The sequence below is a fragment of the Collinsella sp. CLA-AA-H302 genome (assembly GCF_040093305.1).
GTDB lineage: Bacteria > Actinomycetota > Coriobacteriia > Coriobacteriales > Coriobacteriaceae > Collinsella.
The window spans coordinates 1-115,343 of the sequence record NZ_JBBNJW010000004.1; the positions used below are offsets into that span (position 1 = coordinate 1).

Sequence of the window (115,343 nt, forward strand, 5' to 3'; positions counted from 1 at the left end):
GGGTATCGGATTCCCACATTCATCCGTACATGTACGGATGAATGTGGGAAGTGTTCGGATGAAGTTGCGAATCAAGGGATTACCGTCCAGTCCAAACCAAATCTCTCAGTCTTCCTGCAATTTCGAACATGTGGCCTATAATGTTGCTTTGGTTACGCTACATATTGCGCAGCCATTTAATACGTCGCCCACCGAGGGCCATTAATTCCTATCGCCTTATTGGCTAGGAAGCAATCGAAGGAGGTATCCGTGGCAGCAGAGACGCCTTGCTCGGTCCTCTATAACGATATTCGCTCGTTCGGCGGTCTTAGACATCTCGAGATCGCCCGAATGCTCATCAATGGAAACTCTTATCTCGGCAGTACCCTGCTCGAGAAATGCTCCTCCAACCGCTCGTATCTCACCCGTTACATCGTCCATCGCGAGCCTGACCAGTGCGCGCCCGCCATCTACAGCGACTTTGCCGTCACCACGCTCAATCTTTCCGCGGCAATCTGCAGCAAGCTCGGCGGCGGCGAGTCCGCCTATCAGGCAATCGCCGAGCACTATCGCGGCCCGGCCGCCAACGAAATGATGTCGGCTCTCGCCAGCTACAAATTGGACGGCCGCCTATATGCAAACGCCCTCAATCACATCGATAACTTTGACGGCAATGCCGCGCGCGAGAAGAGTACGCTTTACCTTATGCTCTTTGTGGCAACGGGTGCACTTGCCGATCCCGTTCAAGGCGTGGCCACCGTCGAGCGCTTTTGCGACAGCAAGACGGGCGGGCACTTTGGCACCACCGAAACTACCGTCGGACGTGGCTTTATGGGCAGCCTGGAGCAGCCACGCACCGTCGCCCCCAACCTCGGTCTGCTCAGGACACATGCCGACAACTGCGTCGACATGCAAATCCATCCCCTCACACGCGATCCGCGCGGCACCGTGATTGGTTCTTTGCCCAAAACCTCGCCCAGCATCACCGATGTGGGCGCCGACGCATCGCGCGAGCATCTTCGCATTTGGCTTGAGGGTGAGCACTGGTACGCCCAGGGCCTTGGATCGACCAACGGCACGGTGCTCGAATCGGGTGCAGGCGACGGCGATATTGTGATTGAGCCGCCGCGCGACCAACGCGAGCTCGGCAAAGTCTATCCCCCCCGTGGAAATCGCCAACAGCGACAGACTTCATTTGGGTCTCTATACAACGTTTCTCGTTATTGTGGACTAGCGCGTAGAGACGTGGGAAACAGATGCCACTCGTCTTATATCATTTACGTTGCACGTTGCACTATAAATAGCAATACGAGTCAGCTTGTCGGCAAACACGTCTATCATGGGCTTTAATCGATAATCGCGTTCTCGTGTGAGCACGCGGCCCCACCAGACGAAGGAACGCCTTGGATACCACCAACACCGCCCCTGGCGACAAACTCATCCGTCTCGACACGTTCGATACCGCCGTGGCAGTCGACCCCAGCGCCGAGGATGATGCCAAGCGCCGATTTATGACGCTTATTCTTCAGACGGCATACCGCGACGGCGGCAATATCGGACATGTGCTTCGCGCGACCAACACAAACGGCGAGGTCTTTGCCGTCAAGCTGCTCAAGGACAACGCCATCCTTTCCGGCCAAGCCCCCGATCGCTCCGCCGAGCAATCTGCCGCGCACCTGGCCAGCACCGTCGCGCTGTTCGAGGAGTACCGTCATCTGTGTACCGTCTCGAACCTGCGCGGATTTCCGCGCGTCTATGGCTATGGATCGTGCGAGGACGACCCGCTCATCCTCATGGAGTGGGTCGAGGGCACCTCGCTCAAGCAGGCGCTGCCCCTGCTTCCGAACGATGTCTCGGGCGGGCTAACCACCCAGATGGTCGCCGCCGTCGGAAACGCCGTGCTTCGCGCACTCCTGATGACCCAGGGGCTCGTAAATCCGGTCGTCCATCGCGACCTGTCGCCCGCCAATATCATGTTCCGTACCACCAGTCGAACGCTCGAGCAGCAGATCGTCGATTGCTCCTTTGACCCCTGCCTCATCGACATGGGCTCCGCGACCATGGCCCTCGGCGACGACACGATCACCCGGCGCGCCGACATCTGGCGCTTTGCCACGCCCGCATACGCCGCGCCCGAGATGCTCACGCAGGATATCGAAGGCATTGCGGCCCTTCGCCGCTCGCCCGCCATCGACGTCTATGCGCTATCGAGCATTCTGTACCAGCTCTACAGCGGTCGCAAACCGTTCGATGTCGAGTCGACGGGTGCCGCGGCGACCGGCTCGTTCTACCTCATAAAGACCAAGACCAAGCCGGCACCGCTCGAGCCGCGTTGCGAGGGCGATGAAGCGCTCGTCCAGATCATCATGAAAGGCATCTCGGTCGAACAGGGCGATCGCCCTACCGAGCAGCAGATGCTCGAGGTGCTCTCGACATACCTCCCCGCTGCAGAATCTGAGGACCGCGAGGGCGCAGGAGACGAGGACGCAATTGATATCGATTCTGGCACGCACCTTAAGGTCGACGTCGCCGTCGAGCGCGCACGAGAGATCCTGGAGCAGGCCCGTCACGATGCCATGACCCGCCGCCGCTTTGTCATCGGCGGCGTCGTTGCAGCCGCTGCGGGGCTCGGCGTTATCGGGGCGGCAACCCATGGCTTTGGCATCCCCGACTACCTGGACGGCATCCGCGGTTCGCTTGACGACTACACCTGGGCTCAGCTGCAGGAGATTTCGCTCAAGATTAAGGCCGCCGAGACCCGTAGCGAGGCACGCGAGATTGCCAAGCGCTACCACCTGCTCGACGTTGATGGGCATATCCCCTATCCGTGCACCAAGCGCGTGAAGCTCGCCAACGGGCTGGAGGTCGGCGCTCAGCTTGTGGGCATCCGCCACGACGAACTTCTGGACGGGACGGGCAAGGCCGGGCTGACGTTTATGTTCGATGCGGGTATTACCGAGCGCAACGCTGCGACTGAACCGTCGAGCGCCGGCTGGGCAGATTGCGAGCTGCGGGAATGGCTCGACGGCGACGGCCTTAGGCTGCTGCCCAACGAGTTGCGCGCGCTCATTAAAGGGGTCAAGAAGGTCTCGAACAATGTGGGCGCCGCCAACAGTGCATCGTGTCTGAGCGAGTTGCCCGCAACCCTTTGGCTGCCCGCCATGGTCGAGCTGTGCGGTACGCAACCGCCCGATTCGTTTGCCGAGGGCTATCACTACCTGGCAGACATCTACAACTGCGAGGGCAAGGAGTATCAGCTCTTCCGCGAGCTCAAGGTAAGTCCGTATACCACGAACGAGATGTTGGTTCGCCAGTGGAAGGGCAAGGACACCTGTTGGTGGGAACGAACGGCGAGTCCCGACACGTCGGAGAGCGAAGGCGCACTCTATATGAACCGTGTGGGCTACGACGGCGACGTCTTTACGTACGCAACGCCTGCGGAAAAGCCAAGCAAGCGAACCTGCGTGATCCCCGGGTTCTGCATCTAGGGAGCGGGCGTCTTGCCGTGACGGGACCCCTCCCCGGCAATTGTCTCGATCTGTAACACCAGCTCGGCAGATACAGGTCTCGATGTTACAGAACGAGACATTAGCTTGCCGAGAACTTCGCCTCATAAATGTGACTCAAGTGTGTCGATATTTCCTTGCCAATGTTGCGCAACAGAAGCCCCTTCGGCCGTCGTAACGTACGAATTGTCATAGGTACCCCTTCAACGATTGGGAGAAGAAATGGCAAAGTACGCACCTAAACACTTGGAAGCCTCAGGCGTCGCCGAGCCTCGCCCCACATTCTCGGGCCACAAGGCAACACGACTCGCCGTCACCGCGGCAACCACCATCGCTATGACTGGCTCGTCGCTGCTCGCGCCGTTCTCGGCATTTGCCAACGATGCGAGTGACACCACGGCACAGGACGCGATCATGTCCCCGCTTGCTGTCCACGCCGGCGAGGCGGCAGGTTCCGCAGTAAAGACAAACGCCCAGAAAATTGCCGACTTGCAGGCTGCGATCGACGCCGCAAAGGCTGCCGAGGCAGACGCCAAATCCGACTACGACACGGCGGCTGCCCCCTATACCGAAAACCAGGCGGCCCGCGACAACGCACAAAGCACCTATGACGCCTCCGTCTCCGATAATTCGCAGGCAGAGGCCGCCGCACGTGCCGAATATGCTCGCCAGCTCGATGAAAGCGTCAAGGCGGCCGACAGCGCCAGCGCCACGCTGAAGGATGCCCAAGGAAAGCTCGATGCAGCCAAGACCGACGCCGAGGACAAGTCGAAGGTCCTTGATACCGCAAAGCAGGCGGCAGCTGATGCGCAGGCCAAGCTCGAGGCAGCCCAGAAGGCAGCCGCCAACGCAACGCCGGAGGAAATCAAGGTCGCCGAGCAGGCTGCCGCAGATGCGCAGGCCGCTCTGGACCAAGCAAAGGCTGCGAAGGCTACTGCCGATTCCGCGCTCGCCGACGCTCAGCAGGCTCAGAGCGCCGCGCAGAGCGCTTACGACGAGGCGGTAGGCACGCTGGCTTCCGCTCAGCAGGAAAAGACCGCCGCGGATGGTAAGGTAGTCGCAGCACAGACAGCGTATGACAGCGCACAAGCCGATTTGGCGGCCGCAAAGGCAGGCGCCGAGGGCCCGGAGTATGACGCCGCGCAGGCAAAGGTCGATGCTGCCCAAAGCGCACTCGACCAAGCGAAGCAGCAGCAGGCGGCTGCCGAAGCAAGCCTTTCTCAGGCAAATAGCGACGTTGCATCCAAGCAGGACGCCCTCACTGGTGCCGAAAGCGAGCTCGAAGCTAAGAAGCAGACAGTCGCAGCAGCCGAAAATGGTGTAACGGCAGCCCAGGCGAAAGCCGATGCGGCGCAATCGGAGTTGGCCTCGGCAAAGCAGGCACATGCTGCCGAACTGGAGAAGGCAAAGGCCGCTCAGAAACAAGTCGACCAGGCAAAAGCCGAGAAGGAGCAGGCAGACAAGGCGCTCGAAACTGCCAAGGCAAGCCAGGCGGCCGCCGATCAAGCCGTTGTCGATGCACAGAAAGCATACGATACGTGCAAGGCGGCAACCGATAAGGCAACGACGGCGGAGGCGCAGAGTGTCATCGGCTTCTACCAGTCCATCGGTGCCAATGACGCTGCAAACATCATCTATAAGCAGAGCGACTTAAACCCGACGACCATCGGCGATAAAAAGGACGGCACGTCACTCGACAACGCCAAGCTTTCGTTTGGCAAGCTGCGCGAGATTAATGAATATCGTAAAAGCGTCGGCCTTAGCGAGCTTAAGGTGACGGCAGAGCAAATGGCGATCGCTCAGTCCAACTCCAATTACTCTGATGCGATGTTAGACCACTCGGATTACGCCAATTTTGAAAATGCCGCTTGGAACTTCAGCACTAAAGAAAACATCGCGCACCAATGGGTCGATGATGAAAAGAAGATATTTGACGAGGCTGCAGCGAAAGCCGGCCTTGGCAACGTTGCCCCCAAAGATGCTTGGAAGACTTTCTGGAGTCACGGTACCGAATTCGGAGCCCAAGGCGTGGGCTTTGGCAAAGTCGGCCACTATTTGAATATCGTGCAGCCTGATGCCAAGACCATGGGATATGGTATCAATTCACGTGGGACCCATTGGCCATACACATTCGTCTTGGAAATCGATAACAACTACGGTTCAGCCGAAAAAGAATACTCGATCGATGAACTCGAGAATCTCTTTGATCAGTATCAGCTAAACCTCTCCAAGGCCAGCGATAACCTTGCCGCCGCGAAAGCAAACCTCGAGCAAAAGCGCAGCACAGCGGCATCGAAAGCCGATGCCGTAAAGGCAGCTGAAACCCTCGTCGCTCAAAAGCAGGAAGACATTGTTGCCGCGAATAGCGACCTTGCCGCCAAGAACGACAGCGTAGCAAGTTCCGCCGCCGCTGTTGCCCTAGCAGAGCAGAATCTCGCCAAGGCAAACAGAAAAGTTGCCGAAGCCGAAGACCAGGTCAAAGCCGCCCAAAGCAACGTGGCGACCGCAGAGCAGGTCGTCAACCAGAAGCGCGCCGAGCTTAAGGCATCGCAAGAGCAAGCCGCTCAGAGTCAGAAGAAGGTTGATGACGCCAAGGCAGAGACTCTCGTAAAGCAGCAGACTCTGCAAGATGCAAAGAAGGAACTTGCCAAGTATTCTGCCGATGTTGCTGCGGCTCAGGAGAAGGCTGACAAGGCCCATCAGGCGCTTGATGAAGCCACGGCAGCCCAGACGTCTGCCCAGAGTGCTCTCGAAAAGGCGAAGCTCGACGAAGTTACCAAGAAGCAGGCCCTCGGCACCGCGAAGGACAACGCCGAGGACAAGGCGACGAACGCGGAGCACGCCGCGAGCGATCTGACCACGGCGAAAAACGACTTTGCCTCAAAGAAGGCCCATGCCGACGCCCTGAGCAATGCGGCCGATAATCTTGCCACCGCCGAGGCGGCCAAGCAGGACGCCGACGCAGTAGTTACCGAGGCCGGAGTCGCCCTCAGTGCGGCAAATGATGCTATCGCGAACGCCGAGCAAGCGGTCGAGAATTCTCAGGCCGCATCAGATGCCGCTGTCGCTACCCTCGGAAAGCTCAAGTCCATCAACGTCGAAAACGGCATTGCAACTGGCTCTGACGCAAACGCGAACGATACGCTCAATGCCCTCTTTGCCAAGTGCGTCGCCGCCAAGCAGGCAGAACATAACGCAAAGGCCGCACTTGATGCCGCTCAGGCAGACCTTGATGCTGCAACGCCCGCCTACGCCGCAGCTCTCAACGGCTACAACGAGGCGAAGGCAAAACGCGTAGCCGCCGAGCAAGCCCTGAAGGACGAGATCGCCCGCCAGGAGCAAGAGGCGGCGAAGGCCGAGCAGGCCAAGATCACGCAGGCTGCCGCTAAGCCGGTTGCCGGAAAGCCGTCTGCCGGCAACGCCAAGACGGCCGCCAACTCGGCACTTCCCACCACAGGCGACAGTGCCGCGCTCGCCGGTGAGACGTTTGTCATCGGAGGCGTCGTGCTTGTAGCCGCCGGCGTCTTCCTAACCGACAAGAAACGTCGTCAGGAGTAAGGATTTCGGGAGGGCGGCTTCTCCTCCCTCCCACCGCTTCGCAAACCCCGCCTGACATGCGCCGGGACGTCTACCACACGGGCGCCCCGGCGTTTTACGTTGTATGGCCGGGGCATCTGCTCCGAGATTGTCTCGATCTGTAACATCTAGGACCCAAATATCTGTCTTACTGTTACAGATTGAGATGTTCGGGTTACCCTCGAATGGTTTGTCTCGATCTGTAACATCTAGCAGGCAAAACGGTCCCCAGGCGTTACAGATTGAGACGTTAAGTTGTGGCTCGATGTAATGTCTCAATCTGTAACAGTTACGGCTCAAAAACTGGACCAGATGTTACAGATTGAGATGTTTGGCAGAGACGGCCACCGATTGAGCAGCCACCCTCATCTGTAATGAAAAGTCATACATTCAAACTATTACTGGACACCCCCAGGGGGTATGGGTGTATAGTATCGGCGGGTTAACAATTCCAATACCGAACCACGGAAAGGAGAAGCCATGGCTCAAGATAAGTTCGACGTGGGCGGTATGACATGCGCCGCCTGCCAGGCGCATGTGGACCGCGCCGTGAGCAAGCTCGACGGCGTCCAAAGCGTCGCGGTCAACCTGCTCGCCGGTTCCATGCTGGTGGACTACGACCCCGCACAGGTCTCCCCTGACGATATCTGCACCGCTGTCGACCGCGCAGGCTACTCTGCCTCGCCCGTCGAAGCGGGCGCCGCGGCCTCAAGCGGCAGCACGCAAGTCAGGTCCGGCGCCGCCCATATGGAGTCGCCGACCAAAAAGCTGGAGGCCGCCGCCTCCGCCATGCGCATCCGCCTCATCATCTCGATCGTATTCCTCATCCCGCTGTTCTACATAGGCATGGGGCACATGCTCGGTTGGCCGCTGCCCGGCATCTTCACTGACCATACCCACAGCATGACGCTCGCCCTCACCGAGCTCGTCCTGCTCATCCCCATCGTCTACGTCAACGACGCGTACTTTATCAATGGCTTCAAGTCGCTGGTCCACGGCGCGCCCACCATGGACGCCCTCATCGCCGTCGGCGCCACCGCGTCCATTGCCTGGTCGCTCTACGCCATGTTTATCATGGCCGACCAGCTGGCCGCCGGGCAAATCCACAAGGCCATGATGACAGGCATGGACAATCTGTATTTTGAGAGCGCCGGCACGATCCTGTCGCTGGTCACCGTGGGCAAATACCTCGAGACGCGCAGCAAGTCCAAGACCGGCGGCGCTATCGAGGCGCTCATCGACTTGGCGCCCAAGACCGCGACCGTCGTGGCAGAGGACGGCAGCGAGACCACCGTCGACGTCGATGCCATCCTTCCCGGCCAGGTCTTGCGCGTGCGCCCCGGGGAGTCCATTCCCGTCGATGGCGTAGTGCTCGAGGGCAGCTCGGCCGTAGACGAGAGCGCACTCACTGGCGAGTCCATCCCCGCGGAGAAAACCGTCGGCGATACCGTCAACGCCGCCACGGTCAATCGCACCGGCTCGTTTACCTTCCGCGCCACACGCGTGGGAGCCGACACGTCGCTTGCCAAGATCATCCAACTCGTCGAGGACGCCAATGCCACCAAGGCGCCTATCGCCCGCTTGGCCGACAAAGTCGCCGGTGTGTTCGTACCCGTGGTGTTCGTGATCTCGGCTGTGACCTTTGCGGTGTGGATAGCACTGACCGGCAGCATCAACGAGGCGCTCACCTCCGCAGTGGCCGTGCTGGTGATCAGTTGCCCATGCGCGCTGGGCCTGGCCACGCCCGTCGCCATTATGGTGGGCACCGGCAAGGGCGCCGAGATGGGCATTCTGTTCAAGAGCGCCGAGGCGCTGGAGAACCTGCGCAGCGTGGGCACCGTGGTGCTCGACAAGACGGGTACGGTCACCCGCGGCAAGCCGGCCGTGACCGATATCGTGGTAGCCACGCGCGCTGACGGCTCGCCCGCCATGAGCGAAAAGGCGCTGCTCAAGCTGGCCGCCGCGCTGGAGCGCTCGAGCGAGCACCCGCTGGCAGAGGCGATTATGGCCGAGTGCGAGGCGCGTGGAATTGTCGCGCGCATGGTCGAGGACTTTGCCGCTGTGCCCGGACGAGGCGTTACGGCGCGCGAGGGACAAAACGCCATCGCTGCCGGCAACGTGCGCCTGATGAACGAGCTGGGCGCGGAGGTGCCCGCCGGCCTTGCCGAGCAATTTGCCACCGAGGGCAAAACGCCGCTGTTCTTTGCCAAGAACGGCGAGCTTGTCGGCACCATCGCCGTGGCCGACGAGGTCAAAGAGACGAGCGCTGCTGCCATTGCCGCATTGCGCAAGCTCGGCGTCGATGTGCGCATGCTCACCGGCGATAACCGCGTGACGGCCGAGGCCATCGCCCGCCGCGTGGGACTGAGCAGCGAACAGGTTATCGCCGACGTCCTGCCCGCCGACAAGGAACGCCACGTGCGCGAACTGCAGGATGCGGGCGGCAAGGTCACCATGGTGGGCGACGGCATCAACGACTCCCCCGCCCTGGCGCGCGCCGACGTGGGCCTTGCTATCGGCACCGGCGCCGACATCGCCAAGGAAGGGGCAGATGTGGTGCTCATGCGCAGCGACCTCATGGATGTGGCGCGCGCCATCGAACTTTCGCGCGCCACGATCCGCAACATCAAGCAGGACCTGTTCTGGGCGCTGTTCTATAACGGCATCGGCATTCCGCTGGCGGCGGGCGTGTTCTTCCCCCTCACCGGCTGGCAGCTCTCGCCGATGTTCGGCGCCGCGGCCATGAGCCTGTCGAGCGTGTGTGTCGTGACTAATGCATTGCGCCTACGAACCTTTAAGCCCAAGACGGCACGCTGAGGCACCCGACCTTGCCCCTCAAACCGTCGCTCGCCTTTCGGGGCAATCTCGGGCACCTCAGCGCACCTTTAAGATGACTCTGTTCACGACTAAACTGTCAGAAAACCTCAATCGATAAGGAGTACAACCATGAACTACACGATCAAAACCTCGGGCCTTATGTGCGGCCACTGCGACGCTACTGTCGAGACGGCACTGCTCAACGTTGCCGGCGTGACCGACGCCGATGCCGATCACGAGACTCAGACCGTACAGGTGGAGTGTGCCGACACCGTGACCGCCGAGCAGCTCGCTGACGCCGTCGAGGGCGCCGGCGAGAAGTTCCACGCCCTGTCTGTGACCGCCGCGTAGCGACCCGCACGTACCCCCCCGACCAGAAACGAGGACCCGCCATGATGGCAGACCATAAATCGGTGACCCGCATGCTCAAGACGGCACGCGGTCAGATCGACGGCATCCTGCGGATGGTCGAGGAGGACCGCTACTGCGTCGATATTTCCACGCAGCTCATGGCAACGCAGGCACTCATAGCGCGCATCAACGCCGATGTGCTCAAGGCCCACATTGAGGGTTGCGTGACCTCGGCAATTGAATCGGGCGACGAGGAACTCAAGGCCGCCAAGCTCGCCGAGATCGAGCGCGTCGTCGACAAGCTCTCCAAGTAATTGGCGCTCCGGGGACAGGCACGTTTGCACCACCTTGGTGCAGATTAACCTGTCCCCTTTGCACCAAATCGGGTATAAGGGCGTGCAGCATATCGAATGAAAGGCAATGTGCATGAATGACTTTATGAAGGGTCGCAACGGCGCCGATGAGCTCACCATCGTGATGGGCTTTGCTGGAATCGTCATCGCGATGATCGGATCGATGGCCCGCATCCAGTGGCTCAGCTGGATCGCCATCGCCGTGATCGTGCTCGGCGTGCTGCGCGGCCTGTCCAAGAACATCGACGCGCGCCGCAAGGAGAACGCGGCCTTTGTCACCGCGACCGCGAACGTCCCCGGCCTAGGCAAGTTCGTCGCCAGCTTGGGCGGCGGCGCCGCAGCTGCCAACGCCTCGCGCGCGGCCGGCACCAGCAAGGAAGACTTTGAGCGCGCCAAGCGCACGGCCAAGAAGATGTGGAAGGGCCGCAAGACCACGGCGTACCTCAAGTGTCCCAACTGCGGCCAGATGCTCTCCGTCCCCAAGGGCAAAGGCAAGATCCGCGTCACCTGCCCCAAGTGCCACGCCAAGATGGAAACCCGCTCCTAGCGCCCGCACGCGGGACAAATTAATCAGGTTTGTTTGTCCCAAATCTTAAGTATTTGTTCGATAAAAAAGCCGAGGCCTCGTGTTGAGACCTCGGCTTTTTGTATGCGGCAACGGAGCTGCACCTTTGTCACATCTACGCCAAACCGTCGCGGGCCAGCTCCTCGGCCAGCGCTTCGGCAGGCATGGCCATAATCGCGTCGAGCTCGGCGTCCACCTCGGGAATACGCTTCACCTTGAGCTTGCGTACCAGATCACCGCGACACATCACATGCGTCGGCTCACGCAGAGCGCACAGGTCATCGAGCGGATTCTTGCGCGTCACCAGGATATCGGCGGCCTTGCCGCACTCGATCGTACCGGTCTCGCCGCCCAGCCCCAGGAGCTCGGCATTGACCTGCGTAGCCGTATGCAGCGCGAAGGCGTTGCTCACGCCCACGTACTTGGCAAAATAGGCCACCTCACGCCACATGTCGTACTGCGTCACGAACGGGCAGCTCGAATCTGTGCCAAGGCCCACCTTAACGCCAGCTTCCAGCGCCGCACGAGCACTCTCGATAATGCCCGAGCACACGATGTCGCCGTTCTTCTTTTGCGTGTCAGTCGAATGGGTCTTCTCCGGATCGAGCAACACAAACGGCAGCGCCGGGCTGATAGTGCAGGTAACGCTGGGCGCACGATCCTCAAGCTGCGTGCCCGCGGCGCCACGGTACAGCTCCAGGATCTCGGGCGTCATCGGGGCACCGTGCTCGATCGTGTCGACCCCGGCCTCAAGCGCGGCCTTCACGCCCTCGGTGCTCTCGACATGAGCCATAGCCGGCAGGCCCACCTCGTGCGCCGCCTTGCACGCCGCCGCGGCAACCTCCACCGGCATACGCAGCACGCCCGGCTCGCCCACCTCGGTCGCATCGAACACACCGCCCGTTACGAACAGCTTAATGACGTCGGCGCCGCGCGCATACAGGTCTCGCACCTGCTCGGCTGCCTCGACGGGGCTGTTGGCCACCTGGGCGAACAAGCCCGCGCCATGGCCGCCCGGCACCGTGACGCCCGTTCCCGGCGCTACCAGGCGCGGACCCTGATACTTGCCAGCGTCGATAGCGTCGCGCACGGCAATGTCGGCAAACAACGGGTCGCCCGCGCCGCGCACCGTGGTCACGCCGCTTGCCAGCTGCTGCTGGGCACTGCCCTTGAGGATGCGGCGGACGATGGCACGGCCCACGGGATTATCGAGTTTCTTCATCAGCGCTCCCGCATCGCCGGCCGAGACAGGCTTGCCCGAGCCGCACAGGTGCACGTGCATATTGATGAGACCGGGCATAAGATACGCACCACCCAGGTCGATAACCTCGGCACCTGCAGGCGCCTGCGCCACAGCACTCGGCCCCATCCAGGTGATGACGCCGCGCTCAACAGTCACGGCCATATCGGGTTGCGGCTCCATATGTTCCGAACCATCCAGAATGGTCGCATTGATAAACAACGTGGAACGATCGGCAGATGCCATATCGAGCTCCTCCCTCACGATTAACTTGAACATTTGTCCATTATCACCTAATGCAGCGACCTAAAGTCGAGCATATCGGTTAACGGAGGGACGAGAGAGATGTGAGGACAAACGGAGACAGCGTGGCGATACTTCGGCCGTGCTGACGAAACATCTCAATCTGTAACAGTTAGGCCGCCCCCAGGCCGTTAAACGTTACAGATCGAGACTTATCAGCAGCTCCTACTCCCACTCCTGCTCGTAGATGTTGAGTGACTTCACGTACCGCCCCTGGGCGCCCATGATGTCGCGGACCAGACGCAAGAAGAAGCTGATGCACGAGGTGTCAAAGCCATCCTGCAGGTCCTCCGGATGCACCGCACCAGGCCCATCGACCGCCGTGTCACTCAGGCGTGCGATGTCATACAGATAGAGTTGTCCCGCCGTCAGCCAGACATCGTCGACGCAGGCGAGGCGCACCGCAATCGCTCCGTCGCTCCAATGCTCCTTTTGCACGATATGCGGGTCGTAGACATCAAAGCGACGGTCGGTGCGCGTGTCCTTCAGCGCGACCATACCAGTCGCAGGATCCTTGTCCAAAATGCCAAAGCGCGAGAAATACTGCGTGTCGCGTACCTGCTCGAGCCGCTTGAGCGAGGCAGGCGAAAGCGATGTCGGCGGCTCTTCAACATACAGCTCGAGCAGCGTCTTGCCATGGCGATAGGGGCGCTCGAAGAGCAGCCAATCGGTAAATGCCATGTTGTAGGCCATGATTTCGTTTTGCGAAGGCTCGGTGCAATAGCTGAGCCACGGGTCGACAATGATCTCGAACTGTTCGCGCGCCGGCTCCAAAAACTGGAACTTCCGCAGCATCCAAAAATGGGCCATGTCGGCAATATCGTTGCCGACGGCTTCAGCCAGCTCTGCTCGGTCAAAAGCGTGGTCAGTCATGGCATCCTCCTCAAACTGATAGACCTCAATTTGAGCTTACGAGGAGGGTGGGCAGCCACGACCAGCGCGGGCAAAATAGGCCTCCGGCTGCAAACCAGATGCTGACCAAACACTTGACGAAAAGCTTGACCGAAAATGCGCACCACAACAAAACAGCAGGTAGACATAGACAGCCAACCCGCCCTTTTGAGCCAGATGCCCGCAGCCACCACAGAAACAACAGGTGGCCACAGCCAAAGAAGTCGACAAATGAACACCCGTACGTCGGCAAACGAGCAAATCGATCGCAAAGAGTGTCCCCAACGACCAGACAAAAAATGACCAGTCATTGGGGATGCTCTTAAATGACTACTTTACAGCTCCAGCGCATCGGCGACTTCGGCTGCGCAGGCCAGGGCATCGGCCATGGCGTTCACCACGAGCGAGCTGCCGTTGCGAGCATCACCGGCAACATACACCGGCGCGGCATCCGCGGCAACGCCGTCGACACGGGCCGCAAGGTGCGAGCCCTCGGCAGCCATCACCGGCAGCGGACGGCCAGCGGCGGCAACAGGCACGCCGGCAGCGTCGAACACGCTGTGCTCCGGGCCCGTAAAGCCGCAGGCAATGAGCACCAGCTGGGCCGGCACCTCGTGCTCAGAGCCCGCGATGCGCTCGGGCTTTCCCGCCGACCAGTCCAGATCGACCACGCGCAGGCCCGCAGCCGCACCCTTCTTGTCCAGCAGCACCTCGAGGGTATCCACGCCCCAGGCACGCATCTCGCCACCCATCGCAGCGATAGCCTCTTGCTGGCCGTAGTCGGTCTTCTTAACGTTGGGCCACTGCGGCCAGGGGTTGCTCGCCGCGCGCTTATCGGTCGCAGCCGGCAAGAACTCAAACTGGCGCACGCTGCGCGCGCCCTGACGCACGGCGGTACCCACGCAGTCGTTGCCGGTATCGCCACCGCCAATGACCGCAACGTCCAGGCCGCGTGCATCGATGGCAGGCTCGCCGCCATCGAGCACCGAGACGGTCGAAGCCGTCAGGTAGTCCACCGCGTACACCACGCCGGGCGCGTCAATATTCTCAGCAGCCAGTCCACGCGGAGCACGAGCGCCGGCAGCCACCACGACGGCGTCAAAGCCATTGAGCTTGGCCGCCACCGCAGGGTTCGTAACGTCAGCACCCAGCTCGAACACAATGCCCAGCTCACGCATAAGTGCCACGCGACGCTCGACCACAGACTTCTCGAGCTTCATGTTGGGAATGCCGTACATGAGCAGACCGCCCGGGCGGTCGTCGCGCTCAAACACCGTCACGCGGGCGCCGCGACGCGCAAGCTCCCATGCAGCCACCAGACCAGCCGGGCCGGAACCAACCACGGCAACCGTGGGTGCGCCCTCCCCTGCCGGCTCAAAGCGACGCGGGCCGCCGTTGGCCCACTCATGGTCGCTGATCGCACGCTCGTTGTCGTGAATCGTCGTGGGCTGGCCGTCGACCGAGCCCAGGTTGCACGCGGCCTCGCACAGTGCCGGGCACACGCGACTCGTAAACTCAGGCATGGGCGAGGTGAGCGACAGACGCTCGGCAGCCTCGTCCCAGCGGCCGCGGTACACCAGCTCATTCCACTCGGGAATCAGGTTGTGCAGCGGGCAGCCGCTCGGGCGTGCCTTGCCAAAGCTCGCGCCCATCTGACAAAACGCCACACCGCACATCATGCAACGGCTCGCCTGGGCACGACGTGCGTCGTCGTCGAGCTCCACGTACAGCGGATCGAAATCGCGGCTGCGCTCCTCCACGGGGCGAAGCTCGTGGGCCACGCGATCGATATCAAGAAAAGCACCGGGCTTACCCATGGCACTTACGCCTCCTTCTTGGTCGAAGCAACAGAGCTGGCGGCGGCGGGCACAGCACCCGCAGCATCGAAGCGAGCAACATCCGCGTCACTCGCGCGACCGGTCACGATGTCAAACGCCAGCTCCTCGGCCTGCGCATGCGTCTTGCCGGCAGCCTCGCCCGCGGCGACAATCGCCAGCACGCGCTCATACTCGGTCGGAATGACCTTCACAAAGTGCTTACTCATCGTCTCAAAGCTGTAGAGCAGCTTGATGCCGCGTGGGCTCTGTGTCGCGTCCACGTGCTCCTGGATGAGCTCGCGAATCTGCGCCAGCTCGCCGGCCGTCGGGGCCTTGAGCTCAACGCTCTCGTGGTTCACGCGGGCATCGAGCGTGCCGTACTGGTCAAAGACATAGGCCACGCCGCCCGTCATACCGGCGGCAAAGTTCTGCCCGACCTCGCCCAGGATGAGCGCCAGGCCGCCCGTCATGTACTCACAGCCGTGGTTGCCGCAGCCCTCGACCACCACGGTGGCACCGGAGTTACGCACGCCAAAGCGCTGACCTGCCAGGCCGTTAATAAAGCCGCGGCCGCTCGTGGCACCAAAGAACGCCACGTTGCCCACGATAATGTTCTCGTCGAACTTGTAGGTCGCATGCGGGTTGGGGCGCACAGACACCTCGCCGCCCGAAAGGCCCTTGCCAAAGTAATCGTTGGCGTCGCCGCACACGTTGAGCGTAATGCCGCGCGGCAGGAAGGCGCCAAAGCTCTGACCGGCCGAACCGTCGCAGTCGATGGTGATGGAGCCGGCGGGCAGGCCCTCGGGATGTGCTTTGGTCACCGCATTGCCCAAGATGGTGCCCACGCAGCGGTTAACGTTGGCGATGTCGGCATGGAAGCGAATCGGGCGCAGGTGCGCACGGGCATCGGCCGTGTAGGGCACGAACAGCGTGGAGTCGAGCGTCTTGTTGAGCTCCCTGTCGGCAGCCATCTGCGGCAGGAAGTGGCGACCGTCGGCACCCGGAATATGGGCACCGAACTCGCAGGTCGCGCTTGCCAGCACGGGCGACAGATCCAGCAGGTTAGCCTTGCGGTTGCCCGGGACCTCGATCTGGCGCAAGCACTCGGGATGGCCGACCATCTCGTCGACGGTGCGGAAGCCCAGGCTCGCCATGACCTCGCGCAGCTGCTCGGCAACAAAGAGCATAAAGTGCTCGACATGCTCGGGCTTGCCGCGGAAGCCGCGACGCAGGCGACAGTTTTGCGTCGCGATGCCGGCGGGGCAGGTATCCTGCTGGCAGTCGCGCTGCATGAAGCAGCCCATCGAGATGAGCGGCATGGTCGCAAAGCCAAACTCCTCGGCGCCCAGCAGGCAGGCGACGGCAACATCGGTGCCGTCCATGAGCTTGCCGTCGGCCTCGAGCACCACGCGTGAGCGCAGGCCGTTTTGCAGCAACGTCTGCTGGGCCTCGGCAAGGCCAAGCTCCAACGGCAGTCCCGCATGCCAGATAGAGTCGCGCGCAGCGGCACCCGAGCCGCCGTTGTGGCCACTGATCAAGATCTTGTCGGCAGCACCCTTGGCCACACCGGTGGCGATGGTGCCGACGCCGGCCTCGCTGACCAGCTTGACCGACACGCGCGCGCCGGGGTTGGCGTTCTTAAGGTCGAAGATGAGCTCGGCTAGGTCTTCGATAGAGTAGATGTCGTGATGCGGCGGAGGCGAGATCAGGCCGATGCCGGGCGTGGACTGACGGACCTCGGCGATCCAGGGGTAGACCTTCTTGCCGGGGAGGTGTCCGCCCTCGCCGGGCTTGGCGCCCTGGGCCATCTTGACCTGAATCTCGAAGGCGCTGCACAGGTAGCGGCTCGTCACGCCAAAGCGCGCACTTGCCACCTGCTTGATCGCGGAGTTCTTTGAGTCACCGTTGGCCAGCGGGGTCTCGCGACGCGGGTCCTCACCGCCCTCGCCGGAGTTGGAACGGCCGTGCAGGCGGTTCATGGCGATGGCCATGCACTCGTGTGCTTCCTTACTGATGGAGCCATACGACATGGCGCCAGTGTTAAAGCGGCGGACAATGTTGAACGCGGGCTCGACCTCGTCGAGTGCCACCGGGGTACGGCCGCTGGCATTAAAGTCCAGCAGGTCGCGCAGGCGCACGGCACGGCCGGTACGGTGCAGGCGGGCGCTGTACTCCTTAAAGGTGTCGTAGCTGTCCTCACGGCAGGCGGTCTGCAGCAAGTAGACAGTCTGCGGATCGATCAGGTGATCCTCGCCACCGAGCGGGCGCCACTTGGTCAGACCCAGCGTGGGCAGCTGATCGGGAGCCGGGCTCTTAAGGATAGCGAGCGCGGCGTCGTAGCGCTCGTTTTGCTCGCGCTCAACGTCCTCAACACCCATACCGCCCACACGGCTCACCGTGCCGACGAAGTACGCGTTGACGAACTCCGGCGTAAAGCCCACAGCCTCGAAGATCTGCGCCGAATGGTAGCTCTGCACCGTGGAGATGCCCATCTTGGACATGATGGAGACGATACCGGCGGTCGCAGCCTTGTTGTAGTTGGCGATGCCCTGCTCGGCCGTCACGTCCAGGTCGCCGCGTGCCGCCAGATCGCGGATGCACGCATGTGCGTTGTACGGATAGATGCCGCTCGCGGAGTAGCCCACCAGTGCCGCAAAGTCATGCGGGGACACGGCGTCGCCGCACTCCACCACGATGTCGGCAAAGGTACGCACGCCGGCGCGGATCAGGTGGTTGTGCACGCAGCCCACAGCGAGCAGCGACGGCACGGGCACCTCGCCCGCAGCGGCACGATCGCTCAACACCACGATGTTCACGCCGTCGCGGACCGCAGCCTCAACGTCCTCAGCAAGCTGCTTGAGCGCAGCCTGCAGCGCGCCCTCGCCGGCATCGCGGCGGTACACGGCACGGAAACGGCGGGTCTTAAAGCCCACGCGGTCGATGGCGCAGATGCGGTCGAACTCCTCCTCGTTGAGCAACGGGCGCTCCAAGCGAACCAGCTGGCAGGCCGTACGGGAATCCTCGAGCAGGTTACCGTGGTTACCCAGGTAGAGCGTGGTCGAGGTGACCATATGCTCGCGAAGGGCGTCGATAGGCGGGTTCGTGACCTGGGCGAACAGCTGATAGAAGTAGTCAAAGAACGAACGCGTCTTCTTGGACAGGCAGGCCAGCGGTGCGTCGATGCCCATCGAGGCGAGCGGGGCCTTGCCCTGCTGGGCCATGGGACGCACGACCTCGTCGACGTCATCCCAGTGGTAGCCGAGCTTGGCCATGCGCACGGCGGCGGGCAACTCGGCGTCCTCGGCAGGCGTTGCCGCAACGGGCTCATCGAGCGCGTCAACGGTCAGCGTCTCCTCGGCAATCCAATCGCGGTAGGGCTTTTCCTTGGCGTAACGGGCGCGCAGCTCGTCGTTGTAGATGACACGCCCGCGGGCAAAATCGACCTCGAGCATCTGGCCCGGCCCCAAGCAGCCGCTCGTCAGGATGTTCTCGGGGCTCACCTCGATGGTGCCCACCTCGCTTGCCAGCATAAAGCGACCGTCGCGCGTCACGTAGTAGCGAGCCGGGCGCAGGCCGTTACGGTCGAGGGCGGCACCCAGCGTGCGACCGTCGGTAAAGGCGATGGCCGCCGGGCCATCCCACGGCTCCATGAGCATGGACTGGTAAGCGTCGTAGGCGCGGCGCTCCTCACTCAGGCTGTCGTTGTGGTCCCACGGCTCGGGCAGCAACATGGACGCGGCGCGCGTAAGCGGACGGCCGTTCATGACCAAAAACTCGAGCACGTTGTCCAAAATCGCAGAGTCGGAACCCTCGCGGTTGATGATGGGCATCACGCGCTCAAGATCGTGCTGCAACACGGGGCTGTACAGGTTGGGTTCGCGGGCGCGAATCCAGTTGACGTTGCCCTTGAGGGTGTTGATTTCGCCGTTGTGGATGATAAAGCGGTTGGGGTGCGCGCGCTCCCAGCTGGGCGTGGTGTTGGTGGAGTAGCGCGAATGGACGAGCGCCACGGCCGTCTTGACGGCGGCGTCGTTGAGATCGATGAAGAAGCGGCGCATCTGCGTGGCGACCAGCATACCCTTGTACACGATGGTGCGCGAACTCATGGAGCACACGTAGAAGATCTTGTCGCGCAGGGCAAACTCGGCGTCGGCCTTCTTCTCGATGGTGCGGCGGCACACGTACAGGCGACGCTCGAAGGCATCTCCGGCGGGCGTGTCGTCCGGACGGCCCAGGAAGGCCTGCAGGATAGTAGGCATGCAGGCGCGGGCCGTCTCGCCCAGGTCGTGCGGGTCGACCGGCACCTCGCGCCAAAAGAGCAGCGGCACGCCGGCCTCGGCGCAGCCCTCCTCAAACACGCGGCGGGCATCCTCTACGCCCTTGTCGTCCTGCGGGAAGAACAGCATGGCCACGCCATAGTCGCCCTCTGCCGGCAGAATCTGGCCGCACTTTTGAGCCTCTTTACGAAAAAAGTGATGCGGAACCTGGAACAGGATGCCAGCGCCATCGCCGGTGTTCTTCTCGAGGCCTGTGCCGCCGCGGTGCTCCAAGTTGACCAGAATGGACAGCGCGTCGTCCAGAATCTGGTGATGGCGCTCACCGTTGATATCGGCAAGCGCGCCGATGCCACATGCATCGTGGTCGAATTCGGGGCGATAAAGGCCCTGCTGCTGAGCGGAATCTGCCTGCATCGCGATCCTCCCCTAGATATGAGACAGTCAGTTGACTAGGCATACTAGGAGCATCGCCGGCCCGCTGTGTTTCCCGCCCGTTTCGAAACAATCGCGTAACGCGCGACCTGCGAGTGGGTGCCGCCGAGCTCAAGGGCGACAACAAGGGCCCCAGGTTCGGCCTGTAAGCTCACCGCTTCAAACATCTCAATCTGTAACAGGAGGAGCCGATTTTGGCGCCTAGATGTTACAGATTGAGATTTTCTGCGGGACGGTTTTGGTTTGTCTCGATCTGTAACACGAAGGGCCGGTTTTGGCGGCAAACTGTTACAGATCGAGACATTCCATAGGACCATTTCTTCCTGTCTCGATCTGTAACAGCTAGGCCCAATTTCCATCCCTAGTTGTTACAGATCGAGACATTTCGGCAGCCCCCCTTTCACCATCCCATTCAAATACAAAAATCTTGTTAGTCTTGGTTAACTCTTAAGCCTAAAACGGGTATCCTTTGCGGCGTCAAGCAAACGGCACGCACACCGTGCCAGATCAAGGAGGCCCCTATGGCGCACCAAGCAGACCGACAGACGATGCAACTCGTCCTTATCCGTCACGGAGAGTCCGAGTGGAACAAACTCAACCTGTTCACCGGCTGGACCGATGTTGAGCTCACTGACACGGGTCGCGAAGAAGCCGCAGCAGGCGGCCGCGCCCTCAAAGAAGCCGGTTTCGACTTTGACGTCTGCTACACTTCGCGCCTCAAGCGCGCGATCCACACCCTCGACATCGTGCTCGGCCAAATGGATCGCGAGTGGCTGCCCGTCATCAAATCCTGGAAGCTCAACGAGCGCCACTACGGCGCGTTGCAGGGTCTCAACAAGGCCGATGCCGCGGCAGAGCACGGCGACGAGCAGGTGCTCATCTGGCGCCGCTCCTTCGATATCTGCCCGCCGGCACTCGAGCCGAACGACGCGCGCGATTCCCACACCCAGGAGCAATACCGCGACGTCGCAGCCGATCAGCTGCCCTATACCGAGTGCCTCAAGGACACGATCGCCCGCGCCTGGCCTTATTTCGAAGACGAGATTCGCCCCCAGATGCTCGCCGGCAAGCGCGTGCTCATCGCCGCACACGGCAACTCCCTGCGCTCACTCGTCATGAAGTTCGAGCACCTCACGCCCCAGGAAATCCTCAAGGTCAACATCCCCACTGGCGTGCCGCTCGTCTACACCTTCGACACCGGTTTCAACGTCCTCGACAAGCGCTACATCGGCGACCCGGCGACCATCGCCGCCAAGATCGACGCCGTGGCCAATCAGGGCAAAGCACACAAGTAGCCCCAACCCAAATCCGACGCGTGGCGCCGCACGGCCCAGATACGACGCCACGCCGCCCATACGCAGGAGCGCACCATGCTCAACCATCTCAAACAACACTTTGGTTCCCGGCGCACCGGCGGTCACGGAGGCCTAGACATTGCGCGGCATATCGGCCCCGGGCTGCTCGTGACCGTCGGCTTTATCGACCCGGGCAACTGGGCCTCCAATATGGCCGCGGGCTCGCAGTTTGGCTACGCGCTGCTGTGGATCGTCACGCTGTCCACGATTATGCTCATTGTGCTGCAGCACAACGCGGCACACCTGGGTATCGCCACGGGCGCCTGTCTTGCCGAGGCCACGACACGTTACCTCCCCCGCTTCGTTGGACGCACGGTACTCGCCAGTGCCTATCTCGCGACTGTCGCCACCGCCATGGCCGAAGTTCTGGGTGGCGCGATTGCCCTTCAGATGCTCTTTGGGCTGCCCGTGCGCGCGGGCTGCGTCATCGTGGCGGCAGTATCGATGGCGATGCTCATGACGAGCTCCTACAAGCGCGCCGAACGCTGGATCATCGCCTTCGTCGGCGTGGTAGGACTCTCGTTTTTGGCCGAGCTTGCACTGGTCAAGGTCGACTGGCCGCAAGCCGCCGCAAGCTGGATCACGCCCAGTATGCCCACTGGCTCTGCCGCGATTATCGTGAGTGTCCTGGGTGCGGTTGTTATGCCACACAACCTCTTCCTGCACTCCGAGGTCATCCAATCCATGCACTTCGAAGGCCAAGGCGAGCAGGTTATAGAAGAGCGTCTGCGCTACGAGCTCTTCGACACGCTCTTTTCGATGGGCGTGGGCTGGGCAATCAACTCGGCCATGGTCATCCTGGCCGCAACGACCTTCTTTGCGCACGGCATGGTCGTAGACGACCTCGCCGTCGCGGCGGCCACGCTCTCCCCCATTCTGGGTCCGGCGAGCTCGACCATCTTTGCGGTAGCGCTGCTGTTCGCGGGCCTCTCGAGTAGTGTGACGGCGGGCATGGCGGCGGGCACCATCACCGCGGGCATGTTCGACGAGGAATACGACATCCACGACCGACACTCATCGGTTGGCGTGGCACTCTGCTTTGCCGGCGCAGTTGTTGCCTGCCTGGTCGTCAAAAATCCCTTTGAGGGCCTCATCTGGAGCCAGGCGCTGCTGTCGCTTCAGCTGCCGATCACGGTCTTTGTGCTCATACGACTCACCAGCTCACGCCGCGTCATGGGTAAATACGCCAACTCGCGCCCGCTCAACGCGCTGCTCGTAGGGATCGGTGTCGTCGTAACGGCGCTCGACGCCGTGCTGTTGACCGGGATGTAACGAGGCCGCATGCACACCCAGGCAAACGTCTCGATCTGTAACATCTAGACCCGCTTTTGATGTCTAGGTGTTACAGATCGAGATTATTCCGAGGGACAGCTCCGTTTGTCTCAATCTGTAACACGTAGACCCCGTTTTCACTGCTAGATGTTACAGATTGAGATCTTCTGCCGGACGGTTTTGGTTTGTCTTGATCTGTAACAAGTGGACCCAATTTCCGCGCCCAGATGTTACAGATCGAGATATTTCTTCAGCCCCAACCTTTTGTCTCGATCTGTAACAAGTAGACCCGTTTTGAGCCGCCGCATGTTACAGATTGAGACAAACGGTCGGCCGACTCACAACAGACAGGATCGGCTAACAGCAGCCGTGATCCCTTGGGGACGGAGGAAAAGGGCCCCGGCCGGGATGACCGACCGGGGCCCTTGGACAGAGCTCTGTATGGCTAATCGCCGTGTGTCTACGAGTTACTCCTCGACGAGCTCAAACTGATCGGGACCGACGCCGCACACCGGGCACACATAATCCTCGGGCAGCTCGGGCGTATCGACCTCAACCTCGTAACCGCAAACGACGCACACGAACTTATACGTCTTCTTCTCCTCAGCCATGATGTTCTCCTCTCGAACGTGACTGGTGATGTACTTCGTTTAGTAGTATAGATTCTCAATAATATAATGCAAGTATTTTTAAAACATTTCTAGCCTTGATACGAGGACGCCTTCGGAGGCGTCTTGCCCTTCAGGACCTTATGGTAGTAATTGTAGGTGAGTGGCGTCTCGCCGCTCAGACGCTCGGCATCCTCAACCTCGCCGACAAACAGCAGATGCGTGCCCACGTCCACGGTGTCGATCAGACGGCAGCTAAACAGCGCTGCCGCATGCTCGGGAACATAGGGCATACCCAGTGCGGTCTCGCGCGTCTCGTACTTGGCAAATTTGTCATAGTCGTTGCTGGTGCGGAATCCAAAGTTGCCAATGTAGAGCATATCGGCCGTCTGATCGACCACGGTCAGCGCGAAGGCCTTGGCAGACGCAATAACGCCAGACGTGACGTTTTCCTTGTTCACGGCAACCGAGATGCGCGGCGGCGCGGACGTCACCTGCACCGCCGTGTTGATAACGCAGCCGGCACGCAGCCCGTCGGCCGCGGCACTCACCACATACAGGCCGCTCGGCATCGTAAAGAACGCAGTTTTGTCCATAACGATCACTCCCCTAACCCAGGTTGGAACCTCATGGATGTATGTACCCACAAAAAAGGCGACGCCCATACCGAACGCCGCCTTTGAGACATATGTGTCAGAACAGTAAGCAAGATGGAACGCCCGCAGTTGCGGTGAAATAGGGACTGAATAGCCCCCCAAACAGTCCGTATTCCACCGCAACTTATGAAGGGCGTCAGCGATTACGCTCCTTAAGCGCGCGGTCGATCTCGCGTTGGACATCACGCTTGGCCATGTCCTCGCGCTTGTCGTAGAGCTTTTTGCCTCGGCCTAGGCCCAGCAGCAGCTTTACGCGGCCGTCGGTATTAAAGTAGAGCTCCAACGGAACCAGCGCATAACCACGGTTGCGAAGTTTGCCGTCAAGAAAGTCGATCTCCTTGCGGTGCAGCAGCAGACGGCGCCGACGGTCGGGATCGCGATTCCACACGCCACCATGGCTATAAGGGTGGATATGCAGGCCGACGAGCCAGCACTCCCCGCCACGAATCAGTGCAAAGGTATCGGTAATCTGGCACGCGCGCTCGCGAATCGACTTGACCTCGGTACCGCTCAGCTCAATACCGCACTCAAACGTCTCATCGATAAAGTACTCGTGATGTGCCGAGCGATTCTTGGAAATGAGCTTGCGCTCGCGCTTACTGGGCATCGCCGACCTCCTTGGCGCCATCGGCGTTTGAGCCCGCAGCCTCGCGCTTTGCCTTGCGCTCGGCATTGAGCTCGGCATCGCTCTCGCGCACCAGCTTGATAATCGCCGCGCATGCCTCCTCGCCCACCAGGTCGCGGGCACGGACCGTCAGACGCGTAGCCTCCTGCTTGTCGCCGTCGCTTGCAGCATCGGTCGCGCACATGATCAGGCAGATGGCGATCTCGGCCGAAGGCGAGGTCGGCACGCCCTGCAGGGCGAGCTCACCCATCACATGGTCGTCACTCTCGTCCGCGGCATCCGGATAGGTGGTATGGATCTTGTTGAGCAGGCGCGTCGTATGCGCATCATTGGGCGCCAGGCGCAGCGCCAGACGCGCGCAGCCCACGGCAGCCGAAATGTTCTCGGTCTCGGGCTCCAAGAAGTACTGACCCAAATTGGTGTAGGCGCGTGCGGCGCACTTACCGTCGCTCGCGCGCTCCAGCACCGAGAACGAGAGCGATGCCCACTCCTGCTTGTCCTCGAGCGCGCGGAACAGCTCGGCCAAGTCCAAGCGATAGTTGCAGTTCATGGGATCCCAACGCACGGCCTGCATCAGGGCATTCCGAGCACTCACATAATCCTGCTGGCGAATGTAGGCAAACGCCATGTCGGAGTACAGGCGGTCAAAGGAAACCTCGACCTGCACCAGCTCGCGCGGATCCTTCTCCACGCGGCGATAGGCCAGGCGCTCAAACTTGCTGTCGAAGCTAAAGTACTGGCGCTTCTCCTCCGTCTTGCACTCAGCGTCGATATACTCCTCGGCGAGCTCCACCAGACGCTCAAGCAGCGGCGTCGCCGTAGCCAGGTCGCCCTGCGCCAGATAGTTCTCGGCATACGTGATGTCTTCCAAGCTGATAGGCAGGTCCATGACAACTCCTCGGTCCGGGCGGCAGACTCAACGCGCGCCTTAAATATCGGTCAATACACAAAACCCGGGTCTCTTACGAGGCCCGGGCGTTCAATTTTGGTAGCCCGTACCAGATTCGAACTGGTGATCTCCGCCTTGAGAGGGCGGCGTCCTAAACCGCTAGACGAACGGGCCATATGTAGCAAATGCAATGGCTGGGATGGAGGGAGTCGAACCCCCATTGACGGAACCAGAATCCGCTGTCCTGCCATTAGACGACATCCCAATGACTGCATCGCTGCGCTCGGCTGTGCCTTTGCGCAAGAAAGAAATATACGGGAAGTCCCGCCGTGACGCAAGCCCTAATTTTGACTTTTTTGAAATTCAGTCAAATACGGCCGACACGTGAAGGACCTGTGAAGCACCAGCGACACGTACGGCGCCAAAGCCCGTAAAACATACCACATCTACCGCTGGTAGATTACAACAATGCAGCACTCACGGCTGATGGCACAATCAAACCGTCATCATTACACGGATATCGAGGCGCCATGGACGAAGAGCTTGATTACCTATGGGAGACCCTGGGCCTCGAGATCACTGCTGACCTTTGGCCCGAACGGGACAAAATCCATCCCACCCTGCGCCCCGCCATCACGGTGATGCAGGCAAAATACCGCCGTGCATCCTTTTTGATCATGCGGATGTCATGGCACGCGGGACTCCCCGACCTTAAGCGAATCCAGGCAAGCCTCGTCGAGCTGTCCGGTATGCCGACTGTCATATCCGAGGCGCACCTGGAGCAGCGCCAACGCGAGCGACTGCAACAGCAGCGGATTCCCTTTATCTGCCCCGGTGTTCAGGCATATCTGCCCTTTATGGACGAGGAGTACTGGAGCGGCAAGCCCAACAAGCACGTAAAGGTCTACGGTCCGCACGAATGGGCACAGCTCAAGGATTGAGCCGAGCGAGCCCTCCGATGGAAAACACGTCCCACCCCGAGCGCTCAAAACGGGTCGCACTTTCCGCAGCCGCTACAGCAGCGCCTCGGTCCAAGCTGCTTCCCTAAAGCCGGGAATCGCAAAGTCGTCGCCCACCAACAGCGGACGCTTGACCAGCATGCCGTCGGTCGCCAGCAGCTCGTAGCACTCCCGATCCGTCATGCCCGCATCTAGACGCGCCTTCAGGCCCAGCTCTCGATATTTCATGCCCGACGAATTAAAGAAGCGCCGCACCGGCAGTCCCGAACGAGCAATCCAGGTCGCAAGCTCATCAGCCGTGGGATTGTCCAAAACGATATCGCGGTCGATATACTCTACCCCGTGTTCGTCCAGCCATGCCTTGGCCTTCTTACAGGTCGAGCACTTGGGATATTCAACAAACAGTACGGTCATGGGAATCCTCCGAATATAGATCGGCCAACGCGGACACACGCCACACGAGGCGCCTTCGTATGATGGGCCAATTGTAGCCCACGGGTCACACGCTAAACGAACCGTACCCCGAATCCGCGTTTGATGAACGGCAGCAGCTCCATTGCCTCGGGCGTGATATGGCCCGCAACGTTCATGCGCTCGTCACCGGGAAGATCGACCCGCGCAATCTCAAGCTCGCCTTCGTAGCGCCCATATCCGCTATTGCTCACAGCGATCGACCCCGCCTTTCGCGGCAGGCCGGCTCCGGCATCCGTCGGCACGGAATCCGGCTTATGCGTCGTACGTGACTCCTGAGACCTAAAGATGAGGACACTCGAGTCGGGCCGGTCGTGATGAATCTGCCCGCGCACATAGGCATAACCGGGCTCAAGCTCGCATTGCAGGTCCACGTATCCGGCGGAAACTTGAGCAAACTGCGCCCAGCCCGCATCGGAAAGATCGGGGTCGCCGACCAACACAATGTCGCAATCGGCGCCATGTGCAAGCTCAAGCATATTGAGGGCAACCTTTGACGCGCGACCGCGCTGCGTCTCGACCGTCGGCAGTCCCTCGAATACCGGCCCGCGAACGTTGGCATCGCCCGGCACAAAAGCCATGATTTCGAATCCAAGCGCCGCAAGACGAAGATTCACCCGAGCAATGTCCTCCAGAGCTAAACCGGTATAAGGCTTGGGGTAAAAATTGTGGCAGGCGGCAAAACGAGTCACATCGGCACCGGCCTCACGCCACGATGCGATTTCATCAGAACTCACCGTCGATGCATTGACCACAATGCGAAATACACCGGACAGCTCCGCGACCCGCCGGGCGCTAAAGCCATAGTCCAAACGAAGGTATTCCAACCCCAGATCGCGCAGGTCCTCGATGCGCTCAAGCCCGAGCAAATCGCACGTGCGCGGCCCCACATCGGCAATGAGCGCAATGCCGCGGGCGGAAAGCAGCGACAGCACATGACGGACCTTATCGGTATACGCCGCTCCCCCATCCTCGGGAATATGCAGCGAGGTGAACGCATAGCGCGCACCCGCCGCGGCACCGTGTTCAATCGTCCGCTCAATATCCTGCAGAGGGTTGGAAAGATAAATCGAAATACCCGTTTTCACGCTTCAACACTCCTTTAAAAAAGGCCGGCGGAGCAGTTAGCCCCGCCGGCACAACCATAGCATCAAGAAATCTGCCGCGCGCCGCGAGCCCTGAGCAACACGGCTCGCGATATCAAACTACTCGCCAAAGAACTCGTTGATCTTCTGCTCGTCGACGCCAAAGAACCACGTCAGGACAAAGCCGGCGGCATAGGCAAGCAGCATAGCGGCAACGTAGCCGAGCTGCTGACCAGGAACGACGATCAGCAGGCCAAACAGACCGGAAACGCCCTGAGAAACCGTGCCGATGTGAAGCAGCGCCGCGAGCGCGCCGCCAAATCCGGCACCCAGGCAGGCCGTTACAAACGGACGAACGAGCGGCAGCGTAACGGCATACATCAGAGGCTCGCCCACACCGAGGATTCCAACGGGAATGGACTCTGCGACGTACTTCTTGAGCTTGGCGTTCTTGGTCTTAAAGTACAGCGCCAAACCGGCACCGACCTGGCCGCCGCCAGCCATCATAAGGATGGGGAGCAGGTAATTGATGCCCTTGGTAGCGCCGTCGGGATCGTTGAGCATAGCGTGGATCGGCGTGAGCGCCTGATGCAGGCCGACGGAAACCAGCGGCAAGAAGCCTGCCGACAGGATATAGCCGCCCAGGACGCCCAGCTTCTCGAAGATAAAGGTCAAAACGCTAAAGATGGCAGCCGTCAGCCATGCGCCAACCGGCTGGATGACGAGCATCAGAGCAAAGGCGCCGATGATGAGCACCAGCAGCGGGGACAAGAATGTATCGAGTGCGTTGGGCATAACCTTGCGAATCTGACGCTCCATCCAGGCAAAAAATGCGCCAGCGATAAGAGCCGCGATCATGCCGCCCGCTGCGGGGTTGTACTGCGCATTGGTGAGCGGCAGCAGAATGGCAGTGGCAGGATCGGCCGCGCCAGGCGCAAGCAGGGGCATGGCACTGTTAGCGATACACATCATGCCGGCGATGCCGCCCAGCGCAGCGGAGCCGCCAAACTCACGTGCCGCGTTATAGCCCACCAAGATGGGCAGATAGGCAAACAGGGCCCAGCCCATGGAACGAATGCCCTGGTACCACCACTCGCCTGCAAGCGCGCCTGCCGTCGAGACGTTAATGACGTTGCAGATACCGTTGATGAGGCCAGCCGCAATGATGCCGGGAAGCAGGGCAACGAAGACATTGGAAATCTTCTTGAGGAAGGCCTGAACCGGCTTGGACTCGTACTTTGCCTTCTGCGCGGCCTTGTTTGTGGCCGCAGCGTCAACCACGCTCTCGTCGGCAACGCCTTTCGCAAGGCCGGTGAGCTTGGAGAACTCCTCGAGCACCTTATTCACCTTGCCCGGACCCAGCACGATCTGCATCGTGTCGTCCTCGACCAGGCCCATCACGCCGTCGAGTGCCTTAATGCCCTCCGCGTCGACGCTGCCCGTGTCTTTGACGGTCACGCGCAGGCGCGTCATGCACGCCGCGTTTGCCAGCACGTTGTCTTTACCGCCCAAAAGGTCCAGCAGCTTTTGAGCCAGCTCTTTGTTCGTCATAACTCCTCCTTGTATTGGGTATCTCGTCTGGATGTCATATCAGCTCACGCCGCGCACCTATTGGGCATCGGCATCGCTCTTCTCATGGCCACTCACCGCAGCACGGACATGGCCTCGCGCTCGCTCAAGAGCTACCGCAGCCTGCTCGGCATCGCAGTCCAGCAGTACCGAGACAATAGCGGTTTTTACGTGGCCGCCGGCATCTGCAAGCGCCTGAATAGCGCACTCGCGCGTGCAGCCGGTCGCCTCCATCACGATGTTCTGGCCGCGCACCACCAACTTCTCGTTCGTCTGCTGCACATCGACCATCAGGTTTTGGTATACCTTGCCGATCTTGACCATGGCACCGGTCGAAATCATGTTGAGAATGAGCTTTTGAACCGTTCCCGCCTTGAGCCTCGTTGAGCCGGTCAGTACCTCGGGACCGGGCACGGGTTCAATGGCAAGATCTGCGCTCTTCCCGATCTTCGACCCTTGGTTGCAGGCAATTGCAATGGTCTTGCACCCAGTTGCCTTGGCGTACACAAGGCCGCCCACCACATAGGGAGTACGACCGCTTGCCGCCAGGCCAACGACAAGATCCTTGTCCGAGAGTCCACGCCCCCGCAGGTCGCTCGCGCCAAGCTCCTCGCTGTCTTCGGCACCTTCGACAGCCTTGATAAACGCCATCTCGCCTCCGGCAATGAGCCCGACAATCAGATCGGGTGACACGCCAAACGTGGGCGGACACTCCGAAGCGTCGAGTACACCCAGACGACCGCTGGTGCCTGCACCCATGTAAAAGACGCGCCCGCCGCGCTCGAGTGCCTCAGCAGCCCAGTCGATTGCTGTGGCAACCTGGGGCAACACCTTCGTGACCGACTGGACGGCACGAAGATCCTCATCATTCATCGTCGTGACGATTTGCAGCGATGTCATCGTATCGAGGTCCATTGAACTTTGATTACGCTGTTCGGTCGTGAATTTTGTTAAATCGAGCATTTCATTCACCTCATCTTTCCTGTTTCTCGATGTAGTTTTGCTTAATGACATGCGTCACCCGTTCGTAATCGCTCGCAACGTAAGCAGCGTACAGGGCATCGACAACCATAAGCTGGGCCATACGCGAAGCCATGGCACCGCTGCGGACCAAGGGTTCACTCGCAGCGACGCCGAGCACGGCATCGGCCACGGTGGCAAGCTTGGATGATCCATCTACTTTGGTAACGGCCACAACGGGACAGTTGTGACGTTGAGCCTCGGCGGTGCAGTCCAGCACCTCTTGCGTCAAGCCCGAGTAGCTAAAGGCGATTGCCATATCGCCCTCATGCATGTTCTTGGCACACAAGAGCTGTTCATGCCAGTCGTCGTACAGATGGCACTCCTTGTCGACACGCATGAGCTTTTGCGCCAGATCGTGCGCGACCAAACGAGAGGCACCGATACCGAACAGATTGACCGCGCGTGCCCGCTTAAGATAGGCCGCACATCGCTCCAAGACGGTGTAATCGAGCGTTCGCGCCGTCGCTTCGATCGTGCGCACGTTGCTTTTCATCACCTTCCCCACGATACGTTCGACGCTGTCATCCATGGAGATGTCCTCGAGGGCAACGTCTTTCTTGTCACCCAAGAGCGCCAGCTCGGCAATCAGTTCGCGCTGGAACTCCTTGTAGCCCGCAAAACCCAAGCGCTTGCAAAAGCGCAAAATGCTCGAAGGCGAGGAGAACGTGGCATCGGCGAGACCGCGGACGGACAGCCCGACCACCTCGTGCGGATGAGCGCTTACATATGCAATGACATTGCGTTCCGCCGGGCTCGCGCTGAGCTCACGCTCGCGAAGCCGCAAAAGCAATCCGTTTGCCATCTCAAACACCTCCGTTGAGAAGAATTAAAGACCAACGAACGATTCGTACCGGATATAAACAGCTTTTACGGTACATTGTGCCGCATCGTGGCGCACAAAGGGCGAGCGTTCTACCGCTCGCCCCTCAAATCCGACCGCTCGGAAATACGCGCGACACAAAATAATTCAACAAGGTCGCATTATCAAAAACGGGCTTGTTACCGGCTAGCGCCTCGCATGGGCGCCGATCGGCCGAGTCGCATGGCGCACCAACACCGCTGCCAGCAATACCAACAGCATCGCGGTAACATAGCCCGCAGCATCGAATCCTAAATCGATAACGTCGAAATGCCTGCCGGGAACAAAGATCTTATGTACCTGATCACCAACGGAGCAGACGGCGCAAAAGAGCAACACGGGCACGCAACGGGAGCATACGCTCCACGGACGCCTGGAAAAGCAAACCACGACCACCGAGGCGAACAATCCGACGAAGAAAAACTCTACGGTATGGGCAACGCGACGGACGTTCGTGCCCACCCACATGCGAATGGAAGCAAGTCGGCCAGACCGGACATTCGAAGCAGCCGAATCGGTGCCCCCCGGTCATCCCATTCTCGGTCTGAGCTTCACCCGCGACATCGGCAGCCTGTACGCCCGTAGCTTGACCCTCCACCACACGCGCGGTGGACTCGCTCAGCAACGACGTCTCCACCGCATTTTGCTCCGTCAGCACCCAGATGCCCGCCAGCGTTGCAGTAAACAGAACGATCGCGGTCCATCCGATTATTTGTTTTACGCGCGCCAAGGGCCTACCTCCTTTTTTGAATATCAGCGAGTGTAGCCCCAAATGACATCGTCACCGTATCAAAATTTGAATCGCAACAGGAAGCGCCAAAGCGACGCAAACCCCTACCCCGCCTCGCGCATCCAGCGATCGAACGTCCCCATGCACACGCCCAGGCACTTTGCTGCCTGGCTGCGGGTAATATCGCCTGCCTCATAGCTATCGCGTACCAGCTCAAACTGAGGAGGGCACGGCTTGCGAGGTCGACCGAAACGGACCCCTCGCGCCCGCGCCGCTGCAATCCCCTCCGCCTGGCGCCGATGAATATTCTCGCGCTCCACCTGCGCCACGTAGCTCAGCAGTTGTAGCACAATATCGGCAATCAGGGTATTGGTCACATCCGGCGCGCCGCTGGCCCTGGCGCGCGTGTCAAGCAATGGCATGTCCAACACCACAATGGCAACCCCGAGCTCCTTGGTAATGCGTCGCCATTCCTCAAGAATCTCGGAGTAATTACGGCCAAGCCGGTCGATAGAAAGCACCACCAGCACGTCCCCGTCTCCCAGGATGTGCAGCAGCTCGCGATACCGCGGGCGATCGAAGTCCTTGCCGCTCGCATGGTCGGCATAAATATTCGCCGAGCCCACGCCATAGGCGCCCAGCGCATCCAGCTGCCGATTTAGATTCTGATCGCGCGAACTCACCCGCGCATAACCATACACCGTCGCCATCTCATCCCCGCTTTCTTGTAAACCTGCCAAAAAGGGACAGGTTTATTTTGGTAGGTTTTACCTCTCGAATAGCAGGTAAGCGGGCGGCCGAGCGGACGGCAAGGTAGCTATGATCCAAATGCGGAGGGCGGCCCCGAAAGACCGCCCTCCGCTCTCCCGCCATGAGTCGAGATTTGGCTAATGGATAAGCTTAAAGTCCAAGTGCCCACGCGTGGTATTGACGCGCGAAACCTCGATAATCACGCGCTGGCCCAGTTCATAGCGAGTCTCCGTGTCGGCGCCCGTCAGCGTAAGCGCATCCTCGTCGAACTCGAACCACTCGTTGCCCAGACTCTTGATCGAAACCAAGCCTTCGACCTGCGTCAGGTCCAAGCGCACAAAGAGGCCCATGCTGCTGACCCATGAGACCGTTCCGGCATAGCGCTCGCCCAGGCAATCCTCATAGTACTGGGCAATCTTGATCTTTTGCGTCGCATGGCTAGCGGCATCTGCCGCGCGCTCGGCATCGCTGCATGCGCGGCAGATCTGCGGCAGAATGCGCGGCAGCGACTCGCGCCCCTTGCCGATCAGCCGCGGTGTACGGACCAGGGCGTCCTTGCCGCCGAGCTGCTCATAGGCCAACTGCAGTTTGAGCACGCGGTGCACCACCAGATCGGGGTAGCGACGGATGGGACTCGTAAAGTGACAGTAGCACGGCGCGGCGAGCGCAAAGTGGCCCTCGTTGCGCGGCTTGTACAGTGCGCGCTGCATGCTGCGCAGAAGCAGCGTGTTGACGAGCGGTGCGTTGGCCGTACCGGCGGCAGCATCAACTGCAGCCTGTAGCTCATCGGGACTCCCCAGGGCGATACCGGCAGCACGGCGATCGTCGATGATGCCCAGCTGCGCCAGCGCAACGGCGGCACCGTGCAGGCTATCGGGGCTCGGATCCTCATGCACGCGATAGCAGGCCTCGATATCACGGTCTGCCAGCCACTCTGCAACGCACTCGTTGGCGAGTAGCATGGCTTCCTCGATAAGCGACGTGGCACACGAACGCTCGCGCGCCACAATCTGCACGGGTACTCCGTCCTCATCCAATAGAGCGCGAATCTCGGCCGTGTCAAAATCGACTGAGCCGCGGGCACGACGAATACGACGGCGAAGTTCGGCGAGTTCGTTGGCGGCGACAAGGAAATCGCCGAGGTCGACGTTATAGCCGCGAGCAGTTTCCTCGCACGCAAGACCGCGCTCAAGCGCCTCCTCGCGCGAGGCCTCAGCAGCCGCAACATCCTCGGCCGCACCCTCCAGCACCCCATACTCCACCGCGCCGGCACGCACCAGCAGCGCCTCGGCGCCGTCATAGTCCATACGCACACGCGAGCGAATCACGCTGGGGTACGGATCGTAATGCCGCACGCGACCCTGCGCATCGAGTTCAATGTCAACGGTAAACGCAAGACGGTCCTCGTCAGGGCGAAGCGAACACAGGTCACAGGACAGGCGTTCGGGCAGCATGGGAAGCACGCGATCGGCCAGATACACCGATGTCGTACGATGGCGAGCCTCAAGATCGATATGCCCGTCCCAAGCCACATAGTGAGAAACGTCAGCGATATGCACGCCCAGCTTGTAGCCACCCTCGGGCGTGCGCTCAAGCGAAATGGCATCGTCAAAGTCGCGCGCGTCGACCGGGTCGATCGTGATGACAAAGCGGTCGCGCAGATCGCGGCGGAGCGGGTCCTTAAGCGCCGCGGACACATCGAGCGAAAGCCCCTCGGCCTCGTCCAGCGCGGCCTCGGGATAGCTATCGGTATAGCCGTAACGCGCCATCACATACTGAACACCCAAATCGGGCGCGTCATCTCCGCCAATGCGGCGTTCGATCGTCACGGTGCCCGATTCCAGGCGCGTCGGGTAGGTCAAAATGCGCGCGACAACGGCATCACCCGGGTGGACGCCCAGACGATCCGCCGAGGTATCCTCGGGCAGAATGAAGAAGTCGGCCTTCAGGCGCGAATCGAGCGGCTCGATCACACCGAGCGGACCAGCGGTCTGGTACGTACCCACCACGCTTATGGTTGCGCGCTCAACCACGCCTTCGATCACGGCGCGCCGCTCACCGTGCGGGCTGTTCTTAATGCTCACGGCAACGGTATCGCCATCCATGATCTCGCGCTTACCGCGGCCCATAACCTTGTAGTCGCCGCTCTCGGTTATGACATAGGCGCCATGCTCATGGAGCTGCACGCGCCCGGTCAGGCTCGGACGGCGTTCGCTGCGCACCGGCCCACGCTTATTGCGGGCACCGCGCTTATGCTTGTTATTGCGCCCCATGGCGCCTCCTATCTATCGATTGCGAACTCCAAAGAGTCTACCCAAATGATTCGCTTTCCTGCCGTCCCCTAGGGATCAAAAAACGGGCCGCCCCATAAGAGACGACCCGTTGGAAGGGATGAATTCCAGGCATGCCTACACGCGCAGGTAGCGGCGCATGGCGATGGCAGAACCAAAGAGACCGATAATCACACCGACCAGAATCAGCGCAGCATAGGTCACCAGGTAGTACTGCATCGGCAGGGCAAACGACATCCAGCCGATGCTCTCCTGCAGACGCGGAATCATCAGATTGCGCAGCAGCTCCAGAACGCCGATGGAAAGCAGCGAGCCCAAAATAGCCTGCAGTACGCCCTCGGTGATAAACGGGCCGCGAATGAAGCCGTTGCTGGCGCCGACCAGACGCATAATCGCAATCTCACGACGACGCGCCGTGATGGACAGGCGAATCGTGTTGTTGATGAAGATGAATGCGATAAAGGTCAGAAGGCCAACGAGCACCACGGCGGCGATGCGGATGTAGTTGGTCACCTGGAACAGGCGGCTCACTTCCTCCTGGCCGTACAGCACGCTCGCGTTGACGTCGCCGTCATCCGCGATCTTCTGGAAATCGGCGTTCTTCTTGAGCTTCTCTGCCGTGCTCTCGACCTTGGACGGATCGTCCATCTCAATTGCAAACGAAGCCGGCAGCGGATTCTGGCCATCGAGCGCGCTCATGGTGGCGTCGGCGTTGCCCGACATCTTGCTCGTATACTCGGCCAGCGCGTCGTCCTTGTCCTTATAGGTCACGGACTTGACGTTATTCCACGTCTTAAGCTCGGCCTCAAAAGCCTGAACATCGGCCTGATCGGCGTCATCACTAATGAACGCGTTGATGACAACCTGATCCTCGACGGTGCCGATCACGGAGTTCAGCATCGCGGAGCCCATGATGAACAGGCCGATGATAAACAGCGAAAGGAAGATCGTGATGACGGCGCCGAGCGAGGTAGTCCAGTTACGGAAGAAGTGGCTGATTGCCTCTTTGAAGGAGTAGCCCACGTTAGTTGGTGCCATAGTTGCCGTAACCTCCCCTCTCCTGGTCGCGGATAACGTGGCCGCCCTCGAGGGCGATCACGCGACGGTGCATGCTATCGACCATCTCGCGGTCGTGCGTGGCGACGATCACGGTGGTGCCGGTGCGGTTAATACGCTCGAGCAGCTTCATGATGCCCAGCGAGATCGCCGGGTCGAGGTTACCCGTGGGCTCGTCGCAGATCAGCAGCGGCGGACGGTTGACCATAGCGCGGGCGACGGCAACGCGCTGCTGCTCGCCACCGGAAAGCTGGTCGGGCAGCGAGTCCATCTGATCGGCCAGACCGACCAGACGCAGCACCTCGGGCACCTGGCTGCGAATAACGCCCTTGGGTTTGCCGATGCACTGCAGGGCAAACGCCACGTTTTCGTAGGCGGTCTTTTGCGGCAGAAGCTTAAAGTCCTGGAACACGGCACCAATCTGGCGGCGCAGGAACGGAACCTTGCGGTTCTTGATCTTCATGAGGTCCTGACCGGCAACCAGGATGCGGCCGCTCGTCGGCTTGACGTCGCGGTTGAGCGTCGACAGCAGCGTGGTCTTACCCGAGCCGGAGTGACCGACCAGGAAGACGAACTCGCCCGGATAGATCTCGATGTTGATGTCGTCGAGTGCAGGCTTGTTGGGCTGTGCCGGATAGATCTTGGTGACATGCTCCATAAGGATGACGGGCTCGACACCGGCCTGCTTGGCCATCTTCTTGCGGCTGGCCTGCGGATCGATGGGCGCAAACACCGAGGTAAAATCGGGGTTGTTGAGCGCGTTATCGAGGCTTGCGACCTCGGCTGCCTGATCGCTCTCGACCACCGGGGCAGCAGGCTGCGTGGGATCGGGAATAGCGGCAAAGAGACCGGACTGCGCAGGCTGAGGAACCGGCGTCGCAGGGGCCATGGGGTCGGGAATGCCGGCCATGGTAGGCTGCGGTGTGGCGGCGCCAGCCTGAGGCTGCTCCACGCGAGCGGTCACGGCCTGAACGGGCTCAAAACCCGCCGTGCCGGAAAGCGCGACATCGCTGGTGGGATTGTAGGCAAAGGGATCGGATGCCGGCTGTGCCTGATCTGCCGGCTGAGCGGGGGCCTGAGCAACAGGCTGGCCCTCTGAATCCGGAGTGGCGAAACGACTGCCCTGGACGCCTGTCTGCGTCTTGGGGGCATCATCGCCCGCACCGGAGGTACGGAAGTGGTTACCCACTGGTGCTCCTTATCGTCGTGCGTTTAAACTACATGAGCGCTTAGTATTTTAGCAGCATTAGCTTTGCTGCACATAAGAAGCATGGCGGGGTTTGGGTCTCACCGGCCGGGCGCAGGGTCACTCTCCAAATCGTCCTCGGACATGTCGGAGCCCCCGCTGCGCGCTTCGCGCGGCAGGGGCTCCTCCGTCCTGCGGAAAGATTTGGAGAGTGACCCTGTGTCCGGCCTGCGGCAACTAAGGGGTCGCCGCGTTTCTATTAGGTGCAGCAAATGCATGCTTGGGAGGGTCTGAATTGCACTTTGTTGGGATGGGCCCTTATCCCAATAGAAATCCTGCTTGATACGGCCTCTTTAGAAGTTGCGGTGAAATAGGGACTGTTTTAGAGGTTAAAAGCCCTAATCAGTCCTTATCTCACCGCAACTGAAACAGGGGCGCTCTCCAAGAGAGCGCCCCTGCCGGGTTTCCATAGTACTGGCGAAGCAGTCCTTGAGATCCGTCTTGCCTTATGCCAAGAACTCCTTGGTGGTCGCCACGATGTTGGCGGCGTCCAGGCCGTACTTGTGCAGGAGCTCGGCACCCGGGCCGGACTCGCCGAAGGTGTCGTTGACACCGATCTTCTTGAGCGGTGTCGGGCACTGCTCGCACAGGACGTCGGCAACGGCGCTGCCCAGGCCGCCGATCACAGAGTGCTCCTCGACGGTCACGACGTGGCCAGTCTTGGTGGCGCTCTTGACGATCAGGTCGGCATCGATAGGCTTGATGGTGTGCATGTTGATGACCTCGGCGTCGATGCCCTCGGCAGCGAGCTGCTCGGCGGCCTCGAGAGCCTCGCCGACCATCAGGCCGCAGGCGATGATGGTCACATCGGCGCCCTCGCGCATGACAATGCCCTTACCCAACTCGAACTTGTAGGTCTCGGGGTCGTTGATAACCGGCGAGGCCAAACGGGCGAAGCGCATGTACACCGGACCGTCGCACTCGTAGGCGGCGCGCGTCACGGCGCGAGCCTCGACGTCGTCGGCGGGAACGATCACGGTCATGCCGGGGATAACGCGCATGAGGGCGATATCCTCGCAGCACTGGTGCGTGGCGCCATCCTCGCCCACCGAGATACCGGCGTGCGTGGCACCGATCTTAACGTTGAGGTGCGGGTAGCCGATGGAGTTGCGGACCTGCTCAAAGGCGCGGCCGGCAGCGAACATGGCAAAGGTGCTCGCAAAGGCAACGCGACCGGTGGTTGCGATACCGGCGGCAACACCCATCAGGTTGCTCTCGGCAATGCCCACATCGAAGAAGCGGTCGGGGCAAGCGGCCTTAAACTTGCCGGTCTGCGTGGCGGCGGCCAGGTCGGCGTCGAGGACCACAAAGTCATCGTGCTCGTTGGCGAGCTCGACGAGGGCCTCGCCGTAGCTTACGCGCGTGGCGATTTTCTTGACGTCTGCCATCCTAGAGCTCCTCTCCAGCGGCCGTGAGCTCTGCCATGGCCTGCTCAAACTGTTCATCGTTGGGGGCTTTACCGTGCCAACCCACCTGGTTCTCCATAAAGGAGACGCCCTTGCCCTTTGTGGTCTCCGCGATAATGGCAGTCGGCTGCCCCTTGGTGGCGCGAGCCTCGGCAAAGGCAGCGCGGATCTGGTCGAAATCGTTGCCGTCGGCGAGCTCAACCACATGGAACTTAAAAGCACGGAACTTGTCGGCGAGCGGCATGGGGTCGTTGACTTCCTCGACGGGACCATCGATCTGCAGGCCGTTGTGGTCGACGATCACACAGAGGTTATCGAGCTGCTGGTTGCCGGCAAACATGGCGGCCTCCCAGACCTGGCCCTCCTCGCTCTCGCCATCGCCCAGCAGGGCGTACGTGCGGTAAGTATCGCCCCAGTGCTTGGCGGCAACGGCCATGCCCACGGCGGCGGAGATGCCCTGGCCGAGCGAACCGGTGGACATGTCAACGCCCGGAGTGTCGTTCATGTTGGGATGACCCTGCAGGTGGCTGCCGATGTGGCGCAGCGTCTTAAGATCCTCCTTGGGGAAGAACCCACGCTCGGCGAGCGCAGCGTACAGGCCAGGCGCACAGTGGCCCTTGGAAAGCACAAAGCGATCGCGGTCGGCCTTGCGGGGATGGGCCGGGTCGACGTTCATTTCCTCAAAGTACAGATAGGTCATGATGTCGGCAGCGCCGAGCGAACCGCCCGGATGGCCGGACTTGGCAGCGTGCACGCCGGTGACGATGCCCTTCCTTACCTCGTTGGCAACCTTTTTGAGCTCTTCGTCGCTCATTGTGCCTTCCTTTCATCCTCTTTAGACAAGATGCGCACGGCACGGAAAGGTAATCCCAACCCAGCCGCGATGCACGTACGTCATTCATTATGCTGGAAACTGAGGGCTTTACCAGAGTTTTTATCATTATTTGAACAATTTAGCAGGCAGAACCGCTGATGAAACGGTTTATCAATGTGAACGTCTTTTGGATGGGACGCGGTCGGCCCTACGCGCTAATGTCCTTGAATCCCTCGCCGAAAGCTTCCGTAACGTCGGCGACCGTCACAATGGCGTGAGGATCGCGCTCGCGCACGATCGTCTTAAGGGTATTGAGCTCTCGACGGCTCACGATGACCATAATCACCGGCTTCTCGGCACCCGAATACATGCCAGTCGCCTTAAACTTGGTACAACCACGACCCAGGCCATACATAATATCGGCAGCGATATCAGGGAACTTGTCCGAGATGATGAGTACCATACGGCGTTTGTTGCCACCATCGACCACGGCATCGATCACGTAGCCGCTAATGACCATCGAAAGGCCTGCATATAGTGCATTTTCGATTGAAAAGACCGGAGCCGACAGCGCACATACGGCAACATCGATCGCCATGACGGTCGAGCCCACGGGCAGCGAGGTATTACGCGAGATGATTTGGCCAATCGTGTCCGAGCCGCCGGTGTTGGCGCCGGCGCGCAGCACCATGCCATAACCGATGCCCGTAATAATGCCACCCCACATGGCAGGGAGCATCAGGTCCGCATCCGCCAGGGGTGCTACAAACGGGGCGAACAGGTCGGTGAAAAAGCCCAGCAGCACAAAGCCCGTCGCCGTCTGCACCACGTAGAACATGCCGCCCTCGCGCATAACGACCAGCAGCAGCAAGGCGTTCATCACGATCGTCTGAATACCAACGGGAAGCGATAGACCGCGCGATGCGCCGACCGCCTGGATAATGGTGGCAAGGCCCGTAACGCCACCGGCAGCAAGGCCGTTGGGAATCAAAAACAGGTCGGTCGCAATAGCGGCCAGAGCGCACCCCAACATAATCTGGGGCAGGTCGTGAAAGAAGTTCATCGAAAGAATGCGCTTAATGTCCAGACGATATGCCATGCTGCCTCCCTCAAAAAAGCGCACCCAAACGGATGCGCTTCGAACTTCTTGCTGTATTCGATTCTACCGATTCGCCGGACAAAAACCACCCCTGCGCAGGGTTTGCTTTGGATACAAAACCACCCTGCTCGGAGGGTTTTATCCATTTCCACATAAACCGGGCGGTTTATGCAGATGGGATCTCTGCGCCAGCGTTGCCAGTGGCCCAGCGATGGTAGCCAATAACAAACGGGTCCAGGTCGCCATCGTCAAGAACTGCCTCGACGTTGCTGGTCTCAACGCCCGTGCGTAGGTCCTTAACCATCTGATACGGGTAGAGCACGTAGCTGCGGATCTGGTTGCCAAAACCGATCGTGGTTTTGGGTCCGCGAATCTCATCGAGCGCCTCGGCGCGCTTCTCGAGCTCAATCTCGTACAGGCGAGCCTTGAGGATCTGCATGCACGCGGCCTTGTTCTGGATCTGGCTACGCTCGTTTTGGCAGGTAACCACAATGCCGCTGGGAAAATGCGTCACGCGCACGGCGGAGTCGGTGGTGTTGACACCCTGGCCGCCCGGGCCGCTTGCATGGTACACGTCCACGCGAATGTCATCGGGACTGATCTCGATATCGATATCATCGGGTAGCACGGGGATGACCTCGACGCCAGCGAACGTGGTCTGGCGGCGCTTCTTGTCGTCGGTGGGGCTAATGCGCACCAAGCGGTGGACGCCGGCCTCGGCGCGCAGCATGCCAAATGCATCCTTGCCCTCGACGGTAAAGGTCGCGCGGTCGATGCCGATGACCTCAGCAGCGGGGCAGTCGTTAATCGTGACCTTCCAGCCGCGACGCTGGCAGTACTTCATGTACATCTTAAAGAGCATGAAGGTCCAGTCCTGGGCCTCCAGACCACCCTGTCCGGGCTTGATGGTCACAATGGCATCGCCGTGATCGAACTCACCGGTAAACCAGCTCGAAAGCTCAAGCTCATCGATGGAACGGGCCAGCCGCTCAGCCGTGGCTGTAGCCTCCTCGCGAAGGGCGGCGGCGTCGGGGTCATCCCCCATCTCCTCGGCAAGCTCCAGCGCGGCGCGGGCGTCGGAAAGCTCGCCGCGCGCGTTGTCCACGGCAGCGATATCTTCCTTGGTGCGCGCGATTTCCTCCATGGTGGCACGGGCGGCGTCGGCGTCATCCCAAAAGCCGGGGGCCACGCTTTTGGCCTCGAGCTCGGTCACGCGCGTGCGCTTTTCGTCCAAGTGGAGATACGACTCGACCTCGCCGAGCCGGTCCGCAAACGCGTCCAGCTCGGCGGGCGTTACCTCTAAAGCCTCAGCCATTAACGATTCCTGCCGTGGCAGTACTTAAACTTCTTGCCGCTACCGCAGGGGCACGGGTCGTTGCGGCCCACGTTGACGTACGGATCGTCGCTCTCGGACTTGCGATAGGTGGTCACCTTGCCACCGTTGTTGACGGCAGCCGGACCACCCTGGACAGCCGTGCGGGCCTGCACCTGCGCCTGCTTGCGCAGCACCGAGTCGCCGTTGTCACCATCGACCTCGGCAGGACCGGAGAAGTGCGCACCCTCGAGCGCAGCTTCCTCCTTGTGCTCCACGGCACGCGGGGCAGCCTTGATCTCGATGCGCAGAACCGTGCGCAGGTAATCCTCGTACATGGTGTCGACGAGGATCTGGAACGCGCCGTAGGCCTCGGTCTTGTACTCGACCAGCGGGTCGCGCTGGCCAAAGCCGCGCAGGCCGATTCCGGTCTTGAGATAGTCCATCTCCTGCAGGTAGTTCATCCAGCGGGTATCGATGACGCGCAGCATGACCTGGGTGTTGAGCTCGCGCATCAGGTCCTCGCCCAAGCGCTCGGCCTTCATGTTGTAGCACTTCTCTACGTAAGCCAGGACATCGGCAGCCAGGGCCTCATAATCCTCGTCGGGGAACTTCGGCGTATCGATGTGGCCGGTGAGCTCCACAACCCACTTGCGCAGGCCCTCCAGATCGCGCTCGCCATCGTGACTGTCCTTGGTGCAGAACTCCTGCACGCAGCGGTACACGGTGTCGTGCATGACCTCGGTGATGTGGTCGGTCAGGTCCTTGCCGTCCAGAATCTTATTGCGCTCAGCGTAGATGACCTGGCGCTGCTTGTTCATGACGTCGTCGTACTCAAGAACGCTCTTGCGCATGGAGAAGTTGATGCTCTCGACCTTGTGCTGGGCGCTCTCGACGGCCTTGGAGATGATCTTGTGCTGGATGGGCATATCGTCGCCCATGTCGGCCGTGACCATCATCTTGGAGACGCGGTCCATCTTGTCGCCACCGAACAGGCGCATGAGGTCGTCCTCGAGCGACAGGTAGAACTGGGTCTCGCCCGGATCGCCCTGACGACCGGAGCGGCCGCGCAGCTGGTTGTCGATACGACGGGACTCGTGGCGCTCGGTGCCGATGACGGTCAGGCCGCCGGCGGCAAGCACGCGCTCGCGCTCGGCCTTGCAGGTCTCCTTGGCCTCGGTGTTAAACTGCTCGAGCTGCTCGGGCGTCACGTCCTCCATGGTCAGGCCCTCGTACTCAAGGCGCTCGCGCACCAGCTCGTCGGGGTTGCCGCCCAGCAGGATGTCGGTACCACGACCGGCCATGTTGGTGGCGATGGTCACGGCGCCGTAGCGTCCGGCCTGGGCAACGATATGAGCCTCGCGCTCGTGATGTTTAGCGTTGAGGACCTCGTGCGCGATGCCGCGCTTGGTAAGGGCGGCAGACAGCTTCTCGGAGCTCTCGATGGAGACGGTGCCCACCAGGACCGGTTGACCCTTGGCATGGCGCTGCTCGACATCGTCGGCAACGGCGTTGTACTTGGCCTGGATGGTGCGGTACACCAGGTCCTCGTGGTCAACACGCTGAACGGGTTTGTTGGAGGGGATGACCTCGACGGGCAACTTGTAGATCTCGCGGAACTCGGCATCCTCGGTGAGTGCCGTACCGGTCATGCCGGAGAGCTTGTCATACAGACGGAAGTAGTTCTGCAAGGTGATAGTGGCCAGCGTCTGGTTCTCCTCGCGTACGAGCACGCCCTCTTTGGCCTCGATGGCCTGGTGCAGGCCCTCGGAGTAACGGCGGCCTTCCATAATGCGACCGGTGAACTCGTCGACGATCTTGACCTCGCCGTTGGTGACCACATACTGCTTGTCGCGGTGGAACATGTACTGGGCCTTCAGCGCCTGCTGCAGGTGGTTGACCAGCTGGCCGGAGAGATCGGCATAGATGTCATCGATACCCAGGCGGCGCTCGATCTTCTTAAGACCACGCTCGGTGGCGGCGATGGTGTGCTTGGCCTCGTCCATGACGTAGTCGCCCGTGGGTTCAACGTCCTCGGTGGCGGTAAGCATGTCGTGCGACACGTCCTCGCCGCGCTCAAGGCCACGCACGGCACGCGCGAAGTCCTTGTAGGTACTGGCGGACTTGGTGCCAGCGCCCGAGATGATCAGCGGGGTGCGAGCCTCATCGATCAGGATGGAGTCAACCTCGTCGACGATGGCGTAGTTGTGGCCGCGCTGCACGCGCTGCTCGGGACGGGTAACCATGTTGTCGCGCAGGTAATCAAAGCCGAACTCGGAATTGGTACCGTAGGTGACGTCGGCCTGGTAGGCCGGGCGCTTGAGCTCGAGCGGCATGTTGTTCTGAAGCAGACCGACGGTCATGCCCAGGTACTTATAGATGCGGCCCATCCACTCGGAGTCGCGCTTGGCAAGGTAATCATTGACAGTAACGACGTGCACGCCCTTGCCGGCAATAGCGTTGAGATAGCCGGCCAACGTGGAGACGAGGGTCTTGCCTTCGCCGGTCTTCATCTCGGCGATATGACCCTCGTGAAGCGCCATGGCGCCGATGAGCTGCACATCAAAGTGGCGCATGCCCATAGTGCGCTTGGAAGCCTCGCGCACGGTGGCAAAAGCCTCGGGGAGCATGTCGTCGAGCGACTCGCCGTTGGCGTAGCGCTCACGGAACTTATCGGTCTGGGCGCGGAGCTCTTCCTCGGTCATCTTCTCAAACTGGGGCTCAAGACCGTTGATCTGGTCGACGATCTTGTAGTAGCGCTTAAGGTCCTTATCGGATCCAAAGGACAGCAGCTTTGACATGAATCCCATGTGGTTTTCCTTTTTGGCCATCGCCCACGCCGTGCAGCTGCGGGCGAGTTAAACACAGATGATTGTACTTTAGCCAAACAAGGCGCGGCCTATACGGTCGACCTCGACCGCCACGTAATAACTACGACCAACCTGCCAAAAAGGGACTGGTTTATTTTGGCAGGTTTTATCTGGGCAAACGCCGCCTCTCTGTCATTTGGTGCCACGGGGACAGGTTAGCTTGCACCAATAAAAAAGAAAAGGGCCGCGCACCCAAATGGATGCACGGCCCTCATGCCATGAATGCGAGTGATTCTGCGGCGAGCTATTTACTCAGCAGCCTCGGTGGTCTCGGCCTCGGCAGCGGCCTCCTCGACGGGAGCCTCTGCGGGAGCCTCGGCGGCCTGCTTGGCAGCCTCCTCGGCGAACTTAGCGGCACGCTTAGCCTTCTCGGCGGCCTTAACCTCAGCGGCGGCCTTGCGAGCGGCCTCGGCCTCAGCAGCCTTGGCGGCCTTGGCGGCCTTGGCCTCCTCAGCCTTCTTGAGCTGGGCGGCAGCGGCGCCACCGAACTTGTCGGCGAAGCGCTGGACGCGTCCACCGGTGTCGACGAACTTCTGCTGGCCGGTGTAGAACGGGTGGCACTCGTTGCAAAGCTCGACCTTCATCTCGGACACGGTAGCGTGCGTCTTGAAGGTGTTGCCGCAGGAGCACGTCACCGTGCACTCGACATACTGGGGATGGATACCCTGCTTCATGGTAGGACTCCTTATTGGTCAGGCGCTGGTTACCGATCAGCGCATAAGGCGTCTTGGTTTCCGACCAAGACAACAAACTCGGCTATGATACCACGGCGCCGCGTGTCCCACAAAAGGTTCACGGTCTTTTCGGAACGACACGAATCTGACCCATCGAAACACATCTCCACCGTTCCTTCAACTGGGAAAATGCCGTCCCCGGGGCCTGAGAAGGGCCCCGGGGACGTTCGACTGACTGCGGGAACGGCCTTTCCGCTCAATGTGTTCGGCTGAGATCGGAAATCAACCAAACTGAACTAGGTTCAGTTGACATGGTTAAAAACGAGGGGCGACGCTTTTGCGTCACCCCTCGTCCCGGCCGGTTGCTTTAGTTGTACACACGGTAGTTACACTTGAACTGGGTTATGTGTCCATAGTTGGAGCGGTACCAACCCGACGTATAGCTGATTGCCTCTGCGCCTAGATAGTCGTAGCCCTTGTTGTAGCGAAGCTGACGGTAGGTCGTGTCGTACTCTGCTACGTAAAACGTGTCTCCAGAGAAGGCTTTGTACCGGTCCTTAACCGTCGAAGCCATGTACGCGGGTTCGACATCGCCTTTCTCCCCGTTGAGCGCATAGACGGGTGCCGCGATTCCGCATAAAGCCGTTGCCACGAGGATGGCGTAGACAGCCATGCGCGACGCATTGGACTTCAGCTGTTCAAATAGTTTCATGTCATTCACCTCGCTCGTATGTATCGAGGTATTCCTGCTTGAGCGTCTGCGAGGACGACTTGATCTTTTCCACGAGCGTGCCGGCCTCGATGAAGTAGAACGAGTTGGTGAGGTCTGCCAGGTCGTCGAGCAGATGGCTTGAAATGAGCACGCTTCGTCCCCGCGCCACCTCGCTGCGCATCGCGTCGCAGGAGGTTTTCCGCTTTCCCGGATCGAGGCCGTTCAGCGGTTCATCGAGGATAAGGTACGGGCAATCGGTCGATATCGCCATGGCAAGCTTTACCTGCTGCTTCATTCCTGTCGAGAGTTTACGGGTCGGCTTGTCGAGATATGAGGAGATTCCGAGGGAGCTGCAGAGCGAGTCGATGTCGGTGGCCGATTTCCACGCCTCCCTAACGAAAGCAAGGTGCTCGAGGGCCGATAGCGTGGGATAGAGATCCGTGCCGCCTGAAGAGCTCAGGTAGACGAGTTCTGCAAATTCGGCTGATTGACGTTGGCTGATTCCGTCTGCCACCAGGCTTCCCGAGTGGATACGGGTGGGAAATTGGCCCGACAGCGCTTCAAGAAGGGTGGTTTTCCCCGAGCCGTTGGGAGCAACGAGGCCCGCCGCCGTTCCCGGGCTCAGGAAAAGCGACCCGATTGAAAGTATCGTCGTGCTTCCGTATCCCACGCTCGCGTCCAGAAGCTCGAGCCCATGGTGCTTTTTCGCGGGTCCAGGCTGTTTGGGGGAACGTGTCGCAACGGCGCCGACCGTAAAAAAGACCGCGACGTATGCCAGGGCCACGGCAAGCATCGATGCGCTGCCTGAACCGGAGCCAATGAATTCTGTCGGGAAGCATCCTACGTAACCCGTTGCCTCGATAGGCGAGAATACGGGCAGTGGCAGGAGCCCGAGCACGGCATTATGCCCTAGTGCCGAATCGGACAATAACGGGAATGCCGGGGCCGCGACAAGCAGCGCGGAGGTAAGGGGGCCCGCGAGGACGCGCCTCGTTGCGGTCGATAGGACGACGGAACAAACGGATATCAAGGTTCCGCCCGCAAGCAGCGCGAGAAGCAGGGCTGTGAAGACGTTTCCCGCGGTCGTGGTGGTAAGCGCGCCGTCATGGAAGAAGGCGATCGGGTACCCAATTTGCCCGAAGCCGTTTAGGACCAAGGCGTAAATGCCCCCGGGTGCGAGGCCGGCGAGGAGCATCGCGGTCCCCGCGACGATTATCGAAAACACGATCTGAATAAGGCGCCGGAATTTGGGCACGGGCGCCTTTGCCGCCAGGGTCCCGGGCCTTGTGGCGCCGAGCACGAGTATCGACGAGAGAAGGAAGGGGATGAAGGGAAGGAAAGACGGCGCCGTGGCAATGGCGTAAGGCAGGAAGGAAAGGAATGGCAGGTCGTTTGCGGAGGCCGGGATATCCGTGATGCCGGAGCTGCTCAGGGCACGGCAATATGCGAGCGCTGCGTCATTGGTCTCTTGGTCTCCCACGATGGACCCGGATTGGAAGCCTTCGCCCATGAGCGCGTAGTAGCTCTCGGCAGAATCGAGAAAGGCGGCGTCGGTTTGAGCGGCAAGGGCGGCGTTCGCGTATCTTGCAAGCTCCGCGTCGACTTGCTGCTCTGGAGATAGGTCTGTGCCGTTGGCCTGGGGCGCGCGCGTATTGAATGCGTCGACAAAGCTCTGCATGCCCTGTTTCATAAAGAAGGGCCCGTAGATGGGTGAATTGAACGCAATGGGGACGGAAAAGGCTGCAGCGAGAACGAGCGTACAAATCCATACGGCCTTGTCTCTTAGGATTAGTTTGAGAAGAAGTCGACAGTACATTTAGAAGCACCTACGTTCCTCAAAGAATTGTTAGATTAAAAGTAACAGACCGGATGAAGATACGTGCGACGGGGGCGAGGCGAATGGCTGAGCGGTATCGATATGCGGGTTCAACGGTATCACATTGGCCACATAGATTTTTAACTTGCATTTCTACCCGCCCTTTTCGTAGAGTCGCCGATACGTGCTTAGCGCACCCTCGGCGCGTCCGGCAGGCTTTGCGAAATGGGATCCAGGAGACTTCGGCGCAGCATCATCTTGCGGAATGCTTCTAATGAGCCTCCCATCCTTCAAAAACAGAATCTCATCGCACAGCCTATCGACCGAATCCAAGATGTGGGATGACATGATGATGCACGTACCAGAATCGGCCAGCTTCCTGAGAATCTCGGAATGCAAGTCCACCCTGCTGGGGTCGAGCGCGTTCATGGGCTCATCTAATAGAAGGTACCGCGCGCCCGTCGCATACGCAATCGCCAGGGTAAGCTGCTGCTTCATGCCCTGGCTCAGAGTGCGGACCCTCATCTTCGCGAACTCGCCTATCTGCGTTTGTTCCACTATCTCTTCGATATCGCGAGCATGCGGCCACATATCGCAAACCATCTTGAGGTGATCTTCCGCACGCAATCCGGGATACAGCAGCGTCCCCTCACCAGGTGCATAGAAGATCATAGAACGGACCTCTCTCGCACCCGTACCCTGCACCTCATCCAGAACGATGCTCCCGTCCACGCGAGGACCCGGCAAACCTGCCATCGCACGCAGCAACGTCGTCTTTCCATGCCCGTTCGGAGCGACGAGACCGTAGACCGTACCCGGGGCAAACTCAGCGTTCACCGAATCTACGAGCACCTTCTTTCCATAAGAGATCGTCAGCGTTTGAAGGTCAATCATCGAGATCATCCCCTTTCGATCTTTGGAACACTCAGGCGCACCATCAACGGAGATACGGCGCCCAAGACCACCAGCAGAGCGCCCGATGCGCCGACGACCTCTCCAAAAGGCATCGCGTTCGTCCCTCGCCCAAGGAACCCAATCGTCCCCACCTGGGAAGCGGGATCAAACGAGGCGAATGGAGCCAGCAGCGCGACGCCCATGCCCACGCTTTCAACATGAGCGCTCAACGAACCCAACACCAAGAGAACCGCGCAAACCATTCCGGTGACAACGGGGTTGCGGCTAATCGCTGCTGTCAACGCAGCGACGACGGAAATCACGCCGTATGCCATGACCAGCAACGGAATACTGCACAACACCGCCTCCCCCACCATGGACGTTGTCGAAGCTCCCGCCCGAATGAGAGCGACGGGATACTCCGATCCACCCGCACCGTTCTTAATCACGGACACAACGACAGCGGGAACCATCGACACCAAAAGCAGCACCAAGCCAAGCAGGAGAGCCAGCGCAACAGCCGTCAGAAAACGCACATGCGCTGTTGCGGGGATCTGGAGAACCAGAAGGGAACGACACTGCAGGTGGGTGCACGCGAGCGATGTGACAACCACGGGCAACAGCAAAAATAAGGAGGGAAGCGCTGCCTGGAGATACGAAAGGAGGATTAATGGGGGCATCTTCGTACTTAACTCGTAAACCTTGGGGTCCGGCAAGCTCGCGATCGACTCAAGCAGAAGGGCGCGCGCCTCCGCACGAGAAGGAGTCTCCGGCTCGATTCCGATCGATTGCAGGAGAGTCGCATCTGCCGCGCCCAGCTCACCTCGAGCGCGCTCGTACGTCGCAAGGCTTCGAAACCCCTCCGCAGGTATAGGCGCGTACACGAAACCCGAAAGAGCATCCCGCATGTCTTCCAGGGCCGCTTTGCCCTCGACGTCCATATTCGCAGCGTTCTGCTCTAGATACCGATCTATTGAACGGAGCTCCCCATCCCTATACCGAACAGCGGAAACGTTATCAGCGTCAGGAAACATCTCGACCAGAGCCGGGGCCAGCATCGTCGTCGACATTGCAATCGCGCATACGGCGAGGGTAGGAGAACGCAGGAGCAGTTTCCCCATCGTTCTTACGTATGCAACGGCGGAGGCACAAGCGCTCGAACGAGTTGCCGTTCTCGATGCAGTGAAGGAACCTCTCTCAAGACAAATCGGGGATATCGGGCACGCGCAGCCGCTCTTTCCAGCAACGCAAAGCAGGCTAATTGCCAGCACCTCGATCCCGATTGCGCATACGAGGGCAATCGCGCCACGCTCGAAGCAAAGTCCAGGCAGATTCACTATCTGCGTTGTCGGGTACGGGCTATAGGCGCCGACGGTCAACTCAGTGTTCGCATACGTAAGGGGATTCAACAGGGCGAACTCACGTAAAGCGATGGATCTTCCGTAATACCCGGGAACCATCATCACCCCCATCAGGGCACATACGAACACGATTCCAAGCGTAGGGTTATTGGCAATCTTCACGGCAAGGTGAACGACAAGCGAGATGAACGCTGCCACCAAGAATTGCAAGATGGCCGTCTGCGCGAACACCAGCCAAGCCGGTTTGATAACCGGAGTCGCATATTGAATGTAGCCTATCGGATAGAACGGCGAGCCCGGGCCATTCTTCACAAGCGCGGCGATTATCCCTGGAAGATTGATGGCGAGGACGGCAAGCATTGCAAAAACACTCGCCCATACGCTCGATGCAACAAGTCTACCCAGCTCGCCCATCGGTGCCTGGATGATGAGCTTTTCACGTTTGTTAAGACGCGCGGCAAGGAACGAGACGGCAACGGCCGTTGCGACCCATAGCAAGTACTCCTTCGATCCGTCATAATAGGTGTACTCTCCATCCGATATCTGCAGAAACGGAAGTAGGGGAGAGAGCGGTGCCAAGATAAGACGTCCCGCGGCAAGAGGGTACAGAAGCGCGGGCATGCTTGATGAAGAGGTATAGACACCGTCCTCCCCCGCATTCACAAGCGCATCCGCATAGGATGCTGACAATTCCTGCTCAACACGGGTTATTCCCGACTCGAGGTATTCGACCCGTCCGTCGATGCCAGCCGCGCTCCTGAAGACGGGCAGAGCACAAAGAACCATCAACGCAACAACGACAACACAGAGCGACCTGGAGGAGAGAAGCGACCTAAAGATCGCCTTCGAGATTTTGAGCATATTCATCGCCAACCTTAACCTCATCCAGTCGGAACAGAGGGGCCGAACAAAATGCTCGGCCCTTATTACTTGCCGGCAAAGTCAATTTAACATAAACTGTTAAAAAGTAACCTGAGTTTTTTAAATTCTTCGGAGGTTATTATGAGTTCCGACAATCGCACTCCCCGGCTTCATTCCTTCCGCATCGCATGTGCGATAGCCTCTGCGACCCTTTGCGCCACCGCCATCGCACAAGTGGCGTTCTCCTTAAAGCCAGCAATCGAAGTGCTCGACAACCCTGTAATTGCAGACTCCCCCGCGTATCCAGCCCTTGCGATCTCGACATTGGTCCCTGCCGCCATCGGTATCGCTACGACCATCCTCAGCGCCGTTCTCGTGTGGACGATCAAGAGCGGAGACCCCTTCAAGAAAGGGTCTGCGACATGCTTGAAGGTGCTCGGCATTCTCTTCGTTGTTCAAGCTGCCACCAGCCTCTACGCCGGCTCACTCAAAACCTCCGTTTCGATGTTTGGCGGCGAGGGGGCCGTCGGCGCCCAAGAGATCGCTTCATCATTCGATTGGACCTCTCTGGTTCTCGGCATCGTCCTGTTCATGCTTTCCCAGCTCTTCTTGTACGCCCGAGAGCTGTACCTCGACTCCGACGAGATTGCGTAAGGAAACGCCATGCCCGTAATTGTTCGCCTCGACAAGATCATGGCCGAGCGAAAGATTTCCTCGAACGAACTTGCCGAAAGGATTGGAACCACGCCCGTGAACCTGTCCCGTATTAAAAAAGGGCATATTCGCGGCATTCGCTTCAACACACTCGAGCAGCTATGCCTCGCCCTTCGTTGCCAACCCGGAGACCTTCTCGAAGTCATGAGCGAAGAGGATGCCCGAAAGGAGTTCGGACTCGATTGGTCCGCCGAGGATTAGAGGGCGGTCGTACTCGCCCTGCACACGGGGATGCGAATCGGCGAGGTCTGCGGCCTTCGGTGGTGCGATGTGGATTTCGAGACGGGCCTGATCTCGATCAGACACTCGGTGGCGTACGCGAAGGGAATGGGTTCGTTCATCAAGGACACCAAGACCCATGACGCCAGGGGTATCCCCATCGACCCGGTCGGCCTACTCCCCTTCCTGAAGGAGACCCACGAGATCGACTGCGGAAAGCTGCGCTTGCGCGGCCTTACCGGGGCGGTCGAGATCGGGGACTGCTACATCCTGTCGGAGCCGGGCGCGACCTTCGCGACGACAAGCTATATCCGCAGGGCGTTCAAGACGTTCTCGGAGACCAACGGCCTCATGGGCACCAACGACGAGCTGATCACGTTCCACGGCCTTCGCCACACGTTCGCAACGCAGTGGATCCGCCAAGGCGGCGATATCAAGGCGCTCCAATCGATCCTCGGCCACAAGGACGCCATGGCGACGCTCAACGTCTACGCCGACATCGAGCCCATCTCCAAAATCCATAACATGCTGCGCGCCACGCCGTGCCTTTGGCGCGGGCACCTCGGGCCGAGGGTCGATCCGGGTCCCATGTTCCAACAGAGGATCCAGGAGTCCATCGAGACGCTCCAGGCGTTCGGCTACGGCATCACCGAGCCGGACGACCGAAATATCGCCATACGCGACGTGAAGACGAGCAGTTGGCTCTAGCTCACCGAGTACGCGGCAGTGCTGGGCCCATCCCAACTGAGGTCACGGTGGTCCGATAGGGGCGCCGCCCGCGGCATGCGCCGCGGAGCGGTATCCCCTACCGAAGGGCGGGGATGCCCTCCGCTTCCAGTTCGGAATCAGCCGTCGGAGGCGTTCGGCTGACTGCGGGAACGGCCTGTCCGCTCAATGTGTTCGGCTGAGATCGGAAATCAACCCAACACGAGCCGGACACGCGCCAGACGGCTCTTCCCCGTACGGCCTTCCCCCTTACGCTCATGTTGCAGGCATGTAACGCCGCAGCGAGCGCGCCTTTTTTGCGCCAGACAGGTACAATGATGAACACTGTACCGTAGCGGAGCGCCCCGCGCGCGCCGCAATCACGCGAAAGGGTTTCCCATGGCCGAGATCTCGTCCTCCCGTATCGTCATCACCGTCCTTGGCAAGAACCGCCCCGGCATCGTCGCCGGCGTCACCCGTGTCCTAGGCGAGGCCAACGTCGACATCCGCGACATCACGCAGTCCATTATCGAGGACATCTTCACCATGACCATGCTGGCCGATACCGCCGAGTCCAAGCTCGACTTCGCCGAGCTGCAGAAGGCGCTGGCCGAGGCCGGCGAGCTTTCGGGCGTCAACGTGTCCATCCAGCGCGAGGACGTCTTCAACTTTATGTACCGCCTGTAGCGAGCAAGCCGCTGGGGATAGCCTGACGCGCGCATGCCCATGCAAGTCACCCCGATGCGGCCCGGAGAGGAGCGCGCATGGCCTACGACGCCAAGAAAATCTATTACCGCTTCGATGACCACTTGAGCCGCCTGGTTCTGGATTACGAAGCAAGCCGCCAGATTTCGCCTGAGAGCGAAAGCCTCTACCACGGCCTGCCGACCGACCCTTATGACGAGGGCCTGTTTGTTGAGCACAATGTCAAGCGCGGCCTGCGCAATGCCGACGGCTCGGGCGTGGTCGCGGGCCTCACTCGCATCTCGGATGTGCACGGCTACAACAAGGTCGACGGAAAGGTCGTGCCCGATCAGGGCAAGCTCACGCTTCGCGGCTACAGCATCGAGGATCTGGTCAACAATGCCCAGGCCGAGAATCGCTATGGCTACGAAGAGGTCGCCTACCTGCTCATCACGGGCTCGCTGCCCAACAAGGAAGAGCTCGACGGCTTTTGCGAGCGCCTGGGCGCCTTTAGACATCTGAGCGACGAGTACGTCAAAGAGTTCCCTATGACCACGGTGTCGTCGAGCATCATGAATGTGCTTCAGCGCGCCGTGTTGTTGCTCTACGCCTTCGACGCCGAACCCGACGTCATTACGCCCGAGCACGAAATCGACGTCGCCATCTCCATGCTCGCCCGCCTCCCCCGCATCGCCGCCTTCGCGCATATGGCCTCGGTCGCCAAGCGCCGCGGCTCCGAGGTTCATGTGCCGCACCCCACGCCCGGCCTTTCCACCGCCGAGACCATCCTGCAGGTGTTGCGCGGCGGCATGGCATTCAACCGTGACGAAGCCATGCTGCTCGACGTGATGCTCATGCTGCATGCAGAGCACGGCGGCGGCAACAACTCCACGTTCGCCTGCCGCGTGCTGTCCTCCTCGGCCACCGACCCGTATTCTGCCTACGCCGCGGCTATCGGCTCGCTCAAGGGCCCGCGCCACGGCGGCGCCAACGCCAAAGTCGTGTCCATGCACGAAGACATCCGCGCGCATGTTTCCAACTGGGAAAACGAGGACGAGGTCGCGGCCTACCTGGGCAAGATTCTCGACAAGCAGGCTTTCGACGGCACCGGCCTCATCTACGGTATGGGCCACGCCGTCTACACGCTGAGCGACCCGCGCGCCGAGGTGTGCCGCCGTTACGCGCGCACGCTTGCCGCCAAGAAGGACTTGGGCGAGGAGTTCGCGCTCATCGAGCGCATCGAGCGCTTGGCCCCGCAAGTGATGCGCGATCACGGCATGACCAAGCCCATCTGCGCCAACATCGACCTGTACACGGGCTTTATCTACAAGATGCTCGGCGTGCCCGAGACGCTCTTTACGCCGCTATTTGCCGTCGCCCGCATGGCCGGCTGGTCGGCGCACCGCATGGAAGAGCTCTTCTGCGCGCACCGTATTATTCGCCCGGCCTATCGTCCGGTGTTCGAGCCGCTAGCGTACAAGCCGCTCGCCGACCGCTAGGACGCGAACCGTTATAGAACTCGAGCGTGGCCAGGGCATCGCCGCCCTCGGCCACGCTTTTTATGCCAGCAGAAAGGGCTGTATCAAATGATTGTGTTTTCCGATATGGACGGAACGCTGCTGACGAGCGATAAGCAAATGAGCAATGCCACCTGGTCGATGCTCGACGAACTCGCTCGACGCGGAATTGAATTTGTGCCCTGCACGGGACGTCCGCTGTCGGGCATCTTTGAGCCCATCCTCGCCCATCCCTCCGTGCACTATGCCGTCTGCGCCAATGGCGCCAGCGTCTGGCAGCTCGACGACGATGTGCCCAACGATGCCTCGCGCGCCACGCGCATTTTGAGCCGTCCGCTCGATCGCGGCATTGCTCATCGCGTCCATCGCATCGCCGCCGGCCACGATGTGACCTTCGATATCTTCGCGGATGGGCAGTGCTTCCTCCCCCGCTCGCTCTACACGCGCCTGGACGAATTCTGCGGCGGCGACCCCCACATCGCGGCTTCGCTCAAGCGCACACGAACACCGATCGACATGGATATCGACAGCAAGATCGACGGGGTCGAGACGCTCGAACGCATCGCCATGTACTGGCACGACCCGGCCGATCGCGACGCCATCGCGGCTGAGCTCGACACGCTCGGAGGCATTGAGGTCACGCGTTCTTACGCCATGAATATCGAGGTCATGGGTGAGGGCGCCACCAAGGGAACGGCCCTCACGTGGCTATGCGAGCACCTGGGCAAGCGTCTCGCCGACGCCTGGGCGTTCGGCGACAACATCAACGACATCCCCATGCTGCAGGCAGCGGGCCACGGCATGGCCATGATCAACGCCGAGCCCGAAGACCGCGAGGCCGCCGACGCCGTCACCGGATACGACAACGACCACGACGGCGTCGCCCACACCATCATGGCCGCCCTCGCCTAGCAGCAGCAACCCGGCAGAAAAGGAACGTCCCTAACTGCTGGATTAAGCAAGGCTCTCCAGAACACGGCGGAGTTCTTGCTGGACGGCGTGGTCGCGGTTACAACCCACCACGCGATCGGCCACCGCCTTAAGCGCGGGGCGCGCGTTTTCCATCGCGCAGCCCGTGCCGACAAAGCGAATGATCTCGTAGTCGTTCATCGAGTCGCCAAACGCCATGACCTCGTCGCGACCAATGCCGTAATGCTCCGCGAGCTGCGCGATACCCGAGGCCTTCGACACACCGGGCTGCATGGCATCGATCCACGCGTTGCCCGAAGGCGCAAAAGTAAAGAGCTGACCAAGTTCGCGCTGTAGCACGTACGCACTGTCCATAACCGCACTGTCGTCGCAAAAGATACTCGCTTTGATGATATTTACGCTGGGATCGGGCAGCTCCCAAATACGCTCGGCATTGGGAAGGTCCTTATCGACCTCACGCACGAACTTGCACTCGTCATCGAGCAGGAAGGACTTGGTTCGGTCAAAGAGCGCAAGATGCAGATTGGGAAACGTCCTGACGGCTTGGGCGAGCCTTCGAATCGCCAGGTGGGAATACACCTCACGGTCTACCATCTTACCGTCGGCGTAGACTTGGGCGCCGTTAGCGGCGACATAGTCCATCTTGTCGCGAACGGGCGCAAAGAACTCGCACAGGCGATCGTAGCGACGACCTGACGATGCGGCGAAATGCACGCCATGCTCGTGTAGCGCCAGAATCAGTTCGTAGGTCTCGGGAGGCACCTGGCCGTTTTCGTCAAGCAGTGTGCCGTCCATATCGGATGCAATCAGTTTAAACATAGAAAAGCTCCCCTCGGGCTTGTTGGAATCGAACGTGTATCCGATTCCAACGTACCCAAAGGGAGCTCAAATAAGACTCCGCGGGCGTAAACGTTACAAGGACCTGGCAAATAGCTCACACATGCCAGAGGTCTCACGGTCGCGGCGTCAGGCGACACACCACCCCGACGGCTAGTCGTTTAAGAACGTCCCCGATGACTAGTCGGCGTAGGTGAAGGTCGTGACGTCGAACATGCCCTCGGGGCGGATGCGGAGCGTCGGGATTACCGGCAGGGGCAGGAAAATGATGCCCATGATGGGGTCGAGCGGCGGCTCGATACCCATGGCGCGCGCCTTGACCATAAAGTCGTCGTGCTGCGCGGCGACATCCTCGGCCGTGCCCTCGCTCATAAGGCCACCGAGCGCCAGCGGAATGCGCGCCACGACCTCGCCGTTGCGCACCAGCACGTGGCCGCCCTGGCCCACGGCCTCAACGGCAGCCATCATATCCGCCGCGTTGTCGCCCACCACGCACACGTTGTGCGAGTCGTGGCCAATCGTGGAGGCAATGGCGCCACCCGTGATGGTAAAGCCGCGCACCCAGCCGCGACCGATATGCTTGCCAACCAAGCCCAGACCCGCGGGGCCGTCACCGTCGGCGCCCTCGGCCTGCAGCGACACGCCGCGGCCGTGGCGCTCGATCAGCATAATGCGGCGCAGGCCCTCGGCACTCTCGGGGCGAGCCATACCTGTGATAGCCATACCCGGGATGACATCGATAACGGCCTCGCCCGGCTTAAAGGCATAGTCAAACACGTCGAGCGAAAGCTTCGGCAGCTTAACGGAGGCGCGCAGCTCATCGGCAAGGGCCGCAACCTCGGCCATCTCGGGTGCGATCTCGCCCACAAAGGTGCCGTCCTGCGCCACCAGAGCACCGGCGGCATATACGCGATGCGGAGCCGTAGCAAACGTCAGGTCATTGAGCACCAGCAGGTCGGCACGCTTGCCCGGGGCAATCGCACCACGCAACTCGTGCGGGTCGCGGCAGCCGTGATCCAGGCCAAACGCCTCGGCCGTGGAGAGGGACGCCATAGAGATAGCGACCACGGGGTCGATACCGGCCTCAATCGCCACGCGGCAGGCATTGTCGATCATGCCAGTCGCAAGCGCATCGGAAGGGGCGCGGTCGTCAGTCGCAAAGCAGCAGCGGCGGGCGCGCGCGGGGTTCTCCAGCAGCATCGGCGACAGATTGGCCAGGTCATGGCTGCACGTGCCCTCGCGCAGCATCACGTACATGCCACGAGACAGTTTATCGAGCGCCTCCTCGGGAATCGTCGACTCGTGATCGGCGATAATGCCCGCCGCGGCATAGGCATTAAGGTCCTTGCCGGCAACGAGCGGTGCATGGCCGTCGACCTGCTTGGACGGCGTCTGGTTGGCAGCATCGATGCGAGCACAGGTCTCGGGGTCGGCCATAAAGACACCCGGCAGGTTCATCATCTCGCCCAGGCCAAAAACATCGCCCGGATGCTCGGCAAAAAACGCCTGCATGTCAGCGGCGGTAATCACAGCGCCCGCTTGCTCATCGGGCAGCGCGGGCACGCACGAGGGCATCATGTACTTGATGGAAATGGGCGCGCGGCGACCGTCCTCGATCATAAAGTGCAGGCCGTCCAGGCCCGCCACGTTGGCGATCTCGTGGCTGTCGGCAATGGCGGTGGTAGTACCGCGCGTCGCCGCCATGCGCGCATACTCGGCGGGGCGGATGTTCGAGGACTCAATGTGCAGATGTCCGTCGATAAAGCCGGGGGCGAGATAGCGACCCTGGCAGTCGATAACCTCGGCAGCCTCATAGGTGCCGGCGGCATCGTCGCGACCGTCGTAGAGCACGCCGACGATTACGCCGCCCTTGACGGCAACGCTACCGGGCGCCACGCGCTGACCGTACACGTCGACAATCTGCGCATTGGTAAACAGCGTGTCGACGGGCACGCGCCCCTCGGCAGCATCGATCACAGACCTCATGACCTCAACGGACATACATACTCCTTTAACCGTAGAAAAAAGCTGCGGAGCGGACAGACCTTCACCGCAGCAAGCCAATAGCCATTGTATGCCCAAAAGAAAGTCCCGCTAACACCCCTTCCGCTTAACGGCACCGCCAAATGATCCCTCCGTCCCCAAGGGATCGTCGTAACCAAAAAGGCCGCAGTCGGGATTCCCGGCTGCGGCCTTATTGCACTTGTGAGGTCAACTCGCTCGTTAGACCAACTTAAAGCCCTTGCGCTTGCCCACGGAGAGGGTGTCGCCCAGCTTGAGGGCGCTCGGATCGATGTTGTAGCTCTTGGGAGCCACAGCCTTGCCGTTGATCTTGACGCCGCCGCCGTCAATGTCGCGGCGGGCCTGACCGGCGCTGGCCGAAAGGCCCAGGTCCTTGAGCAGGCCAGCGAGGTAAATCTGGCCCTCGTCGTTGACGGTCAGCTCAACGTGCTTCTCGGGGAAGTCGGCAAGCTGGCCCTCCTTGAACACACGGTCGAACTCGGCCTGGGCCTCGTCGCCGGCGCCGGCGCCGTGGTAGGTGTCGCACAGGTCGCGGCCCAATGCGCGCTTGAGCTCATAGGGATCGGCGGAACCGTCGGCCAGGGCGGCGTCGATCTTGTCGACCTCGGCCGGGGTGAGCGAGCTGGCCAGACGATAGTACTTGCCGATCATCTCGTCGGGAATGGACATGGTCTTGCCGAACATATCCTTGGGAGCATCGGTCAGGCCGATGTAGTTGCCGTAGGACTTGGACATCTTGCGCACGCCGTCGGTGCCCTCGAGCAGCGGCATGGTGAGCGCAATCTGCGGCTCCATGCCCATCTTCTCCATGAGCTCGCGGCCGGCGAGCAGGTTGAAGAGCTGGTCGGTGCCGCCCATCTCGACGTCGGCCTTGATCTGAACGGAGTCGAAGGCCTGCATCACGGGGTACAGGAACTCGTGCAGGGCAATCGGCGTCTGGGACTGGTAGCGCTTGGTAAAGTCGTCGCGCTCGAGGATGCGAGCGACGGTGAACTTGGAGCACACCTGCAGCAGGCCGGCCAGGTCCATCGAAAGGATCCAGTCGCCGTTATGCACGATGGTGGTCTTCTCGGGGTCCAGAATCTTCATGGCCTGGCTCACGTAGGTCTCGGCGTTGGCCTCGATCTGCTCCTGCGAAAGCTGCGGACGCGTGGAGTTCTTGCCCGAGGGGTCGCCGATCAGCGCGGTGCCGTTGCCGATGATAAGGGTGACGTTGTGGCCCAGGTCCTGGAACTGACGCATCTTGCGCAGGGGCACGGCATGGCCCAGGTGCAGGTCGGGGCTGGTGGGATCGACGCCGAGCTTGATGTTGAGGGGCTCGCCCTTCTCAAGCTTCTTGCGAAGGTCGGCCTCGGGGACGATCTGCGCTGCACCCGAGGTGATGATACGCATTTGCTCGTCAACAGACAGCATTGGGTATCCTCCTTTTGCTATAGCACCCTCACCGGATACGGCGGTGCTGGAAGTTCATAAACTCTCTTATGATAACCAAAACGGCGCGGCCGAACACCTACGACAGGAAAATCCTCGTCCTGCCGCACGCGTCGATGACGACCGGCAAACGCGTGCCGTCACGTTCGACCAAAAAGCGCGCCCGCTGACGGCGCGAGCAGTCACGGCAACGGATCTGCCCCGTTGCATCCGTGGCGCAGGCGCCCTCGGCAGTCAGCAAGCAGTGCTCGCACACCATGAGCTCGGAACGGTCGGCATCGACAGGCCCCAAGACACCGGGACAAGCGGCAAGCTCGGCAACACGCTCCGCATCATTGCCGAGCAACTCGGCCGACAAGTACACCCGCCCCGCCCCGAGTCCGCGCAGCCAGGCAAGCGTGACCCGATTCGCGCAGAACACCGGCGCCGCCACGTCAAACGTCATGCCCAGCTCGCGAGCGATCACCACCTGTCCCAGGTTGCGGCAGACGACGCGCCCGGCACGCTGCATAAGTGAGCGGGTCCGATCAGCGTCACCCGTGCGGCACACCTCGTCCAGCACCACAACGGCGTCGGACAAATCGCGTTCTCCGCGCGGATCGGCATCCATCAGCTGCCAAGCAAAAACCATGTGAGCGGGAACCGCGCGCTCCACCAACTCCGTCGACGCACCGCCATCCACCGCAGCGTCCTCAAAGGGCAGCACCTCAACGGCACGCGCAACGGGCGCAATCGCATCCGCCTCGGCCCGCATGCGCTCCAACACCGCCGCCGTCTGATCCAACACGCCGGCGCTGCGAATCAGATAGACCTCGCAGCCCGCGTCCACCTTACGTTTGCAATGCACGACGATGCGCTCTCCCGCAGCGGCATCCACGGGGCAAGGCACCTGTGGCCAGCGCTTGGGCACATCGGGACGCGCGTCGGCACCCGGGTAAAATCGGATTTCGAGCGTATCGCCCGCCGCCACGGCGGCATCAAGCTCAACCGTCACCTCTTCGTGACCCACCGCCACCAAGTGGCCCACGCGCACGCCCTGGTTGATCGCGCGCTCAAAGCTCATGAGCTCGGCACCCGAACGACCCCGCAGGTAAGCATCGGTAAACCCACGGTTAAACGACCTTCCCAGCTCGCGTTCAAGCTCTTCCACGGCACCGGAGTCCCACGCGCCGTCGCACAGCATATCGAGTGCCCGACGCCACACCCTCACCACGTTGAATACGTAATCGGGATTCTTCATGCGTCCCTCGATCTTGAGCGATGCCACGCCGGCGGCAACAAGCTCGGGCAGGTGCGCGATACCCAGATAGTCACGCGGACAAAGCAGGCGGTCTCCCTCGACGGCAACAACACTCTGCCCCGCCTCGTCCACTAGGTCGTACGCCAGACGGCACGGCTGCGTGCAGTCGCCGCGCATCGCCGAGCGCCCACGCCGCAGGGCCGAGAACTCGCACGCCCCCGAATAGCCGATGCAAATCGCACCGTGGCAGAATACCTCGATGGGCACGCCCGTGGCACAGAGCGCCGCAATCTCGTCGACCGTCAGCTCGCGCGCCGTCGTCACGCGCTCGACCCCCAACTCATCGGCGGCAAGCCGCACGGCGCCTTCGCTATGAACGCCCGCCTGCGTAGACAGGTGAATCTCGACCCCGGGAATCGCCGCGCTCAGCGCGCAGGCCAACCCGGCATCGGCCACAATCAGAGCATCGGCGCCCAGCTCCAGTGCATGAGCTCCCAACGCCACCGCGTCGGACAACTCATCGTCAAACACGAACACGTTGAGCGTCACGTATACACGCACGCCATGGGCATGCGCCACGGCGCAGCCGCGCGCAAACTCGTCATCCGTAAAGCCGTGGGCGCTCACACGGGCGTTAAAGCCGCCCAACCCCGCATAGATGGCATCGGCACCCGCGGCGATAGCCGCAAGTATCTGGTCGAGTCCGCCCGCCGGCGCCAGCAGCTCGGGCAGCGCCGCACTGACAACATCCAATCCAGTCTCGTATTGTCCGCTCGGCCCCATCGTCCGAATCGCCATCGACAAACTCCTTACCAAGGTATGCATTCACTCTGAAAAATGCCGTCTTCCAGCATACACGAGGCCTCGCGCGCCCCGTTTGGTTTATCGTGTAATAACTTATGTCCATCCTGCCCCGACGGCACATCCACCGTCTGGCACGACATACCTGGAGGTCAATATATGGGTCCTCGCCAACGACAGGGACACAGCCGTTCAAAGACGCACGCCCTGCCCATAATCCTGCTCTCGTTTTTGGGCTTTCTGCTGATTGCGGGCGTGGCGTTTGGCATCGGCATGGTCGGTAACGTCAACCGCTGGCTGTCCGATCTGCCCGACTACACCGACGCCAACGCGTATCTGGTGAGCGAGCCCACCGAGATCGTCGACTGTAACGGCAACAAGATCGCGAGCTTCTACACGCAAAACCGCAAGTCCATCACCAAGGACGAGGTCTCCCCCTACGTGCTGCAGGGCACCGTTGACGTCGAGGACGAGCGCTTCTACGAGCACGGCGGTATCGACCTGTGGGGTATCGCGCGTGCTGCGGTGGCAACCCTCGGCGGCGGGCACGAAGGCGCCTCGACGATCACCCAGCAGCTTGTGCGCAACACCATCCTGCAGGAGGAGCAATTCGACTCGACCATTGAGCGTAAGGTGCGCGAGGCCTACATCGCCATCAAGATGGAGGACATGTACTCCAAAGACGAGATCCTCATGATGTACCTCAACACCATCTATTACGGCCACGGCGCCTACGGCATCGAGGCCGCAGCCGAGACCTATCTGTCCAAGAGCGCCGCCGACCTCACCCTGAGCGAGGCCGCGCTACTCATCGGCCTTCCCAACTCGCCTTCGCAGTACGACCCCACGGTCAATCCCGATCTGGCACTGTCTCGCCGCAACAAGGTTCTCGACAACATGCTGCGCCTGGGCCACATCACCCAGGAGGAGCACGATGCCGCACAGGCCGAGCCCATCACCCTCAATGTGACCGAAATCTCGGGCAGCGGCGTCGACGTATACTCGCAGCCCTACTTTGTCTCCTACGTCAAGCAGCTGCTGGAGCAGGAGTTCTCGACCGACGTGCTCTTTAAGGGCGGCCTGACCGTCAAGACCACCATCGACCCCACGATGCAGCAGGTGGCAGAGAATGCCGTCCGCGAGCAGCTCGACACGCTCTCGCTTGACGGCCTGGACATGGGCATGGTCGTCGTCGACCCCAAGACCGGCTACATCAAATGCATGGTGGGCGGCTACGACTACAACGCCGACGAGAACCACGTAAACCATGCCACGGCCAAGCGTCCCGTCGGCTCCACCTTTAAGGCCTTTACGCTGGCAACTGCCATCCAAAACGGCATGAACCCCAACGTCACCCTCAACTGCAACTCGCCGCTCAAGGCCAAGGGCACCACGACTGAGGTCCAAAATTACGCCAACCAGAGCTATGGCAACATCACGCTTAAGCAGGCGACGGCATACTCCTCCAACACCGGCTACATCCAGGTGGCGGAAGCCGTCGGCAACAGCAAGATCATCTCGCTCGTCAAAAAGCTCGGCATCGACCCCGCCAAGGACAACATCGAGGACGTTCCCGTCATGACGCTCGGCACCGGCTCGATCTCGCCACTCGAGATGGCCGCCGCCTACGCGACGTTTGCCAACGGCGGCTACTATCGCCAGCCGATCGCCATCACCGAGATTGATTCTCGTACCGGTTCGGTGCTGTACCAGCACACCGACAATCCCTCACAGGTGCTTACCGAGGGCGAGGCCGCCGCGGTCACCGATGTTCTGTCCGGCGTCATGAAGGGCAGCGGTACGGGTGCTGCCGGCGCCCTGAGTGTCAACCAGCCCTATGCCGGCAAGACGGGCACCACCGACAACACCACCAACCTTTGGTTCTGCGGCTATACCCCGCAGCTGGCGTGCGCCCTGTGGACCGGCTATTCCGCGGGCGAGATCCCCATCCAAAAGTACGGCACGGACCTGCTGGGCGACAGCACCAACCTGCCTGTCTTTAAGCGGTTTATGAACACCGTTCTGACCGGTACCGAGCGCGAGGAGTTTGCGACCGGAACGGCGCCCACCTACAAGAACAACAGCGTCTGGAAGTTCTACGGCACCAACAACACCAAGAAGTCGGAGAACGACGACAAGGACAAGGACGAAGAGGAAGAGGAAGAGGAAACCACCACAACGACTACCACGACGACCACGACCACCGAGACCACGGGCGGCGACACCACCGGCGGCACCGGTACGACCGGTGGCTCGACGGGCGGCTCCACTGGTGGTTCGACCGGCGGCGATGGCGGCACGCCTACGCCTACGCCCACTCCCGACCCCTCGCCCACGCCTGACGATACGGTCGGCTAAGAAGTACGCGACTAAAGCCAACAAGGCCCCGAGCAGCTTATTGAACTGCTCGGGGCCTTTTAGTTTGAAGCGACCTGGTGGGCGGTCTTTATACCGGCAAACAAAAAGGGGTACCGACCAACGTCGATACCCCTTACAAGCCACTATGTAAGCGCACGCAGTGCCGAGCGCACGACCCGCACGCCTACTTGCGAGAATTGCTCAGCTTATTGATCAGCGCCTCAAGACGCTCGCCGTCCTCGGCCGTCTGGGCAATAACCAAAATCGTATCGTTGCCGGCAAGCGAGCCAAGCACATCGGGCAACTCGGCCGCGTCAACGGCGGCGGCGATGCCGGAAGCCGTGCCAGGCTGAGCCTTGATCATAACCAGATTATCGGTACGCAGAACGCCCGTTACGAGCTCGGAAACCATGCGCTGCAGGTGTAGGTCCTCTGCCAGAACATAGATGCCCTCAGGGAGCTTACGCAGCCCCATATCGGCAATATCGCGAGAGACAGTCGCCTGCGTGCAATCAAAGCCCATAGCGCGGAGCTCATCGACCAGCACGCGCTGCGTGCGGACGTCCTTATTGCGCACAATATCTCTAATGGCATCCTGGCGCCCATTGCGTTTTTTAGCCATACAAACCCTCACTCAAAAAGATGGCGGAGACAATCAATCAGTGTTTGAATAGTTTAGCGCTATTTGAAGGCTTTTGTGTATAAGAACGCATTTCGAAACAATTCTATGCAAGTTTGTTTCGTAATGAGCCGTTTAGGCGGTTTTTGCGCCCGTCCGGTTAAGAAAAGCTGCCAGATGCGTACACATCACGCAACGCGCGGGCTTGGCGCTAGCGATCGGCCCAAACAACAGACCGAGCCCCCGATGGTTATCCTTGAGCGCGGCGACCATCTGACGGGTTCGAGGCGCCTCGAGCATATCACGCATGCGGGCGGAACGCTCGATTGACGACACCCCATGCGGGCTCAGACACAAATTCTCGATGCAGGCGACCAGTCCGGCAAAGTAGAACTTTTGGCTTGCCAGCTTGAGCCGACCACCGCTATCTGCTTCCGAGAGTGAGTCCGCAAGCTCGTCGAGCGCTCGGGTGTCATCGGATACCTTGGCATACATGGTGGGATCAAAGGCATCTGCAAGCTTAGGCGCCACCGCGTGGAAACAAGCGTCGCCGCCTCCGGAGACGCGCTGCGCCTGCGAGAGCGCGCATGCCATAAACCCAACTGTGCGAAACGCCTTGTCGCACAAAAGGCATGCCTCAAACAGCGGACGACTATACATCACGCCAGAGACTTGAGCAACCAAGCCGCCCAAAATCAACTGAGGCAGCCCGGCCACCATCGAAGATTTGCTATCAATGGAAATATGAGTAGCATCCAAGACGCGCGAATGGCGCTCTCGATGTGCATCATAGCGGTCGAGCGACACCGTGGGGAACACTATGTCTGCCGCAGTATCGCACGCGATATCGACCATCTTGGAAAGGGATTGCGGAGCAAACCACTCATCGGCGTTCATGGCGATGATTTGAGAGCCGCGCGAGGCAGCAAAACCGGCACGAAGACACGCGCCGCGCGTCGCGTCCTCGACGTCAATCAAATCAATATGGATGTCCCTGTCGGCAGCAACTTGAAGCGAATGGCGCACACCGGGCGCAGTATCGCGACAGACAACGACAATCTGCAAATCGTAGAGGTCTTGGTTCTGGATACTCTCGAGCGCACGCATCGCATAGCTGGGCGAACCTTCTACCACAAGGATCACCGAAAGTCGCGGATGCGAGCCACGTCGAACCAAATTATCCGTCCTCTCGACAGCAATGAATCAAACCGTGGTTCATGGTACACCCCGGCAATAAAAGCAATGAGACACCGGTTGCATTGCACGCCAAGAACAGATGTTGCACACGCGCAGCCCACAGATGACAGGTGTCGACGCACGACACGTCGAGCCTTCCCCTAGTCGAGCACGACAAGCTCGGCGGGATCGTAATCCACGCCCATAAACGTAAGGCCGCAGGCAGGAGCCGTGGGGCCCGCAGCGGTACGGTCGCAAGCATCGATAACCTCGCGCATCCACTCGGGATCGCGGCGATGCATGCCAATCTCGACGAGCGTGCCCACAATAGTGCGCACCATCGAATGTAAAAAAGCGTTGCCCTCGATGGTAAACGTCAGGATATCCTCGCCAAAGGCCACCTCATGGCCAAACTCGGCCCGCATCACGCAGCGGTGTGTAGGCTTGCCCACAGCAGAGGCAACCTTGCAAAAGCTCTTAAAGTCCTGCTCGCCCAAAAGCGCGGGACAGGCCGCAGACATGGCCTCGACGTCCAAGGGATAACGATGCCACCACACGGCGCCCCGCGAGAGCACGGGACGCGCGTCGCGATCGGCAATACGGTACGTATACGTACGGGAACGCGCATCAAAGCGTGCAGAAAAGCCTTTACGGGCCTTGTAGACCTCGTTTATGGCGATATCTTTCGGCAGCAGGGCATCCATAGCCCTCAGCCACCTACGGCGCGTATAAGCAAGCTCAGCGTCCGTTACGGGCACGCTGATGTACTGCGCCACCGCATGCACGCCGGCATCGGTGCGTCCCGCACACGTCAGGTCGATCGGACGGCGCAGGAGCGTCTCGATGGCGCGGCGCAGCTCGCCCGCAACCGTCGTCTGACCGGGCTGCTCGGCAAAGCCGCAATAGGACGAACCATCGTAGGCCACGCGGAAAACGAGCGTGGCATCGAGCTCGGGGGTCGAATTGAAATCAGACGGCGCGGTCATGGACGCTCCCAACAAACAGGTAATGGCATTTCGACAAAAAAAGAGGGGTACGCGGACGTACCCCTCGAATATAGCCTATGCAGACGGATTGTCTACTCAGCGGTCTCCTCAGCAGGAGCCTCCTCGGCAGCGGTCTCCTCGACAGCCTCGACCTTCTTGGGAGCAGCGGCCTTCTTGGGGGCCGGAGCAGCCTTCTTGGCCTTAGGCGTGCAAGGCTCGGTGACGAGCTCCATGATAACGATGGGAGCGTTGTCGCCCTTGCGGTTACCGAGCTTCATGATGCGGGTGTAACCGCCGTTGCGGTCCTGCCACATGCCCTGAGCAGCCTTGTCGAAGATCTCGGCAACGAGCTGCTTATCGCCGAGCTTGGCGATAGCCAGACGACGAGAGTGCAGGTCGCCCTTCTTGGCCCAGGTGATGATCGGATCGACGACCGAACGCAGCGCCTTAGCGCGGGTCTCGGTGGTCTTGATGCGGTCGTTCTCGAAGAGGGCCTTAGCAAGGCTCTTCTTCATGGCCTTGGTGTGGCTCGCATCGGTGCCGAGCTTCAGGCCCTTCTTAACGTTGTGACGCATGGTCTAGTTTCTCCTCAAATATGCGAAGCATTAAGCCTTCAGGCTCAGGCCCATGGACTCAAGCTTGTCCTTCACTTCCTCGATCGACTTAACACCGAAGTTACGGATGTTGAGCAGATCGTTCTCCGAGAACTCAACGAGCTGACGGACCGAGTGAATGCTGGCGCGCTTAAGGCAGTTGTAGGAACGGACGGAAAGGTCCAGATCCTCGATCTGCTTGTCCAGCTCGGCGTTGTCGTTGGTGACCTCGGGAGCGAAGATCGAAGCCTCCTCCTCGACCTCGGGGGTCTCGGCAAGGTTCATAAAGGCGGCCATATGCTGGTTGATGATATTGGCAGCCTGGACCACGGCGTCGCGCGGGGCGATGGAGCCGTTGGTCTCGATCTCGAGGACAAGGCGGTCGTAGTCGGTGTGCTGACCGACACGGCAAGCCTCAACGAGCTTGGCGCAACGGGAAACCGGCGAGTACAGCGAGTCGACGTGGATCACACCGATGGGATCGTTGTCGCGCTTGTTGGCCTCGCCAGAAACATAGCCGCGGCCATAGCCGATGCGCATGCTCATGGTGAGATGGCCACCCTCGGTGAGCGTAGCGATGTGCTGCTCGGGGTTGACCAGCTCAAACTCGGACGGAATAAAGAAGTCCGCACCGGTGACCTCGCAGGGGCCGTCAACCGAGATGGTGGCGGTCGCCTCGTCGGTCGTGCCGAGAGCCCTGAAGACAAGACCCTTGACATTCAGGACGATGTCGGTGACATCCTCGACCATGTTAGGGATGGTCATGAACTCGTGCTGCGCACCATCGATCTGAATAGCCTCGACGGCGGCACCCTCGAGCGAGGACAGAAGTACGCGACGAAGGGAGTTACCCAGCGTATCGCCGTAGCCACGCTCGAGCGGCTCGACGGAGACACGAGCAGACGTCTCGTTGATCTCTTCGACCTGAACCTGAGGCCTAATGAATTCTGACATGTATTACCTCCAGCCTCAGCAGCCCGGATGGACTACTTAGAGTAGAGCTCGACGATGAGCTGCTCGTTGATATCACCGCTGATCTGCTCACGCGTCGGCAGAGCGAGCACGTTACCAGACAGCTTCTCGATATCGACCTCGAGCCAGCCAGGGACCTCAAAGCGCTCGGAGGAAATCAGGGCCTCCTTGATGGGGAGGAGGTCACGGAACTTCTCGCCGACAGCGACGACGTCGCCGGCCTTGACGCGGTAGGAAGGGATGTCCACGCGCTTGCCGTTCACGGTGAAGTGACCGTGACGGACGGACTGACGAGCCTCTTTGCGGGTGCGGGCGAAGCCAAGACGGAAGACGACGTTGTCGAGGCGAGACTCAAGGATGATCATGAGGTTCTCACCGGTGACGCCGTTCATCTTGCGGGCCTTGTTGAAGTAGCCGTGGAACTGCTTCTCCAGAACGCCATAGATGAACTTGACCTTCTGCTTCTCGCGCAGCTGCATGCCGTACTCAGATTCCTTGCGACGGCGCTTGGGCTGACGGATAGATTCCTTCTTGCTGCTGTAACCGAGCTCAGCGGGATCGATCCCGAGCTGACGGCAGCGCTTAAGAACAGGAGTCCTGTCGATTGCCATATTGATACGATCCTTTCAGTTACACGCGGCGACGCTTCTTGGGGCGGCAGCCGTTGTGCGGGATGGGGGTCTTGTCCTGGATGCTCGAGACCTCGAGGCCAGCAGCCTGGAGGGAGCGGATGGCGGTCTCACGACCGGAGCCGGGGCCCTTGACGAAGACGGAAACCTTCTTCATGCCGTGCTCCATGGCCTGCTTGGCAGCGGCCTCGGCAGCCATCTGGGCAGCGAACGGCGTGGACTTACGGGAGCCCTTGAAGCCCACCTGGCCAGCCGACTTCCAGGAAATGACGTTGCCCTGGGGATCGGTGATCGAAACGATCGTGTTGTTGAACGTAGAACGAATGTGAGCCTGGCCCACGGAAATGTTCTTACGGTCCGCGCGCTTCAGACGGGCAGCGCGAACGTTCTTCTTAGCAGTAGCCATCTATCTAGCGCTCCTTATTTCTTCTTCTTAGCACCGATCTGACGCTTCGGGCCCTTGCGGGTACGAGCGTTAGTGTGGGTGCGCTGGCCGCGGACCGGGAGGCCCTTGCGGTGACGAAGGCCGCGGTTGCAGCCGATGTCCATAAGGCGCTTGACGTTCTGGTTGCGCTCACGGCGGAGGTCGCCCTCAACCATGATCTGATTCTTATCGATATAATCGCGGATGGCGTTAACCTCATCCTCGGTGAGGTCCTTAACGCGCGTATCCACGTTAACGTTGCACTCGACGCAAATCTTCGTCGCAGTGGTGCGGCCGATGCCGTAAATGTAGGTCAGACCGATCTCAACGCGCTTCTCACGCGGGAGGTCGACACCATTAATACGGGCCAACGTAGTCTCCTCTCTTAACCCTGACGCTGCTTATGACGGGGGTTCTCGCAAATGACGAGGACCTTGCCATGGCGCCTAATGATTTTGCACTTATCGCACATCTTCTTGACCGAAGGACGTACCTTCATCGTTCTTCCTTTCGGTAGCGCTCAAACTACTTCCCTACTATCTACTCGCCCAGCCGCAGGCGTTTAAAACTATGGCTGGTCTTCACACACAATCCGACCGTAGGTTGAGCTAAGCCTGCAGTCGGAAATGGAGTGCGTGTATGCGTGCCGCTATTTGTAGCGATAGGTGATGCGGCCGCGGGTCAGGTCGTACGGGGAAAGCTCCACGACAACCCTGTCACCGGGGAGAATACGGATGTAATTCATTCGGATCTTGCCAGAAATGTTGCACAGAACCGAATGACCGTTCTCGAGCTCGACCTTAAACATGGCGTTGGGCAGCGGTTCCTTTACCGTACCCTCGAGCTCAATTGCGTCTTCCTTCTTCACAAGCAATCATCTTTCTCTAGAAAACGACAGCGATTGAGTATTCTACAACACGTATGCACGCATCGTAATAACTTCGTAATGGCTCCACAACTAAGTGGAACTTGTTACATTTGAAATGTAAAAACAAAGCCGTTCCCTGATACCCAAGATCGCCTTGAAATGAGAAGGCATAGACCTTGGGGTCATGCCTTCGAAATTGAAAGGCGAGGTTGGGCATCAGAGGGCGGCGACTCCTACATTTCACCGCCTTGCAAGGAACACCAGGAACCCTGCGCATCCGTGGTAAGAATCACCGGACCGTCATTGGTAATGGCGACGGTGTTCTCGTAGTGCGCGGCGGGCAGGTGGTCGTTGGTCGTAACAATCCAACCGTCGGAGCCTGTGCTCACATGGTTGGAACCCATCGTAACCATCGGCTCGATGGCAATGACCATGCCGGCCTGGAGGCGAACGCCCCTCCCCTTCTTTCCATAGTTAGGAACGTTGGGGTCCTCGTGCATCACGCGGCCAATGCCGTGGCCCACATAGTCACGAAGCACGCCATAGCCGTGAGACTCGGCGAGAGACTGAACGGCATAACCAACATCCCCGATATGGTTACCGGGAACAGCCTGCTCGATGGCAGCCTTAAGGCAATCGCGCGTGACCTTGCACAGGGCCTTGGCCTCGGGCGTGGGGGTACCGACGAAAAACGTCCAAGCGTTATCGCCGACCCAACCGTCGACAACGGCTCCCGTATCGATGGAAATGATATCGCCATCGCGCAGGATCATGTCGGGGTTGGGAATACCGTGGACCACGGCATCGTTGATCGATGCGCAAATGGTTCCCGGGAACCCGCCGTAACCCTTAAAGGCCGGGGTGCCACCATGCATGCGGATAATCTGCTCCGCGAGCTGATCGAGCTCAAAAGTCGAAACGCCAGGACGCACCATGGCTCCAACGTGGCGGAGCGCCATCTTAGATAGCGCTCCCGCCTTCTTCATCTGCTCGATTTGCGTTGCAGACTTAATCTTGATCATAGACCGAGAGCCTCTTTGACATCCCCGTACACGGTCTCGCGAGCCTGGTCACCGTTGACCGACTTGAGCAGACCCTGGCCACGATAGTAGTCGACGAGCGGGCTCGTGGACTTCTCGTAGACGTCGAGACGGTTCTTGATGGTCTCGGGCTTGTCGTCGTCGCGCTGATACATCTCGCCGGCGCACTTGGGGCAGGTGACATCGGCAGCAGTGCCGGTGTAACCGCAGGCGCGGCAGGTGCGACGCGAAGACAGACGATCGATGATGACCTCGGGGGCCACGTCGACCAGAAGGGCGCAATCGATCTCGCGACCCATGGCGGAGAGCTCGGAATCGAGCGTCACAGCCTGGGCGGTGTTGCGCGGGAAGCCGTCGAGGATGAAGCCCTGCTGGGCGTCATCGGCGGCAAGGCGCTCCTTGACAAGGTCGATCACGAGCTGGTCGGGAACGAGCTCGCCAGCGTCCATGTACTTCTTAGCCTGAATACCAAGCTCGGTGCCACCCTTGACGGCAGCACGCAGCAGGTCGCCCGTGGAAATGTGAGCGACGCCAAACTCGGCGACGAGCTCCTGTGCAACGGTACCCTTACCGGCACCCGGAGCTCCGAGCAATACGAGGTTCATGAGCAATCCTCCTCTAGCCTATTTAAAGAATCCATCGTAATCATACATCTTGATCTGGCCTTCGAGCTTATCGACCGTGTCGAGCACGACGCCGACCATGATGAGGATGGACGTGCCGCCAAATGCCTGGATCAGATGGTTACCAGTGAATGAGAAGATGATCGAAGGCACGATGGCGATGAGCGCCAAAAAGACAGCGCTGGGAAGCGTAATCTTGTTGAGCGCGTTCTTGATGTAGGCCGCGGTAGCCCTACCCGGACGGACGCCCGGAATAAAGCCGCCCTGCTTCTTAAGGTTGTCGGCCGTGTCATCGGGGTTGAACACCATGGAGGTGTAGAAGTACGCGAAGAACACGATGAGGACAACATTAAGCACCCAGTTGAGCCAACCGGTCGAAAGCGCAGAGGCAACTGCCTGAATCCAGCCGATGCCGGGGAAGAACACAGCAATCTGAGCCGGGAAGTACAGCAGCGCCGAGGCGAAGATGATCGGCACGACACCCGCGGTGTTGACCTTGATGGGCAGGTAGGTGGTCTGGCCACCCATCATGCGACGGCCCACGACGCGCTTAGCGTAGGAGACCGGGATGCGGCGCTGGCCGCGCTCAAGGAAAACGATCAGCGGGATAACCAGCAGGATGATGGCGCAGATGATCACCATGGTGATGATGCCACCGGCATTGCCCTCAGTGCTGGAGAAGATCGCCTGCGGCAGACCGGCCATGATGTTCGCAAAGATGATCAGCGACATGCCATTGCCGATACCGCGCTGGGTGATGAGCTCACCGATCCACATGATCAGCATGGCGCCCGCGGTAAGCGTGCCGACGATCATGAGGTCGAAGATGATCTCGGGAGCGCCGGCGCCATTGAAGCTGATGCCGAAGCTCTTAAAGAGGAAGAGGTAACCCACGGAGTTGAGGATTGCCAGAGCCAGGGTGAGGTAACGCGAATACTGCGTAATCTTGGTCTGACCAACCTCGCCCTCGCGGGCAAGCTCATGCAGGGAAGGCACGACGGCCTGGAGCATCTGGAGGATGATCGAGCTGGTGATGTAAGGCATGATGCCCAGCGAAAACACCGACACATAGCTCAACGCGCCGCCAGAGAAAAGATTCAGGAGGGCCATAGCACCTGCGGCGACCGAATTGTTATCGGTCGAGAAAAGGCCCAGCATCCCCTGGAAGGGAATGCCGGGCACAGGAACGTGCGCACCAATGCGGTACACGACGAGCATAGCTATGGTAAAAAGAATCTTTTCGCGCAATTCTTTGATGCGGAAAGCATTCTTAAGACCATTTAGCACGGCAGCTCGACCTTTCCGCCGGCGGCCTCGATCTTGGCCTGCGCAGAAGCGCTGACCTTGTCGACCTTGACCGTGAACTTCTTGGTGAGCTCACCATTGCCGAGCACCTTGACGGGCTCGAACTCGCTCTTGGTGATGCGAGCGGCCTTAAGAGCGGCACCGTCGATCACAGCGCCATCCTCGAACTTACGCTCGAGACGCTCAACGTTAACAGCGGTGTACTCGATACGACGGGGGTTGCGGAAGCCCGGAAGCTTGGGCAGGCGCATAGCCAGCGGAGTCTGGCCACCCTCGAAGCCGGCACCCTTGGTGCCGCCAGAGCGGGAACCCTGGCCCTTCTGACCGCGGCCAGAAGTGGTGCCGTGACCCGAAGAATTGCCACGGCCGACGCGCTTGCGGTTCTTGGTGGAACCGGGCGCGGGAGTAAGATCGTGAAGCTGCATTTGCTACTCCTCTACAATCTCGACAAGGTGCTTGACCTTGAAGATCATGCCGCGGACGGACTCGTTGTCAGCAATCTCGCGAACCTCGCGGATCCTGTGGAGACCGAGGGCACGGACAGTACGGACCTGGTCCTGCTTGCAACCGTTGGTGCTGCGGACCTGCTTGATCTTGATGGTGTCAGCCATGCTTAGTTCTCCTTACCGACGAACATCTCGGAGACCGTCAGGCCACGGCGAGCCGCGACGTCCTCAGGGCTGGAGAGCTCCTTGAGGCCCTCGACGGCAGCCTTGATGATGTTGAGGCCGTTGTCGGTACCGAGGGACTTGGACAGGACGTTCTTGATGCCAGCAAGCTCAAAGAGGGGACGCACGGCGCCGCCGGCGATAACGCCGGTACCCTCGACAGCGGGCTTGATGATGATGCGGCCGGCACCAAAGTGGCCGAGAACCTCGTGCGGGATGGTGCCCTGCTCGGTCACCGGCACGTGGAACATGTTCTTCTTGGCATCGAGAGACGCCTTGGAGATGGCCAGGGGCACCTCAGCGGACTTGCCCATGCCAACGCCGACGTTACCCTTGCCGTCGCCAACGACGACGAGAGCGACGAGGCTCATGCGACGACCACCCTTGACGGTCTTCGACACGCGGTTGATGTAAACGACGCGCTCCTCGAACTCGGAGGCCTCGCGCTGCTGCTTCTGATTACGAGCCATGTGCTACATACCTCCTAGAACTCGAGACCGGCGGCACGAGCACCGTCGGCGAGGGCCTTGACGCGGCCATGGTAGATACGGCCACCACGATCGAAGGCGACCTTGGTGATGCCGGCCTCGATGGCGCGCTTGCCAACGAGCTGACCGACCTTCTCCGCAGCCTCCTTGTTCGAGGTGTGGGTGCCCTTGAACTCGGCCTCGAGGGTCGAGGCAGAGACGAGCGTCAGGCTGGAGCCCTTGCTGTCGTCGATGATCTGGGCATAGATGTTGGCGTTAGTACGGGTCACGCGAAGACGCGGACGCTCGGCGGTACCCGAGACCTTGCCGCGAACACGACGCTGACGACGCTTGAGGCCTTCCAGCTTCGCCTTATGCTTGTTCATACGTAAACTCCTAAAAAGGTTGATCTTGCCAGCACCTGACGGGGTGCTGGTCTTATGCGAGTGAGTCGGTTACGACTACTTGGCGGCCTTACCCAGCTTGCGGCGGATGTGCTCGCCAACGTAGTGGATACCCTTGCCCTTGTAAGGCTCGGGAGGACGATGGCCGCGGATCTCAGCGGCGATCTGACCGACCTGCTGCTTGTTGATACCCTTGACGTTCACGTGGGTGTTGTCGGGAACCTCGAAGGTGATGCCCTCGGGAGCCTCGACGATCACGGGGTGCGAGAAGCCCAGGGAGAACTCGAGGTTCTTGCCCTTCTGCTGCACGCGGTAACCGACGCCGGCGAGCTCGAGCTTCTTCTCGAAGCCCTCGGAAACGCCAACAACCATGTTGTGGATGAGGGCGCGGGTGAGGCCGTGGCGAGCACGGGTCTCACGCTCGTCGTCGGGACGGGAAACGGTGAGGACGTTGTCCTCGACGTTGATAGCGAGCTTCTCAAAGACATCGAGCTCGAGCTGGCCCTTGGGGCCCTTGACGACAACGTTGTTGCCGTTGACTGCCACTTCGACTCCGGCGGGAATCTGGACAGGCTTATTACCGATACGAGACACGGTGATCTCCTTTCCTTCTACCTACCGAGCGAATTACCAGACGTAAGCGATGATCTCGCCGCCGACGTTGTGCTTGCGAGCATCGCGGTCGGTCATGACGCCATGGCTGGTGGAAATAATGGCGGTACCAAGGCCACCGCGGACGCGGGGCATGTCGGCAACGCCGGTGTACTTACGCAGGCCCGGCTTGGAAATGCGGCGGATGCCGTTGATGACCTTAGCCTTCTTGGGACCATACTTAAGCGTGATGTGCAGAGTCTTCTGGGGAACGGTGTCCTCGACATCGTAGCCCTCGATGTAGCCCTCCTCGTGCAGAACACGAGCGATCTCGACGAGCTTCTTGCTGCTCGGCATGGAGACCGTGGCCTTGTTCACAGAGTTAGCGTTACGGATGCGCGTAAGCATATCTGCGATCGGGTCTGTAAGGTTCATACAGATTCTCCTTCGTTCTTGATGAACACGTGCTCTTGGTTCTTCGCCGCCCTTAACGGCAAAGCCTTTTTAGCGCGTTTTCCCTGTTTCAAACTGATGCTTGAAACGCTGGTAGTGACTTACCAGCTGGCCTTCTTAACGCCGGGAAGCTCGCCCTTGAGTGCAAGCTCGCGGAAGCAGACACGGCACAGGCCGAACTTGCGGTACACAGAGTGCGGACGGCCGCAGCGCTGGCAGCGCGTGTACTCACGAGTAGAGAACTTCTGCTTGCGATTGCACTTGACGATCATCGATGTCTTAGCCACTTATATCCTCCTCACATAGAGTATTGTTCGCCCCAAGCGCCGCCCCCTTCTGGGAACGGCGCTCATAGGGCAGGTGAACCTATTTCTTGAACGGGAAACCGAAGGCGTCCAGAAGGGCCTTGGCCTCCTCATCGGTGTTGGCGGTGGTCACGAAAGTGATGTCCATACCACGCTGGTGATCGACGGAGTCGAAGTCGATTTCGGGGAAGATGAGCTGCTCGGTGACGCCCATGGAGAAGTTACCACGGCCGTCGAAGCTCTTGGCGGAGATGCCGCGGAAGTCGCGGATACGGGGGATTGCGACAGAGGTCAGACGATCGAAGAACTCCCACATACGGTCGCCACGCAGGGTAACCTTGCAGCCGATCGGCATACCAGCGCGCAGGCGGAAGGTAGCGATGGACTTGCGGGCACGGGTGATCATCGGCTGCTGGCCGGTGATGGCGCGCAGGTCGCGCACGGCACCGTCGATGGCCTTGGAATCGGTAGCGGCCTCGCCGACACCCATGTTCACGACGATCTTCTCAAACTTGGGGATCATCATGACGTTCTCGTACTGGAACTTGTCCTGAAGCTGCTGCTTGACCTCGTTGTTGTACTTGGTCTTCAGACGCGGCACATACTTCTCTTCTGCCATTGTTCACTCCTTCTTGGGGTTTTAAGCACGGGGCGTGGCCACGATGGGTTGTCCTCGTGCCTCCTGGCTGCATCCGCGCCGCTCATGGCATTACGCGGTTTGGACTCGACACAGCAGGAGCCGACAAAACAATCGGTACTATACGCGCATCGGGAGCGTTTTTCCAGAAAAACCTCGTCTGCCTGCACAACTCCACAACTCCCCCGCACAAACCGATCCGCATGCGACGGAGGAAAATGGCAGTTGCGGTGAAATAGGGACTGTTTGACGGCTTAACTGGCTTAAACAGCCCGCATTTCACCGCAACTTATTGATGGGGATGCGACTAGCGCTTGCGGGGGACGAGCTTGGTGCGGCGCAGGTGGATCATCTCGGCAGCGATGGAGATGGCAATCTCCTCGGGATCCTCGGCCTCGATGGCAACGCCGATCGGCAGGTGCAGCCCGTCGATCTGGTCCTGCGTAAAGCCCTCCTGCTCCAGGCGGGCGCGCACAAAGGCCGTCTTACGGCGCGAACCCAAGCAGCCCAGGTAGGCAGGCTTGGCGCGCATGGCCTGAATCACCACGTCGATATCGGACTTGTGACCCGCCGTGGCGACGACCACTAGGTCGCGCGGGCCGATGGGGCACTGCTTGCTCAGGTTCTTGTAGTCGACCAGACGACGGTCGTAGACACCGGGCACCCATTCGGGGGTCAGCGTGCCGGGGCGGTCGTCGCAAGCCACGACGGCAAAGCCCGCCGCCGTGAGCACCCGCGCCGTCGCAGCACCCACGTGTCCGCAGCCAAAGATGTAGGTCAGGCCCTCGGGGCAGAGCGTCTCGATGTGCGCCGGGGGAATCTCGGAGGCGGCGTTGGTGTAGGTGACCTTACTCCCCTCCTCCACCAGCGAAAGCTCAGGGCAGCCGGCAATGGTATGGCGCGATGCCTCGCCATGGTACTCGGCCACATCGCCCTCGAGCGCATTTGCGATAAACGGCTCAAAATCGATGGTGAAGTCGCCGATACGGCGATACACCAGCACATCGGCAATCTCCCGGAACAACGGCGCCCGTGCCGCGTCAAGGTGCAGATAGCACAGGCAGATGGCTCCGCCGCAGATCATGCCGGTATCGGAGTTCTCGCCGCCCATGGTGTAGCGGACCAGGCGCGACTGCCCTGCGGCCAGCAGCTCGCGAGCCTCGTCCAGCGCAAAGAGCTCAATCTTGCCGCCGCCGATGGTGCCAGCCTGACTGCCATCGGCAAACACGGCCATCCAGGCGCCCACGCCGCGCGGCGACGAACCCGCCGTTCCGGCCACGACCACCAGCTCGCACGTCTTACCAGCCTTCAGGGCGCCAAGCGCTGCATTCACCACATCGAGCTTTTCCATCGCCGCTTCCTATCCCCTAAAAACGTCGGTGAGCATGGCGAGCGCCTCGAGCACGCCGCCGCCGACCGACGTCGCCTTGTCCGAAATATAGTTGATATAGCCGGCATCGCTGCGCGGGTCGACGTCGGCACATTTAAAGCCCTCGGTCACCTGAACGCCGTCGGCCAAAAGGCCGCGCAGGCAGCCGTCAATCTGCGTGACCATGGGAGTATCACCCGCATAGCCAACACACTCGCCGGCGCTCACAATGTCGCCGATCGCATGATCTGACCTAAACACGCCGGCGGCGGGGCTGTGGATAACGCGCTCCTTGCCATACCCGGCGATGACACCCGGCACGCCCGTATTGGGCTGGGGCGAGCCCTGGGTGATGACGCGGCCGAGGAAATGACCGCGCATGGTCTCGACTGCGGCATCGCAGTCAACCGGCGCGGTAAAGCCCGGCCCCACGGCGATGACGACAGGCGCCATATCGCGCGTGGTGCCCAAGTTGCGCTTGGCCAGAATCGCGTCGACCACGGCAGCGGGTTTCAGTTCGTCGAGCATCTTGGCCTGGGGGTCTACCACGACGGCGACGTCTCCAGCCTCGGTAATTGTAAGCGCCTCTGCCGGCGTCTGCGCCAAGCGAGCACGAATGTCCTCGACCTGGACCTCGCCCAGGCGAATGGCCTCGCAAAAACTGATTGTGCGACGGATGCACGTGGGAACCGCGATATCGGCCATGACAACCGACACGCCGGCGCGCACCAAGCGAGCGGCAACGCCCGTGGCGATATCGCCGGCGCCGCGAACATAAACGAGCATTCCCGGGGCACCTCCCTGTGCTACGGTTTGAGCAGAGCAAAAGCGGTTCGACCGCTACTCTGATGATTATTTATTATCACAGTATTATACGGCGGTGAACAGATGGAAACGGTTAGCGGCAATCTTGCCTCGGCGCTCAGGATCGAGCCGGGCATTACCGCGATTATCGGCAGCGGCGGCAAGTCGACCTTGCTAAAGACGCTGGGGCTCGAGCTCATGCGCGCTGGCGGCCGCGTGCTCCTCTGCACCACCACGCATATGTTTCCCGTCGCCGGCGTGCCATGGGACGGGTCGAGTCGTCGTCTGGACGCCGCACCTTGGAAGCCGGGCGCCGCACATGTCCCCGGTTGCACCTGCGAGGCCTGCGCAGGCCTTGCGCGCGGAAGCATCTGCCAGGCAGGCGTCTTAGACCCGGAGACGGGCAAGCTCTCCGTCCCCGCCGAGCCGCTCGACCAACTGTCCCAGCGCTTTGACTACGTCTTGGCCGAGGCGGATGGCAGCAAGCGGCTCCCGCTCAAGGCCCACGCCGCCTGGGAGCCGGTGATTCCCTCTGGCACGGCCAACATCGTCTGGATCGTCGGCGCCTCAGGTTTTGGCAGACCCGTCGATGAGGCTGTCCACCGCCCCGAGCTCTTTTGCGAACGCTGCGGCTGCGAGGCAACCGACATCGCCACGCCCGAACGCGTCGCCCGGGTGCTCAATGCCGAGCTGCAGGAGCTGGGGCTCAGCACCGCTCGCATCATGCTCAACCAGGTCGACACGCTCAACGACCCCACAATGGCCGACCACTTCGAGGCGGCCCTCAACCACCCCATCTTCGCCACCAGCCTCAAAGGGTAGCTAATTCAGGACGGGGCCGTTTTAGCTACCCGATGTTGAGAGAGCACCCTGAGATGATTTTTTAATCCCCGTCCCAGAAAAATAATCTCCCAAATAAGCTATCCTGGCGACCTTCTTGCTAGCGGGGAACATAGCGACCGGGCTGGGCTCCGGTGGGTTCGCCGTCGCGCGCCACCAGCACGCCGTTGACGTAGACAGCCTTGGCGCGGCCATGTGCCTCAAAACCCTCGAGCGGCGTGTAGTCCACGGCCTGATGCTGCGTCGCCGCACGAATGGTCCAGCGCGCCTGGGGATCCCACACGCAGACGTCGGCATCGGAGCCCTCGGCAAGACAGCCCTTGCGCGGATACATGTCAAACACGCGCGCCGGGTTCTCGCTCATCAGACGGCAGAGGTCCTCGGGGCCCAACTGCCCCTCAAAGCTCGTGGCAATCGCGACAGGGCGATGCTCCACGCCGGGTCCGCCGTTGGGAATCGCACGGAAGTCGTCGCGGCCGCGGTCCTTTTGCCCGTGCAGGTTAAAGCTGCAGTGGTCGGTGGCGATAGTATCGATCTCGCCGGCCACAAGCGCCTCGCGCAGCGCAGCGCGGTCGCCTGCATGGCGAAGCGGCGGGCTCATCACATACTTGGCGCCCGCAAAGCCGTCCTCACCCTGCTCTAAATAGCAGGTGTCGTTGAGCATCAGATACTGAGGGCAGGTCTCGACATAGATATTCTTCTGCCCGCGCGCCTTGGCCGCACGAATGGCCTCGAGCCCCAGCTTGGTCGAAAGATGCACCACGTTGACCGGGGCGTCACCGGCAAGGTGCGCCAAGTACAGCAGACGGCTCACGGCCTCGCCCTCGCACACGTCCGGACGGCTGAGCGCATGGCCCTCGGGCCCGTGAATCCCCTGCTCGAACACGCGCTTCTGCAGCGCGTTAACCAGCGTGCCGTTCTCGCAATGCACGCACAGGATGCCGCCCACGCGCTTGAGCTCCTCCAACACCTCAAGGGTCTCGGCATCGTCCAGACGCAGGTGGTCATAGGCAAAGTAGGTCTTAAACGATGACACGCCTGCCTCGCGCATGGCCGAAAGATCGGCGCAGTTGCGCTCATTCCACTCGGCGAGTGCCATATGAAAAGCGTAGTTTGCCGTGCAGGTGCCGTCGGCGCGATGATGCCACTCGGCAAGGGCATCGGGCATGGTCACGCCGCGGTCGGCCGTCGCGTAGTCCACGATGGTCGTGGTACCGCCGCAGGCAGCCGCGCGTGTGCCGGTCTCAAAGCTATCTGCCGTCCAGTCCATGCCGGTCCAACACTGCATGTGCGTATGGCCGTCGATAAAGCCGGGAAACACCCAGCAGCCCGTGGCGTCCTGGACGGTATCATCCGCGCCCGGCTCAATCGTCGCGGCGATCCGCACGATCTTATCGCCCTCCATGGCAAGGTCGGCGCGACGAAGCCCCTGGGGCGTCACGAGCGCGCCGTTTTTGATGATGATCATGTTGCTCCTTATCGATTCATACAGTTGGCCACGCGATCAAAATACGAGCAGGCGGCGATATGCTCCGTTATGCGGCGCTGGCCCTTGGCGGTATCGACATCCCACAGCTCATAGGCACGCGCTTCGACCAACGCAACGTCGACGCGGCCTTTGAGAATCGAGCCCCCGCCGTCCTTGCCTTCGAGAAGCATAAGCGCGTCGAACAGCTGCGCCGGGAAGAGCACCGGACTCGAAGGCTCACCATTGCACGCCAAGCGCACCGGATGCTTGCGGCCACGCTCGTCAAATGCACGAACCATGGCCTTAAAAGAATCCGAGCTCACGAGCGGCTGGTCACCCGGCAAAAACAGGCAACCCTTCCAGCCGTGATCGGCTCCCCAGGCAAGGCCGGCACGCACGCTCTCGCTCCTCAACGTGCCATCGTGCAGCACGCACGGGCAATGCTTGTCCTCGCAAATCTGGACGACCTCGGGCCAACGCGTCGAAACCACGACGTCAAAGCCCCGGGGAACCGAATCGATGGTCCGGGCAATCAGCGACTCGCCATAGATATCGGCAAGCATCTTGTTAGAGCCAAACCGCTTGCCCTCGCCCGAAGCCATAATGACGCAACCAAGTTTCATGGCGATACCTCCCCTGAAGCCATCGTACCCATAACTCGCGCCGCGGGACACCTACATCGAACGTGCTTATCCCGCACGCCCGCGATGCAAAAAGGGGGCACCCCGCCGGTTGGCAGAGCGCCCCCTTTACCTGGTTTACCTCAACCCGGCTTTAGGCCTGGAACCAACGGGCGGTGTTGCGCTCGTCGAGGGCCTTGAGGGTAGCGGCGGGATCGGCAACCTTCTGCAGGAACATCATGGCTGCGATGGCGTACGGCTTGTAGCTGGCCTCCTTGTACATGCCCACGCGGTGCATGTCAAAGACGTCGGCGTTGACCTCGCCGTGCTCGCAGGAGACACCGGAGATGTCGGCGGGCAGCGGGTGCATAAAGATGGTGTCCTGGCCGTTGGCGGTCTTCTCCATGAGCTCGGTCGTGGAGCACCAGTCCTGATGGGTGGCGTTCTGAGCGAGCAGCTCCTTCTCGAGCGCTGCGATGCCGGCGTCGTCGCCCTCGGCGTACAGGTTGGTACGCTTCTCCATGGCGGCAAACGGAGCCCAGCTCTTGGGGATCACGATGTCGGCGCCCTCGAAGGCCTCGGCCATGGTGTTGACCTGCTTAAAGGTGGTGCCGGACTCGGCGGCATAGCCCTTGGCGCGCTCGACGACCTCGGGCATGAGGTCGTAGCCCTCGGGGTGGGCCAGGGTGACGTCCATGCCAAAGCGGGGCAGCAGGCTGATCAGCGACTGCGGGCAGGACAGCGGCTTGCCGTAAGAGGGCGAGTAGGCCCAGGTGACGGCAACCTTCTTGCCCTTGAGGTTCTCGAGGCCGCCAAACTCGTTGATGAGGTAGAGCATGTCGGCAGAGGACTGCGTGGGGTGATCGGAGTCGGACTGCAAGGAGATGAGCGTGGGACGGTGATCCAGAACGCCGTCCTCGTAGGCCTGCTGGACAGACTCGGAGACCTCGGCCATGTAGGCGTCGCCCTTGCCGATGTACATGTCGTCGCGGATGCCGATGACGTCGGCCATGAAGGAGATCATGGTAGCGGTCTCGCGGACGGTCTCGCCGTGAGCGATCTGGGACTTCTTCTCGTCCAGGTCCTGCAGCTCAAGACCGAGCAGGTTGGCTGCCTTAGAGAAGGAGAAGCGCGTACGGGTGGAGTTGTCACGGAACAGGGAGACGGCCAGACCCGAATCGAAGATCTTGGACGAAACGTTGTTCTCGCGCAGCTCGCGCAGGGCGTCGGCGACGATGTAGAGCGCCTTGAGCTCATCGGTGGTCTTGTCCCAGGTGTGCAGGAAGTCGCTGCCGTACATGCCCTTAAAATCGAGGCCGTTCAGCTGCTCGACGAGCTCGGTAAACTTGGCGTCCATGTAAATATCCTTTCCAAAGATGAAACGATTGCAATGAGTAGATGTGCTCCGGCATGCGCGTGTGGCTAGAACATGCAGAGCACTATGACGAGGACCCGCTACCGTTGAGGAAGCATGGGAGATAACGACCGCGGGCCCCAAGTCAACAGGGGGTGCCGGGGACACGAGCTGTCCCCGGCTCAACAAGATCGAGGAATGGGACTAATCGATCTTGTTGTTGGTCAGACCGGCGCGGAACACGGTGGCGTCGCCATCGGCCTGGCTCGGATCGTAGAGGTTCAGGGCAGCCACATACATGGCGGCAGCGGTGACCAGGTCGTCCTTGTAGGTGACCTCGTTGGGAGCGTGAGCCTGAGACTCGGCACCCGGGCCAAAGCCGACGCAGGGGATGCCATAGCGGCCCTGGATGGAAACGCAGTTCGTGGAGAAGGTCCACTTGTCGCACAGCGGACGACCGGTGCGCTTGTCCATGCTGGGCTCGCAGCCGATGCGCTCGTCACCGAACATGGCCTTGTGGGCGTCGACGAGGGCCTTGACGTGCGGAGCGGTCTCCTTGTTGATCCACGTGGGGAAGTAAGCCTCGGTCTCGTAAACCTCGCCGGTCCAGGACGGACGGTCGTACATGTACATGGAGACCTTCACGTCGTCGCCGTACTTCTTGGCGGCCGGCAGGTTGCGAATCTCGTCCAGGCAAGACTCCCAGGTCTCACCGGCGGTCATACGACGGTCGATGGAGATGGCGCAGGAGTCAGCGACAGCGCAGCGGCTGGGGCTGGTGTAGAAGATCTGGCTGACGGTGCAGGTGCCGCGGCCCAGGAAGCGGGCGTCCTCGAAGTGCTCGGGGTTGTACTTAGGGTCGAGCATCTTGACGAGGCCCTTGATGTCGGTCGACTCGTCGCAGCCGTTGTTGTTGAGGGCGCGGACGTCGGCGATGATGTCGGCCATCTTGTAGATGGCGTTGTCGCCGCGGTCGGGAGCGGAACCGTGGCAGGAGGTGCCGTGAACGTCGACGCGGATCTCCATGCGGCCGCGGTGACCGCGATAGATGCCGCCGTCGGTGGGCTCGGTGGAAATGACAAACTCGGGCTTAATGCCGTCCTTGTTGTAGATGTACTGCCAGCACATGCCGTCGCAGTCCTCTTCCTGGACGGTGCCGACGACCATGATCTTGTAGCCCTCGGGGATGAGGCCCATGTCCTTCATCATCTTGGCAGCATAGGTAGCAGAAGCCATGCCACCCTCCTGGTCGGAGCCGCCGCGGCCGTAGATGATCTCGTCGGTCTCGTAGCCCTCATAGGGATCGGCATCCCAGTTCTCGATGTTGCCGATGCCGACGGTGTCGATGTGAGAGTCGATGGCGATGATCTTGTCGCCCTCGCCCATAAAGCCCATGACGTTACCCAAGCCATCGACCTTGACCTCGTCATAGCCGAGGCTCTCCATCTCGGCCTTGATGCAGGCGACAACCTCACCCTCCTCGCAGGACTCAGAGGGGTGAGAGATCATGGCGCGCAGGAAGCGAGTCATATCAGCACGATGAGACTCCGCAGCAGCCTTAATGGCATCAAAATCGAGTTCTTTAGTCATAACAGTCAACCTTTCTACAAGGGTTTACCTACAGGTAGATATTTCAGATAGATCACTTGTGCCAAGCAGCGTGAGGTCGAGCACCCCACAAGCAAGTAACCATAGGAGGCGGACGGAGGACTTTGCTCCGTCGCGAGTTCCGCACGAGCCGGAGAGCACTTAATGTGCTCTCCGTGCGAGCAGGACTGTCCGAGCAGGGAGTAAAGTCCTCCGGCTGCCTCCGGACAGGTCAGTCTGCTAGCAGGTCGGATACTCGCCCTCCCAGACGATGCGACGGTACTGATCCGGATCGGTGTCGCCCTCGGTGGAGAAGCAGAGCACGGAGCTCGTCTTGTCCAGGCCGATGAGCTCCTTGAGCTCGGCGTACTCGGGGTCGAGCATGAGGGTCTCGACTAGGCCGGTGGTCACTGCGCCGGACTCGCCGGAGATGACGCGCGGGTCGCCCTTCTCGGGAGCGCCCAGGGTGCGCATGCCGCGAGCGGTGACCCAGTCGGGGCAGGACACGAAGGCGGTGGTGTGGTTGCGCAGGATATCCCAGCCCAAGATGTTGGGCTCGCCGCAGCACAGGCCGGCCATGATGGAGGGCATGTCGCCGTCCACGATGCGCGGGTCGCCGTCGCCGGCGGCAGCGCCCTTGTACAGGCAGGCGGCAGGCGCGCACTCGACCACGACGAAGGTGGGCGGGTTATCGGGATACAGGTTGGTGAAGTAGCCCACCACGGCGCCGGCGAGCGAACCCACGCCAGCCTGGACAAACACGTGCGTCGGGCGGTTGATGGCCATCTCGCGCAGCTGCTCGGCAGCCTCGGAAGCCATGGTGCCGTAGCCCTCCATGATCCAGGACGGGATCTTCTCGTAGCCCTCCCAGGCGGTGTCCTGAACGATGACGCCGCGCTCGCAGGCATCGGCCTCGGCGGCGGCCATGCGCACGCACTCGTCGTAGTTGACCTCTTCGATGGTCACCGTGGCGCCCTCGGCGGCGATGTTATCGAAGCGTGGCTTGGTGGAACCCTTGGGCATGTGCACGACGGCCTTCTGGCCCAGCTTGTTGGCAGCCCATGCCACGCCGCGGCCATGGTTGCCGTCGGTGGCGGTAAAGAAGGTAGCCTGGCCAAAGTCCTTGGCAAGCTGATCGGAGGTCAGGTAATCGAAGGTGCACTCGGCAACGTCCTTGCCGGTCTCGTCGGCAATGTAGTTGGCCATGGCAAACGAACCGCCCAGGACCTTAAAGGCGTTGAGGCCAAAGCGATAGCTCTCGTCCTTAACGCACAGGTTGGACAGGCCCAGGCGCGCGGCCTGGCCATCCAGGCGGGCAAGCGGAGTGACGGTGTACTGGGGGAACGACTGGTGGAAGGCGCGGGCCTTCTTCACGTGGTCGAGGCTCATGATTCCCAAGTGCTTGTCATCGCTCTTGGGCATCGTGTTGCCCGCCCACTGGATCTTATCGGCCATACGGTGAACTCCTTAAGTTCTCTCTTGCCGGCCCCCGCATACGCGTTTCAGCCCGATCCCATTCACACGGCTGAACTTTTATGTGGATGCCAAACAAAAAGTTTGTTAGCACTGTTCTATCACACTTTTTGATTGGAAAACCTAACAAATTGTTTGTTGCCGTAATCGGTACCTTTTCGCCGCCGAACGGTCACATAACGCAGCGACGCTTTCGTTATTTGCGAACAAGTGTGGTTTATGGCAAAGTGTGCCCAAACTAATTTTTAGGAAGGCACCCATGACCCCCGCACAGATTGAGTTTTACAAGCGCCTTGCACACGGCCTAGCGCTCCAATTTGGCCCCAACTGCGAAGTCGTCGTCCACGACCTGGAGACCGAGGACGTGGACCACTCCATCGTGGTGATCGAAAACGGCCACGTCAGCGGGCGCAAACTGGGTGACGGCCCCAGTCATATTGTGTTTGAGTCCATGCGCGAGGGCACCACCGACGTGCACGACCGCGAGCCTTACCTCACCAAAACCACCGATGGCAAACTGCTCAAATCCTCGACCATCTTTATCCGCAACGATGAGGGCAAACCCGTCGGCATTTTGGGCATCAACTTTGACATTACGCTCATGAAGGCATTTGAGCGCTCGCTCGACGCCTTTACCGGCACCGGCAGCTCGGGCTACACCGAGCCCGAGCCCATTACCAAAAACATCGGCGACCTGCTCGAAGATCTACTGCGCGAGTGCGAACAGTTTGTGGGCAAGCCCGCGGCGCTCATGACCAAAGACGAGCGCATCCGCGCCATTGGCTACCTCGACCGTCGCGGCGCCTTCCTCATCTCCAAGTCGAGCGAACGCGCCTGCGAGTTCTTTGGCATCTCTAAGTACAGCTTCTATAGCTACCTCAACGAGGCAAAGGCTGCCGCCGGCGACAAGTAGGCACTCGCCTGAATTGCCCCTCCCCTTTTGGGCGCGAGTTCTGGAAAGCATGAATCCAAGGCCGAGCCGCTTGAAAAGTTCCATATAATCGATGTCATTAGTATTTCGAAAGGGTGGAACAGAATGGCGTTGAGCAAGGCATCATGCACCGGTCGCGGATTGATTCCGGCAATTGGTGGACATGTGCACCGCATGTTCGATGAGGGTGAAGACGACCTGTTTTCGCTGAGCCTTGACGACGTGATGGATGATCGCCCGTGGACCGCCGACGAACTCATGAGCGGCCGGGCTCGCCCGTCAAGCCCCAATCCCGCACTTGCGCCTAAGCCCGCATCTGCGCCGACTCCTGCGCAGTCACCTGTTTCGACGCCCGCGCCTACGCCCGCACCCACTTCGGCGCCCACGCCCGCTCCCCGCCCCGCAAGCGACCCGTCCGAGACGGCGGCATTTCTCGCTGCGGCAACGCGGAGCAAATCGGCCGACAGCACCGTTATGTACAGCGCCCAGCAGTTGCCCGTTCCTGCGGCACGCAAGCCTCCGGTCACAAGGCTCGATGAGCCCGTTGCCCATCAGGTTGCCTACGATTCCTGGGCTGCAGCCGATCTGGATGAGACCTCTACCGGCATGCCGGCGCTCGACGTTCCAGTTAACCCGCTTTTTGCCGCCAACACGAGCGCCGCGGACTATGAGGGCGGTGCGGCATATTCCGATTATTCCGATGGCTATGCTGACGCCGGTCGCATCGAGACCGAGGATTATGGCACCGCATCGAGCGATTATCTCAACGATCCGTACGCTGCCACGCCTGCACCGGAATATGACTCGGAGGCCGCGTCCGCGCCGGCGTATACCAAAAGCACGGGCGAAGAGCGCTTCGCCGATTATTACGCCGAGGAAAAGGCGCTGCGTTTTTCGGAATTTCCGCAGGCAGTCAAGGTTGCCTTTATCGCCATTGTCATTGCCCTGCTCGGCGTCATTGCGTTTGAGGGATTCCGGCTGTTCTCCGGCCCCACCCAAGCGGAGTCGGAGACCCAGCAAAAAGAGAACGATGACGAGTACCTGGACATCAACACCCTCAAGGGCGACCCCAACGACGGAGACGACGAGTAGCGAGGGCTGAAGGCGGCCGCAGGATCCCGCATCCAGCACCGGCTTCTAAGTGCTGTTTTGTCATCCAGCTACACTTTTCCGAAGTTTTAAGGTGCCTATTTCGACACTTTTCCGTACTTTTACACGACTGATTTCGACACTTTTCCGGATGAAAGCCGAATAATCACTTGGGAAACCAACGCCGTTCACGCGTCATTTCGCAGACGGCGCTTGATTTCTGTCCGTACACGTTGATAGACTTCCTCTTGCCCGCAAGGAGCGGACGCGTTTTATCCAGAGTCGGAGTAGAGAGTTGGCTCCACGATCCCGACGCCAACCGGCCAAGAGGCACGGTGGCCCTGCCAACATCGATGAAAGGAGTCCGTATGGACAATTTCTCCGTGCGCAGCGAGCGCAATTTCCACAACCTGATCGTCAAGCCAAAACGAATGCATCTTCTAGACGAGCCGAGCGGCTACACCTCGGCTTTGGTGAAGAGCGGCCTCTCCCACCAGATGCGCTTTGCCATACAGAAGCTCGAGGAAGAGCTCTGTGCTGCTGGCAACCCACATGTTCTGCAGATCAAGCTGCTCGGAGACGACTCGCGCGAGCCGTCCAACTGGAAGCTCTTCGCCGACGGCACGTGCGTCGCAAGCGGCTCGGGTGACTTTGCCCGCGAGTGCTTCTACGAGGGAGCTGAGGTGTTTCTGGACCTGTGTCGCGACGCCGTACGCACGGCCGAGCTGTACTAGTGGAGCCAGAGGGAGTATGAGCTGTTGAGTGCGGCCCGCGGGATTGCGGGGGCGTAGGAACAGAAGCCTCATGATGGTGGCCTCGGCTGGAATGACGTATCGCTCGATAAATGATCTCAACAACGTAGCCGATGCGCCGCATTTCGCCTCAAAGGCATTGAGCGACCGGGCGGCGTCCAGCATTTCTTTGATATCCCCAATTGATTGTTCCGAGAAAGTCTCTTCATGCCCTCATAATCGCCCTTACGAGAAACTTGGACGAGACGGGCGTCCATACGCCGTCTCTAAACTAACGAGCCGTTCGCGGAAAGAACATCAGGCTAGCGTGGGCCAAAGATATACTGGTATCGTTGCAACAATTATGGAAGATCGGCATCGTCAATGACCTCCTTGAAATTCTCCAGGCGCTTCGCGCTTAGCCTGCTCGTCCCGCTGTCCGCCGCCGTAGCGCTAGCTTTGCCCTCAACCGCCCTCGCTGCGTCGGACCCGAACCCGCCCAGCATCTCCAACGTGACGTTATCCGCGACGACAGTCACGGCCGGCTCCACGCTGCATGTCGGCTACGATGTGGACGACCCCGATGGGGTGCGGTCAGTCACGCCGATAGTTGAGGTCGTCGTCGATAGCGATGACGGGGACCAGGGCAACAGCTCCCGCCTCGCCTTCCGGTCGACCGGCGACACGACCGCGGGCTTCGATATCCCCACCTCCCCGAGCGACCAGCCCTGCAGGTACCGGATCATCGGCCTCGGCGTGACCGATAGCCTTGGATGGGTTACCGATGTCTACGACGCGGCGTATGCCGAGGAGAAGGGACTCAACTCTCCGACCTTCGCCACCAGCCCCCTCGTCTATGAGGTGACCGAGGGGCCCGCGAACCAGAACCCGCCGACCGTGTCCTCCGTGTCGCTCTCGAGCAGGGAGGTCGCGACCGGCGCCGACTTCCACATCTCTTGGTCCGTCGCGGACCCGGACGGCGTTCGCTCCGTTTCCCCCATACTGCAGCGGGGCTGGGAGGAAAAGGACGACGGCTGCTCCGTTTCGTCGGCCTATTATCACGGAGGCTCGTCTATCGACGGGTTCGACCTCACATTCGACAGCAATAGGATCGGAAGGCACAGGCTGATCGGCCTTTCGGTCACCGATGACCTAGGGTTCGAGACCGATGTGTACGAGAGTTCCTACGCCAGGGCCAACGGCATCTCGGGCGCGACTTTCTCGGTTGCCGACCCGAGCGAGCTGTGCTTCGAGGTGACCGGCAGCGCGATCGACCGGAACCCGCCCACGGTCTCGAACGTTTCCATCTCCGCGAAGAGAGTCCCTGTCGGCGTGCTCCTCCGCATCTATTGCAATGTAGGCGACGCGGACGGCGTGAAGTCTGTCTCCCCGATTCTCGGCGACCCCGGCTATGTCGAGGACCCGAACTCTGTAAAGGCCCGTAAAACGTTGAGCTGCAGCTACGATGCGGCAAGAGGCTATATCGAAATCGAGTTCCCCACGTCGCTCTCGATGGGCTCGTTTGAAATCCATGCCCTCGCGGTCCTCGACAAGGCGGGTCATGAGACCTTCGTCTACAGCTCCGCCTACGCCGAGCGTAACGGCAAGACCGGCGTCCGGACCTTTGATGTCGACGACGCGGAGGACGTCACCTTCGACGTGACCGCCCCGCTGTATGCCGCCACCAAGGGCAACGGGCAGGCATATGCAAAGGGCAACGAGGACGGTCTGACCTTCCGCTTCAGCGGTCCTCTCGATGAGTTCACGCGTCTCCTCGTGGACGGAAATGAGGCCTCCACTGAGAACTACACCGCAACCAAGGGCAGCACGATTATCGAGCTCAAGCCGGCCTACCTGGACACGCTTGCCGCCGGCGGACACACCGTCACGGCCGTCTGGAAGGACGGGACGGCGACCGATGCATCCTTCACCGTGGAGGGGAAGGCCCAAGGGGAGCAGGCGGGCGGCACGACCGATGTAGATTCACCCGGCGACAACAAAAGTGATCCTGCCACTCCTGAAAAGGACGCCGACGAGGCGTCTACAAAAAGGTCGGGACACACGACAACCGATGAACCAAAGCTCGCCGTAACCGGCGACTCCGCTTGGATGGCCAGCATCGCATTAGCCATGGCGGCCACGGCCTGCTTCGCGGCAGCGAGAAGGCTTGAGCCCAAGCAGCATAGGCACGAACAGTAGCTCAAAGCGAACTCAACTGGGAAGGGCAGATGGATAGCCGTCCTTCTCTTGCAATCAACCCAATCCGCTGAAATGCAATCAGTTAACGAGTTTTGCCAGACGCTCGGTCTCTACCCCGCTCTGGCAAGCCACCTAGCAATGAGATAATGCCCACGGCGATCAACGCAAACAAGGAGCACGCTATGGCAGACAACGAGATCAAACCCTCAACGGACGGCGGCCGAGAGGAACTCGTGGCAAAACAGCTCGCATCGACCAAAATCCACCTCGCGCTCACCCAGGAGCGGGCGGACATCTCCGGCGCCATCAAGCTGCCGCTCGAGCGAATTCCCCAGCTCGGCGTGGCGTTCACCTCGCTCCCCTCGATGTTTCGCACCGTCACTAACACGGTGAGCGTACCCACGTTGCTCCAGGCGACTGACAAATTTGGCAACCCGCTCGATCCGTCGAAACTCAACTCGTTCAAGGACGGCAGCGGTCTCACAGGGGGCTACCGCGACGCAGTCAAGGGCTTTGGACAGGCGCGCTTCCACGTAGTCGAGGGCGACATCGCCACGAGCGTCACTCAAGTGCCTTACGACCCGACGTCGTTGTTCATGGCAGCCGCAATCGCGCAGATAAACCAAAAGCTCGACTCCATCCAGGAGTCCGTCGACGAGATGTTCGAGTACATGCGTCAGCGCGACAAGGCCAACATGCGTGGCAACCTCAAGACGCTCGCAGACATCCTCAACGGTTACGGCCTCAACTACGGCAACGCCACCTACATGGCAAACGCCCATATGAAGGTGCTCGACATCAAACAGTCGTCCGCGCAGGACATGGAACTCTTCCGCTCGCAGGCGCAAGCGGATCTGAAAAAGAAAGGGTTCATCGAGGTGCGAGACGGCTTGGGCAGACGCCTCGACAAGGTGCTCGACTACCTCAAAGACTGCCAGCTCGCCACCTACATCCACGCGTTCTCACTGTTCCTCGAACCCATGCTCGCCCAGAACTTCGAGCCCGCAAAGCTCGCGGACGCCACCGCGAAGATCGAGGCCGATTCGATTGCGTATCGCGAGCTCTACACCGAGTGTTACGACGCCCTCGAGGCGGGAACTGCCGACACCGTCGATGCGGCACTGCTGGGCGGCATCGCGTCCGCGGGCAAATTGCTCGGTCACGCCATCGCAAAGACCCCCGTGGGCGAACATACGCTCATCGACGAGGCACTCGAGGGTGCAGGAGAGGACATCGGCAGATTCAACGACAGGCAATCCGAGAAACTCCTCGAAAAGCTCCATCGGGCAAAGACGCCTGACGTCGCACCGTTCAAGCAGAGCGTAATGGAAGTAGACACCCTCTACAACCGCCCCACGCAGATCGCCGTGGACGCCGAGAACGTCTACATCCTGCCTGCCAAGCGGCAGGAAGAGTAGCGATACGCGACAGGCCACGCGCCATGCAGACGGCCAACGCCGCCTACCTCCCCTCCGCCTTCAGCTTCAGCAGCAGATCGCCCAGCTCGGGGCACTTGCTGGAAAGGCGCGTCTGGGGTCGCTCGCCCATCCCCCACCGCTGGCGGACTTCCTGGGCGCGCGGACTCACGTGATAGTCCCCCTCCATCATCTGCTTGAGCAGCTTGACGGTCACGCGCGCATCGGCTAGGGCGCTGTGGGCGTGACCCGTCGACTCGTCGAACTCGATGCCAAACCACGTCGCTGCGTCACTCAAAGAGACGCAACCGTGGCTGCTCATGTCCATGATCGAGGTGTAAAACGCCTGCAGGTCGGCCCAGTCCGTAGGAAATGCGGAAAGATCGATGTGCTTTGCTTGGCACTCGATCAAAAGCTGTCGACGATCCGCCCCGCTCCAACAGACCACCTGGGCGGAGTAGCGCCCGATCCAATCGCTGAGCCTTTTGATCATCATGTAGAGCGGATCGGCCATCGCGGTGCCCACGGCCGATATCCCTGTGAGCTCGCGGACGGGGAACGCAACGCCTTCGGTAAATTCCGTCTGTACAAACTGCGAGAACTCGCCCATAACGTTGCCGTGGTAATCGAGCTTGACGGCGCCGACCTCGATAATCTCGTTACGCAGTCCACGGCGCTGGCGCTGCTTTGGCACCGGCGCAAACTCAAAGTCCAGCACGATCTGGCGCGCAAAGTTCGTCGTATCGATAGCCGAGATACACGGCGTCTTTTCAGCTGACACGGTTGGGCCTTTCTCCGTCAACTGCCGCTCGTTACATAGGCGGCTACATTGCCGTAAGGATAGGCGCCCGTGCGGACACAAAAGCGGGACGCAATGCCACGCGCGCCAGGCATACGCCATGCAGACAGCCCCAAGAGAATCGCCCGCTCTATTCAAATGCCTGAAAAAGATTTAGGCCCGGTGACTTGAATCAGAGGTCATCCCGGGCCCATCAGAGCTCGTAGAGCTCTTGGTTGCTTTGGTCTCGCTCTTCACGGCGCTTATCGAACTTTCCGAGGCACTCAAGCAGCATTCGAAGCATAAAAAGAGGGGTCGACGCCGTTAAGGCATTGACCCCTTAAACTGAGTAACGGCGCTGCCCAGCTCTTCACTACTTGGGCTGCCGTCGACTTTATTCTACCCACGGGTGCCAGGTTTAACAAATGGATTTTCGGTAACGAGGCCTCGGCAACCGCCGCCTTGATTGGCGACCCATGCTCTGCCACAGGCCGAGGGTTGTCGAAAAGTCGAACATTATAGCTACCCATAATATAGCCAGCTATAACGTCATTCGACGACCGGCGCAAACGCCCGCGCGGACACGAAATGCGCTGCGGTGCCATTGGGGATTATGGGATGCGCTTTCCGCTCGAGGCCTCAACCGGAAACGGCATCCCGGTCTGAAGGTCAAATCCGGGGAGCAGCTTCCGCCTGAAGACCGATTCGGAAAGGGTATCCCGTTCTGGAGCCAAAAACTGGGTCGTAGTTTCCGCCAAGCATGCCATCCGGAAAGCGTGTCCCGTTCTGAGCCTGAATTCTGGGATGAACTTTCCACTGAAGCATCTACTGGAAAATGCATCCCGTTCCGAGGCTTAATTCTGGGATGCACTTTCCGCGGAGAGACTACCGTTTTTCGAAAAAGTACACGTCCCTAAACTTACCAGGTCTTCATAACTTGTTGCCGTTCACGGGAGCCGATCACCGCCCACCGATTCGGATGTAAAAATGTCGCCGAAACCAGGCCATCTACCTGCATGGTTAGATTTTGGTCAGCTTTTGGTCAGCTGAGCGGCAAGTTGCGGCTGATACGTTTTTTGCTACCCAAAAGGAGGCGGTAGCTCATGACCCATTGCAATGACCAACTCATCGACCAACTGCTCACTCAAGCCGAACAAGAGGGGCGCTGTCTGATTCCCCCGAGCACGGCAATCCGAAAAGCGCTCCTTCGGCGCATCGGCAGCGCGGTCGTCTCGCCCATGCCGGGACTGTTCGCGCGCAAAATGCGCTGGGATGAACTCAACCGGGCACAGCGTCATTGCGAGATTATTCGCGCCCTTGCGATCATCCACCCCGATTGGACGTTCTGCTCGTTTTCGGCCGCCTGCCTGCTGGGGCTCGAGGTCTCGTGGCGACATCTGAACGTTGTGCATGTCTGTAGCTCGACAAAGCCGTCGGCTCGCCCGGGCGCGCATATTCAGCGGCATCAGATCGAGCCGGCCGGAGCAATCCGTCTATCCGGCACATCAGTAACGCCGCCCATCCAAACGGCTACAGATTGCCTGCTGCAAACTGGCTTTGCAGACGGCATGCCCATTGCCGATTCGGCGATCTCAAAGCTCGGCCTTACGCGAGAGCAGTTGATGGAGGCCGTCGAACAACGAGCGACCGCCCGCAATGGTCGCGCGATTCGCACTGCCCTCACGACACTTCGATATGCCGACGCCCGCGCCGAGAGCGGTGGAGAATCGGTCGCCCGAGCCGTCATGATCGAGACGGGCTTTGCGCCCGACTAGCTTCAATACGAGCTGACGGACCCCTTCGATTCGGCCAAGCCCATACGAACGGACTTTGCCTGGGAGCGCCAGGCGCGGGAACTCACACTGGGCGAGCTCGACGGGCTCATCAAATATACCGACCAGACCATGTTGGCCGGACGCACCACCGCCGAGGCGCTCGTTGCCGAACGACAGCGCGAGGCGCACCTATCGCTCTACGGTCACCCTCTGCTGCGCTTTACCATGAGCGAAGTCCGCTCGGCGGGTCTGCTCGCGAAAAAGCTGCAGACGGCAGGCATCCGGCAGACCGCTCTGCCGGCATGGCTCAACGAGGTGGAGTTGTAGGAGCTGTTGAGCTTATGCCCGTCTGCCTGCCAAACCGGGACACACTTTCCGGTTGGCAGTACCCGCGGAAACCATGTCCCAGATTGAGTGCTCAAAATGGGATGCAATTTCCGCTTGAAGGCCGATCCGGAAACTGCATCCCATTCTGAGCGCCAATTCCGGGACGCAGTTTCCGCTTGAGGCCCGTTCCGGAAAGCGCATCCCATTCTGGAGCCGAAATCTGGGACGCAGTTTCCGTATGCGGAGGCGCTCCAAGCAAAAGGCCCCGGCTCACGATGGAGCTGGGGCCAAAGGCGCAGCTTATACAGTTGATGGCAAGCGCAGACGGCAGTCAGCAATGGCCGTCCGCGCTCTACTCTACCCGCGGTGACGAGCGCGGCTGTACGGCGTATCCACCATGGGCAGATCAGGACGCAGTTTGCCGTCAAACGCGCGGTAGGCGTTCTGTACGGCGGGCGCCGTGGGGATTGTTGCAATCTCGCCGATGCCCTTGCCGCCGTATGCCACGGGCAGCAGCTCGTCCTTCTCCACGTAGATGGCGTGGATATCCGGAATCTCGGGCGCACGGAACAGCCCGAGCGTACCGTACCTTGCCTGGGGCACGCAGTCCTTGAGCGGCCAGTCCTCGGTAAGCGCATAGCCCATACCCATGAGCACGCCGCCTTCGATCTGACCCTGGATGGAGATGGGGTTGACCACCTTGCCGGAATCGTGCGCGGCATAGACCTCGCTCACGCGGCCGTCATCATCCAGAATGACCACATGTGTGGCAAAGCCGTAGCAGATGTGGCTCTTGGGGTTGGGGACGTCGGCGCCCAGCTTGTCGGTCGGCTCCAGGTACACGTAGCCAAACTCGCAGCCCTCGAGCGCCTTGATTGCGGCCGCGGAATCCTGAGGATGCATGCCCTGGCCGGCGACGAGCTCCTGCGTGCGCAGCTGATAGGCGCGACCGTCGTCGTACTCGATCTTGACGCCATCACCATGGGCGCTCACCGGGGCGGTAGGCGCAGGCTTGCCAGCCTCGATGCCAACCATGGCATCGCGCAGCAGGAAGGCGGCGCCGCGCACGGCCTCGCCGGTCACGACCGTCTGGCGCGAGCCAGACGTGGTGCCGGAGTCGGGAGCGTTCTCGGTGGAGCACTCGCCGTTGGCAATGCAGCTCAGCGGCAGACCGCACGCCTCGGCAACGTCCTGCAAAAAGACCGTGTTGCAGCCCTGGCCGATGTCGGACGTGGCGGCATAGACCACCGCCACGCCGTCCTCGACGCGAATCTTGCAGCGACCGGCGTCGGGCAGGCCCACGCCCACGCCGGCGTTCTTCATGGCGCAGGCGATACCGGCGTGTCCGGGATGCGCGTAATAGGCATCCTTGACCTCGAGCAGCGTCTCCTTCAGCGCCGTGGAGCAATCGGCGATCTGGCCGTTGGGCAGAACCTCGCCCGGCTCGATGGCGTTACGGTAGCGGATCTCCCACGGATCCAGGCCGACCTTCTCGGCCAGTAGGTCGATCAGGCTCTCGAGTGCAAACTCGGACTGGCAAACGCCAAAGCCACGGTACGCGCCGGCAGGCGGGTTGTTAGTGTAGTAGCCGAAGCCGCGGATGTCGGTGTTCTGGTACTTGTAGGGGCCGACGGCATGCGTGCAGGCGCGCTCGAGCACCGGGCCGCACAGCGACGCGTAGGCGCCGGTGTCAAAGTTGATCTCGCAGTCCAGGCCGGTAAAGATGCCCTCGGCGTCGCAGCCCAGCGTAAAGGTGCCGTCCATCGCATGACGCTTGGGATGGAAAGCGAGCGACTCGGCACGCGTGAGCTTGCACTTCACAGGACGCTGGAACTTATATGCGGCGAGCGCGGCCAGGTGCTGGACCGAAACGTCCTCCTTGCCGCCAAAGCCGCCACCCACGAGCATGGTCTCGACGACCACACGCTCGGGTTCGCTATCCCAGCCAAACATGTGGGCGCACTCTTTGCGCGTATCGTAGGCACCCTGGTCGGTCGACTGCACCTTGACGCCGTTCTTGTACGGGAAGGCGACGGCGCACTCGGGCTCCAAGAAGGCATGCTCGGTAAAGGGCGTGGTAAAGCGCTGCGTCACGGTAAACGCGCTCTCTGCCAGCGCCTTGGCGGCGTCACCGCGCGTCACATGGCGGCTCTGGCACACGTTGTCCTTGAGCTCCACCGTGTTGCCGAAGGCAAAGAAGCTGTCGTGCAGGCGCGGGGCGTCAGCAGCCCTGGCCTCGACAATGTTACGCACGGGCTCCAGCGGCTCGTAATCAATCTTTACGAGCTTCTTAGCCTTCTCGAGCGTCGCTTCGTCCTCGGCAACCACCAGCACAATGGCATCTCCCACGCAGCGGGTGATATCGCCCTGGGCGATCATGACGTCCCAATCCTGGATAAGGTGGCCGACCTGGTTGACCGGCACGTCCTCAGCGCGCAGGATGCCCACCACACCGGGCAGGGCCTCGGCCTTGGAGGTATCGATGGAGAGCACACGGGCGCGCGGATACTTGGAGCGCACGGCGCTGGCATAGGTCAGGCCCGGCTGATCGAGCTCGTCGATGTCATCGGGGTACTTGCCCTCGCCGAGCACCTTCTTGCGCACGTCGATACGGAAGGCGCGCTTGCCCACGCCGTAGTCGTCGCCGCGCTCCAGGTCCTCGTCGATCTGCTTTTCGCCGCGGAGCACCGCAGCGGCCAGCGAAATGCCCTCAATAATCTTCTTGTAGCCGGTGCAGCGGCAGACGTTGCCGCGGATGGCGTACTTGATCTGCTCCTCGGTGGGCTCGGGGTCCTCGGCGATCAGCGCCGCGCCTGCCATGACCATACCGGGGATGCAAAAACCGCACTGCACGGCGCCCACGGCGCCAAAGGCGTACACAAAGGCCTCGCGCACGTCCTGGGGCAGGCCCTCGACGGTCACGATGTTGCGGCCGGCGGCAAGGGCGGTGGTCAGCACGCAGGCCTTGACGGCCGCACCGTCCACATGAATGGTGCAGGTGCCGCAAGCACCCTCGGAGCAGCCGTCCTTGGCGGAATGGATGTGCAGGTCGTCGCGCAGGTAGCGCAGCAGCGGTTTGTTTTGGGTCGTCGTGTGCTCGACGCCGTTAACGGTAAAAGTGAATTCCTGTGCCATGGTGATTCCCTTCTACACGCCGGCGGCTATGCCGGTGCGGTCGTGGATGGCGCCATGCGGGCAGACGACGGCGCACATGCCGCACGACAGGCAGTCCGCACCGTCGATGTGGGCACAGTTGTCCTCGATGCGGATAGCGCCGGCAGGGCATTTTTTGGCGCACATGCCGCAACCGATGCAGCTCGTGTCGCAAATCTTGCGGGCGATGGCGCCCTTATCGGTGTTGTTGCAGCGCACCAGGATGTTCTGGTAGCCGGGAACAAAGGCAATCACGCGCTGCGGGCACGCCATGCCGCACAGGCCACAGCCCGTGCACTTGGAGCGGTCCACGCGGGCGATGCCATCAATCAGTGCAATGGCGCCGTGGGGACAGGCCGTGACACAGGCGCCACAGCCAATGCAGCCTTCGCTGCAGCGGGCGTCGCCGCCTGCGGAGGCGCAACCGCTTCCGCAGGCAACGTAGGCCACGTTATGTTGAATGGATTTGGCCATAAGGGGTCCCTTATTTCTTAAGGAGATACGGATAGCTGTCGCGCACGGCCTTGATGGTCAGGCGGACGGCCTCGGGCAGACCGGTGTTGACGGCATCGACCGAGACGGTGCGGACCGTGCCGGCGACGCGGACCTTAAAGTGGTCCTCGTCCACGGCCAGGAAGCCCTCGTTCTCGGAGTTCTCCATGTCCTGATCGCTCCAGAACAGGGTGAGCTTGTCCTTGTAGGGACGACCCTCCTGGTAGGGGCAGAACACGGCGCAGTTGCCGCACTCGTTGCACATGCCGTCGATGTGGACGACCTGATGCTTGGCCAGGCCCGGCACCTTAATTGCCACGTTGGCGCGGTTGGGGCACACATCGCAGCAGACCTCGCACACCGAGCCACAGCCCAGGCAGCGGGTCTTGGTGCAGTTGCGCTTGTCGCGGCACAGCGATCCCTTGCGCTCGTAGCAGGTGTCCTCGCGGCCGGCCTGCTCGTTGCAGTCGGCGTACTTGTTAAAGTCCACGCCGGCAATGGCACGGGCGACCTCGGCGGCGTCGGCGATAGCCTCGACCACGGTGGCCGGACCGCGACGGCAGTCACCGGCAGCCCAGACGCCCTCGACGCCGGTGGAGGTGGCGGCAAGGCGGCCGCGACGGTCGTGCTCGACGCCCGCGGCGTCGTACAGGCTGGCATCGATGCCCTCGCCCACGGCGCAGATCACCGTGGTGGCGGAAAGCTCGACGGTCTCGCCCGTGGCGACGGGGCTGCGACGGCCGCTTGCATCCGGCTCGCCAAGTTCCATGACGTCGCAGGTCAGCACGGCGCCGTTGAGCGCCTTGGGCGCCAGCAGCTCGCAGAACTCAACGCCGTCGGCAAGAGCAAGATCGAGCTCTTCCTCGTCGGCGGGCATCTGCTTCTTGGTGCGGCGATACACCAGGCGCACGTTCTTCACGCCAGCAAGGCGCTTGGCCACGCGGGCCGCGTCCATGGCGGTGTTGCCGGCGCCGATGACCACGACGTCCTCGCCCAGCTCGAGCCTCTCGCCCTTCTTGGCGGCCTCGAGGAACTCCAGCACGTCGAGCTCGGCACCCTCGCCCAGGCCCGCAGAGCCGGGCATCCAGGCACCAGTGGCCACGACTACGTCGGTAAAGCCCTGGGCCTTGAGCTCGTCAATGGACTCCACGCGGGCGTTGAGCTGCACCTTGGCGCCAAAGGCCAGACAGAGCTCGGCATCGTGGGAGATATCGTCGCTCGCGATACGGAACTCGGGGATCACGTGACGGACCACGCCGCCGAGAGAGTCGCGGGCCTCGAAGATAGTGACGGGCACGCCGGCGCGCGTCAGGAAGAACGCCGTCGCCAGACCGGCCGGGCCGCCGCCGATAACGGCAACGTTGCGCTCGGCGTCGTTGGCAATGGCCTGGGCGCGCAGCTTGGGCAGCACGGCGGTCATGGCCTCGCGGGCGGCCTTGAGCTTGCTGGCGCGAATCTGGGCGCCCTCGGGCTCGTAGAATGCACGCTCGCAGGCACGGCCGCAGGGATGCGGGCAGATGGTACCGGTAATGAACGGCAGGGCGTTGCGCTCGATGATGATGTTGAGCGCGTCCTCGTAGCGGCCCTCGTCAACAGCCGCCAGATAGGCGGGAATATCCTGCTGGATGGGGCAGCTCGTACGGCACGGCGTGGTAAAGCAGTCGGAAAGCGGGCTCTTGCCAGCGACCTTGCGGTCGGGCAGCGGACGCAGCGGCTTCTTGTAGAGCGGGTTGGTGAGTGAGTCGGTCTGGATCGCGGTCACGGCCTCGAGAGAGACGCCCGCGAACGGCTTGCCGTCCAGATCGGTAAACTCGCCGGCCATCTGGCTAAAGCGCTCGTAGCCACCGGGCTTGAGCACGTCGGTCGCCAGGGTGACGGGCCAAATGCCGGCGTCATACAGGGCACGGATGTTGTAGACCGTGGCACCGCCGGAGTAGCTGATGCGCAGCTTGCCGTCAAACTGCTCGGTAATGCGGCGGGCGGCCTCGATGGTCAGCGAGAACAGCGAACGGCCGGACATGTACATCTCGGTGGAAGGCAGCTCGTTCCTCGTCACGTCGACGGGGAACGTGTTGGTCAGCTTGACGCCAAACTCCAGACCGCGCTCGGCGCACAGGGCAATCAGGCGCTCGAACATGGGCACGGCATCGGCCCACTGCAGGTCCTCGCGGAAGTGCGTGTCATCAAAGACGATGTAATCAAAGCCCAGCTCGTTGAGGCGCTGGCGGGCAAACTCATAGCCCAGCAGCGTGGGGTTGCACTTGATGTAGGTGTTGAGGCCCTTCTCGGTGATCAGATAGGTCGCGATGCGCTCGATCTCCGCCGGCGGGCAGCCATGCAGCGTGGACTCGGTGATGGAGTTGGACACGCGCACCGGGATGGACTCGACAAACGCGGCATCGACATGCTCAAACTTGTCCAGGTTGGCGAGTGCCCATGCACGGCACTCGTTCCAGACGTCGGAGCCGCTGGCGTCCTTCATGCCCTCGATGTAGGCGTCGACCTTGGGGCTCTTGATGCCCTCCAGGTCATAGCCCACGGACATGTTGAAAACAAATCCGTCCGGGCTACCCAGACCGTACTCGCGAGCGATCAGGTGGCAGGCAAACCATGCCTTTACGTACTCGGCAAAGGCCTGCGGAACCTCGAGCTCGGTCGACCATTCGCAGTTGTAGCACTCGTCCTGCGCCACAATGCAGGGTTTGTTCACACACTTGGAGAGCTCCTCGCCGTCCATAATCTGGACGGTCTTGAGCTCAAAGAAGCGGGAACCAGCAACATAGGATGCCACGATGTTCTGGGCAAGCTGCGTATTGGGGCCGGCGGCCGGGCCAAACGGAGTCTCGATGCGCTCGTCAAAAATGGGAAGCGCACCCTCCTGGTTGGTCGTGACCATCTTGCGCACGCCAAAGATGGCGTCCTGGGTCTTGTGCTCCTCGATGATCCAGTTCATCAGCTGCGAAAACGGGATCGGCCTCATGATGTCGCTCATAGTGAGCTCCTCTCTGTAACGCCCGGCGAGACCGCGCGGCGGGCGCAAATACGGTGTAGCGCTAGCACAAGCGCCGGCGACCCCGCGGAGGTCGCCTATACGCGCGTCGGATGCGGCGAAACATCCGACGCGCGCGAATCTACTTGTAATTAGTAGGCGCGATCGTTGAGCGTGCTCCAGAGCTTCTTGGACTCAGCCATGGTCCACGCGTTGATCTTGTCCTCATCAATGCCAACAAACTCGCGATCCTTGTACAGGACGCGGCCGTTGATGATGGTGGTGCGGCAGTTTTTGCCCATCATGCCAAAGAGCATGTGGCCGTCGATGTTCTCCTCGCTCAGCGGCGTAAAGGGCTTGTAGTCCATGACGATGACGTCGGCGGCAGCGCCGGCCTCGAGCACACCGAGCTTGCGATCGAAGTACTTGCTCGCCATCTTGGCGTTGTTCTCGAACAGCATGGTCATGGCCTCGCACCAGCCCACGTTGGGCATGGCGGCGTTGTGGCGCTGAATGATCAGGAAGACCTTGAGGCTCTCGAGCATGTCGTGAGTGTAGGCGTCGGTGCCCATGCACACGGGGATGCCGCGGCGGAAGAACTCGAGCACGGGGGCGCAGCCCACGGCGTTGCCCATATTGGATTCGGGGTTGTTGACCAGCCAGGTGCCGGACTCCTTGACGATATCCATCTCGGCAGGCGTCACGTGGATGCAGTGGCCGAGCATGGTGTCGGGACCGAGCAGGTTGTGCTGCAGCAGGCGCTCGACGGGGCCGATGCCACCGCGGTTGAGGCGGGAGTCCCACACGTCGTTCATGCCCTCGCACACGTGGATGTGGAAGCCGGTCAGGCCGTTGTTGGCCTCGGCCATCTTGTCCATGGTCTCGTCCGACAGCGTAAAGGTGGCGTGACCGCCAAACATGGCGGCGATCATGTGGTTGTCGTTATCGCGACGCTCCTTGGCGGCCCACTGGGCAAACTCGGCGTTCTCGGCAATGGCCTGGTCGCATTTTTCCTGGCCGCGGCGGTCGGAGACCTCGTAGCACAGGCACGAACGCATGCCCAGCTCCTGAGCGGCGTCCTTAATGGTAAAGAGGCTTCCCGGGATCTCGCAGAAGCTCGCGTGGTGATCGAAGATCGTGGTGACACCATCGCGGATGGAGTCCAAGATCGTGGCGTAGGCGCTGGCCTTGGTGCCGTCGAGCGTCAGGTTGTCGTCGATCTTCCACCACTGCTGCTCAAGATTCTCCAGGAAGTTGGTGGGGTTGCAGCCCTTAATGGCAAGGCCGCGGGCCAGACCCGAGTAGATGTGGGTGTGGCAGTTGATGAGTCCGGGCATGATGAGGTTGCCCCGGGCATCGACGTACTCGGCATCCGGGTACTTGGACTTGAGCTCGCACTCGGGGCCCACTTCGACGATCGTATCTCCGTCAATGGCGACCGCACCGTTTGGAATGAACGGGGTCTGAGAATTGCGGGTAAAGACGGAACCGTTAGCGACCAGAAGCATGAATGCTCCCTTCAACATCAGGGGCGGGGTTTGACACCTCTGACATGGCGGAGTGCGAAGCGCCGGCCTACACCGGAAACGGGCCCTCTCCCGTCAACGCTTCACCAAAGGGACAAACCCTTTGAAGTGCGGCTTGACGCCGCATGACGTCGGCGGACGAGGCGATGCGCCCGCCGACGAATAGCACCGAATTGGTTACTTCTTGCTCTCGGGCAAGACCAGATCCACGGCAGCGTCCTTGGCAGCATCGATGTGCTGAGCCACGACCGGCGTCTGCGGAAGGATCAGGTTAAGGACAATGGCCATGATGGCGGTGGGGGTCACGGCATTGGAGCCGATGACGGTGGACACCCAGGTGGGCATACCCTCACCGGCAAGGCAACCGCTGGCCATCCAGATACCCAGGCCAAAGACGACGGAGGTACCGACGATGGTGGTAGTGCGCTGCGTAAGGCCCTCGCGGGTGAACATGCGCACGCCGTTCATGGTGATGGTGCCAAAGACGCCGACGGTCGCGCCGCCGATGACGGGCTGCGGGATAGCGGAAAGGACGGCAGAGAGCTGCGGGAACAGACCGGCGATGGCAAAGACGGCAGCGATGATCACAAAGACCCACTTGTTAACGACCTTGTTGGAGCAGATGATGCCCACGTTCTGGCCAAGGGCGCTGGTGGGAAGACCGCCCAGCAGGCCGCCGACCATAGAGGTGAGGCCCTGGGACACGATAGCGCCGGAGAGCTCGCGCTCGGTGGGCATACGGTCGATGGAGCCCAGGCAGGCGGCGGAGACGTCACCGATAACCTGGATGGCAACCATGGGGAACACGACGGCGAGGGTAATGCAGACCTCGGGATCAAACTCGAGCGCGTAGGGCATGAGCTTGGGAAGGGCGAAGACCTGAGCGGTGGCGACGCTAGAGAAGTCGATCATGCCAAAGGGGATCGAAACGATCATGCCAACGATCATGCCAAAGAACACGGATCCCAGCTTGAGCGTGCCCTTGCCAAAGTTGGCGAGCGCAAAGACCACGGCGAAGGTGATAAGAGCGACGCACCAGGCCTGCGGAGTGCCCCACAGCGGCGTACCCATACCGCCGGCCATATACTTGACGGCCGTGGGATAGAGAGAGACGCCAATGGAGAAGATGACCGTACCGGTCACGACGGGCGGGAACAGCCACTTTATCTTGCTGTAGGCCAGACCAAAGAGGACCGCGACGGCGCCGCCGACGATCTCGCCGCCCAACAGCGCGCCAAAGCTAAAGCCCGAGGCACCCATGGCCTGCAGGGCCGGCAGGAATGCGAACGAAACGCCCATGACGATTGGCAGACCGCCGCCGATGCGACGGAAGGGAGCGAAGGCCTGAAGGGCCGTATCGATTGCCGAAAGAATGAGCGCGACCTGGATGATGTCGGTGCTCTGCTGGCTATTAAAGCCGTAGACGCCGGCCATGATGACGGCCGGGGTGATGATGCCGGCAAACGATGCCAGCACGTGCTGAAGGGCACACGGAATCATTTCCTTAACGGGAGGCATGCCCTCGCGAGTGAACAGGGCTTCAGTGCCGTTCGTAACCGTCTCCTGGGCCATTTGACCACCAATCCTCGAAGTAGTTGTTTTCGCATCTAACGCTCTATTGTGACGCAGTGCGGGGTTGAGGTTGTGCCTTCGGTGAATATCGTATTAAAGATTTTTCTCATTCTCAATAATAATTTTTTGTTATCAGACTATTCTTCCGCCGAGATAATGCATTTCCGCAGGTCAGGAAAGTGTCTGGTCAAAATAACATCTAACTGTTCTTTTGGTCGACCGTTTACCGCCAATATCCTACCGTTCGTCTGTATTACGCAATGTACCTGCGGATATACGAGATGAAGAGCAGCATGTTACCATGAGAAAAAATTGTTATGAAACTTCCGATTCCACCCAAAGGAGTTGCCCGTGAACGAGACCGTACGTCGCTTTTTGCCGATGGTCGATTTCCTGGAGCAGATACTCGGCAAAAACAGCGAAATCGTGCTGCACGATTTCTCGGATCCCGACCATGCCATCGTCGATATTCGCAACGGCATCGTGAGCGGCCGCAAGGTCGGCGGTCCCGCCACCGATCTGGCACTCAAGATCATGCACGACGCCAAGTATCGCGACCTGCCGTTTATTACGGGCTACGAGGGGCGCGGTGCCGGTGGCAAGACGTTGGAGTCGGCGACGTACTTTATCCGCGAGGATAACGAGATCGTCGGTATGCTCTGCGTCAACACCGATCTTTCCACGGTACGCTCCATCAACGCCATGGCCCAGCAGCTCATGGCCTGCTTCGACGCGGCGCCGACGCGCACGGAGCCCGCCCCTATCGAGGTCGAAAGCCTTTCGGAGTCCACCCAGGAGCTCATCGACCGCAGCATTGCCGAGTTGCTGAGCGCACGCGGGCTGGATGTAGCGTCGCTCGGTCAGAGCGACCGCGTGGACGTCATTCGCCACCTCAACGGCAACGGGGTGTTCATGCTCAAGGGCGCTGTGGCCTGCGCCGCCACCGCGCTGGGCATCTCGGAGCCCAGCGTCTACCGCTACCTGCAAAAAGTTCGCAAGGAGGGCTAACCCGCCGATTCCTTGGGGACAGAGGGAAACGGATCATTTTTGTCGCATCGCTTGACAAAAGACCCTGCAGCTCGCACGCGCTGCAGGGTCTTTTTGCATGTCATGTTTAGTTGTTGCCAACACCTTAGAGAGCGGCGACGACCTCGATCTCGACCAGACCGCCGGCCGGAAGGGCGGCAACCTGGAAAGCGCTGCGCGCGGGGAACGGGGCCTCAAACTTGGAGGCATAAATCTCGTTCACGGCGGCAAAGTCGGCGATGTCGGCCAGGTAGACCGTGGTTTTGACGACATCGGCAAAGGTGGCGCCGGCAGCGGTCAGCAGGGCCTCGACGTTAGCAAGGGACTGCTTGGCCTGGGCCTCGACGCCCTCGGGCATCTTGCCAGTTGCGGGATCGATGCCCAGCTGGCCGGACAGGAACACCATGTTGCCGGTCTGGATACCAGGGGAATACGGGCCGATGGCTGCGGGTGCGTTATCGGAAGACACGACGGTCTTGCTCATGTTTTTCTCCTTACGATCAGTTGAGAGAGCGTGAGCGCGGCGTTCACACCGGGAGGCACAGTTCGGTCTGAACGCCGCGCTTGATTGGGATAGTACTCAAGGTTTCCGCGCGATGCAAGATTATTATCACGTTGCGAGAATCTTTTATCTCCCAACGGCGTCTGTCGGCCGCTGAACGGCGCGACCGGCGACCTGCCTGAAGACTTTATCCTGCTTGGGCCACAGGGCTCGTCCGCCGCAACAGCACCACTATACTTTTGAATATCTGAGCATTTTGAAAGGCAGGATATGACCGCAACCGCCAGTCGAACCATCAACCGAAGACCCGAACTTTTGGCGCCCGCCGGAGGGCCCGAGCCCTTTGCCGCCGCACTCGCCGCCGGGGCAGACGCCATCTACTGCGGCATGGGCAGCTTCAACGCCCGCCGCAAGGCAACCAACTTTACCGATGAGGCCTTTGAGCAGGCCTGCCGCGCCGCGCACCTGGCCGGCTCGCGCGTCTACGTCACGGTCAACATCGTCATCAAGCAGTCCGAGATGGGCGATGCGCTGCAACTCATCCATCGCTGCTCCACGCTGGGCGCCGACGCCTTCATCATCCAGGACTGGGGCCTGTTCTTTGAGGTCAAGCGCACGATGCCCGGCATCGAGACACACATCTCGACCCAGGCGAACATCCACGACGACCGCGGAACCCTTTGGTGCCGCGAGCAGGGCGCCGACCGCGTAACCCTCTCGCGCGAGCTTTCCATCGACGAGATTGTCGCCATCCACGATGCCGCGCCCGATGTGGACCTTGAGGTCTTTAGCCATGGCGCCATCTGCTTTTGCTACTCGGGCCTGTGCCTGCTTTCAAGCTTTGCCATGGCGGGACGATCGGCCAACCGTGGCATGTGCGCCCAGCCCTGCCGCCTGCCCTACGAGCTGATCGACGAGAACGGTCGCACGCTCTCCCCCGCCGGCCGCGAGCGTGCGCTATGCCCGCGTGACACCAACACCTCACAGCTTGTTCGCCGTCTATATGACGCCGGTGCCGCGTCGCTCAAGCTCGAGGGCCGCATGAAAGCCCCTGATTACGTGTACTCCATCGTCGATGTGTACCGTCACCAGATTGACGATATGCTGGCCGATGTTTCGCCCTCTAAGGATGAGGACGCCGCCCGCCAGCGCCAGCTCAAGCGCTGCTTTAACCGCGACTTTACGCACGCCTATCAGGACGGCACCTCGGGCGACGAGATGATGAGCTATGAGCGTTCCAACAACCGCGGCCAGGTCGTGGGCACGGTGTTGGGCAGCCGCCCGGCCAACCGCGATGTGCGCGGCCTCAAACCCGACGACCGCCGTCGCCGCGCCGCCATCGCCCGCATTGAGCTGTTTGAACCCGTGGGCAAGGGCGACCTGCTGGAGCTTCGCCACGATAACGAGTTTGACCAGTTCCTAACCACCATCGCCGCCGATGATGCCGCTGCCGGCGACATCATCGAATGTCGCGTACCCCGCAGCATGCCCGAGGGCTGCCGCGTCCGCGTGATTCGCAGTCAGCGTGCCATCGACGCCGCCGGCGCCGCGCTCAAGCGTGATGTGCTGCGCCGCCGCGCTGTTGATGTGTCCGTCGTGGCGCGTCTGGGCGAGCCGTTTACTGTCACACTCACCTGCTGTGACAACCCCGCGCTCACCGCCACCGCAACGGGCTTCACCGTCGAGGCCGCCAAGACCCGCGCCGTCGAGGCAGCAGACCTGGTTGAGCATGTGGGCCGCATGGGCTCCTCGCCCTTTGAGGCAGCGAGCTTTGATGTGGTCCTCGATGAGGGTTGCGGTATGGGCTTCTCCGCCGTGCACAAGGTGCGCGCTGCCGCTTGCAAGGCGCTGGAAGAGGCCATTCTGGCACCGTACGAGGAGCGCGCGAAAACGCTCGAGATTCCGCTGCTCGACAAATGCACGCGTCCCATGCCCGAACATTACCGCGACGAGCCGCAAATCTGCGCCACCGTCACCTCGCTCGAGGCCGCCGAGGCAGCTCGCGCCGAGGGCGCCGCGCGCATCTATATGACCACCGACGCACTCGAGGCTGTCGGACTCTCCCCTGCCGATGCATTTGAGCAGGGTATCGTACCCGTACTCGACGAGGTCTGCCGCGCCGTCGACCACGAGCGCGTCGATCCCTGGATCGATGCCGGGGCCACCGTCGCCGTCGGCAATATCTCCGAGCTCGCCCTGGCCGCCCAGGTTGGCGCCACGGCCGAGATTCGCTCTTGCCTGCCGGTTCACAACACGCCCTGCATGGAGGCGCTTGCCGAGCGCGGAGCCGGCGCGTTTTGGCTCTCGCCCGAGATCACGCTCGACGAGATTGTCTCGCTCGGCGCCGCCGCGCCCGCGGCTCTGGGTATCACCGTCTTTGGCCGCCCGCGCGTCATGACAAGCGAGCATTGCATTCTGCAGGTTGCCAATGGCTGCATCCACGATTGCGCCAACTGCCGCCTGCGCGCCCGCAAGCTCTCGCTCAAGAATATCGACGGAAAGGTCATGCCCGTCCGCACCGACATCCACGGCCGCTCTCGCCTGTACGACGCCTACCCCATCGACCTCACGCCGCAGGTACCACAGCTGCTCGACGCCGGTGTGCGTCGCCTTATGGTCGACGGAACCTTGCTCGAGACGGATGAGGTGGGCCGTGCCGTCGCCCGCGCCCGTCGCGCCGTCGAAGCAGCGCAGGCAGGTCGCAAGCCCGCTGCCCGCCTACGCGGGGCGACCTCGGGCTGCATGTTTGTGGGAATCAGCTAACCGAAAGGCTTACACGTGAACGAAGAACCTCAAGTCCTCTACTGCGACGCCTGGCTCATGGCCATCGACAAGCCCGCCGGCATGATCGTCCACGGCGACGGCACCGGCGAGCGCACGCTCACCGACTACGCCAGCGACCTGCTGCTGGCGATGGGCGACGGCTTTGCCGCGACCGACATGCAGCCGCTCAACCGCCTGGACCGCGACACCACCGGCGTGGTGCTGTTCTCGCTCGACAAGCAGACGCAGCCCGCCTTTGACCAGATGGTCATCGACCACGCTTTCGAAAAGCACTACCTGGCGCTCGCCGAGGGCAAGATCGACTGGAACGAAAAGCTCATCGACAAGCCCATCGCCCGCGACCGTCACGACAGCCGAAAGATGCGCGTCGGCGCCAGCGGCAAGCCGTCTCAAACGCGCGTGAAGGTGCTCAAGCGTCTTAAGAGCCGTCGTGGCCTGCCCACGCGCTCGTATATAGATGTCGAGTTGCTCACCGGCCGCAAGCACCAGATCCGCGTACATCTGGCCAGCGAGCGCCATCCCCTGGTTGGCGACGACCTGTACGGCACACCGCGTCCTTGTGGCCTCATGCTCCATGCCCACAGCGTGTCCTTTACGCATCCCGTAACCGGCGAGCACATCCACATCGAAGCCCCCTGCCCCTGGGAGCCCTAAAACCTGCCAAAAAGGGACAGGTTTATTTTGGCAGGTTTTATCTGGACAAACGTCAAAACCACCACAAAGGTTCCTGCCCCTTCGCGGTGGTTTTGGCCTTAGCCCGTCCCTTGCTGTTAGACCGTGATGACGTTGTCCATTGCCCGGTACTTGGCAGGGACCTCGCCTGCGGTAATAATCGTTGCGTCACGGAAGTCCGCGAACTTGACGGGCGCCACCATGCCAAATTTACTGGCGTCCGAGATTACGAAGCGCTTGGCCGTATGGCGCATCGAGATACGCTTTACTTGCGCCTCCTCGATATCGGGCGCCGTGAAGCCCTGCTCGGCGGCAATGCCGTTAGAGCCCCAAAAGCCACAGTTGAAGTTGTAGCGGTCTACGGTTGCCAAGGCATCGGGGCCAACGAGCGCCTCGGTCTCGGGTTTGAGCTCGCCACCCAGCACCACGGTACGCATGCCGCGCAAAGCAAGGCGTTGAGCATGGAGCACGGAATCGGTCACATAGGTGACATCTTCAAGGTGTGGAAGATGCTCGATGAGCCTGAGCGTCGTCGAACCCGAGTCGATGTATACAAAGCTCTCGGGCTCCACAAGTGCCGCCGCACGGGCGCAGATACGCTCCTTGTCGTCGTTATGGAGGTCGCTGCGCTCATTAAGCGTTAGGTCGCGCGTCACGTGCGCGCGCTCCAGACTTGTCGCGCCTCCGTGCACCTTGGCGATACGGTGTGCTCGGTCGAGCGTCTGCAGGTCGCGCCGAATGGTAGACGCCGTCACGCCCAGGGCTTCGGCAAGCTCCGGCACGGTAACCGAGCCGGTCTGCTGAACCATCGACACGATCGCGTTGAGCCTATCTTCCGCTAGCATCGCTTACTCCTCCTCGGGGTACACGACTCCCCAGTCGGCGCGTAGCTTGGTCATCAGCTCCATAACATCAGAAGCATAGCCCAGAAGCTCACGCTTAGAGTCGTCGCCGGCAACGGCCTTCTCAAGATCGGCCATCTCATAGCAAAGGGCGTAAGCCTCGGTGCCGGCGTGGACCTCCTCGCGGTGGCCGTCCGCAGTCCACACGATAGTCGCGTGATCGGCGCGCGGATACTCGTTGACCTCGATATAGCACTTATCGAAGCTAATAATCGAGCGCTTGGGTTGCTTGGAGTGGAGCGTGAGGCTCACAACACCCAGCTGCTGCTCGGCATTACGGCAGACGATGCCGCCCGCAACGTCAACACCGGTCTCACAGGTGTTGCCCAACGAAACGACCTCAATGGGCTGGCTTGCCATAAAGAGACGCATGACGGACAGGGCATACACGCCAATGTCGAGCATGGCACCGCCAGCAAGGTTGCGGTTGTAGAAGCGATTGGTCAGATCGCCGTACTCCTTGTAGCTACCAAAGTTGAGCTGGGCGAGGTTCATGCGACCAAACTCGCCGGCATCCATGCGACGGCGCAGCTCTTGATACAAGGGCATATGAAGCACCGTGGTGGCGTCCATGAGGACGACGTTGTGCTCGTCGGCGATGGCACGCGCCTCGTCGAGCTCAGCGGAATTGAGGGTAATGGCTTTCTCGCAGAGCACGTGCTTGCCGGCGGCCAGCGCGTCACGCAGATAGGTGATATGCGTGTTGTGCGGCGTGGTGATATAGACGGCGTCGATGCCCGGATCGGCGTAGAGGTCCTCAACCGATTCATAGACCTTCTCGATGCCATACTGCTCAGCAAAAGCCTGAGCCTTGGACAGCGTACGGTTGGCGACGCCCGCAAGCTTGCGGCCGGCAAGAGCGAGAGACTGGGCCATCTGGTTGGCGATAACGCCGCACCCGATCACAGCCCAACGAAGCTCGGGAGCCGTAAAGATATCATCGGGGAATGGCTTGTCCTGGACCGAAGCGAACGCTGCTTTTGCGGCTGCCGCGGAGTCGAGTGGAGCCTGCTTGGAATCTACCATATGTGCCTCCTGTGTCATAGAACGTCTTGCATTTCGGATAGCTCTATATTCGCACAAACACGCGCGTCTGTGCGTGTTTGTGCGTATCTCACCGCTAAACGGTCATTTTTGTCCCGTAAACGGCGCATCTATACGCATATTCACGCAATCCCACGCACGCAAATACGCACAAATGCGAACCGGTCATTGCTCAGAGACAGGGGCTTATGCTTAGAACTCAAAAGACAGGATGATCCGCTTCGCCTTCGCTCATGGCGCGCTGCAGCTCTAAGGACCGTCCCAAACTGCCGACAGAAAAGGAACGTTCCAAACTGCAGACAGAAAAAGAACGTCCCCAGGCGCCGGCATTTCAAGAGCACTCATTTAAGTCTGTCCCCAATGAGTGGGAGTAATCAGAGACCCTTTGCGAGGGAGGCCGGACGTGGCCTTCCTCGTTTTTATTCATGGACTTTAGTCCGTGCCGCGCGGCACGCGCGGCATAGAAAGCCACCCGCTCAGCGGGTGGAGGCCAATTTCCGCTACGCGACAAAAACCTTCCCCCTAGCATGAGGATTGTTCAGGTCATCATACTAGGGGGAAGGTGATTGCTGTGGCCCAGAAAGCCAACAGCCTCGCGCACACGAAATGGCTGTGCAAGTACCGCATCGCACCGAGGTCAAGCTCATCGCCGCCATCGTCGAGAAGCACCCCAAGGTGCGCTTTGCCGCGAGCCGCACCTCGGCCCACGCCGACCTCTACGACCGTATGGAGCAGGCCCTGTGCGAGCGCGTGGCCAACGCGGTGGAGGTCGTCCGCTCCGACATCAGCCCCGCGCTTCTTGTCCACACCGGTCCAAACCTCGTGGGTGTGGCGGTCCAGGGACTCTAGCGGAGGCGGGGCGTCCTGCCCCAAAAACAAATGCAAAAGACGAGCACTTCTTGCCGCTCAATTGGCAAGAAGCGCTCGTCTTTTCTTAACGCGTTGTATGGCGGAGAGAGCGCAAGTTACGCGAGCGCCCTTCTTGCCAGCTCGGCCGCGCCGAGGATTCCTTGGTCGCCGCCGCAGCCCGGGGCGCAGATGTAGCTCTCCATGTCCTTAAGCTCGGCGGTCTGGATGTAGCCACCCAGATATTCGAGGGTCTTCTTGCGGACGATGCCGTAGAGCTGCTCCTGGTGCATCACGCCGCCGCCGAGGACGATGCGGCGAGGCGAGTACATGAGCACGAGGTTCGCGCACATCTGCCCCAGATAATCCCCCTCGAGCGCCCACACCTCATCGTTGTCCGCGAGCTCGGCCGCGGGCTTTCCCCAGCGCGCGGCGATGGCGGGGCCGGAGGCGAGCCCCTCGAGACAGCTCGCGTGGCTCGGGCAGACGCAGCGTCCCTCCTCGGTGGGACGGGTCCTTACCAGCATGTGACCGGCCTCGGGGTGCAGCATACCGTGAAGGAGTCTGCCCGCGCACATGACGCCCGCGCCCACGCCGGTGCCGATGGTCACGTAGACGGCGTCCTCGAGCCCCTTGCAGCAGCCGAAGACCACTTCGCCGAGGCAGGCAACGTTCACGTCCGTGTCGTAGGCCACCGGAATCCCGAGGTCGTCGGCGAACGCGGCGCGAAGACCATGGCCTCGCCACGCGAGCTTGGGCGTCTGGAGGATGGAGCCGTAGCGCTCGTCGTTGGGGTCGACGCAGGTCGGGCCGAAGGCGCCGATGCCCAACGCGTCCACATCGCGGGCGGTGAACCACTCGATCATCTGCGGGACGGTCTCGGCGGGCGTAAGCGTCGGGGTCTCCATACGGTCGAGGACCTCGCCGTCGCCGGACACCACGGCACAGACCATCTTGGTCCCGCCGGCTTCGAGGGCGCCGAGCCTCATTTGCTTTTCGCTCATGTGATCCTCCTTACAAAGGGACGCCCGCAGTCATGGTCAACCGCGGGCGCCCATAACGTTGGCTTGTTTCGAGGCGACCCTACCTGGGCACGCGGTCCTGCCTCGCGGCAAACGGGGCGAGCACGGCGTGCGGCTCGCTTTGGTACCAGTAGGCGACGGTGGAGATGTCGTCCTCGCGCTCGTAGAGCTTGATGTCGTCGTTGCCGAGGTCCTGGAACGTCACGCGCAGGTCCTCCTTGAACGAGATCGGGTCGGGAAGGTGCCACCTGTAGAGGCCGTGCCTGGGCAGCGCGTCGTCGTTAGTCGCGAGCATCGGATTCGGGTTCGGCTTGCCCGCGCTGAAACGGTCGCGCGTGGCGTCGCGCGTCGAGCGGTACGGGTAGCCGGCGAACAGCGTGTTGAAGCACTGCGCCTCGGGCAGCGCGTGGGGCGGCCTGTCGAGGAAGGCCCAGGCACCGCCGAAGTAGTCCTCGGCTCCCGTCG

Annotated in this window: 99 protein-coding genes and 2 tRNA genes (1 of these 101 running past the window's edge); 29 read left to right on the forward strand and 72 right to left on the reverse strand. The window is 60.9% G+C overall.

What is annotated here, in order from left to right; translation table 11 throughout:
- The first annotated feature begins 249 nt into the window (after nucleotides 1-249).
- The 7 genes from AAAV21_RS03725 to AAAV21_RS03755 all read left to right on the forward strand — a co-directional run bounded on the left by AAAV21_RS03725 (nucleotide 250) and on the right by AAAV21_RS03755 (nucleotide 11,129).
- Complete coding sequence (locus tag AAAV21_RS03725) at nucleotides 250-1,329, forward strand: FHA domain-containing protein (RefSeq protein WP_349107584.1); 1,080 nt, start codon at nucleotides 250-252, stop codon at nucleotides 1,327-1,329.
- Nucleotides 1,330-1,382: 53 nt separating this feature from the next.
- Complete coding sequence (locus AAAV21_RS03730) at nucleotides 1,383-3,467, forward strand: DUF6273 domain-containing protein (protein ID WP_349107586.1); 2,085 nt, start codon at nucleotides 1,383-1,385, stop codon at nucleotides 3,465-3,467.
- 240 nt (nucleotides 3,468-3,707) lie between these two features.
- Complete coding sequence (locus tag AAAV21_RS03735; protein ID WP_349107588.1) at nucleotides 3,708-7,043, forward strand: CAP domain-containing protein; 3,336 nt, start codon at nucleotides 3,708-3,710, stop codon at nucleotides 7,041-7,043.
- A 498-nt stretch (nucleotides 7,044-7,541) separates the two neighbouring features.
- Entirely contained in the window at nucleotides 7,542-9,878 is a 2,337-nt protein-coding gene (locus tag AAAV21_RS03740; protein ID WP_349107590.1) for a heavy metal translocating P-type ATPase, read from the forward strand.
- Between the two features lie 129 nt (nucleotides 9,879-10,007).
- The gene (locus AAAV21_RS03745; protein WP_349107592.1) at nucleotides 10,008-10,229 is read left to right on the forward strand and encodes a heavy metal-associated domain-containing protein; all 222 of its coding nucleotides are present in this window, start codon (nucleotides 10,008-10,010) and stop codon (nucleotides 10,227-10,229) included.
- Nucleotides 10,230-10,270: 41 nt separating this feature from the next.
- Nucleotides 10,271-10,543, forward strand: coding sequence for a metal-sensing transcriptional repressor (locus AAAV21_RS03750; RefSeq protein ID WP_089572203.1), 273 nt, complete (start codon nucleotides 10,271-10,273; stop codon nucleotides 10,541-10,543).
- A 112-nt stretch (nucleotides 10,544-10,655) separates the two neighbouring features.
- Nucleotides 10,656-11,129: a hypothetical protein gene (locus AAAV21_RS03755; protein WP_349107594.1), complete on the forward strand. Its 474-nt coding sequence runs from the start codon at nucleotides 10,656-10,658 to the stop codon at nucleotides 11,127-11,129.
- Nucleotides 11,130-11,262: 133 nt separating this feature from the next.
- Here the strand turns inward: AAAV21_RS03755 and AAAV21_RS03760 are convergent, their stop codons facing one another.
- The 4 genes from AAAV21_RS03760 to gltB all read right to left on the reverse strand — a co-directional run bounded on the left by AAAV21_RS03760 (nucleotide 11,263) and on the right by gltB (nucleotide 20,089).
- On the reverse strand, nucleotides 11,263-12,633 hold the full coding sequence (locus AAAV21_RS03760) for an amidohydrolase family protein (protein ID WP_349107595.1): 1,371 nt from the start codon (nucleotides 12,631-12,633) through the stop codon (nucleotides 11,263-11,265).
- A gap of 222 nt (nucleotides 12,634-12,855) precedes the next feature.
- Nucleotides 12,856-13,563: a hypothetical protein gene (locus AAAV21_RS03765; protein WP_349107598.1), complete on the reverse strand. Its 708-nt coding sequence runs from the start codon at nucleotides 13,561-13,563 to the stop codon at nucleotides 12,856-12,858.
- 353 nt (nucleotides 13,564-13,916) lie between these two features.
- Nucleotides 13,917-15,398, reverse strand: a complete 1,482-nt coding sequence (locus AAAV21_RS03770; protein ID WP_349107600.1) for a glutamate synthase subunit beta — start codon at nucleotides 15,396-15,398, stop codon at nucleotides 13,917-13,919.
- Nucleotides 15,399-15,403: 5 nt separating this feature from the next.
- On the reverse strand, nucleotides 15,404-20,089 hold the full coding sequence (gltB, locus tag AAAV21_RS03775; RefSeq protein ID WP_349107602.1) for a glutamate synthase large subunit: 4,686 nt from the start codon (nucleotides 20,087-20,089) through the stop codon (nucleotides 15,404-15,406).
- A gap of 539 nt (nucleotides 20,090-20,628) precedes the next feature.
- Here gltB and gpmA point away from each other — a divergent pair.
- Both gpmA and AAAV21_RS03785 read left to right on the forward strand, forming a co-directional pair.
- A complete protein-coding gene (gene gpmA / locus AAAV21_RS03780; RefSeq protein WP_349107604.1) occupies nucleotides 20,629-21,402 on the forward strand; it encodes a 2,3-diphosphoglycerate-dependent phosphoglycerate mutase in 774 nt (257 codons plus the stop codon).
- A 75-nt stretch (nucleotides 21,403-21,477) separates the two neighbouring features.
- The gene (locus AAAV21_RS03785) at nucleotides 21,478-22,734 is read left to right on the forward strand and encodes an Nramp family divalent metal transporter (protein WP_349107606.1); all 1,257 of its coding nucleotides are present in this window, start codon (nucleotides 21,478-21,480) and stop codon (nucleotides 22,732-22,734) included.
- A gap of 467 nt (nucleotides 22,735-23,201) precedes the next feature.
- On the opposite strand, the gene AAAV21_RS03790 is transcribed toward AAAV21_RS03785, so the two are convergent.
- The 6 genes from AAAV21_RS03790 to AAAV21_RS03815 all read right to left on the reverse strand — a co-directional run bounded on the left by AAAV21_RS03790 (nucleotide 23,202) and on the right by AAAV21_RS03815 (nucleotide 25,777).
- On the reverse strand, nucleotides 23,202-23,345 hold the full coding sequence (locus AAAV21_RS03790; protein WP_055251878.1) for a rubredoxin-like domain-containing protein: 144 nt from the start codon (nucleotides 23,343-23,345) through the stop codon (nucleotides 23,202-23,204).
- Nucleotides 23,346-23,434: 89 nt separating this feature from the next.
- A complete protein-coding gene (locus AAAV21_RS03795; protein WP_349107607.1) occupies nucleotides 23,435-23,938 on the reverse strand; it encodes a flavin reductase family protein in 504 nt (167 codons plus the stop codon).
- Nucleotides 23,939-24,134: 196 nt separating this feature from the next.
- Nucleotides 24,135-24,605, reverse strand: a complete 471-nt coding sequence (smpB, locus tag AAAV21_RS03800) for an SsrA-binding protein SmpB (protein ID WP_006235325.1) — start codon at nucleotides 24,603-24,605, stop codon at nucleotides 24,135-24,137.
- On the reverse strand, nucleotides 24,595-25,512 hold the full coding sequence (locus AAAV21_RS03805; protein ID WP_349107610.1) for a hypothetical protein: 918 nt from the start codon (nucleotides 25,510-25,512) through the stop codon (nucleotides 24,595-24,597). Before AAAV21_RS03805 ends, smpB begins: the two co-directional genes overlap by 11 nt.
- Before the next feature lie 97 nt (nucleotides 25,513-25,609).
- Nucleotides 25,610-25,686: transfer RNA gene (locus AAAV21_RS03810), tRNA-Glu, on the reverse strand.
- Nucleotides 25,687-25,703: 17 nt separating this feature from the next.
- Nucleotides 25,704-25,777, reverse strand: a tRNA-Gln gene (locus AAAV21_RS03815).
- A gap of 265 nt (nucleotides 25,778-26,042) precedes the next feature.
- Between AAAV21_RS03815 and AAAV21_RS03820 the strand changes: the two genes are divergently transcribed.
- Complete coding sequence (locus AAAV21_RS03820) at nucleotides 26,043-26,453, forward strand: hypothetical protein (RefSeq protein WP_117629499.1); 411 nt, start codon at nucleotides 26,043-26,045, stop codon at nucleotides 26,451-26,453.
- 72 nt (nucleotides 26,454-26,525) lie between these two features.
- On the opposite strand, the gene AAAV21_RS03825 is transcribed toward AAAV21_RS03820, so the two are convergent.
- The 19 genes from AAAV21_RS03825 to AAAV21_RS03915 form a co-directional block, all read right to left on the reverse strand.
- Complete coding sequence (locus AAAV21_RS03825) at nucleotides 26,526-26,885, reverse strand: arsenate reductase family protein (protein ID WP_117583016.1); 360 nt, start codon at nucleotides 26,883-26,885, stop codon at nucleotides 26,526-26,528.
- A gap of 92 nt (nucleotides 26,886-26,977) precedes the next feature.
- Nucleotides 26,978-28,030, reverse strand: coding sequence for a MupG family TIM beta-alpha barrel fold protein (locus AAAV21_RS03830; RefSeq protein ID WP_349107612.1), 1,053 nt, complete (start codon nucleotides 28,028-28,030; stop codon nucleotides 26,978-26,980).
- Between the two features lie 117 nt (nucleotides 28,031-28,147).
- The gene (locus tag AAAV21_RS03835) at nucleotides 28,148-29,578 is read right to left on the reverse strand and encodes a PTS transporter subunit EIIC (RefSeq protein WP_349107615.1); all 1,431 of its coding nucleotides are present in this window, start codon (nucleotides 29,576-29,578) and stop codon (nucleotides 28,148-28,150) included.
- Between the two features lie 57 nt (nucleotides 29,579-29,635).
- Complete coding sequence (gene murQ, locus AAAV21_RS03840) at nucleotides 29,636-30,559, reverse strand: N-acetylmuramic acid 6-phosphate etherase (RefSeq protein WP_349107617.1); 924 nt, start codon at nucleotides 30,557-30,559, stop codon at nucleotides 29,636-29,638.
- A gap of 10 nt (nucleotides 30,560-30,569) precedes the next feature.
- Nucleotides 30,570-31,421: a MurR/RpiR family transcriptional regulator gene (locus AAAV21_RS03845; RefSeq protein ID WP_349107619.1), complete on the reverse strand. Its 852-nt coding sequence runs from the start codon at nucleotides 31,419-31,421 to the stop codon at nucleotides 30,570-30,572.
- Between the two features lie 891 nt (nucleotides 31,422-32,312).
- Complete coding sequence (locus tag AAAV21_RS03850) at nucleotides 32,313-32,918, reverse strand: recombinase family protein (protein WP_349107620.1); 606 nt, start codon at nucleotides 32,916-32,918, stop codon at nucleotides 32,313-32,315.
- 177 nt (nucleotides 32,919-33,095) lie between these two features.
- Nucleotides 33,096-35,231 (reverse strand): RNB domain-containing ribonuclease, encoded by a 2,136-nt coding sequence (locus tag AAAV21_RS03855; protein ID WP_349107622.1) that lies wholly within the window; start codon nucleotides 35,229-35,231, stop codon nucleotides 33,096-33,098.
- 135 nt (nucleotides 35,232-35,366) lie between these two features.
- Nucleotides 35,367-36,287 carry a permease-like cell division protein FtsX gene (gene ftsX / locus AAAV21_RS03860; protein ID WP_117778507.1) on the reverse strand — a complete coding sequence of 307 codons (921 nt, stop codon included), beginning with the start codon at nucleotides 36,285-36,287 and terminating at the stop codon, nucleotides 35,367-35,369.
- A complete protein-coding gene (gene ftsE / locus AAAV21_RS03865; protein ID WP_117583023.1) occupies nucleotides 36,274-37,494 on the reverse strand; it encodes a cell division ATP-binding protein FtsE in 1,221 nt (406 codons plus the stop codon). Before ftsE ends, ftsX begins: the two co-directional genes overlap by 14 nt.
- A 503-nt stretch (nucleotides 37,495-37,997) precedes the next feature.
- Nucleotides 37,998-38,939 carry a transketolase family protein gene (locus AAAV21_RS03870; protein WP_006235309.1) on the reverse strand — a complete coding sequence of 314 codons (942 nt, stop codon included), beginning with the start codon at nucleotides 38,937-38,939 and terminating at the stop codon, nucleotides 37,998-38,000.
- A 1-nt stretch (nucleotide 38,940) separates the two neighbouring features.
- Nucleotides 38,941-39,771, reverse strand: a complete 831-nt coding sequence (locus tag AAAV21_RS03875) for a transketolase (protein WP_349107625.1) — start codon at nucleotides 39,769-39,771, stop codon at nucleotides 38,941-38,943.
- A 208-nt stretch (nucleotides 39,772-39,979) separates the two neighbouring features.
- Complete coding sequence (locus AAAV21_RS03880; RefSeq protein WP_035137417.1) at nucleotides 39,980-40,870, reverse strand: YitT family protein; 891 nt, start codon at nucleotides 40,868-40,870, stop codon at nucleotides 39,980-39,982.
- 166 nt (nucleotides 40,871-41,036) lie between these two features.
- Entirely contained in the window at nucleotides 41,037-42,185 is a 1,149-nt protein-coding gene (gene prfB / locus AAAV21_RS03885; protein WP_349107627.1) for a peptide chain release factor 2, read from the reverse strand.
- On the reverse strand, nucleotides 42,185-44,992 hold the full coding sequence (secA, locus tag AAAV21_RS03890; protein ID WP_349107629.1) for a preprotein translocase subunit SecA: 2,808 nt from the start codon (nucleotides 44,990-44,992) through the stop codon (nucleotides 42,185-42,187). Before secA ends, prfB begins: the two co-directional genes overlap by 1 nt.
- Before the next feature lie 308 nt (nucleotides 44,993-45,300).
- Nucleotides 45,301-45,726, reverse strand: coding sequence for a 50S ribosomal protein L31 (gene rpmE, locus AAAV21_RS03895; protein ID WP_349107631.1), 426 nt, complete (start codon nucleotides 45,724-45,726; stop codon nucleotides 45,301-45,303).
- Nucleotides 45,727-46,093: 367 nt separating this feature from the next.
- Nucleotides 46,094-46,438, reverse strand: coding sequence for a hypothetical protein (locus AAAV21_RS03900; RefSeq protein ID WP_006235302.1), 345 nt, complete (start codon nucleotides 46,436-46,438; stop codon nucleotides 46,094-46,096).
- A 1-nt stretch (nucleotide 46,439) separates the two neighbouring features.
- Entirely contained in the window at nucleotides 46,440-48,128 is a 1,689-nt protein-coding gene (locus AAAV21_RS03905) for an ABC transporter ATP-binding protein (RefSeq protein WP_349107634.1), read from the reverse strand.
- Nucleotides 48,129-48,407: 279 nt separating this feature from the next.
- Complete coding sequence (locus AAAV21_RS03910; RefSeq protein WP_349107635.1) at nucleotides 48,408-49,148, reverse strand: ABC transporter ATP-binding protein; 741 nt, start codon at nucleotides 49,146-49,148, stop codon at nucleotides 48,408-48,410.
- Nucleotides 49,149-49,153: 5 nt separating this feature from the next.
- The gene (locus AAAV21_RS03915; RefSeq protein WP_349107638.1) at nucleotides 49,154-51,376 is read right to left on the reverse strand and encodes a hypothetical protein; all 2,223 of its coding nucleotides are present in this window, start codon (nucleotides 51,374-51,376) and stop codon (nucleotides 49,154-49,156) included.
- A gap of 135 nt (nucleotides 51,377-51,511) precedes the next feature.
- Between AAAV21_RS03915 and AAAV21_RS03920 the strand changes: the two genes are divergently transcribed.
- The 6 genes from AAAV21_RS03920 (at nucleotide 51,512) to AAAV21_RS03945 (ending at nucleotide 56,121) form a co-directional block, all read left to right on the forward strand.
- Nucleotides 51,512-52,024, forward strand: coding sequence for a hypothetical protein (locus tag AAAV21_RS03920; RefSeq protein ID WP_349107639.1), 513 nt, complete (start codon nucleotides 51,512-51,514; stop codon nucleotides 52,022-52,024).
- Between the two features lie 9 nt (nucleotides 52,025-52,033).
- Nucleotides 52,034-52,285: a helix-turn-helix transcriptional regulator gene (locus AAAV21_RS03925; RefSeq protein WP_006235292.1), complete on the forward strand. Its 252-nt coding sequence runs from the start codon at nucleotides 52,034-52,036 to the stop codon at nucleotides 52,283-52,285.
- A gap of 18 nt (nucleotides 52,286-52,303) precedes the next feature.
- Nucleotides 52,304-53,011, forward strand: coding sequence for a site-specific integrase (locus AAAV21_RS03930; RefSeq protein WP_349107809.1), 708 nt, complete (start codon nucleotides 52,304-52,306; stop codon nucleotides 53,009-53,011).
- A gap of 396 nt (nucleotides 53,012-53,407) precedes the next feature.
- Entirely contained in the window at nucleotides 53,408-53,695 is a 288-nt protein-coding gene (locus AAAV21_RS03935; RefSeq protein ID WP_006235289.1) for an ACT domain-containing protein, read from the forward strand.
- Between the two features lie 77 nt (nucleotides 53,696-53,772).
- Nucleotides 53,773-55,191: a citrate synthase gene (locus AAAV21_RS03940; protein ID WP_349107641.1), complete on the forward strand. Its 1,419-nt coding sequence runs from the start codon at nucleotides 53,773-53,775 to the stop codon at nucleotides 55,189-55,191.
- 87 nt (nucleotides 55,192-55,278) lie between these two features.
- Nucleotides 55,279-56,121, forward strand: a complete 843-nt coding sequence (locus tag AAAV21_RS03945) for a Cof-type HAD-IIB family hydrolase (RefSeq protein WP_349107643.1) — start codon at nucleotides 55,279-55,281, stop codon at nucleotides 56,119-56,121.
- Nucleotides 56,122-56,163: 42 nt separating this feature from the next.
- On the opposite strand, the gene AAAV21_RS03950 is transcribed toward AAAV21_RS03945, so the two are convergent.
- From AAAV21_RS03950 to AAAV21_RS03965, 4 genes are all read right to left on the reverse strand, one after another.
- A complete protein-coding gene (locus AAAV21_RS03950; protein WP_349107645.1) occupies nucleotides 56,164-56,958 on the reverse strand; it encodes an HAD family hydrolase in 795 nt (264 codons plus the stop codon).
- Between the two features lie 198 nt (nucleotides 56,959-57,156).
- A complete protein-coding gene (locus tag AAAV21_RS03955) occupies nucleotides 57,157-58,977 on the reverse strand; it encodes an adenine deaminase C-terminal domain-containing protein (protein ID WP_349107647.1) in 1,821 nt (606 codons plus the stop codon).
- Nucleotides 58,978-59,199: 222 nt separating this feature from the next.
- Nucleotides 59,200-60,411 carry a tyrosine--tRNA ligase gene (tyrS, locus tag AAAV21_RS03960; protein WP_035137437.1) on the reverse strand — a complete coding sequence of 404 codons (1,212 nt, stop codon included), beginning with the start codon at nucleotides 60,409-60,411 and terminating at the stop codon, nucleotides 59,200-59,202.
- 97 nt (nucleotides 60,412-60,508) lie between these two features.
- Nucleotides 60,509-62,467 carry a U32 family peptidase gene (locus AAAV21_RS03965; protein ID WP_349107649.1) on the reverse strand — a complete coding sequence of 653 codons (1,959 nt, stop codon included), beginning with the start codon at nucleotides 62,465-62,467 and terminating at the stop codon, nucleotides 60,509-60,511.
- Nucleotides 62,468-62,629: 162 nt separating this feature from the next.
- On the opposite strand from AAAV21_RS03965, the gene AAAV21_RS03970 reads away from it, so the two are divergent.
- Nucleotides 62,630-64,828, forward strand: coding sequence for a PBP1A family penicillin-binding protein (locus AAAV21_RS03970; RefSeq protein ID WP_271806599.1), 2,199 nt, complete (start codon nucleotides 62,630-62,632; stop codon nucleotides 64,826-64,828).
- A gap of 184 nt (nucleotides 64,829-65,012) precedes the next feature.
- Here the strand turns inward: AAAV21_RS03970 and AAAV21_RS03975 are convergent, their stop codons facing one another.
- From AAAV21_RS03975 to yqeB, 23 genes are all read right to left on the reverse strand, one after another.
- Nucleotides 65,013-65,450, reverse strand: a complete 438-nt coding sequence (locus AAAV21_RS03975) for an ArgR family transcriptional regulator (RefSeq protein ID WP_006235280.1) — start codon at nucleotides 65,448-65,450, stop codon at nucleotides 65,013-65,015.
- 132 nt (nucleotides 65,451-65,582) lie between these two features.
- Nucleotides 65,583-66,581 carry a glycosyltransferase gene (locus AAAV21_RS03980; protein WP_349107651.1) on the reverse strand — a complete coding sequence of 333 codons (999 nt, stop codon included), beginning with the start codon at nucleotides 66,579-66,581 and terminating at the stop codon, nucleotides 65,583-65,585.
- Nucleotides 66,582-66,784: 203 nt separating this feature from the next.
- Nucleotides 66,785-67,609, reverse strand: a complete 825-nt coding sequence (gene truA / locus AAAV21_RS03985) for a tRNA pseudouridine(38-40) synthase TruA (protein ID WP_349107653.1) — start codon at nucleotides 67,607-67,609, stop codon at nucleotides 66,785-66,787.
- A gap of 92 nt (nucleotides 67,610-67,701) precedes the next feature.
- The gene (rplQ, locus tag AAAV21_RS03990; RefSeq protein WP_089573564.1) at nucleotides 67,702-68,184 is read right to left on the reverse strand and encodes a 50S ribosomal protein L17; all 483 of its coding nucleotides are present in this window, start codon (nucleotides 68,182-68,184) and stop codon (nucleotides 67,702-67,704) included.
- Between the two features lie 30 nt (nucleotides 68,185-68,214).
- Nucleotides 68,215-69,156: a DNA-directed RNA polymerase subunit alpha gene (locus tag AAAV21_RS03995; RefSeq protein ID WP_006235276.1), complete on the reverse strand. Its 942-nt coding sequence runs from the start codon at nucleotides 69,154-69,156 to the stop codon at nucleotides 68,215-68,217.
- A 32-nt stretch (nucleotides 69,157-69,188) separates the two neighbouring features.
- Entirely contained in the window at nucleotides 69,189-69,785 is a 597-nt protein-coding gene (gene rpsD, locus AAAV21_RS04000; RefSeq protein ID WP_006235275.1) for a 30S ribosomal protein S4, read from the reverse strand.
- 19 nt (nucleotides 69,786-69,804) lie between these two features.
- Nucleotides 69,805-70,209: a 30S ribosomal protein S11 gene (gene rpsK, locus AAAV21_RS04005; RefSeq protein ID WP_006235274.1), complete on the reverse strand. Its 405-nt coding sequence runs from the start codon at nucleotides 70,207-70,209 to the stop codon at nucleotides 69,805-69,807.
- 14 nt (nucleotides 70,210-70,223) lie between these two features.
- Nucleotides 70,224-70,598, reverse strand: coding sequence for a 30S ribosomal protein S13 (gene rpsM / locus AAAV21_RS04010; protein ID WP_022094275.1), 375 nt, complete (start codon nucleotides 70,596-70,598; stop codon nucleotides 70,224-70,226).
- 14 nt (nucleotides 70,599-70,612) lie between these two features.
- Nucleotides 70,613-70,726 carry a 50S ribosomal protein L36 gene (rpmJ, locus tag AAAV21_RS04015; RefSeq protein WP_006363204.1) on the reverse strand — a complete coding sequence of 38 codons (114 nt, stop codon included), beginning with the start codon at nucleotides 70,724-70,726 and terminating at the stop codon, nucleotides 70,613-70,615.
- 150 nt (nucleotides 70,727-70,876) lie between these two features.
- Nucleotides 70,877-71,095, reverse strand: coding sequence for a translation initiation factor IF-1 (gene infA / locus AAAV21_RS04020; RefSeq protein WP_035137443.1), 219 nt, complete (start codon nucleotides 71,093-71,095; stop codon nucleotides 70,877-70,879).
- A gap of 233 nt (nucleotides 71,096-71,328) precedes the next feature.
- Nucleotides 71,329-72,117 (reverse strand): type I methionyl aminopeptidase, encoded by a 789-nt coding sequence (map, locus tag AAAV21_RS04025; RefSeq protein WP_349107656.1) that lies wholly within the window; start codon nucleotides 72,115-72,117, stop codon nucleotides 71,329-71,331.
- Complete coding sequence (locus AAAV21_RS04030; protein WP_349107658.1) at nucleotides 72,114-72,740, reverse strand: adenylate kinase; 627 nt, start codon at nucleotides 72,738-72,740, stop codon at nucleotides 72,114-72,116. The genes map and AAAV21_RS04030 overlap by 4 nt, the downstream gene beginning before the upstream one ends.
- An 18-nt stretch (nucleotides 72,741-72,758) precedes the next feature.
- A complete protein-coding gene (gene secY, locus AAAV21_RS04035) occupies nucleotides 72,759-74,045 on the reverse strand; it encodes a preprotein translocase subunit SecY (protein ID WP_035137447.1) in 1,287 nt (428 codons plus the stop codon).
- A complete protein-coding gene (rplO, locus tag AAAV21_RS04040; protein ID WP_006235267.1) occupies nucleotides 74,039-74,488 on the reverse strand; it encodes a 50S ribosomal protein L15 in 450 nt (149 codons plus the stop codon). Before rplO ends, secY begins: the two co-directional genes overlap by 7 nt.
- A gap of 3 nt (nucleotides 74,489-74,491) precedes the next feature.
- Nucleotides 74,492-74,674: a 50S ribosomal protein L30 gene (gene rpmD, locus AAAV21_RS04045; RefSeq protein WP_006235266.1), complete on the reverse strand. Its 183-nt coding sequence runs from the start codon at nucleotides 74,672-74,674 to the stop codon at nucleotides 74,492-74,494.
- Nucleotides 74,675-74,676: 2 nt separating this feature from the next.
- Complete coding sequence (gene rpsE / locus AAAV21_RS04050) at nucleotides 74,677-75,201, reverse strand: 30S ribosomal protein S5 (RefSeq protein ID WP_055252236.1); 525 nt, start codon at nucleotides 75,199-75,201, stop codon at nucleotides 74,677-74,679.
- A gap of 14 nt (nucleotides 75,202-75,215) precedes the next feature.
- On the reverse strand, nucleotides 75,216-75,584 hold the full coding sequence (gene rplR, locus AAAV21_RS04055; protein ID WP_055252235.1) for a 50S ribosomal protein L18: 369 nt from the start codon (nucleotides 75,582-75,584) through the stop codon (nucleotides 75,216-75,218).
- Between the two features lie 75 nt (nucleotides 75,585-75,659).
- Nucleotides 75,660-76,196 (reverse strand): 50S ribosomal protein L6, encoded by a 537-nt coding sequence (rplF, locus tag AAAV21_RS04060; protein ID WP_006235263.1) that lies wholly within the window; start codon nucleotides 76,194-76,196, stop codon nucleotides 75,660-75,662.
- A gap of 33 nt (nucleotides 76,197-76,229) precedes the next feature.
- Complete coding sequence (gene rpsH / locus AAAV21_RS04065) at nucleotides 76,230-76,628, reverse strand: 30S ribosomal protein S8 (protein WP_006235262.1); 399 nt, start codon at nucleotides 76,626-76,628, stop codon at nucleotides 76,230-76,232.
- Nucleotides 76,629-76,747: 119 nt separating this feature from the next.
- A complete protein-coding gene (locus AAAV21_RS04070) occupies nucleotides 76,748-76,933 on the reverse strand; it encodes a type Z 30S ribosomal protein S14 (protein WP_022094280.1) in 186 nt (61 codons plus the stop codon).
- A gap of 79 nt (nucleotides 76,934-77,012) precedes the next feature.
- A complete protein-coding gene (gene rplE, locus AAAV21_RS04075; RefSeq protein WP_006235260.1) occupies nucleotides 77,013-77,570 on the reverse strand; it encodes a 50S ribosomal protein L5 in 558 nt (185 codons plus the stop codon).
- 325 nt (nucleotides 77,571-77,895) lie between these two features.
- The gene (locus AAAV21_RS04080) at nucleotides 77,896-78,939 is read right to left on the reverse strand and encodes an XdhC family protein (protein ID WP_349107660.1); all 1,044 of its coding nucleotides are present in this window, start codon (nucleotides 78,937-78,939) and stop codon (nucleotides 77,896-77,898) included.
- Between the two features lie 9 nt (nucleotides 78,940-78,948).
- Nucleotides 78,949-79,743, reverse strand: coding sequence for a selenium-dependent molybdenum cofactor biosynthesis protein YqeB (gene yqeB / locus AAAV21_RS04085; RefSeq protein ID WP_349107662.1), 795 nt, complete (start codon nucleotides 79,741-79,743; stop codon nucleotides 78,949-78,951).
- 102 nt (nucleotides 79,744-79,845) lie between these two features.
- Here yqeB and yqeC point away from each other — a divergent pair, with 102 nt between their 5' ends.
- Nucleotides 79,846-80,583: a selenium cofactor biosynthesis protein YqeC gene (gene yqeC / locus AAAV21_RS04090; protein ID WP_349107663.1), complete on the forward strand. Its 738-nt coding sequence runs from the start codon at nucleotides 79,846-79,848 to the stop codon at nucleotides 80,581-80,583.
- 118 nt (nucleotides 80,584-80,701) lie between these two features.
- On the opposite strand, the gene hydA is transcribed toward yqeC, so the two are convergent.
- The 5 genes from hydA to dpaL all read right to left on the reverse strand — a co-directional run bounded on the left by hydA (nucleotide 80,702) and on the right by dpaL (nucleotide 87,085).
- Nucleotides 80,702-82,069 carry a dihydropyrimidinase gene (hydA, locus tag AAAV21_RS04095; protein ID WP_349107665.1) on the reverse strand — a complete coding sequence of 456 codons (1,368 nt, stop codon included), beginning with the start codon at nucleotides 82,067-82,069 and terminating at the stop codon, nucleotides 80,702-80,704.
- Between the two features lie 8 nt (nucleotides 82,070-82,077).
- Nucleotides 82,078-82,692: a nucleotidyltransferase family protein gene (locus AAAV21_RS04100; protein WP_349107667.1), complete on the reverse strand. Its 615-nt coding sequence runs from the start codon at nucleotides 82,690-82,692 to the stop codon at nucleotides 82,078-82,080.
- A 151-nt stretch (nucleotides 82,693-82,843) separates the two neighbouring features.
- On the reverse strand, nucleotides 82,844-84,046 hold the full coding sequence (gene ygeW, locus AAAV21_RS04105; protein WP_055252229.1) for a knotted carbamoyltransferase YgeW: 1,203 nt from the start codon (nucleotides 84,044-84,046) through the stop codon (nucleotides 82,844-82,846).
- A 201-nt stretch (nucleotides 84,047-84,247) separates the two neighbouring features.
- Nucleotides 84,248-85,633, reverse strand: coding sequence for a YgeY family selenium metabolism-linked hydrolase (locus AAAV21_RS04110; RefSeq protein WP_099432046.1), 1,386 nt, complete (start codon nucleotides 85,631-85,633; stop codon nucleotides 84,248-84,250).
- Nucleotides 85,634-85,870: 237 nt separating this feature from the next.
- A complete protein-coding gene (gene dpaL / locus AAAV21_RS04115) occupies nucleotides 85,871-87,085 on the reverse strand; it encodes a diaminopropionate ammonia-lyase (protein WP_055252227.1) in 1,215 nt (404 codons plus the stop codon).
- A 277-nt stretch (nucleotides 87,086-87,362) separates the two neighbouring features.
- Between dpaL and AAAV21_RS04120 the strand changes: the two genes are divergently transcribed.
- The 5 genes from AAAV21_RS04120 (at nucleotide 87,363) to AAAV21_RS04140 (ending at nucleotide 93,471) form a co-directional block, all read left to right on the forward strand.
- Complete coding sequence (locus AAAV21_RS04120) at nucleotides 87,363-88,016, forward strand: helix-turn-helix transcriptional regulator (RefSeq protein ID WP_349107668.1); 654 nt, start codon at nucleotides 87,363-87,365, stop codon at nucleotides 88,014-88,016.
- Between the two features lie 123 nt (nucleotides 88,017-88,139).
- Nucleotides 88,140-89,126, forward strand: coding sequence for a hypothetical protein (locus tag AAAV21_RS04125; protein ID WP_349107671.1), 987 nt, complete (start codon nucleotides 88,140-88,142; stop codon nucleotides 89,124-89,126).
- A gap of 365 nt (nucleotides 89,127-89,491) precedes the next feature.
- Nucleotides 89,492-89,857, forward strand: a complete 366-nt coding sequence (locus AAAV21_RS04130) for a hypothetical protein (RefSeq protein ID WP_349107673.1) — start codon at nucleotides 89,492-89,494, stop codon at nucleotides 89,855-89,857.
- A gap of 381 nt (nucleotides 89,858-90,238) precedes the next feature.
- Nucleotides 90,239-92,053, forward strand: coding sequence for a hypothetical protein (locus AAAV21_RS04135; RefSeq protein WP_349107676.1), 1,815 nt, complete (start codon nucleotides 90,239-90,241; stop codon nucleotides 92,051-92,053).
- Between the two features lie 182 nt (nucleotides 92,054-92,235).
- Nucleotides 92,236-93,471, forward strand: a complete 1,236-nt coding sequence (locus tag AAAV21_RS04140) for a hypothetical protein (RefSeq protein WP_349107678.1) — start codon at nucleotides 92,236-92,238, stop codon at nucleotides 93,469-93,471.
- A 43-nt stretch (nucleotides 93,472-93,514) separates the two neighbouring features.
- On the opposite strand, the gene AAAV21_RS04145 is transcribed toward AAAV21_RS04140, so the two are convergent.
- A complete protein-coding gene (locus tag AAAV21_RS04145; protein ID WP_349107680.1) occupies nucleotides 93,515-94,249 on the reverse strand; it encodes a 3'-5' exonuclease in 735 nt (244 codons plus the stop codon).
- Nucleotides 94,250-95,349: 1,100 nt separating this feature from the next.
- On the opposite strand from AAAV21_RS04145, the gene AAAV21_RS04150 reads away from it, so the two are divergent.
- Together AAAV21_RS04150 and AAAV21_RS04155 are read left to right on the forward strand one after the other, a co-directional pair.
- Nucleotides 95,350-96,021 carry a hypothetical protein gene (locus AAAV21_RS04150; protein ID WP_349107683.1) on the forward strand — a complete coding sequence of 224 codons (672 nt, stop codon included), beginning with the start codon at nucleotides 95,350-95,352 and terminating at the stop codon, nucleotides 96,019-96,021.
- 129 nt (nucleotides 96,022-96,150) lie between these two features.
- Nucleotides 96,151-96,348 carry a hypothetical protein gene (locus AAAV21_RS04155; RefSeq protein WP_349107684.1) on the forward strand — a complete coding sequence of 66 codons (198 nt, stop codon included), beginning with the start codon at nucleotides 96,151-96,153 and terminating at the stop codon, nucleotides 96,346-96,348.
- 357 nt (nucleotides 96,349-96,705) lie between these two features.
- Here AAAV21_RS04155 and xdh read toward each other — a convergent pair whose 3' ends face one another.
- From xdh to AAAV21_RS04180, 5 genes are all read right to left on the reverse strand, one after another.
- Entirely contained in the window at nucleotides 96,706-99,483 is a 2,778-nt protein-coding gene (gene xdh / locus AAAV21_RS04160) for a selenium-dependent xanthine dehydrogenase (RefSeq protein WP_349107686.1), read from the reverse strand.
- A 12-nt stretch (nucleotides 99,484-99,495) separates the two neighbouring features.
- Nucleotides 99,496-99,975, reverse strand: a complete 480-nt coding sequence (locus AAAV21_RS04165; protein WP_117773418.1) for a 4Fe-4S binding protein — start codon at nucleotides 99,973-99,975, stop codon at nucleotides 99,496-99,498.
- 10 nt (nucleotides 99,976-99,985) lie between these two features.
- Nucleotides 99,986-102,985 carry a putative selenate reductase subunit YgfK gene (gene ygfK, locus AAAV21_RS04170; protein WP_349107689.1) on the reverse strand — a complete coding sequence of 1,000 codons (3,000 nt, stop codon included), beginning with the start codon at nucleotides 102,983-102,985 and terminating at the stop codon, nucleotides 99,986-99,988.
- Nucleotides 102,986-103,134: 149 nt separating this feature from the next.
- The gene (ssnA, locus tag AAAV21_RS04175; protein WP_349107691.1) at nucleotides 103,135-104,490 is read right to left on the reverse strand and encodes a putative aminohydrolase SsnA; all 1,356 of its coding nucleotides are present in this window, start codon (nucleotides 104,488-104,490) and stop codon (nucleotides 103,135-103,137) included.
- A 195-nt stretch (nucleotides 104,491-104,685) separates the two neighbouring features.
- Nucleotides 104,686-106,080 carry a solute carrier family 23 protein gene (locus AAAV21_RS04180; RefSeq protein WP_128620350.1) on the reverse strand — a complete coding sequence of 465 codons (1,395 nt, stop codon included), beginning with the start codon at nucleotides 106,078-106,080 and terminating at the stop codon, nucleotides 104,686-104,688.
- Between the two features lie 351 nt (nucleotides 106,081-106,431).
- On the opposite strand from AAAV21_RS04180, the gene AAAV21_RS04185 reads away from it, so the two are divergent.
- Nucleotides 106,432-107,088 (forward strand): PAS domain-containing protein, encoded by a 657-nt coding sequence (locus AAAV21_RS04185; protein WP_338404350.1) that lies wholly within the window; start codon nucleotides 106,432-106,434, stop codon nucleotides 107,086-107,088.
- Nucleotides 107,089-107,212: 124 nt separating this feature from the next.
- Here the strand turns inward: AAAV21_RS04185 and AAAV21_RS04190 are convergent, their stop codons facing one another.
- Nucleotides 107,213-107,590: a RidA family protein gene (locus AAAV21_RS04190; RefSeq protein ID WP_035137477.1), complete on the reverse strand. Its 378-nt coding sequence runs from the start codon at nucleotides 107,588-107,590 to the stop codon at nucleotides 107,213-107,215.
- 288 nt (nucleotides 107,591-107,878) lie between these two features.
- Here AAAV21_RS04190 and AAAV21_RS04195 point away from each other — a divergent pair, with 288 nt between their 5' ends.
- Entirely contained in the window at nucleotides 107,879-110,371 is a 2,493-nt protein-coding gene (locus AAAV21_RS04195) for a U32 family peptidase (protein WP_349107695.1), read from the forward strand.
- A gap of 15 nt (nucleotides 110,372-110,386) precedes the next feature.
- Nucleotides 110,387-111,046, forward strand: coding sequence for an RluA family pseudouridine synthase (locus AAAV21_RS04200; RefSeq protein WP_233509079.1), 660 nt, complete (start codon nucleotides 110,387-110,389; stop codon nucleotides 111,044-111,046).
- A 116-nt stretch (nucleotides 111,047-111,162) separates the two neighbouring features.
- Here AAAV21_RS04200 and AAAV21_RS04205 read toward each other — a convergent pair whose 3' ends face one another.
- Nucleotides 111,163-111,909, reverse strand: coding sequence for a DeoR/GlpR family DNA-binding transcription regulator (locus AAAV21_RS04205; protein WP_349107697.1), 747 nt, complete (start codon nucleotides 111,907-111,909; stop codon nucleotides 111,163-111,165).
- Nucleotides 111,910-111,912: 3 nt separating this feature from the next.
- A complete protein-coding gene (locus tag AAAV21_RS04210) occupies nucleotides 111,913-112,992 on the reverse strand; it encodes a Gfo/Idh/MocA family oxidoreductase (RefSeq protein WP_117564160.1) in 1,080 nt (359 codons plus the stop codon).
- A 630-nt stretch (nucleotides 112,993-113,622) separates the two neighbouring features.
- On the opposite strand from AAAV21_RS04210, the gene AAAV21_RS04215 reads away from it, so the two are divergent.
- Complete coding sequence (locus AAAV21_RS04215; protein WP_117765044.1) at nucleotides 113,623-113,859, forward strand: hypothetical protein; 237 nt, start codon at nucleotides 113,623-113,625, stop codon at nucleotides 113,857-113,859.
- A 116-nt stretch (nucleotides 113,860-113,975) separates the two neighbouring features.
- Here the strand turns inward: AAAV21_RS04215 and AAAV21_RS04220 are convergent, their stop codons facing one another.
- Both AAAV21_RS04220 and AAAV21_RS04225 read right to left on the reverse strand, forming a co-directional pair.
- A complete protein-coding gene (locus AAAV21_RS04220) occupies nucleotides 113,976-114,860 on the reverse strand; it encodes an ROK family protein (RefSeq protein ID WP_199408721.1) in 885 nt (294 codons plus the stop codon).
- 79 nt (nucleotides 114,861-114,939) lie between these two features.
- Nucleotides 114,940-115,343 carry the 3' portion of a glycoside hydrolase family 172 protein gene (locus AAAV21_RS04225; RefSeq protein WP_172676343.1) on the reverse strand. Its footprint extends 721 nt past the window's final position, so 404 of the gene's 1,125 nt are visible here — the last part of the coding sequence; the start codon falls outside the window, past its right edge; it ends in the stop codon at nucleotides 114,940-114,942.

Coding starts and splice junctions, on each gene's coding strand:
- AAAV21_RS03735 (WP_349107588.1), top strand. CDS start 3,708: ATGGCAAAGTACGCACCTAAACACTTGGAAGCCTCAGGCGTCGCCGAG.
- AAAV21_RS03740 (WP_349107590.1), top strand. CDS start 7,542: ATGGCTCAAGATAAGTTCGACGTGGGCGGTATGACATGCGCCGCCTGC.
- AAAV21_RS03745 (WP_349107592.1), top strand. CDS start 10,008: ATGAACTACACGATCAAAACCTCGGGCCTTATGTGCGGCCACTGCGAC.
- AAAV21_RS03750 (WP_089572203.1), top strand. CDS start 10,271: ATGATGGCAGACCATAAATCGGTGACCCGCATGCTCAAGACGGCACGC.
- AAAV21_RS03755 (WP_349107594.1), top strand. CDS start 10,656: ATGAATGACTTTATGAAGGGTCGCAACGGCGCCGATGAGCTCACCATC.
- AAAV21_RS03760 (WP_349107595.1), bottom strand. CDS start 12,633: ATGGCATCTGCCGATCGTTCCACGTTGTTTATCAATGCGACCATTCTG.
- AAAV21_RS03765 (WP_349107598.1), bottom strand. CDS start 13,563: ATGACTGACCACGCTTTTGACCGAGCAGAGCTGGCTGAAGCCGTCGGC.
- AAAV21_RS03770 (WP_349107600.1), bottom strand. CDS start 15,398: ATGGGTAAGCCCGGTGCTTTTCTTGATATCGATCGCGTGGCCCACGAG.
- gltB (WP_349107602.1), bottom strand. CDS start 20,089: ATGCAGGCAGATTCCGCTCAGCAGCAGGGCCTTTATCGCCCCGAATTC.
- gpmA (WP_349107604.1), top strand. CDS start 20,629: ATGGCGCACCAAGCAGACCGACAGACGATGCAACTCGTCCTTATCCGT.
- AAAV21_RS03785 (WP_349107606.1), top strand. CDS start 21,478: ATGCTCAACCATCTCAAACAACACTTTGGTTCCCGGCGCACCGGCGGT.
- AAAV21_RS03790 (WP_055251878.1), bottom strand. CDS start 23,345: ATGGCTGAGGAGAAGAAGACGTATAAGTTCGTGTGCGTCGTTTGCGGT.
- AAAV21_RS03795 (WP_349107607.1), bottom strand. CDS start 23,938: ATGGACAAAACTGCGTTCTTTACGATGCCGAGCGGCCTGTATGTGGTG.
- smpB (WP_006235325.1), bottom strand. CDS start 24,605: ATGCCCAGTAAGCGCGAGCGCAAGCTCATTTCCAAGAATCGCTCGGCA.
- AAAV21_RS03805 (WP_349107610.1), bottom strand. CDS start 25,512: ATGGACCTGCCTATCAGCTTGGAAGACATCACGTATGCCGAGAACTAT.
- AAAV21_RS03820 (WP_117629499.1), top strand. CDS start 26,043: ATGGACGAAGAGCTTGATTACCTATGGGAGACCCTGGGCCTCGAGATC.
- AAAV21_RS03825 (WP_117583016.1), bottom strand. CDS start 26,885: ATGACCGTACTGTTTGTTGAATATCCCAAGTGCTCGACCTGTAAGAAG.
- AAAV21_RS03835 (WP_349107615.1), bottom strand. CDS start 29,578: ATGACGAACAAAGAGCTGGCTCAAAAGCTGCTGGACCTTTTGGGCGGT.
- murQ (WP_349107617.1), bottom strand. CDS start 30,559: ATGCTCGATTTAACAAAATTCACGACCGAACAGCGTAATCAAAGTTCA.
- AAAV21_RS03845 (WP_349107619.1), bottom strand. CDS start 31,421: ATGGCAAACGGATTGCTTTTGCGGCTTCGCGAGCGTGAGCTCAGCGCG.
- AAAV21_RS03850 (WP_349107620.1), bottom strand. CDS start 32,918: ATGGCGACGGTGTATGGTTATGCGCGGGTGAGTTCGCGCGATCAGAAT.
- AAAV21_RS03855 (WP_349107622.1), bottom strand. CDS start 35,231: ATGGGGCGCAATAACAAGCATAAGCGCGGTGCCCGCAATAAGCGTGGG.
- ftsX (WP_117778507.1), bottom strand. CDS start 36,287: ATGGCACCAACTAACGTGGGCTACTCCTTCAAAGAGGCAATCAGCCAC.
- AAAV21_RS03870 (WP_006235309.1), bottom strand. CDS start 38,939: ATGGCAGACGTCAAGAAAATCGCCACGCGCGTAAGCTACGGCGAGGCC.
- AAAV21_RS03875 (WP_349107625.1), bottom strand. CDS start 39,771: ATGAGCGACGAAGAGCTCAAAAAGGTTGCCAACGAGGTAAGGAAGGGC.
- AAAV21_RS03880 (WP_035137417.1), bottom strand. CDS start 40,870: ATGGCATATCGTCTGGACATTAAGCGCATTCTTTCGATGAACTTCTTT.
- prfB (WP_349107627.1), bottom strand. CDS start 42,185: ATGGCTGAGGCTTTAGAGGTAACGCCCGCCGAGCTGGACGCGTTTGCG.
- secA (WP_349107629.1), bottom strand. CDS start 44,992: ATGGGATTCATGTCAAAGCTGCTGTCCTTTGGATCCGATAAGGACCTT.
- rpmE (WP_349107631.1), bottom strand. CDS start 45,726: ATGAAGCAGGGTATCCATCCCCAGTATGTCGAGTGCACGGTGACGTGC.
- AAAV21_RS03900 (WP_006235302.1), bottom strand. CDS start 46,438: ATGAAACTATTTGAACAGCTGAAGTCCAATGCGTCGCGCATGGCTGTC.
- AAAV21_RS03905 (WP_349107634.1), bottom strand. CDS start 48,128: ATGAAACAGGGCATGCAGAGCTTTGTCGACGCATTCAATACGCGCGCG.
- AAAV21_RS03910 (WP_349107635.1), bottom strand. CDS start 49,148: ATGATTGACCTTCAAACGCTGACGATCTCTTATGGAAAGAAGGTGCTC.
- AAAV21_RS03915 (WP_349107638.1), bottom strand. CDS start 51,376: ATGAATATGCTCAAAATCTCGAAGGCGATCTTTAGGTCGCTTCTCTCC.
- AAAV21_RS03920 (WP_349107639.1), top strand. CDS start 51,512: ATGAGTTCCGACAATCGCACTCCCCGGCTTCATTCCTTCCGCATCGCA.
- AAAV21_RS03925 (WP_006235292.1), top strand. CDS start 52,034: ATGCCCGTAATTGTTCGCCTCGACAAGATCATGGCCGAGCGAAAGATT.
- AAAV21_RS03935 (WP_006235289.1), top strand. CDS start 53,408: ATGGCCGAGATCTCGTCCTCCCGTATCGTCATCACCGTCCTTGGCAAG.
- AAAV21_RS03940 (WP_349107641.1), top strand. CDS start 53,773: ATGGCCTACGACGCCAAGAAAATCTATTACCGCTTCGATGACCACTTG.
- AAAV21_RS03945 (WP_349107643.1), top strand. CDS start 55,279: ATGATTGTGTTTTCCGATATGGACGGAACGCTGCTGACGAGCGATAAG.
- AAAV21_RS03950 (WP_349107645.1), bottom strand. CDS start 56,958: ATGTTTAAACTGATTGCATCCGATATGGACGGCACACTGCTTGACGAA.
- AAAV21_RS03955 (WP_349107647.1), bottom strand. CDS start 58,977: ATGTCCGTTGAGGTCATGAGGTCTGTGATCGATGCTGCCGAGGGGCGC.
- tyrS (WP_035137437.1), bottom strand. CDS start 60,411: ATGCTGTCTGTTGACGAGCAAATGCGTATCATCACCTCGGGTGCAGCG.
- AAAV21_RS03965 (WP_349107649.1), bottom strand. CDS start 62,467: ATGGCGATTCGGACGATGGGGCCGAGCGGACAATACGAGACTGGATTG.
- AAAV21_RS03970 (WP_271806599.1), top strand. CDS start 62,630: ATGGGTCCTCGCCAACGACAGGGACACAGCCGTTCAAAGACGCACGCC.
- AAAV21_RS03975 (WP_006235280.1), bottom strand. CDS start 65,450: ATGGCTAAAAAACGCAATGGGCGCCAGGATGCCATTAGAGATATTGTG.
- truA (WP_349107653.1), bottom strand. CDS start 67,609: ATGACCGCGCCGTCTGATTTCAATTCGACCCCCGAGCTCGATGCCACG.
- rplQ (WP_089573564.1), bottom strand. CDS start 68,184: ATGCGTCACAACGTTAAGAAGGGCCTGAAGCTCGGCACCGATGCGAGC.
- AAAV21_RS03995 (WP_006235276.1), bottom strand. CDS start 69,156: ATGTCAGAATTCATTAGGCCTCAGGTTCAGGTCGAAGAGATCAACGAG.
- rpsD (WP_006235275.1), bottom strand. CDS start 69,785: ATGGCAATCGACAGGACTCCTGTTCTTAAGCGCTGCCGTCAGCTCGGG.
- rpsK (WP_006235274.1), bottom strand. CDS start 70,209: ATGGCTACTGCTAAGAAGAACGTTCGCGCTGCCCGTCTGAAGCGCGCG.
- rpmJ (WP_006363204.1), bottom strand. CDS start 70,726: ATGAAGGTACGTCCTTCGGTCAAGAAGATGTGCGATAAGTGCAAAATC.
- map (WP_349107656.1), bottom strand. CDS start 72,117: ATGATCAAGATTAAGTCTGCAACGCAAATCGAGCAGATGAAGAAGGCG.
- AAAV21_RS04030 (WP_349107658.1), bottom strand. CDS start 72,740: ATGAACCTCGTATTGCTCGGAGCTCCGGGTGCCGGTAAGGGTACCGTT.
- rplO (WP_006235267.1), bottom strand. CDS start 74,488: ATGCAGCTTCACGATCTTACTCCCGCGCCCGGTTCCACCAAGAACCGC.
- rpmD (WP_006235266.1), bottom strand. CDS start 74,674: ATGGCTGACACCATCAAGATCAAGCAGGTCCGCAGCACCAACGGTTGC.
- rpsE (WP_055252236.1), bottom strand. CDS start 75,201: ATGGCTCGTAATCAGAAGCAGCAGCGCGAGGCCTCCGAGTTCGAGGAG.
- rplR (WP_055252235.1), bottom strand. CDS start 75,584: ATGAACAAGCATAAGGCGAAGCTGGAAGGCCTCAAGCGTCGTCAGCGT.
- rpsH (WP_006235262.1), bottom strand. CDS start 76,628: ATGAACCTTACAGACCCGATCGCAGATATGCTTACGCGCATCCGTAAC.
- rplE (WP_006235260.1), bottom strand. CDS start 77,570: ATGGCAGAAGAGAAGTATGTGCCGCGTCTGAAGACCAAGTACAACAAC.
- AAAV21_RS04080 (WP_349107660.1), bottom strand. CDS start 78,939: ATGGAAAAGCTCGATGTGGTGAATGCAGCGCTTGGCGCCCTGAAGGCT.
- yqeB (WP_349107662.1), bottom strand. CDS start 79,743: ATGCTCGTTTATGTTCGCGGCGCCGGCGATATCGCCACGGGCGTTGCC.
- yqeC (WP_349107663.1), top strand. CDS start 79,846: ATGGAAACGGTTAGCGGCAATCTTGCCTCGGCGCTCAGGATCGAGCCG.
- hydA (WP_349107665.1), bottom strand. CDS start 82,069: ATGATCATCATCAAAAACGGCGCGCTCGTGACGCCCCAGGGGCTTCGT.
- AAAV21_RS04100 (WP_349107667.1), bottom strand. CDS start 82,692: ATGAAACTTGGTTGCGTCATTATGGCTTCGGGCGAGGGCAAGCGGTTT.
- ygeW (WP_055252229.1), bottom strand. CDS start 84,046: ATGGACGCCAAGTTTACCGAGCTCGTCGAGCAGCTGAACGGCCTCGAT.
- AAAV21_RS04110 (WP_099432046.1), bottom strand. CDS start 85,633: ATGACTAAAGAACTCGATTTTGATGCCATTAAGGCTGCTGCGGAGTCT.
- dpaL (WP_055252227.1), bottom strand. CDS start 87,085: ATGGCCGATAAGATCCAGTGGGCGGGCAACACGATGCCCAAGAGCGAT.
- AAAV21_RS04120 (WP_349107668.1), top strand. CDS start 87,363: ATGACCCCCGCACAGATTGAGTTTTACAAGCGCCTTGCACACGGCCTA.
- AAAV21_RS04125 (WP_349107671.1), top strand. CDS start 88,140: ATGGCGTTGAGCAAGGCATCATGCACCGGTCGCGGATTGATTCCGGCA.
- AAAV21_RS04130 (WP_349107673.1), top strand. CDS start 89,492: ATGGACAATTTCTCCGTGCGCAGCGAGCGCAATTTCCACAACCTGATC.
- AAAV21_RS04135 (WP_349107676.1), top strand. CDS start 90,239: ATGACCTCCTTGAAATTCTCCAGGCGCTTCGCGCTTAGCCTGCTCGTC.
- AAAV21_RS04140 (WP_349107678.1), top strand. CDS start 92,236: ATGGCAGACAACGAGATCAAACCCTCAACGGACGGCGGCCGAGAGGAA.
- AAAV21_RS04150 (WP_349107683.1), top strand. CDS start 95,350: ATGACCCATTGCAATGACCAACTCATCGACCAACTGCTCACTCAAGCC.
- AAAV21_RS04155 (WP_349107684.1), top strand. CDS start 96,151: ATGTTGGCCGGACGCACCACCGCCGAGGCGCTCGTTGCCGAACGACAG.
- xdh (WP_349107686.1), bottom strand. CDS start 99,483: ATGGCACAGGAATTCACTTTTACCGTTAACGGCGTCGAGCACACGACG.
- AAAV21_RS04165 (WP_117773418.1), bottom strand. CDS start 99,975: ATGGCCAAATCCATTCAACATAACGTGGCCTACGTTGCCTGCGGAAGC.
- ygfK (WP_349107689.1), bottom strand. CDS start 102,985: ATGAGCGACATCATGAGGCCGATCCCGTTTTCGCAGCTGATGAACTGG.
- ssnA (WP_349107691.1), bottom strand. CDS start 104,490: ATGCTTCTGGTCGCTAACGGTTCCGTCTTTACCCGCAATTCTCAGACC.
- AAAV21_RS04180 (WP_128620350.1), bottom strand. CDS start 106,080: ATGGCCCAGGAGACGGTTACGAACGGCACTGAAGCCCTGTTCACTCGC.
- AAAV21_RS04190 (WP_035137477.1), bottom strand. CDS start 107,590: ATGAGCAAGACCGTCGTGTCTTCCGATAACGCACCCGCAGCCATCGGC.
- AAAV21_RS04195 (WP_349107695.1), top strand. CDS start 107,879: ATGACCGCAACCGCCAGTCGAACCATCAACCGAAGACCCGAACTTTTG.
- AAAV21_RS04205 (WP_349107697.1), bottom strand. CDS start 111,909: ATGCTAGCGGAAGATAGGCTCAACGCGATCGTGTCGATGGTTCAGCAG.
- AAAV21_RS04210 (WP_117564160.1), bottom strand. CDS start 112,992: ATGGTAGATTCCAAGCAGGCTCCACTCGACTCCGCGGCAGCCGCAAAA.
- AAAV21_RS04220 (WP_199408721.1), bottom strand. CDS start 114,860: ATGAGCGAAAAGCAAATGAGGCTCGGCGCCCTCGAAGCCGGCGGGACC.